Raw genomic sequence first — 105,333 nt, forward strand, 5'->3', positions numbered from 1 at the left:
GGGCTTCTGGCAATATATCTGTTTGTCAGCTAAGGCACTCAAGGCATTGGCACGATAATACTCATCCTGAATCGCCCTGGCAGCAGCAAGGGCTTCTGGCAATATATCTGGCAGTTTGTCAGCTAAGGCACTCAAGGCATTGGCACGATAATACTCATCCTGAATCGCCTTGGCAGCAGCAAGGGCTTCTGGCAACAACTCTGGTGGCAGTTTGTCAGCTAAGGCACTCAAGGCATTGGCACGATAATACTCATCCTGAATCGCCTTGGCAGCAGCAAGGGCTTCTGGCAATATATCTGGCAGTTTGTCAGCTAAGGCACTCAAGGCATTGGCACGAGAATCCTCATCCTGAATCGCCCTGGCAGCAGCAAGGGCTTCTGGCAACAACTCTGGTGGCAGTTTGTCAGCTAAGGCACTCAAGGTATTGGCACGATAATACTCAGACTGAATCGCCCTGGCAGCAGCAAGGGCTTCTGGCAATATATCTGTTTGTCAGCTAAGGCACTCAAGGCATTGGCACGATAATACTCATCCTGAATCGCCCTGGCAGCAGCAAGGGCTTTTTGCAGTGCTAATTCTTGAAGATTTGGTGTTAAATAATTGACTAGTTCTGTCAGCGAATCGATTTTCTCTTGTGGTTCTGGTTTTTGCAGAGCATAAGCTAGTCCTTGTTCGGGAGTCCACATCTTGTTTTTGACCAAGGCAAGCAATAAATCTACTGGTACATTAGCTGCCAAACTATTCATCGATGCAGTAATCAAAGCATAACGACACTGCAAGCTTAGTGTTGATTCAGTCCAATTCGCTTCTGCTAGTTCCCAGGCACGAGAAATATCTGTGATGTAACCGCCAGTTTGTGCCAATTGTTCTCGCGCTTCATACCAGCCATTGCTTCCAGTTGCAGACTCTTCCCGCAATAACTGGTGAATCTCTTCTAACTGTCCAGCCTTTTCCAAATGCCAAACTAAATACTGATGAATGTAACCATCATCGAGTAAAGTATGCCATAAACCATTCTGGGTTTTCTGCCGATACTTCTTTAAAAAAGCAGCGTGAACATCAGCAAGGTTTAAACCCAACCCAGCCAAATCTCCTGGGCGCTTTGGCTCGGAGGGAGCAGTTAACAAATTACAAGCTAAATCGTGGAATAAATCATGTAAACGATAAGTAGGCATACCATCAGCAAGCGGTACTCCTGTTAATAGCAATGCTTTATTCCGTAAATATTGCAACATCTTGGCAGCATCACGCTTATCCATCTGCCACAGCGTTGCCGCCATCATCTTATTAATGTTGACATCCTCCGGCAATACCCCTAACCAAGAGAAATGCTGCTGCTTTTCTAGTGGCATTCTCTTGACACTCAAATTTAATGATGCGGTTAAACTCAGGCGTTTTAAACTAGCCTCATCGGTAATTTCTTCGGCTTCCGGTCGGTCAAAACTTGTTAATCTGGCTACTTCTTGCTGAATATCCGCCAACAGTTCATTCCAAGTCGTACCACAGGCAACTTCGGCGGCTGCGAGTTCCAATGCTAGGGGAAGATAACCAACGCCTTTGGCTAAATTTTCTGCTGAGTGACGTTCTATGCCTGTAATCTCGCGTCTTAATTTCTTCGTCAGCAATTCCATTGCCTGGTCTGGTTTCATTATATCCAGACTGTAGGTGTTGGCTGCTAAAGCATCGGCAATGTGACCTTCACGAGTAGTTACTAAAACTTGACAACGCGCCCCACCAAAATTAAATGCTTGTGCATCTTCGGTATTCCACGCATCATCCACCACCAGCAACACAGCCTTGTCATAAAGCAGCGTCCGCAAATGCAAGGAACTTGCTGTTACATTTGTAGGTTTAAAGCTATAGTCTCCTAATGCTTGTACCCAGTTACTAAGTAAAGTAAGCACATTGGGTTGTTGACCTAATGTTGCCCAAAGAATGCCATCACAAAAACGAGATTGTATTTCTGCATCATGGGCTAAAGCCGCAGCTAAAGTAGATTTGCCCACCGAACCCAAACCGTGAATCGCAGTAATTACCAAAGTGCGACTATCAGACGATGAACCATTTAAAAGACGAGTCTTTAAATCATCGCTGTACTCTGGGCGTTCTACAAAGTGTGTGGGTAAAGGTGGCGCTTGAAATATTTGTATGTGACCTAACTCCCTAACCCCCTTTTCTACTAGGGAAGGGGGAACATTCAAAGCCTCTCTCCCTGTGGGGGAGAGGTTTGGAGAGGGGTTATTTAATTTCGATTTCTTTGATCTTTTCTTTTCCCACGCTTCATCAAACCCTTTCAGGTTCTTCTCTCTATCCTTTGACCATAGCTTTAAAGTAAAGCGCCAGTCATCAGAACCTTGAGTTTGGAGACGGTTATCTTCCAGAATCTTCAAAAAATCCTTCAGCAAATTCAGCGCCTCTCGAATTTGCACTTTAGTTAACTTGCCAGAATATTTGTCTTTTTGCGTCAGCAACTCCAACACGACTAACGTAGTCTGCACAGTCAGCTTGGGGTTAACGCTGTCTGCTTCTTTCCAGTCGGACTCAATTTTAAAATTACCGTCCTCAAATTCTCCATCGACAAAACAAAGCAACGCCTCTAGCAGACGCTTGACTCGCTTTTGAATCTGAGGCCCATAGGTAGTTCGTGGCATTACATCCAAAAAATTGAGTAAGAAGTTTGAGGCTACCCCATATTGAAACTACCACCCCAAACTCATGTAATCCAGATTCTAAGGCATTTTCAGCAAGATTAGGGTACTTGCTTAGGGACACAACCCCAAAGAGAACCTGTATCTATCAACTCTTTGGGGTACAAACAAATGCAAATTAAGCGTCATATTCTCAGTAAAACCATTGCTTTGTTGCTGGCAATGCAACTATTCTTGATTGGCTTCCAAGCTAAAAGCCGAATCGACCGAGGTAACTCATCAATTGAGGCGTTGATTTGGATGATTCAACAATATATTCCAGTACTGGTTAAAATTCGTAGCTTGCAGGATAAAAGGGAGAAAAACGATTCTCTAAAAAGCAAGAGTAAAAGATGAACCGATTCCCCTCTTAAAAAGCTATGGTGTACGCACAAGTCGCATTACCCCCCTTAATCCCCCCTTATAAAGGGGGGAAACAAGAAATCTTGTTCCCTCCCCTTTATAAGGGGAGGGTTAGGGTGGGGTAAAGTGTATACACGGTAGCCTTATAAAGGGGGAAATAAGAAATCTAGTTGCCTCAGAAGCTGGTTGATTTTTGTGAGCTTCCACTGCCCCTTATAAAGGGGGAAAATAAGAAATCTGGTTCCCTCCCCAATACATACGGGGAGGGTTAGGGTGGGGTAAAACTGTTAAAAAATTAAGACTCCATCTCCGCCAATTCTAACCACCGTTCAGTCGCCACATCGATCGCTTGCTTAAGATTTTCCACCTGATTATAGAGTTTCTGCACTTGGCTATAATTCCCTGGTGAGACATTCGCTAGTGTTTTCTCGGTTTCTGCCTTTTCAGCCTCTAACTCGGCAATTTTACCTTCCAACTGCTCAAATTCCTTTTTTTCCCAATTGGATAACCTGCGTCGCTTGGTATTCTCTCCATCCTTGGCTGAAGACGCACCATTTTGGACTTCGACATTTTTCGGCTTTTCCTTAGCGTTAGCAGCTTGTTGCTGTGCTTCTTCAGCCTTCTTATAGTCCAGATAAACTGAGTAATTACCTGGATATTGCCGGAGATTACCGCCTTCCTCAAAGGAAAATACTGTGTCGATGGTGCGATCGAGAAAGTAGCGATCGTGAGAAACTACAATTACACATCCGGCAAAATCTTCTAAATAATCTTCTAATACTGCCAATGTCTGGACATCTAAATCGTTTGTCGGTTCATCTAAAATTAAGACATTGGGCGCACTCATCAAAACCCGCAACAGAAATAAACGGCGTTTTTCACCACCCGAAAGTTTACTAATTGGGGCATACTGCTGATTACCAGGAAACAAAAACCGCTCCAACATTTGAGAAGCAGTAATTTGAGTCCCATCGGTAATTTTGATAAACTCTCCTTCTTCTTTGATGTAGTCAATCACGCGCTGATTTTCGTTTAAGGCTGTGAGCAATTCTTCAGAATGCTGGTCAAAATAACCAATGTGAATCGTAGTCCCAATTTCTGCAATGCCGGAATCTGGCTTAACCTGTCCAGTAATAATATCCATTAAAGTGGATTTACCAGCACCATTAGCGCCAATAATGCCGATGCGGTCTTCTGGGCTAAATTCGTAGGTGAAATTATTAATCAGAGTGCGTCCATTGTATGCCTTAGAAACGTTATCTAATTCAATAACTTTTTTACCAATGCGACGACCAACTGTCGAAATATCAACTTTACCCTGAACTTGTTTAAATTCAGTATCCCGCAGAGCGTGAGCGCGGTCAATTCTAGCTTTTTGCTTGGTACTTCTGGCTTTTGGCCCTTTTTTGAGCCATTCTAACTCGCGGCGCAACAAGCCTTGATGTTTACGTTGACTACTTACGGCAGATTCTTCAGCTAAAGCTTTCTTTTCCAGGTAATATGAATAGTTACCTGTATAAGTGTAAATGTCGCCTCGGTCAATTTCAATAATCCGATTGGTAACGCGATCTAGAAAGTAGCGATCGTGGGTAATCAGAAAAAGTGCGCCGCGATAGCGATTTAAATAACTTTGTAACCATTCTACAGAAAGAGCATCAAGATGGTTTGTCGGTTCATCCATGAGCAAAGCATCTGGTTCTGATAGCAAGGCTGATGCTAAAGCAATGCGCTTACGATAACCTCCAGATAAAGTACTTATCTTGGCATCAAAGTCAGAAATTCCTAATTTTGTGAGGATGATTTTGGCATTAGTTTCTAGTTCCCAAGCACCAGTCGTATCCATTCGTTGCATCACCACAGAAAGGCGAGACATCAGTTGACTATCATCTGGATAATGAACCAATTTATCAGAAAGTTCTTCATACTCGCGTACTAAAGCCATGTGTTCGCCACTGTCGGCGAAAACTTGCTCTAAAACTGTGTGATTTTCATCTAAATCTGGCTGCTGGGGTAAGTAGATAATTTTAGAACCGGAGTTAATTAAAATTTGACCGCTATCTATCGATTCTAGCCCAGCGATCATTTTTAATAAGGTTGATTTACCAGAACCATTAGTACCAATTAATCCAACTTTATCGGTAGCATCAAGGCTAAAGCTAGCATCTTTTAAAATTTCCTTGATGCCAAAGTCTTTTTTTACTGATTGTAGTGTAATAATACTCATAAGATTGAAGTCATTAATTATTTTTCATTAGTGAATAGGTAAGGCAAATACCTTACCTACATTCGCCGAATTCTATACAAATAAGTCCAAGGGAAGGTGTCCATACATTTCGTTGATTCCATCTTCGTCATAAGACTGGCAAGATACTAATACACCACGATGATGTCCATCATAAGAATCAAGATAACACAAGCCATTTTTACCATTTAATTTGATATAAACTGGGCCTTCGGGTGTAAGTAAATTGTTTGGTGGTTCATAACCCAAAGCCAGAGAATAGGTTTTCATCGCCAATATTCCTTCTTCTGCTGTATCAGCACAAATTCCTAAAATTTGGTAATCAGTAAGCTTGGTAAGCAAAATTAAAGCATTACGAATTACTACTTTTTGTGATGAGTTGAGGATAGGGGCAATGTCTAGACAGTTGAATTTGTTCAGTAATTTTTTCGCTTCTTCGGCAGTGAGATTCTGAGGATTTGGGGTTGACATAAACTTCGACTATTATCTTGTTGGTTTTTCTGTGGTGTTTGAGTTGGCACTGACCCAACTTATACCATTTTGAATTTTAGATTTTGAATTGGGAATAGTCCAATGTATTGTAAAATTTGTCTGAGGTCAGAGCAAATTCCATAACTTTAGACCTTGTTATCTGATGCCCACTTCCCTTTTACGGTTGATTTTGGACATTCCCAAGGTTGAATATGAAGGGTACGCCATTTTTTGAGTCACTACCCATAACCAGGACTTTGGGCATCTGAGCGCCGCCAGTCTTCCAAGCTTCAATTGCTTCTTTTTGCAGAACCAACTGTCCTCCTTGGGCTTTGAGTGTTTCTGCTAAGAGTCTTTGAGCTTCTGCCCTACCTTTGGCACGATTAATGTCTGCTTGGGCTTCTTGTTCAGCTTCCCGTGCTACATAAACGGCTCTTTGCGCGCGTTGTTCAGCAATTTGTTTTTCTTCGACTGCTCTGGCAAATTCTGGCGAGAATGCTAAATCAACTACGCTAGTATCTAACACAATTATCCCATATTTGTCTAAGCGATCGCCTAAGGCATTATCAAAGTCTTCTTTCAATTCACTTCTTTTGGTAATCGCTTCTTCTACTGTTCTTCTAGCTGCGGCAATTTTAAATGCTTCTTGTGTTTGGGGCGCAATGATTTTTGATACTATATTCGCTAATGTTCCTTGTTTTCTTCTAACTTCAACTACCTTAATCGGATCGAGGCGAAAGTTAATTGCAAATCTCGCAGATAAATTTTGCAAATCTTTAGTAGAACTTTCTGCTGGGACTTCAAATTTTTGCACTGTTAAATCATACACATCTATCACGGTGATAAAAGGCGGTTTTACATGAATACCTTCCAATAAAGCGCCATCTCTCGCTTTACCCAAGATGCTGATTACTCCTGCTTGTCCTGGGTTAATAATGATAAAAGAATTTAGCCCAATAATCACTAGTATTGCTAACACAATTCCAAAAACTGTGGTTTGCCAATTACCCAATTGCTGATTTTTCAAATTCCTCTCTCCAATATTGAGTTAGTCATTGGTCATTGGTCATTTGTCATTTGTCATTTGTCATTAGTTATTTCTTATTCTCCCCCTGCTCCCCCGGTTACTGAGCGCAGTCGAAGTATGCACCCCTGCTCCCCACTCCCCAGTTCTTGAATAAACTCAGTTACTAGTTTCTCATTAGTCTGTCTGAATCAATCTTCTGACTCAGGACTTAGGACTCAAGACTTTGTTCCGTGGTAATATCAGTCACACGAAACCGCAAAAAGCCGTGGCTACTGCATTAAAATCTCATCGGGCATCAAGAAGGCGTAAACATTCAACGCATCCTCTCCAGCGTTTGCTTGAGTATGGACACCAGTATCGTAAACAAATTTGGCTGGCGACTATTTATTCTACCCTCAATAAATTTTTTGACTTAGCACCACCCGGCTTAATTGGCGTGGCGGTGGATGTGGTAGTCAAGCAACAGGATTCTATAATTGCACAGTTAGGGGTACGCGATGTCTTTGAACAATTTTTGATTATTTCCTTCCTGACTGTGATCATTTGGATACTAGAATCTGTTTTTGAGTACGCCTACGCTCGACTTTGGCGGAATTTGGCTCAGAATATTCAGCATGACTTGCGTTTGGATGCATACAAACATTTGCAAGAGTTGGAGTTGGCTTATTTTGAAGAACGCAGTACTGGCGGTTTAATGTCTATCCTCAGTGATGATATTAACCAATTAGAGCGGTTTTTGGATGGGGGAGCAAATGATATCATCCAAGTTTCTGCAACTGTTCTAATTATTGGTGCTGCTTTCTTTATTTTGGCTCCTAGTGTAGCGTGGATGGCTTTGTCTCCGATGCCATTCATCCTCTGGGGTTCTTTTGCCTACCAACGACTACTTGCGCCTCGCTACGCTAATGTGCGAGAAAAGGTAGGTTTTCTGAATTCGCGGTTGTCAAACAATATCAGCGGAATTACTACTATTAAAAGCTTCACATCTGAAGCTTATGAAGCCTCTCGTTTGGAATTAGATAGTGACGCTTATCGCCGCAGTAATTCTAAGGCAATTACTCTTTCTGCTGCTTTTGTCCCGTTAATTCGGATGCTAATTTTGGTTGGGTTCACGGCATTACTTTTGTATGGGGGGATGGCAGCAGTTTCTGGAGAAATGTCTGTAGGTACTTACAGCGTATTAGTGTTTTTAATCCAGCGCTTGCTGTGGCCTTTAACTAGATTAGGCGAAACATTTGACCAATATCAAAGGGCAATGGCTTCTACTAATCGAGTTATGAATTTATTGGATACCCCTATCGCTATTCATACAGGTGATGTGGCGTTACCTGTGGATGAAGTACGCGGTGAAGTTAAATTTAACAATGTTTATTTTGCCTATAAAGATAGATTTCCAGTAATTAAAAATCTGTCTTTGGATATTCCGGCGGGAAAAACCATTGCAATTGTCGGTTCAACTGGTTCTGGTAAAAGCACTTTAGTCAAACTTTTGTTGCGGTTGTACGAAGTGCAAGCTGGAAGCATTACTCTCGATGGTATTGATTTGCAAAGTTTGAATTTGCAAGATTTGCGCCGCTGCATTGGTTTGGTGAGTCAAGATGTCTTTCTATTTCATGGCACTGTAGCGGAGAATATTGCTTATGGTAGCTTTGAGACTCCAGAGCAAGAAATCATCACGGCGGCGAAGATAGCTGAGGCGCACGAATTTATTATTGAATTGCCCGAAGGTTATGAGACAATTGTGGGGGAAAGAGGACAAAAGTTATCTGGTGGACAAAGACAACGAATTGCGATCGCCCGCGCAGTCTTGAAGAATCCGCCCATTTTGATTTTAGATGAGGCAACCTCGGCGGTGGATAATGAGACAGAAGCGGCAATCCAGCGATCGCTAGAACGGATTACAGTAGATAGAACTACAATTGCGATCGCTCATCGTCTTTCAACTATCCGCAATGCCGATTGCATTTATGTCATGGAACATGGGAAATTAGTAGAGTCGGGAACCCATGAGCAATTGCTGGAGAAAGACGGTATTTATTCCGGCCTCTGGCGTGTACAGTCAGGTTTAAGATAAGTTTTGCCTATTGTCTGTGTCTTCATTACGAATTATTTATGTTTTTTGGTAATAGTCAACCAGAATCAGGTGATACTAAGTGGCGTCACCAGTTGGATAAGTTTGTCAAAGCAAATCAGCAAGAATTGGCGGCGCTTTTTTGGGGATTGTGGTTAGCAAATGGTGACAGTCAGGGTACTGTTGGTATTGATTTGCAACCAACGCCGCATTTTGTTTATTGTCCGAAAGAGCAGATAGAGAATTTAAATATTAAGGTTGAGAATCGGCTTCAGGAAATTTTGGGAATTGTCGAGAATCACAAGCCGGAAATAGAAGTTGTGATGATTGGGATTGGGAAGGGGGAAATTAAGTTAATTCAGTTTGCACCGGAACCAGCACCACCGATTTGTTTTGAGCAAGCTGGGAAGGATGTGGATGGGTTATTGGATGTGCTGGAACAACGGATGAGTAAACAACTGGAACCCTAAACCCATCTTTTATTCCTGTGAACTGGGGATTCAGCTACCAAAAAAATAATCTATTTGATTGGACACTAGTAAATAAGGAGGCTATCCAGTAAGTTGGCAAAGAATGTAAAGCATGGTTATTCATTTGTGCCAGTTCTTTTGAATTTAAGTTTTAACGAGCTATCACAATTCAATTACTCTGCCTATCTTATGTTAAATCTAACTAAAAATGCTTAGGAATTTTCGAATTTTTTTAGTTGCCTCAGCATAACTATTAACTTGTTTTAAACCTTCTTCTAAGTTTTTTATTCCTGTTTTTAATGAAGCCTCATTTTGCTTTGCTTTGCCGACCCAGGCTTCAAGAAAATTAATTGTTAGGTTTTGTTGAAACGCGTATAATTTAGTTTGATCTTGGATAAAATCTTCTTTGGATTTAATATCTTTCCAGTCTGAAGATTCTAGCGTATTGATAATTTGCTGCAATCGAGGTTGTACTGTCTCAAGCTCATCTCCATTATTAATAGACATGATATTAATTCTCCTTGCTACGATTACTTATTAGTAGATACAAAGTTTATAAATGAGTTAGTATCTTGCGTAACTTTGTTTATTTCCTCATTAGATATTTTTAGATTTATAGCATTCCTAAAACTATTTGAAAAATCTTCTAAGAGAGAGATTGAGCTATTTATTCCGACTATAGTGTTGATATCTGAATTAAAAATATCCTGCCGAGTTTTAATCCAATTTGTTAGATCATCTGCTAATAGCAACTGTTGATTTTTTAATGGTGTTACAATCAGGCGAGTTTCTTGTAGTTCTTGTTTGTATTTAATATTAGATTCTACAATATCCTTAATTTTTTTTAAAAGTTCTTGTTGTAATTGTAACTCTTGAAAAATTACCTTACTGTTTCTTTCTAATTCTTTTTTTATTGTGTTATTTATTTTGTTGCTAACCTCTATTTGTCCAATTTGAGCAAATAAACCTGGTATGTTAATTGGACTAGGACTTAAGTCAAGTATCTTTGCTCGACTCATCTGTAGCCCGCTTAAAGTATTTTCAATATCTGCTTCAACTCTCTCAGGTGCGTCCGAGGTAGCTAGTTCTTGAAGCTTATAAAAGTAAGATTGTAAAAGTCGATTATGATTACGAACCTCAGTGAATAAATCAAGTATTTTTTTATCTTTTTGTGATAACTGTCTATATTCCACTTCATTTTCCTTTTTAGTATAATAACCAGTAACTCCTAAATAATTTCTTAAAACCACTTCTGAAGTGGTTTGGATTTGAATATCACCAGCTTCTTCTAATAGCTGGTCAGTAGCTTCAGTATAATCATCTGCGGCTTTGGCTAGTTTTTTATACTCTTCATTAGACCGACAGCTAGTTGTTAAAGCTGCTATAACAGTAACTACTGCTACTGTTTTATGAAGTTTTTTGAACATATAAATTTCTCTACTTTCAAGAAGTGCTGATATATAATATCCATCCAATTTCTGACTTCAGAAAAAACTGGATTGTATGATGGTGTTGTGATATCGACTGATCTAAGAAATTTTTTTAGCGATCGCAATTGTTCAATAATATTACCAACGCTAATCTCATCTTAAAAATCGGCTAAACCGAATTTATTAGCCAAGTAAGTATTACAAATAAAGTATACAAGCAGAAAACTAGATATTGCAGATAATATTTGCAATACTCGGTCTTTAGCTGTTATTTTTAGCTTTTCTATTAAGGATAAAAACAGTTTACTAGTATTTACTTTCTTGCATACTACATTCTGTATGTTTAACCGAAGGCTGCTGTATCCACATCTATCTTAAGACATATTTATAGTCAAAAATAAAATTACAAATAAATTAGACCGACTATTGGAACAATGGTTAGTACCTCGTCTGGTACGGTGGGGAGAATACCTAAAAACCAAAATTAGGCAATACAAGCATCAAGAACTGAAGAGTCAATTAAATACCGCAACAAAAACATTATGAATAATTCGCCCACAAGCAAGAGAGTCAGGATAATTTGTAATTCGTAATTCATAATTCGTAATTATTTCCTTATACAACAATCCTAAATCAGTTGTGAGAGACAAATGGCTGAAATGGCTAAAAAGACTATAAATACGTACTTTTTATCTTCGTATTTTCTGACGTTTAAATTCGGATTGCTATAGCGCTCTTTAGTTACTCTCGCCAGAAAATAAAACAATCATCCTTGCTATACAAGACTTTCATTTCAAAGAGATGATTTGAGCCATAATGTTAGAAAATAAAGCTCCAAACCCAGTTTCTGTCACTTGTTTATAAGTTGACTTAAATTTTTATTTGACCAGAGTGATGAAAGAGCAATAGTAGGGTGGGTAGTTCACTCCCCACCCTAGTTGCCTAAACTAGCGCTGGTGTATTTGCACGCTTTACTTGAGGTGTTGCAACCATCCGCATTCCGGCTGGTGCAGCTAAAGTTAACCCACGGCGCACAGGACGCACGGGACGTTTATTCACTAGCGAAACTTGAAATTCTGACAAAACAGTTGCCAAGACAATTTTCATTTCATACTGAGCAAATGCCATTCCAATGCAGCGACGATTACCGCCACCAAAGGGTAAATATTCATAAGGTGAATATTGTCTTTCTAAAAAGCGTTCTGGTTTGAACTGCTTGGATTGTGGGTAGACTTCTTCTCGATGATGCGCTAAATAAATACTGGGGACTATTACCGTTCCCTCTCGCAGTTCGTAGCCCATAATTGTAATTGGGGTCTTCACTATCCGCGGGAAAGCAGTCATGACAATTGGGTAAATTCGCAGTGTTTCTTGGTAAACTGCTGTTAAATAGGGCAATTTAGCTACACTACTTAAATCTGGGTTAACTCCAAGGGTGTTGAGTTCCTGTAACAACTTCTCACGCACCTCTGGTAAACGATCAATCCAGTAAAAAGCCCATGTCAATGCCGAAGCGGTAGTTTCATGTCCCGCAACTAGCAGTGTCATTAACTCGTCGTGTAATTCTTCATCTGACATCCCTTGACCATCGTCGTAACGAGCAGCCATCATCAAACTTAGGATATCTTGGCGATTTTGATCGAGTTCAGCCCGACGTTCTCGAAGTAAAGCATAAATCAGTTGATCAATTTTTTGCCGTTGTTGCAAAACCCAGCCCCACGGACTCCACGCACCGAAATCTTTTTGCATGAACTGGAAAAAGAAGGCACTGGACATTACGGGCGAAGTGATGAAGTCTAGTAAGTCACTTAGCGATCGCTTCAGTTCCTCAAAAAGCTGTCCATCATTTAAACCAAATACAACCCGTAAAATAACACGCAAGGTGATTTCTTGCATCGACTTACGGATATTAAAAGGCTTGGCAATTTGCCATTCATTAGTCACTTGTCGGGTTATTTCCCGAATTTCCTCGCCGTAAGCCCGCATTCTTTCGCCATGAAAGGGAGGAGCTAATAATTGCCGTTGGCGCTGGTGGCGATCGCCATCCGCTAACATAAAGGAGCGATCACCAAGTAAAAATTTTAGTCCTATGTTCCCCCTGCCAACCTCAAAATGCCTGGAATCAGCAGTAAAAATCTGTTCAAGCGCTTGGGGTTGACTAAAATATATTAGATGGTTATCCGAGCGATTACTCCTGATTGTGAAAGTGTCACCGTAAATTTGGGCAAAATCATCCACATATTTCAGTGGTTGACTAATAAACTTGATCATCCTTAGCCAGCGCGGCATTTGGGGACCATCAGGCAAATTGTAAGTGTAAGTTGTTGTCATAGAACTTTGTGGAGTTGATGGCTTCTGAATTTTATTGTTACGACTTTTCATGTTACTTAGGGTTACAGAAAGCGGTATATTCATCATTGGGGACTAGAGACTGGAAACTGGGGACTGAAAAAGAAGACAAAGAGGAAATAACAACTCTTGTACAGACGCGATTAATCGCGTCTCTACTCCTAACTCAGCACTCAGCACTCAGAACTCAGCACTCAAAAGGCAGCATCGGAAGCAAGCAGTGCCAAAAATCATCGCTATTCTCAACGGTAAAGGAGGAGTCGGTAAAACGACTACCGCAGTCAATCTGGCTGCAAACTTTGCGAAGAAAAAAAAGGTGCTGCTGATTGATGCAGATATTCAAGGTTCTGCTAGTTGGTGGTTTGGGCGTAGTCAGCAGGGAATGGGATTTGATTTATCTCAAGAAACCGATCCTGCACTTTTAAGTGATTTAGTAAAGATAACAGGTTACGATTTAGTAGTGGTGGATACACCTCCCGCCCTGCGCTCTGAAGCATTAGTGGCGGTAGTTGCGATCGCAGACTATCTAGTTTTGCCTACACCCCCAGCCGCAATGGATTTAGCTATCCTAGTGGAAACAGTTAAGGAAGCCGTCATCCCCGTGGGTACTCCCCATCGGGTACTGCTTACCAAAGTTGATACGCGCAGTATGGGGGAAGCACTAGAAGCAAAAAACACTCTTACTCGATTAGGTATTCCTGCTTGTAATACCTTTATCCGTGCTTATAAGGCTCATGAACGAGCGGCACTTGAGGGTGTAGCGATTAGTGAATGGCGAGGAAGTAATGCACGGGAGGCGGAGTTAGACTACCGCCGTGCAGCTGATGAATTACAGCGTGATTGGAATTGGAGAAAATAATAATGGCTAGGAAACAAAGTCTCTCTGACTTACTACAAGAAGAGGCGCAAAAATTTACACCCTCAGAAGGTGAATCTGCGATCGAAATTACAGCAGAAGAAATTGCCGAAGAACAGGCTTCATCTGATGAAGAATCCTCAGCCCAAACATCTGAGGCAAATTCTACTAAGCGCACAAGCCCAACTAAGGCTGATTTAGAAGCAACTGTCAAAGAGTTGACAACTAATCTGGAAAAAAGCAATCAAAATGAAGCATCTCTTGGACAAGAAATTGCTGATTTGCAATCAAAATTATCTAAACAAAAAACATTAGCATCCGAACATAAATCATTAGTACAACAGGTTACAAAAGAACTTGAAGAAACCAAAAAAACAGCACTGCAACTAGCAGAAGCGAATTCCAAGCTGATCGAAGAAATTAATGCTTTAAAACAAACAGCAGAAGATAATTCTAAACTTGCTGTAGCTGTCAAAGAAACTAGTGCTATAAAACCCGTAAAAGAACAGTACAATCCATATAACTACAAAAAATCACATCTTTCATCAGAAAGACTACCTCAAAATCAACCAGATGAGTATGCTGGTAGTGTTGTAAAAGAAACTAGTGCTATAAAACCAGTAAAAGACCACTACAATCCACTTAATTACAAAAAATCACATCGGTCATCGCAACCACTAGCTCAAAATCAACCACAAAATCAACCAAATGAGTATCCTGAGAGTTCTAATGAGATGTGGTTACTTGACTAGTACAGCTTGGCGCAAATCCAGCTAGCCACGATTAACCAGACAAGGGGATTTTGCCCCTTGTCAAAGGTAGGCAAACTTCCGCCACAGTATACCCTCGTATTTTTTTTAGACGTTCTCCCCAAATACATCCAATAAGGTGCAAGAGATGCATAAGATTTCTTAGCTTTGAACTACAATTAAACTCGAAAGTCTAAAATATGTTGTGCGGTGATTTGTGGTTGTTCCAAGTGAGGGAGATGACCGCAATCTGGAATCCAGGTGAGAGTACTGTGTGGAATTGCCCTTTTAAATCTTATGGCATCCCTAGTACCCAAAATTTTATCAGAATCGCCCCACCAAATTAGCGTTAGTTGCACAATTTTTGATATAATATCAAATCCAAAAGCACTGTAACCACCACTTTTAGTGAAAGCAATCAAAGCTTGATGCCAACTCGGCATTTGTAAATGTAATGCTCCACAACATAACGCATCGATAGAGGCAAGACTTTGATTTTTGTATCCAATCCGGGAAACGCGTAGACGCAAAGCGGCTTGTCGTCAGACATCGCGCACTTTCATATTACTTAAAAACTGAGTTGCTAAATAATCTAATGGGGGAAACATGAATTTGCTCAATGGCGAACCACCTGCTAACCCCGCACTATCAATTAACACCAGCTTTTCTACGACTTCTGGGTAAGCCAACGTAAAATCAATCGCCGTCGCACCGCCCATCGAAGCGCCCACCAAAATTACAGGTTGGTTGATTAGGCTTTTCCAGAAATAATAAAGATGGTTTTAATCGCAGTTGGGCTATAGGCAATTCCTGAAAGTCTATCTGTAAATCCAAAACCCAACAAATCCACTGCCCAAGTTTCATTATCTTTAGAAAGTAGTGGCAAAAGCCGCCGAAATTCTAATACAGAACTGTCAAAGCCGTGAATTAATAAAATCGGACTTCCACCACACCCTTGCTTGACATAGGTGGTGGTAACTGGTTGATTAGTTAAAGGAGTAGCGATCGCAGTTGTTTGAATACTCTGAGCTAGTGCGATCGAAGTAGGTTCTATGAGTTGCTCAACTGCCGTAGGAAGAAAATTCGGAAACATAAATTTCAGTTTATCGTACTAGCTTGTCTCTACGCATAACTGATTTTGTTAAACAATAAAGTTACACAATCTAAGATGCTGAGGTATTATTTGTAATATCTAAAACATAAACCAGTGAGTTATCAAAATATTCTAACTCCCAAAAGACGCGATTAATCGCGTCTCCACTCCCCCAAAAAATATGGCATCAAAGAAAGTTTTCCAAAATGTCAAAATGGGGACTAAAGCCACGTACAATTAAAGTCGCTTATCCCTTAATTCAGGAGCTAATGCCATGCCAATGGCGGTTGGCGTAATTGAAACTTTAGGTTTTCCGAGTGTCTTAGCAGCAGCAGATGCAATGGTCAAAGCTGCCGCAGTCACAATTGTCTATTATGGTCAAGCGGAAAGTGCTCGCTTGTTAGTCGCCGTCCGGGGACACGTTTCTGAAGTAAATAGAGCTGTTGAAGCCGGAATTGCAGCTGGAGAGGAAGTAAAGGTTGGTACAGTAATTACCCACTACATCGTTCCCAATCCCCCAGAAAATGTCGAAACCATATTACCAATCCATTTCACTGAAGAATCAGAACCTTTCCGTATCTTCTAAGCAATTTTGCTATCAAAATCTGTAGCGAAGCTTCGTACAATTAACTTGTAGCCCCCAGTTTATTCATACAGGAGATTAATAATGTCATTACAGGCAATTGGAGCACTTGAAACGAAAGGTTTTCCTGCGGTGCTAGCAGCAGCAGATGCGATGGTAAAAGCTGGTCGAGTTACCCTCGTTGGTTATATCAGAGTAGGTAGCGCTCGTTTTACAGTTAATATTCGTGGCGATGTTTCTGAAGTAAAAGCCGCTATGGCTGCCGGTATTGAAGCCGCAGAAAATGTTTATGGCGGTACCCTAGAATCCTGGGTGATTATTCCTCGTCCCCATGAAAACGTTGAAGCTGTTCTACCAATTGCCTACACAGAACAAGTCCAAGGGTATCGAGAATCTGTAGAAAATCCCATTGTTAGATCGAACAATCGATAGATTCAACCTCCTGCGGGGGAATTCAAAACAAAAAATTCCCATAAATGAATTTAAAGAGAAGTTTTTTGTCAGGCTTCTGACTATCAAAACTTTAGAAGATTACATTCATTCTGTTTTTAGATTTTGCAGAAGTTGAATTTTGAAGCAGAGGTAAAGCAACTTTCAGAGTCAATAGTCAAAACCAACATTGACTGTTGACTATTCGTTTTTAGGAATATAAAAGTTTTAAGAATAACTTACCAATATCAAAGGTGTAGTTGTGACTGAAGCTAGTTTAAAAAAGATAAATTTGTCTATCAATCCCTACTATTCAAAATAGCGTAGGCGTAGGCCGTCGTAGACATCGCCACATAGGATACTGAGACTAATTCCACGCTATAGCTATAGTATTTATCTAAGATTTTATACAACGACTTACCAAACATCCTTTGAAATGCTAATTACCGTATATACACTTAATTAAATCAATAAATATCACAAAATGTAACTTAATTCGATTCAGTTAAAGCCCGATCCTCCTTAAAAAGCAGGGAATTCAGCCAATTTCTCAGGGGGGTTAGGGAATCTTCTAGGGCAAAATCTCATCAACACTAAGGATATTGAGATTCAACTAAATATTATACTACGTAAGGGGTTGTACAGAGTTGAAACTTATACTGGTGGAATAACGTCTAACTTTTAGTTAAATTAGATTCGTTTATCGGATCTGTTACAAAATGTTAGATTTACCCGATCCATTTCATGCAGGGTGTATCCTCACCACTTTAAGCAGATTTCTGTTCTCAACTAAAAAACATAACTTTACACAAATGTTTAAATTAGCATAACTCCCCAAATGCTTGATATAGATTGGTTTTGGACATTTTTAACTGAAAGCAAAACATCAATGTAGAAAATTCTGCATAATTTTCATGAATTCAGACGTAATAAAAGTAGAATCACTGAGCTATTTTCATGAAATTCATGAAATTCATGAAATCTGGGGCAGCAACCAGTTAAACAATTAGGTGGGACGAATGGGGGTTGTGATGCAAACTTCAAAATTGAGTTTCGAGGAATGCAATCTCACTATGACAACGGATGTGCAAAAACTGGCTCTAGATTGGCAAAAGCGCTTGGCTGTGGAATGTCCAGAGCAAAATGAAGCCGCGAGGCAAAGCATTATTCTCTGGCTGTTGGGATCTGACTCCAAACGGTTCGATCTGTTTAATCCGAAAGAACTCGATATCGCCAAGCAAGCGATGGAATATCGCTGGAGGATTTTACGTCAACGCTACTTAGGGCTGGGGCGAGAACGTGCTTATCGCAACTTGATAACCCGATTGGGGAGTTTAGTAACATTACGGAATAAGATTCAGACTTGGGTTTCCCTCAGCCGCGATCGCCAGCGTAGTGTAATGGATGTATTACAAGAGGTACTCCAAGAATTACTCCAAAGCGACAGCCAGATGCAACAACAAATGGCTGATATTGCCCAATATACAACCGATAGACGATTGGGGGATGCTCTGTTATTTGCCAGTGTAGAAGAATATTGTCTGCGGCCAGTACGGAATCAACCCCTATTAGCTTACCGATTTGTGAATTATTTGCGTCGCACTCAGCGCGGTGGTTTAACCCAAGTACCAGGGCGTGACTTGGTTAGACTAGTGTCAGAAGAAGTTCTTACAGACGACAGTGACAATCGAGTTAACTTAGTCGATTGTCAGGCGATCGCAGAATATCAAGAGGCACAACAACTAGAGGAACAACAGGGGCTGCGCCAATCAGTACAAAAAGAATTTGAAAATTATTTACAAGAAAATCTCGGTATAGAAGCAGTGGAATGGCTACGGCTGTATCTGCAAGGTAAGTCCCAAGAAGAGATTTCCAAAAGACTAAATAAGCCAACTAAAGAAGTCTACCGTCTGCGAGAAAAAATTAGTTACCATGCTGTACGTGTTTTTGCCCTCAAAGGGAATCCAGAACTCGTAGACAACTGGCTCTCAATTTCCTTGCAAGAACATAACTTGGGATTAACGCAAAACCAATGGCAACAACTTGATGAAAAATTGACTCCTCTAGGGCGGCAAATTCTAGATTTGCGGAGAGCGGGTAATTCAATAGAAGCCATAGCCGAACAGTTAAAACTCAAAACCCATCAAGTGCTAGGCGAATGGACGAAAGTCTATCTTGTAGCCCAAGCTTTAAGAACCCAGGAGTAGCCTGTAGTGGAAAATGGAGCATGGGAAAGTGGGGAGCAGAGGAGGCAGAGGAACGGGAGACAAAGAGATAAACAAAACTCAGCACTGGCTCAACCCTAGCTATCTGCTAACAGCACTCTTTTGCCCAATCCTCAGTATTATCCCCAGTCCATAATCTAAAATTCATCTTCTACTTACATTTACTTAAGTATATATAATTGAAATTTTAACAATTTAATAAAGTATCTTTATTAACTACCTATTGAATTAGAGGCAAAATATAAGTAAACACCAACGAATCAAATCTATGTTGTCTTCAAAGGGTGAACTAAATGATACCGCAGCAAATGGACAGCAAATGCTAACTGCCGCTCAAACTAGGTGGGAGGAAGGAGGCGATCGCGAACAAATATTCCACTTGATTGATCATCTTTTGTCCTTTGAAGCTTGCCTCTACCACCAAATTTTGCCCTTTGGATTAGAAAACAAAAACCTCTTGTTAGGCATGGTTCATCTACAAGACAGCGAAGCCCTAGATTACGTTGATCGCATTTTGTCTTCTATCAATTGCACAATGGTGATTGAGGCGATCGCAGCTGATGCCCACCGCAGAATACTATCAGCCTACCTCAACCATAAGAATACATTCCAGCTAGATGCAAAACTTGTGCATCAGGCAACAGTAGACTCTCTCCCGACAAATAGACCAGCTACGATTGCTGACACACCTAGTCCTTCCCTAGATGCCGACTCGGAATCAAATCAACAACCAATATTGATGGTATTTCAGACACAAAAGCGTCAAAATTCTGGACAGTGGGTAGACTTACCTCCTATCCCAGAGCTAGACCAATCATCTCAAACTACGACGTTCTTGACCCCTATTTCCAGAACTCAACAGGAAGAGAATTCTGAAGCCACATCATCAAACAATTTACCTATTTTCCCCACACAAGCTTCTGAGCTACTGAATCAGATTGAGTTGCTAAAAATACTGCCACCAAGAAAATTACTAGAAGAATTACTAGGGCGAATCCTGGCTGGGGGAATTGGTCGTCTGTACTTAGAAAGACAAGCTTATGAAGGCAGAATACTGTGGAGTGACAATGGAGTTTTGCAGTCTGTATTAGACAAACTGCCGCTCTCAGTTTTTCAAGGAGTACTGAATGAATTAAAGCGGTTTGCTTCCCTGCCTGTAACCACAGTTGCAGAACCAAAACAGGTAGAAAAGGAATGCATGTATCAAAAAAATCGCTTATTATTACGCTTGCGAGTCATGCCGGGAATCTACGGCGAAGAGGCAACACTCCAAGTATTGCGGGGAGCAGCATTAAAATTCTATCAACAACAACAATTGACGCGTCTAGGCCACGATGCTTTAGGAACTTCTCAGCAACTAAGCATCAAGTTACATGAACTACAACAACGACTTTTACTGAATCCTAGCCTTGATTCTCAGCAATTAGAGGCTTTAGTTGCCCTGAATCAATTAGTGAAAAATTTAGACCAACAGATCAAAATACTGGCACTAGATAGCAATCTAGCAACAAAGAGTAAATCATCGGTCAGTAAGTGAAAACGCTGATTTCGTTCGCATACATAATTGTTATGTTGTAATGGAATCCTAGACTGATAAAGCTTAGAGATTCATCTCTAAATAAATACAAATTTTGCGATCGTATTCTGAGTAAGATTACGGTTTGAACAAACTTAATAGTAGCAAAGTTAGTTTCCCGTTCTTGAATCCTATTGTTGCAAATATTTCATGCTAACTGAGGTTTTTAGTGAACTTTTCCCCTTAATGAGTACAGCCAACCCACAGACCTTGGAATGGCTACTCAACGTTGCAATTGAACATGAATACCCATCTGGGCGAGCCGTTGTGATGGAAGATGCCTGGGGTAACGCTGTTTACTTTGTGGTTTCTGGTTGGGTCAAAGTCCGGCGTACCGTCGGGGAAGATTCAGTAGCTTTGGCAATTTTTGGGCGTGGCGATTTTTTTGGAGAAATGGCAATTTTGGATGAATCTCCACGCTCAACCGATGTCATTGCCCTTTCACCGGTGAAGTTGCTTAGTATCTCCAGAGAGCGGTTTATTCAAATATTGTTTAAAGACCCACAATTACATCACCGAATGTTGCAACTGATGGTGCGGCGATTGCGGCAAATTAACCTGCGCTTACAAATGCGGTCTTCACCACCAGCTGTCAAACTCGCCCATACCCTAGTGACTTTGGGTGAAAGCTATGGTCACGAATCAGACTTAGGAAGAGAAATTTTTAACATTCCCTTTAAAGATTTAGCAGAGGTGACAGAAATCGGTGTTGAAGAAACCACCAAAATCATGGAAAAGCTACATGAAAAAGGGTGGATCAAAATTGATAGCGCCAACAACATCACTTATCTTGTGAACTTCAAACAGTTGATGAACTTGGCTGGGAAAGTGTGATTTTTTTATTTGATTCTCGCGTAGCTTGCTTCGTTGTAAGTTTAACGCCAGAGATTTTGGATGATGATGAACGAAAGACGGTTTGCGTGCGATGTTAAAAGCAAATTTGTCATGATGGGGAAAATTACCCATTGATTATTAACTCAGCACGCAAGATGACTGAAGCAACAGCAACTCGCCCCAACACCTACCTCCAAGAAACCGAGCCAACGATTGATTACCTGGTGGCAATGTCCCAACCAGAAACCCATCTGTTTGAGGTGACTTTACACCTTGTCGATTATTCCTCACCGATTCTCGATTTAAAACTGCCAGTGTGGACACCCGGTTCCTATTTAGTCCGGGAATACGCGAAGAATTTACAGGATTTTGAGGCTTTTGCAGAGAATAAGCCTTTAACTTGGCGGAAGATCGGTAAAAATCACTGGCAGATAGAGAAAATAGGTATTTCAGAATTAACTGTACGTTACCGCATTTTTGCCAATGAGCTATCGGTACGAACAAATCACTTAGATAGCACCCACGGTTATTTTAACGGTGCGGCACTATTTTTTAGAATACCTGGCTGGGATAAGCAACCCATTCGCGTCACCATCGTACCACCACAGCCGGAATGGCAGGTAACTACTGCCTTACCACCCCTTGGTGAAGAAACAAATACTTTCTTGGCTGGCGATTTTGATACTCTGGTGGATACTCCCTTTGAGATTGGTTCCCACCAATTGTATAAATTTGAGGTATTAGGAAAACCGCATGAATTGGCAATCTGGGGGCAAGGTAATTACCAAGCCCAGCAGCTGATTGCTGATATCCAAAAAATTATTCAGGTAGAAGCGCAGATGTTCGGCGGTTTGCCATATCAAAGATATGTATTTTTGCTACATTTATTTAGCCAAGCTTTTGGCGGTTTGGAGCATAAAGACTCTTGCTCGTTAATTTACCAGCGTTTTGGGTTTCGCGCTCAGGAAAAATACGATCGCTTTCTGCAATTAGTTGCACACGAGTTCTTTCACTTGTGGAATGTCAAGCGAATTCGCCCAAAAGCATTAGAGATTTTTGATTACGACCAAGAAAACTATACACCATCATTGTGGTTTTGTGAGGGCACTACTAGTTACTACGACTTGTTAATTCCTTTGCGGGCGGGAATTTATGATGTTCAATGGTATTTGAATAACTTGGGTAAGGAAATTACCAGATATGAAATCACACCAGGGCGCAAGGTACAACCCGTTTCCGAGTCGAGTTTTGATGCCTGGATAAAGCTCTATCGCCCGGATGCCAATAGCGGTAATTCCCAAATTTCCTACTATTTAAAAGGAGAAATGGTATCGTTGCTCCTGGATTTGCTGATTCGCTCTACTCACAACAATCAGCGCTCCCTTGATGACGTGATGCTGAAAATGTGGCAGCAATTTGGGCAAGATGAAATTGGCTATACCCCAGAACAGTTGCAAGAAGTTATCGAATCTGTTGCCGGAATCGATTTGACTGATTTCTTTAAACGCTACATTGATAGTACTGATGATTTGCCTTTCAATCAGTATTTAGAACCCTTTGGCTTGCAGTTGGTAGCTGAACAGCAGGAAGAACCTTACCTGGGCGTGAGAATAAATACAGAAAATGGGCGGGAGATCGTTAAGTTTGTGGAGACTGGTTCACCTGCACAAGTAGGGGGAATTGATACAGGTGATGAGTTGTTAGCAATTGATGGGATTAAGATAACGGCAGATGCCTTAAGCGATCGCCTGAAAGATTACCAACCAAACGATACCATCCAAGTCGCAGTTTTCCACCAAGACGAACTGCGTATCTATTCCATCACTCTCACATCCCCACATCCGACTCGGTATCAGGTAAAGCCTGTTGAGCATCCTAACTTCACACAGCAGCAAAACTTTTCTGGATGGCTTGGGGCTGCGATCGCAACTGTTTGATAAAGGGGCATGGGGCATGGGGCATTGGGCATTGCTTATTTCTCTCCTCTGCTCCCCTGCTCCCAATCCCCAATCCCGACCCCTAAGCCGTTCTCACTGCCCCAGAGTAAATCAAACCCCGTTGCAGATCCAGCGTTATAATCGCCCCATCTCGAATCACCTGCGTTGCCTGCTTCACACCAACAATCACTGGTACACCGAGACGCAAGCCAATCACTGCTGCGTGACTTGTGAGACTTTCTTCTTCAGTAATAATCCCGGCAGCTTTCCGAATTGCCTCAACAAAATCGGCACTAGTACGGGGTGCAACTAATATGTCTCCGGGATTAAAGTTACTCACATCCATGCCAGTACTTGCTACCCGTGCGCGACCACTCACTGAACCTTGTCCCAGTCCAATTCCGTGACCTAGTACCGCTGTCACCACCTCTACCTTAATCAAATCTGTAGACCCAGAAATCCCCTGGAGTGTACCAGCCGTCATCACTACTAAATCCCCCTGAGATAGTAACTGAAGTTCCTGAGCCACGTTAATCGCAGCTTGAAATGTCTGACCAGTGGAAGGTAATCCTAGCACCAACAGCGGTTTGACTCCCCAGACCATTTGTAGCTGCCGCGCCACATTTACATGGGGTGTCACTGCCAAAATTGGTGTGTGAGGACGAAACTTAGAGACATTGCGAGCTGTTGCCCCTGTTTGGGTTAGGGTCATGATTGCCGCTGCACCTAGTTGTTCGGCAATTTGACCGACAGCTTGACTAATCGCATTGGGAATGGAGCGGCGGGCATCTCTCACAGAACGTAGGTTTAGGTGTTGGGCTTCTTCCTGCTCCATACGTTCGGCAATTCGCGCCATCGTCGCCACTGCTTCTACAGGGAAGCTACCCACAGCGGTTTCATTGGAGAGCATCACCGCATCCGTGCCATCTAAAATCGCGTTTGCCACATCCGATACTTCCGCGCGAGTGGGACGGGGATTGCTCACCATGCTATCTAACATTTGAGTAGCGGTGATGATCGGAATCCCCAAGCGATTTGCTGTCGCAATTAGCCGCTTTTGGAGTACTGGAACATCTTCGGCTGGCAATTCCACCCCTAAGTCGCCTCTGGCAACCATCACACCATCACACAAAGCCAGAATCGCTTCCATTTGTTCAATGGCTTCGTGCTTTTCAATTTTGGCAACTACTGGCACTTGCTTGCCTGTACTAGAAATTAGTTCTTTAATTTCGATCATGTCCTGGGGATTGCGGACAAAGGAAAGTGCCACCCAATCAACACCTTGATCCAGACCAAACATTAGATCCTCTCGGTCTTTGTCGGTCATTGCCTTAATTGACAGGTAAACGCCGGGAAAGTTTACGCCTTTATTGTTAGAAAGTTTACCAGGCACGGTGATCCGACAATGCAAATCACCTTTGTCCCGATTAATTTCCTCCACCAGCATTTCTACTCGTCCATCATCAAGGAGGATTTTTGCCCCGACTGGCACTTCTTCGGCTAAATAATCGTAGGTGACACAGCTAATTTCTTGCGTACCTACCACTGGACGATTTGTCAAGGTGAAGCGATCGCCTTTTGCCAAAACTATAGACCCATTGTCAAACTTCCCCAAACGAATTTTTGGGCCCTGCAAGTCTTGGAGAATAGCTACTGGCTGATTTAATTCAAAAGCGGTTTGCCGAATTAAGCGAATACTACGCTGATGGTCGGCATGAGTTCCGTGGGAGAAGTTTAGCCGCAGCGTTGTGGCTCCCGCTTCAATAATCGCCTTGAGCATTTCAGGACTGCTAGTGGCGGGGCCAATAGTAGCGACAATTTTTGTCCGGCGCAGAGAATCTCGTAATTGCATAGGGGCTGAAGTTAGGGAGCTATCTGGGAAGTCATCGTAACTTAAGTGGCATCTCCTTTTCAGTCACTGCTATATCAATCAGATATAAGCAGTTAGAGAGGGTTTATGGGAGAGTGGGGGCTATGGGATAGACTAGATATAGTACATCAATCTTGTATCCATCCTCCCTAAGAAGGAGTTTATTCGATAAACTTCTTGCAGATTGTCATACCCCACTTATCAGTAAAGGCTAGGCTTCGTCTGGAATCATAGCGTTATTCATCTGCTGATATGCAAAGCTGTGGATAAATCTTGCCATACAAAACTTTGCAAAACTTTATTATTCACTAATATTTATCGTATATTCGTAATGTCTGCTTAAGAAGGAGTCAATCTTAAAGATGATCGCATCGGAGGCACAAAAGCCACTGACAATCCCACCTAAGGAATTTTTAGCGCCTCCTGGTGATTTGAATCCGACGCTGCTGTTGTTTTCTGTAGCTGTGGCCATGCTGGTGTTATCCAACTTTGGTTACTGGCTTTGGGAATGGCCGCACTGGCTATGCTTTTGCGTCAACACGATTGCCTTACATTGTGCTGGAACGGTAATTCATGATGCCTGTCACCAATCTGCCCATCGCAACCGGATAATGAATGCGATGTTAGGGCATGGCAGTGCGTTGATGCTAGCTTTTGCTTTTCCAGTATTTACGCGGGTGCATTTACAGCATCATGGTCATGTCAATCATCCTAAAGACGACCCAGATCATTATGTCTCTACGGGTGGGCCGCTGTGGCTGATTGCAGTGCGGTTCTTGTACCACGAGGTGTTTTTCTTTCAACGGCAACTGTGGCGTAAATATGAGCTACTAGAATGGTTTATCAGCCGCTTAATTGTTGGTGTAATTGTTTATATCTCAGTGCAATATCACTTTTTGGGTTACATTCTCAATTTTTGGTTTATACCGGCTTTTGTGGTGGGGATAGCACTAGGCTTATTTTTTGACTATTTGCCCCATCGTCCTTTTGCCGAGCGCGATCGCTGGAAAAATGCTCGCGTCTATCCTAACCCGATTCTCAATATCTTGATTATGGGACAGAATTACCACTTAATTCATCATTTGTGGCCTTCGATTCCCTGGTATAATTATCAACCTACGTACTATGTCATGAAGCCCCTGTTAGATGAAAAAGGTTGTTATCAAACTTCAGGATTGTTGCAGAAAAAGGACTTTTTTGAGTTTATTTATGACATCTTTTTAGGAATTCGGTTTCATGATCAAAAAGAATAGATAATTTTGGATTACATAGTCAACAATGGTAGATAACACCCCAGTACCTCATAGAAACACTGGGGTGGATAAAATAGTTGTCAGCCCAATTCTCTAGCTAATACTAATTAGCTTGCCGTTAACTACTAACTTAAAATCAGACGCATCAGAAGCAACACGATATACCTTGGCAGTTTTAATCGTTTCACCCGGAAACATTTGGCTTCCAGCTTCCTCCACATCATTTTCCTTGAGCCACGCATTGACGCTAATGATCTCCTCAAAACTATTAATTTCATTGTATTTGCGTCCTTGGCTGTCAATAAGCTGGAAGTTTGTCCACATCATGTCTCCAGACTCTTGTCCTGTATTTTTAACCTTCATACCAACAACTACTAGCTGACCACCTTTCGCTTCTACAGGCTTCATGAACTTATTATTCGGAACAATCCGATTAATTGCTTGAACACCAACAACTTGAACTGCCCGATCGCTTTTCACGTTTGTCCATGTCTCGGTTAGATCAGGTTCTAAGTATGATGCTGTTTCACCAACAACAGGTGTAGAGACAGACGCTGTTTTAATCGAAGATGCAGAATAAGTTGTTGCAGCATAAACACTCTTTTCAGTCGGCAAAGACGAGAACGCACTAAAACCTATCAAAGCTAAATGAAATACCATAGATATTCAGGACTCTAGATCGAGTCTGTGGGTCTTTGCTGGAAAGAACGACACTCGGCTTGAAAAGCCCAATAACCAGCAGAAAAGGAGAAAATATCAAATAAATGGCAATCCCACCAAGGAGTATGTAGAACATCCATTTCATGATTTCCATAACATTTACCTCAATTCTGTTAATGTTATGGTTCCCGCTTTGGATACTCTTTGTAGCAAACTCTGATCGCTATTTTTCTACCGATTTATCCCTTAAGGTACAACTTCAAAAGACTGATTACCACGAAATCGATAGATGTAGAAATCTCGATCAAGAGTAAAAATTCGTCTCTGATTTAAGGTTTCAGCAGTGGCTACCAATGAAGCATCTGCTAAATCCATTGGAATATCTCGATATTGCTCCATCATTGATCGCATTCTTTCCTGTTCCTCTACATTATTATTGTGGTGCAACAAAAGAATTTGATCAGCAACATAGCTCCATAGTTCCTGCTGTGCAGACCATCCACCATAGCGACCTAACAAATACATGGCTTCTGTAAAACAAGACCAAGTTGTTAGTAAAGGGGCTAGTAGCTGAGGTAATATATCAACACAACGTTGGTGATTGGCATCGCTTTGGTTAATTAAAGCAATCAGGGCAGAAGCATCGCAGAGCGTCACTGCTTTAACCTTGAAGGATCATACTTAGCTGACAAAATATCTGCAAAAGCTTCCTTTGTAAGTTCAGACAAGTTTGATGGCTGGAAATTGACTTGCCCTACTCTTGCTTGCAACGACTTGTCTAAGGTATCTGTAGATGGATAACTTGAGGTTTCATTAGTGAGGATTGTTAATCTTACTCGTCGTCCACTCAGTTCAGAAGCACGTAGGAGAATCTCCTCCCATGTTCCTTCAAAAGTTTGCTGTTCCATATACCCTATTCAAAAGTTAGCTTGCTGGCAAATACTTTAACATATAAACAAATACGACATTTTATTATGAAAACTTGAAATGGATGCTTTACTCCAAGAATTAGATACAAAACTACGCCAATGGCAACTTGACATTACTCAACAAGTGCGGCAATGCCTTGCAGAGATTATTGAACTGGCAGACCAGGATGCTCTAGATATTCTTCGTTTGAGATTGGTTGAACAAGAAGTATTGGATTTGATTGATGAACCTGAAACCTGTTAGACCGTAATTGCCTCAGTTGACAAATACCATTCAAATCGCCTGTCACTGGAAAAGTCACCCTAATCATGTCCGTCGGCTGAAATTGATTTGACAAATACCATTCAAATCGCGTGTCACTGGAAAAGTCACCCTAATCATGTCCGTCGGCTGAAATTGATTCTCAACAAAAAGAATAGAGTTGTTGCATAAAGCGATGCCTACGGCGGGCTATGCCAACGCCTCCAAAGCGGTAGCGATGCCCAATGCCCCATTCCCAATTCCCATAATTTAAAATCCTGCCAAACGATGTGAAGGGTTCAAACTCAGGGATGATGAGTAATTAGCAATTAAATTGACAAAATCACACTATAAAGAGTGATATTAAGCGATAGATAGCGCTTGTAAAGGACTAACGGGCATGATTAAATCTTGGATGGTGATTGGGGGCGTGGCTTTCTTGGTTGCTCTAGCAGCAAACGTGATTACGCCAAGCGATCGCCAATGGTTCAAGCGTTTACAACGACCGAGATGGCTAACTTTTGAGGGCGCAATTCCGATTATTTGGACTGTAATATTTATTTGTGGTGCTTGGTCAGCTTATATTGTCTGGGAAAAAGACCCTGGAAGCACTTCAACCTGGTTAATCATGGGTTTATATCTGCTATTAGAAATAGTTACTATTGCCTATACACCTGTAATGTTTAAGCTTCGCAGTCTGAAAGTGGGCACAATTCTTGGTGGCACAGGTTTGATCATTAGTGCTTTATTGATACTTGCAGTCTTAGGTTTTTCTGGTTGGGCAGCACTATTACTAGTTCCTTATTTGCTCTGGAGTCCCATTGGTACTTATACCACTTGGCAGATGATCCGTCTCAATCCTCAAGATGCCTAAGAATCGCACCAGGGAATGATTAAACATCTAGCCTAAATTGTCACACTTGCAGTGTATGACTTGACAAAATACACAAAACTTGAGTGCATTATGATTCCATCTTGGATAATAATTGGGGCTGTAACTTTCTTCATCGCCCTTGGTAGTTTCTTGATTACGCCGCGTGATGTTAAATGGTTTACACGATTAAGTCGCCCTCGCTGGCTAGTTTTTGAGCCGCTGATTCCGGTCATCTGGACTGTGATTTTTATCAGTGGTGCAGCCTCAGCTACTATTGTCTGGCAAAAAAACCCCGGAAGCCTAATTACTTGGCTATTAATGGCTTTGTATCTCGTGGTAGAAATTATCACCGTCGCCTATATACCTCTAATGTTGAGATTTCGCAGTCTCAAAATCGGGGAAATTCTTGGGCTAATAGGTTTGATTTTAGCCGTTGTCTTGGCAATCTGCGTTTTACCGATTTCTCTAATGGCGGCGCTGTTACTCCTTCCCTATCTAGTTTGGACTCCTATTGGTACTTACACCACCGACGAGTTAAGAGAGTTAAATCCTCAAGATGCATAATGTATCTATGGAAGACGCCCATAACGTGCTGTAACAGGATTGGCTGGATTAGATTGATTATTCAGCCAAGCCCACATTTGATCGCCGACAGAAAAATGCCACCACTCTCTAGGATTGCGTTGAAAGCCGACTTCTAACATTACATCTTGCAATAGCTGACGGTGAACATGATACTTTTGGGTTTGTGGGCGATCGCTATTTGCATAATAATCGGGATGCGATCGCTCTGACATTTCGTCAATTGGCGAACCCATATTTACTATTTGCCCTGCATCATCTACCAGCGTTACATCTACTGCCCCACCAGTACTGTGAGGAGGCGGAGTTTTTTCATCCAAACTTGGTACAGCCCAAATTGCATAAACCGCTTCCCAAATCTCTTGGCGTTGGTTTGGGGATAACTTCACCTCAGTCAGTCCCCTATCCTGCACTGCTTGCGCGAAGCTGTAATCTACCATAAACTGTTGGACTGCGATCGGGCGATAGGCATCAAAGATTTGAATCCGCCAGTTAGGATGCAAGAGATTAAGATAATTTTGCGCTTGAAGCAAATTTTCGATAACGCTTTGACGAAGATAATAAGGAGAGCGATCGCCATAAGGCGCACCTAATTTTTCATAAGGATGGGGAGATTCCACCGCAAATAATTCTAAAGGAATCTTGATTAGCGGTTCACTACACTCAAAAATCGGGATTTGATGATAAGGTCTCATCTAGTCAGCTACACAGGACTTACGCATTTTAACGCAAGCATAGCATTGTGCGTAACGAGTCTCTTCTTCGTCTGTGTCCTTTGCGCCTCTGCGTGCAATACCAATTTTTCTTAAATTAATCGTGCTGGAAAAATGTAACAATACCATATACCTTCTTCCAATTATTCAGGAATATCCTTGTACGAAAAATTAACAGAAAAAATGAAGTATGGCAGATAAAACCAAAATTATTTCCTTTGAGCTTTCGGACGGCAAAATAATTAAAGTAGAGGTTACGCCTATAGGAGAACAACCTGTTTCTAATGAAACCAGAGTCTTTAAACAAGCAACAGAAATTATTAAATCCATTGCTGAAGATGTTGCAAGTACATTAAAAGATATTAGCGAGACAGTCAAACCAGATAAATTTAGTGTCAAACTAGGTTTACAAATTGGAGTTGAGTCAGGACAACTAACCGCTTTAATTGTGAAAGTAACAGGCACAGCTAACCTGGAAATTACGATGGAATGGAGTAAATAACAGTTGATTATCTTACAGTTGTGGTAGTCTTTTTACAAAGATGCTAGGTGAGAGCAATTAATGGGTAACGAAGACGATTTACAACGCTGTATAGTGCGTTTAAATGTTGCCAGTAGTCAGGGAACAGGTTTTTTTGTTGCACCGAACCGGATTCTCACCTTTGCCCATGTGGTCAAATGTGCGAAAGATAACTCTGTGCAAGTATTCTGGAAAATAGGAAACCAGAATTACACAGCTAAAGTTATGGAATCATACGAAGATCCCGTTGATTTAGCCCTTTTACAACTGGACGAGGATTGTTTGCATCATCCATGTGTTGAATTGGATGACACAGAACCTAATACCAACGATGATTTATATATTTTTGGTTATCCCAAGGGTAACGGAGTTGATTATTCGCAGGGAGATTCGGCAAGTTTTAAATATGAAGGAATAAGTTTTAAAAAGGATATTATTCTCTATAAGTTAAAGCAAGGGCAAGTTATCTCAGGGTTTAGTGGCTCGCCTTTGCTAAATTTACGAACAGGTAAAGTTTGTGGAATTGTGCATCTTTCCCGTGATGAAGGTAGCGATTTAGGTGGGCGGGCAGTTTCGGCTCAAGTTATTGTGCAACAGTTTCCTGAAATTGCCTTACTTAATCAACAATTTCATCAGCCAAAGCCCAAAGGTGATAATCCATTTGAATATGGTTCTCCTGTTTCTCCACAACGTTTTTACGGGCGGAAAAGAGAGATTTTAGAAATTAAAAACCGCATTGGCGCGATTAGCCCTCAATGTGTCAATTTGGTAGGTTTGCGGCGCAATGGAAAAACCTCTCTATTGCGATATATCAGAGAAAGAATCAGCAAATTTTGTTCGCCAGAACAAAAGCCTTTAGTTGTTGCCTTAGATTTAACGAGTGGGAATTTTCATACTCCAAAGGGGATTATTGAAGGCTTAAGGTGAGGGATTCACAAACTAACAGGGAATTTTCCTTGGTTAAAGGAAGATAATGAAGATGGCTTTGCAGTAGAAGATGGCTTACAGCTTTTAGTAGATGAAGGGTATCGTTTAATTATTTTATTGGATGAGTTTGAAGCCATTGCTAGTAAAAAAGATAGATTAGAATTGTTTCAGGATTGGGGAGAAGATTGGCGTTCTAAGGCTTCTGCGGGTTTATTAACAATGGTAATTGCCAGCAAACGCCCTCTTAATGAAGTTTACGAAACTTTGAGTCTGGGTTCTCCCTTTGCCAATATTTTCAGTACGACTATTTTAGGGGCATTAAAGGAGGAAGCTTGGCAAAAGATCATCCAGAAAGGACAGGAAGGATTTTTGCTGCCTAATTCTGCGGTATTACAATGGGTGGATGAGTTAGCAGGAGGGTTGCCCTATTATGTGCAGATAGCGGGGGCGATGTTATGGCAATATGGGAATCAAGAAATAGCTAAAAATGAGTTTAATTTTCAAGCAAAGCCTTGTTTTGAAGAACTTTGGAAAGATTTAACCGAAGTTGAACGTTTAGCATTACGTTCTCAGTTGAAAGGGGGTAATTTACCTATTCCCGATCCGGCAATTATAGATAGGCTTCAGCGTCATGGGTTATTAGGAAAGAATGGGGGTTTATTTAGCAGTGTGTTTGCAGAGTTTGTGAAAGGTCAAAGATAAAGTAATAAGCCAAAAATCAGACATTAAATATAAAAAATGTTGCTGTTTTTGCGAGAAACTTGGGAACTATTTTGGTGGGCAATGTTTTGTCCTTCAAGGCTTCAGCAACGAATGAATGAATGGTTGCCTCAAAAAGAAGAAGATGGACGCAGACCAGACACAAGTTTTTTGGATATTTTAGTTTTTGGAAACTTCCGATTTACTAGTCAGTATCTATTACTATTATTTATTTCTAATATCCCTCTTATTTTAAGATTGATTGACCGTAATCAATTATTAGATTGGTTACAGTTACCTTGTGTAATGTTAATTACTTATACGACAGGAGTTTTATTTTTGCCTTTAGGACTATTTATCCCTTTATTGTGGTTGATAGTTGTATTAAATCAGCCTGATAGCTGGTTAAAGGGCTTAATAAAAGCTATTAAAGTTTTACCTCCTTTACCTCAAATAGGAGTAGGTTTTGCAGTTTTTGGAGTATCTATATCATTAACTGTTTGGTTAATATTGCAACTGTTAAAAAAAGAACATCTTTCCTTTACTCGTAATGTGATGGTGGTGGGAGGAACAATCAGTGTAATGTTAGGAGCGTGGTTAGCAAGTCAAAACTGGTTGTTTCTGTTGTTAGTAAGTGGAATGACAGGCTTTTTCCTACTTGTAGCAAGAGAAAATATAAGAAGGAGTGATAATGCGAGAGGAGTGGCGTTTGTCGTGGCGGGAATCGTGGCATTTGCCGTGGCGGGAGTCGTGGCGTTTGTCGTGGCGTTTGTCGTGGCATTTGTCGTGGCGGTCGGAGTTGTGGGAGTTGTGGGAGTTGTGGGAGTCGTGGCGGGAGTTGCTACTTTACCGCTTATTTGGTTTTCGATTGTTGCAAGTTTAATCGCTTTTGCTCTTGCACCAGCAAAAGACAACAGACTTTTTATCATCACTACAGTGATTTTAATAGCTCTTTGTGCCCAAAATTTAGGATGGCGTTCTGCATTAATTATTCCTGTAACCTTAGTCAGCTATTACAGAATATTTCCTGATTATTACTTTATCTCTTTAGGTAGTTATTATATATTTCCTCATTATTTACTAAAATTTTTCAGATTTTCAGATTCAACAATTAGGCGGTTACGTCCCCAAACAGCAAAAATACTTTTTCAATTACCTCCTTACACTAGCGAACTCCTGTGGATACCTTTACCTAATCACGCTCAACTTCTTGTTTCTGAATTTCGTGAAAGACCTCAACAAGCCTTAACAATCTTTCAATATACCCAAACTTTTTCCTTACCAGGATTTCAAATAACCCTGCAAAATGCCTTACCGCAAATTGTCGCCGACCAACTCAAGAAAATTATAAGTATTCCAGAACTAATCTTTACTGCCAACTCAGATCATCCTATATTACCCTTTCTGATTTCCCCCTTCTATCACCTCGACTCTGACAGCGATACCCCCACTCCAGAAACACCTTTGCCAAAGGTTAAACCCGAACTTTCTATCCTTCTTCCTCGTTTGCAAACTATTATTCAAGATATTGAATCTGCACTTGAAAATCAAAATATACCCCTACGAGAACGAGGATTAGAACAAATCAATAACAAGCTTGTTCGATTACAATCTCAATTATCCTCTCTGGGACTTAAAGGCGAAGCCATCAAACGCTGGACACCTGTACTGGAACATTGGCAAAGGGTTATTGAACTGGAACAAAATGAACAACACCAACTCTCTCAAGGGGAACTAATCAACCCGTTTCAATATGGAAATCCGGTGCGACTTGACCAAAAAGACTTGTTTAAAGGTCGTCAAAGATTCGCCGATGAAGTTGTCCGTCGAGTTTTAGACCGTGACCGACCTACCCTTGTGCTGCATGGCCCCCGTCGCTGTGGTAAAACTTCCTTTTTGTATAACTTTCCCCGCCTACTTCCCAGTGATATCCTCCCCGTCTTTGTGGATATGCAAAGTTCCGCCATTACCACCAGCGAATCTGACTTGTGCTTTGGCTTAGTCCGTGCAATTCATAAAGACTGCAAAAGTCAAGGCGTTCAATTTCCAAACATTCCTAAACGCACCGATTTTCAAGCTAGTCCCTATACCACCTTAGAAGATTGGTTGGATGAAGCACTTGCCCAAATCAGAGAACGGCGCATCCTTCTCAACCTTGATGAATTTAAAAAAATCGGAACCGCCATCCAAAAGGGACAGATAACTCTACGTTTATTTGACCAACTGCGCCACTTAATTCAACATTATGAACAACTCGGTTTTCTTTTTTCTGGGGTGCAAACTTTAGAGGAATTAGGCCCGAATTGGAGTAGCTATTTTATCAGCGTTGTCCCGATAGAAATGCTTTATCTTGAACCTAACGAAGCCGAGGAATTACTGCTTAATCCAGATCCAGCTTTTACACTGCGTTACGCTCCAGATATTGTAAAAAAAGTATTAATGCTTACTAATTGTCACCCTTACTGCCTACAATTATTGGGCGCATCAATGGTGAATCAAGCTAACTTTAACCATACTGATTTTATTACTGATCAACTCTTGCAAGCTTCAATTAATGACGCATTTATTTCCGGTCAACCTTATTTTACAAATATTTGGACATAATTTACAGGAACTACACCAGAAGAAATGGTAATTGGTCAAGAATTATTATTACAAGTTGCCAAGATAGATATTTCATTAGATATAACTACTGAAATTGCTGAAAAGGTATTAACCCGCTTGTTGCGTTATCATATTTTACACAAAATCAATGGAGGATATGATTTTGAAATTCCTTTGTTAAAACAATGGGTGAGAGAGCGTGCAGTAAGAAGCTAATTCTTGAAAGTAAGGAATTATATCATATCCGTTTGATTACTTATTAAACCCGCAGAACCTTTAAGTAAAAAATTCGGCAATTGCCAAATCATAATGTAAAACTAATTGAACAAAAATAATAAACGGCTGCCCGAATTCAAGAAACGGCTGCCCGAATTCGATAAACAACACCCCGAATTCAAGAAACGGCTGCCCGAATTTAAGAAACGACGCCCCGAATTCAAGAAACGGCTGCCCGAATTTAAGAAACGACACCCCGAATTCAAGAAACGGCTGCCCGAATTCAAGAAACGACACCCCGAATTCGATGAACATAAGTAGGTAAACATAATTCATTACACAATGTCATTGCAAGCGAAGCGTTCGCAATGACTGTAATTAATTTTGCGTAGTTACTTACCTTTGACATTTGGGCTTTTGCCTTAACTTGACACTAATGGCAAGATGTCCACCTCATAATATTGGATAATTTATTTTTTGGAGTTCTCTTAACGGTTTGTTTTATTTAAATGCTTAATCAAAACCAAACGCCTCTATTAGATGCCTTAAAAGCCAATGCAGCAAGACCTCATGCGCCTTTTTATACCCCAGGACATAAACAAGGTGAGGGAATTTTTCAACCCTTGGCTGATTTGCTAGGTAAAGCCGTCTTTCGCGCTGATTTAACCGAATTAGCAGATTTAGATCATCTCTTTGCACCCCAAGGTGTTATTCAAGAAGCACAACAACTAGCAGCAGCAGCTTTTGGCGCTTCGCAAACATGGTTCCTTGTCAATGGTTCTACCTGTGGTATTGAAGCGGCAATTCTCGCTACCTGTAGTATGGGAGATAAAATCATTTTGCCTCGTAATGTACATTCTTCTGCGATCGCAGGTTTAATTCTCTCTGGTGCTATACCAATTTTTCTCAATCCTGAATACGATCCAGTTTTAGATATTGCCCATAGCATCACGCCCAATGCTGTACAATCTGCACTCCAACAACATCCCGATGCCAAAGCAGTGTTGACAGTTTACCCCACATATTACGGCGTTTGTGGAGATTTGAGTGCGATCGCCAACATCACACATCAATATAATATCCCTCTACTCGTAGACGAGGCACACGGCGCCCACTTTGCCTTTCATCCCGAATTACCCACTCCAGCTTTAGCCGCAGGTGCAGATTTAACTGTACAATCCATCCATAAAGTACTCAGTGCCATGACACAGGCATCGATGTTGCACGTTCAAGGTAACAGGATCGATTGCGATCGCATCAGTAAAGCTTTGCAACTCGTACAATCTACCAGTCCTAGTTATTTACTTTTAGCTTCTTTAGATGCAGCGCGTCAGCAAATGGCACTCCACGGAAAAATGTTGATGTCTCGCACTTTGCAACTTGCTCAGGAAGCTAGAACAAAAATCAGTCAAATTCCTGGATTATCAGTTTTGGAAATGCCTCAGTTGGGGGGATCTCCCGGCTTTGTAGCTTTAGACAAAACGCGACTAACTGTCACTGTTTCTGGTTTAGGTTTAACCGGATTTGAAGCAGATGAGATTCTTGATGAAAAATTAGGTGTTACTGCTGAGTTTGCCTCACTACAACATCTCACCTTTATCATTAGTTTTGGCAACACCCCAGCCAATATTGAACAATTAGTGCAAGGTTTCAACACCCTCGCCAAAAAATATCGTCGAAGCAACTTGACTCTTAAAAACCAGGTTTGGCAAAATTTAGACAGAACACTAGATTATGCTTTACAACTTTCTCCCCGTGAAGCTTTTTTTGCTGTCAGTGAAATACTACCTTTGACACAAACCAATAAACGCATCTGTGCTGAAATCGTCTGTCCCTATCCCCCAGGAATTCCTGTGTTAATGCCGGGAGAAGTCATCACCGAATCCGTCCTTGAATACCTACAACAAATCCAGGGTATGGGGGGATTTATTAGCGGTTGCAATGATATTAGCCTCACAAGTTTGAAGGTTGTGAAATAACGTTATATTATAACTCCTGAATTCTTTTCATAAAAATTTAATTGATGAAATCAATAGTAAATGTGCGGTTTTTCAGATGATTTAGGAAAAAATATACAGTAGTTATACTAGTGTGAAACTTCAATAAAAATAGCTGGTACACTAGTGCAATCTTTGACTTATACCCATAGGATAATGTTGATGATTGATAAACTAGAAGATGAAATCAAAAACATATTATAGGGGGCTAGTAGCAGCTCCGATTGTAGTCACTCTAGCACTGGATTTCTCAGCAAGAGCGAATGCAGTTGAGTTAGGCGCTGCCTCTGATTACAATGTATTTGTTTTGGGAGATATCTCTCAACAATATACAGATATCGAAGGAAAAGTTGCTGCTGGCGGTAACATAAATTTCGTCGGCGGACTTGGAAGTAGACTTTCTGGCAATAGCGGCAACGTAGTAGTCGCTGGACAGAATTTAACTCTGAGCAACGGTCAAGTCTACCACGGTAATGCTGTCTATGGAGGCAGCGCCAATGTATCCAGCAATGTGGGATTTCCCCAAGGAACTCTCAGCAAGAGCAATCCCATCGACTTCAATGAAGCAGGGAAAGAACTGCGAGGCCTATCTGAATATTTGGCAACCTTAACTCCTACTGGTAAGACAACAGTTCAACCTTGGGGTGCTATTAACCTTAGTGGCAGTGGTACTGCTTTCAATGTTTTTAATCTTGCAGGCTCATCTGTCTCCAAGACAAACTATTTTGAAATTAAGGGAGACGCAAATTCAACTATCGTTGTCAATATCAGCGGTAAGGATGTGTCACTGCAAAACTTTGGGTTTAATATCATTGGCACAGATAAACAAAAAGTAATCTACAACTTTTATGAAGCAACAAACCTAACTGCCAGTGGAATTGGCATCCAAGGTAGTATTCTTGCGCCTTTGGCTAATTTCAATTTCAATAATGGTCAAATTAACGGCAATGTAGTGGTAGCTTCTTTGACAGGAAATGGCGAGTCTCACAACTATCTATTTAATGGCGATCTGCCAAATGTCACAACTAAGTACTACAATCCGCCTAAGCCTCCCACTCGTATTCAGGTTCCAGAGCCTACAAATCTTCCAGGTTTAGGATTAATTGCTGTAGTATTTGGTTTGTTTCGCTACAAACGCAATCAACCAACTTGTTTAGAATAGTTAAAAATTTTTGGCAGCATAGCGCATAAAGCGAACTTGTTTACAGATTTTCGCTTATGCGCTATTTCCTTGCTCTCTACCTTCTACAATAAGGATAGACTTTATTGAGATTTGTATAGTTGGGGATCAGCTGTCATGGCTCCCGCCGTTTTCATTCAAAATTTGCAAAAGCGCTACGGTACAGTGGTTGCCGTCCAAGATGTTTCCTTTCAGGTAGAATCAGGAGAAATCTTTGGTTTACTTGGCCCCAACGGTGCTGGGAAAACTACTACCTTGCGTGCTTTGTGTACGCTGACCACACCGGATGCTGGTAAAATCGAAGTATCTGGCATCTCTGTGTTAGATAATCCGAGAGTGGCAAGACAACGACTAGGCTACGTAGCTCAGGAAGTCGCTATAGATAAGGTGTTGACTGGAAAAGAACTGCTGCAATTGCAAGCAGCACTTTATCACCTCCCAGGCGCAGTAGCCAAACACCGTATTGAGACGGTATTAGATTTACTCGGTTTGCAAGAATACGCCAACAAAAAGACAGGAACCTACTCTGGCGGTTTACGCAAGCGCCTAGACTTGGCAGCTGGATTGCTCCATGCACCGGATGTCTTGGTGTTGGATGAGCCAACTGTAGGACTTGACATAGAAACACGCTTTGTGGTATGGGATTTCCTGAGAAAATTACGCGCCTCTGGGACGACGGTAGTAATTACCAGCCATTACTTAGAAGAAATTGACGCTTTAGCCGATCGCGTGGCAATTATAGATCGCGGCGTAGTGATTGCAAGTGGTACACCTTCACAATTAAAAGACCAAGTAGGGGGCGATCGCATCACCTTGCGAATCCGCGAGTTTTCCCCGATTCAGGAAGCTGAAAAAGCTAAAAACCTCCTGAAACCTTTGCCCTTCGTCCAAGAAGTCATCATCAACAGCGCTCAAGGTAATTCGCTCAACCTGGTAGTGACACCTCAGAATGATGTTCTCATTAATATACAGCAAGCGCTGAATAACGCTGGCTTGCCCATATTTGGCATCGCCCAATCTCGCCCCAGCCTCGATGACGTTTATCTCGCTGCCACAGGACGCACCTTGTTGGATGCAGAACTCGCAGCCGTCGCCACCCGCGATCCCAAGGCTGAAAAGAAGCAAAATATGAGATAGGCAATGGGGCATGGGGAATGGGGCATGAAAATACTTACCAATTCCCAATGCCCAATTCCCAATTCCCAATTCCCAATTCCCAATGCCCAATGCCCAATTAATCCAAAATTGCTATGAGTGTTACTCCTAAATCTGATATCAATTGGCAACCATTAACATCGCCGCAAGCAGATGTTAATACTGCACCTAACTTTTTCGGTGAATTGGTACAAGAGACGTTGGCTTTAACTCGTCGCTTGTTTATTCAGTTGCAACGCCGTCCCTCATCTTTGATTGCTGGAATTATTCAGCCAGTAATGTGGTTAGTGCTATTTGGTGCTTTGTTCCAAAATGCTCCCAAGGGTATATTTGGCAATACAACAAATTACGGTCAATTTTTGGCGGCTGGCATCATTGTATTTACAGCCTTTGCTGGGGCACTGAATGCTGGTTTACCTGTAATGTTTGACCGCGAGTTCGGCTTTTTGAATCGTTTGCTGGTAGCACCCTTAGCATCGCGGTTTTCCATTGTCTTTGCCTCAGCCATCTTCATCATCAGCCAAAGTTTGTTGCAAGCAGCCGTAATTGTTGCAGCAGCAGCATTTTTGGGTGCTGGACTACCCGATGTAGCGGGTTTAAGTGCGATCGCTCTAATTGTCTTACTCTTAGCTTTGGGTGTAACAGCCATTTCCCTCGGTTTAGCTTTCACTCTACCCGGACACATTGAATTGATTGCAGTGATTTTCGTCACTAACCTACCATTATTGTTTGCTAGTACTGCTTTAGCACCTCTATCCTTCATGCCTCAGTGGTTGCAGGTTGTAGCTACCCTGAATCCTCTCAGCTATGCGATCGAACCAATTCGCTATCTCTATTTCCACAGTAGTTGGGGACTAGGTAGTGTAGTGATGCAGGCTCCTTGGGGCGATGTTACCTTTGGGGGAGCGTTGCTGGTGTTGTTTGGCTTTGCCCTAGTCGCCTTGCTGAGTATTCAACCCCAACTACGGCGAACTCTGGCTTAAAAAGATAAAATAGATAAATTTTAGAGTCAAAACCCATGAAAAAACCATTTTTACAAATTACTAGACTCTTTGTTGCTACGGCAGCAGGAATTAGCTTTGCTTCCTTGCTCATGGCTCAACCAAGTTCCGCTCAAGTCAGCAGCCCAGCGGATGCTTTCCCCAGTAATAGTACAACAGACCAAAATACCGATCCTTTCTCCCGTTCCAACTCAGACAATTTTAATATGTTTGATCTGATTCATCGGGCAAATTTCGGGACTCTCAACTGGGATTCTAACCAACAGAACCAAGAACTAAACTCAGCAGCAGCAGCCTTTAAAGCAAGGCAACAAAAACTAATTCAAGGTCAACAACAGCAACCAACCCTCAGTTTGCCAACAGTTACACAACCATCAGTTACGCCGCCATTGGTGACACCACCATCAGGTAACTGAATTCAAATAAAGAACCCCAAGTCCTAAAGGCTTGGGGTTGAGACTATTTAAAAAATCCTGAATTATCAGGTAAAAAACTACAGTCCAACCGCAGCTAAAATATCGCTAGCATGGTTGGTGGTATTTACATTAGCGTCAACATGGGTAATTTTGCCGTTGGGGTCAATTACGTAGGTGACGCGCTTGGCATAACCGCCGCCATCCACATCAAAAGCTTTGATGAGGGATTTATCGCTGTCAGCCAGTAGGGGAAAATTCAAATTATATTTTTGGGTGAATGCTTGATGGGAAACTTCATCATCTGCACTGACTCCCAAGATGACAATATCTTTACCTTGATATTGAGACTGGGCATCCCGAAAACTACAGGCTTGTTTGGTGCAGCCTGGCGTGTCATCTTTGGGGTAAAAATATAAAACAACCGTCTTCCCCCTCAAATCAGATAGCGAGACTGTGTTGCCGTTTGTATCTTTGGCGGTAAATGCAGGTGCATCCGTACCAACTGCTAGAGGCATAATTAACCTTTCCTGTTTCAGATTGTTGATGCACTTGAAATTTTACATTAATTTATAATGTTTAAATATAATTACTAAAAAATAGTATAAGTATATTTTAGGTAACTAATTTTGGTTTAATGGGGTATCTGTTATAAGAAAAAATATATTATTAAATTAATCTTTATTAGAAGAAAAATTTATCCCCATAGACAATGGCTGCTGTTGATTCCCAAAACCCAAATATTTTTGTCTATCCCCAAAGCACAGTAGAAAGAGCCGAGCGATCGCTAGTGTGTTCGCCTTTTAATGTATCTTTATTTAAAGTGATGGGACACCAGAGTGTGTCATTAACTGCGATCGCCCTAGAAAATGGACTCAAGCAGGGCTATACTAAACACCCTTTATCAGAATTAGCCTGTGATAACGCTTTGGGCTGGTTGATTCAAGTGGGTGTATTGCGCCGAGAGGTCGATGGTCAGGGAATTACAGATAGTTTTCGTCTCACTCCCTTGGGACGCCAGTTAGTAGAACAATACCAGGGAAAAAATTGGCGTACTCCTTCATGGCGCGATCGTTTTTATGATGCTGTGATTCGTTGGTTACGGATACCCTTTTAGAATAAAAACCTAAGAGTTAGGATTAGGGAATCAAAGGGAACAATATATACGGAAACATCACATCTATTCATGAAGTCTTTACCATAACCATCTAACTGCAATTTGTGATGGTTATAGTGGGCATTAGGCATTGGGCATTGGGCATTGGGCATTGGGCATTGGGCATTGGGCATTGGGCATTGGGCATTGGGCATTGGGCATTGGGCATTGGGCATTGGGCACAAAAGCCAGAGGTGCAAAGGCGCAGAGAGGCAGAGGGGAAAAACTTACTGCAACTTTCGCCCCTGCTCCCCTGTTGTTCGCTCCTCAAAATAACTCTGTATCTTGAAAAACTAAGTGATAGTAACTATGAAATCAATTATGGTAGTGGGGACAACATCTCATGCAGGGAAATCACTTTTAACTACAGCGATTTGTCGCATTCTGTCGCGGCGTGGTTGGCGAGTGGCTCCCTTTAAAGGTCAAAATATGGCTTTAAATGCTTATGTCACCGCCAGTGGTGGAGAAATTGGCTATGCTCAAGCCGTGCAAGCTTGGGCTGCGGGAGTCGTGCCTTGGGTAGAAATGAACCCAATTTTACTCAAACCCCAAGGGGATATGACCTCCCAAGTAATTATCAAAGGTAGGTCTGTAGGCAAAGTGAGTGCCTCAGATTACTACGAGCAATATTTTGAACTGGGGTGGCGGACAATTGAAGAATCGCTACAGCATTTAGGAACAGAATTTGACTTGGTGGTTTGTGAAGGTGCCGGTAGTCCAGCAGAAATTAACCTCAAGCACCGCGACTTAACCAATATGCGGGTAGCAAAATATTTGAATGCACCAACTATGTTAGTAGTTGACATTGACCGGGGTGGTGCTTTTGCCCATGTTGTTGGGACATTAGAGCTATTGGAACCAGATGAACGCGCTTTAATTAAGGGTATAGTAATTAATAAGTTTCGAGGGCAGCGATCGCTCTTAGATCCGGGGATAAAATGGTTAGAAGAACGCACAAAGATCCCCGTGATCGGTGTTATACCCTACTTACAAGAAATGTTTCCAGCAGAAGACTCCCTTGACCTGCTAGAACGTCAATCGTCCTCGAATAAAGCCCAAACTGACCTCAACATTGCCGTCATCCGCTTACCAAGAATTGCCAATTTTACCGACTTTGACCCACTGGAATCAGAAAGTACAGTTTCAGTGAAATACTTAAGTCCTAAGCAAGATTTGGGACATCCTGATGCCGTGATTATTCCAGGTACAAAGACCACAATTGCTGACTTGCTACTGCTGCAAAAAAGTGGTATGGCAGAAGCTATCCAAAACTATGCTGCTTCTGGGGGAACGGTTTTAGGTATCTGCGGTGGCTATCAAATGCTCGGTCAAATCATCGCCGATCCAGAAGGGATAGAGGGACAAGCTGGGAGATTTCAAGGGTTAAATCTTTTACCAATCAGAACTGTAATTACAGGACAAAAAATCGCCCGCCAGCGCCAAGTTAGCTCAAATTATCCACAACAAGGCTTACCAGTCAATGGTTTTGAAATCCACCAAGGGCGATCACGCATCGAACAGCAAGGCATAGATCCCCAATCCTACCATGCCCTATTTGACGATATTAATTTAGGGTTAGTGGATAGCTGTCAATCAGTGTGGGGAAGTTACCTCCACGGGCTTTTTGACAATGGACCTTGGCGACGGGCTTGGTTAAATCGCCTCCGTCAACAGCGGGGTTTAAAATCTTTGCCCACCGGTGTTGCTAACTATCGGGAACAGCGAGAGCAGATTTTGGACTCTCTAGCCATTGAAGTTGAAAGCCATTTAGACTTAAGTCAGTTTTTGTCTTAAGCTAAAATGCGTTGAAATGTCATTAGTCATTTGTCAGTAGTCCTTTGTCATTTGCAAATGACAAAGGACTACTGACAAATGATAACTCTATTAAATGCGTAACATTGATGATTGTTCGTGTCCGCTTTTTACCAGATAATGTCACAGTAGATGCCGAAGTGGGAGAAGCCCTTTTAGATGTAGCAGACCGGGCTGGGGTATTTATTCCCACCGGTTGTCTCATGGGGTCTTGTCACGCTTGCACCGTCGAATTAGAGGATGGAGAGATCATCCGCGCTTGTATCACGCCAGTACCGCCACGCGAGGAATTGACGATTAATTTGTTTAGCGACCCAACTTGGTAGTTTTTTAACCCTCTAAGTTCAAAATGTCAGATGAGGAAGTAGAGGAAAAAACAAGATGAGTAAACTTAAATACCAAATGCTTATTTAATGGTCTGATGAAGAGGATTGCTACTTAGTAGGATTCCCTGATTTTTTAGAACAACGCTGGCGGACTCATGGGCACACTTACGAGTTAGCTGTCGCAAATAGAATTGAAGCTTAGAGTTTCTAATTATTGCTTACGAAGCTGTCGGTGATTCACTTTCAGAAGCAATAGTAAATAGGGTAGGTGAATGCACTTTAGCAGGTGGTAATTAATGCTGCGCCTAACGCACCTTAGTAGCTAGTGACTAATGCTGTACAATTTCCACGCTGGGAGTTTATTTTGATTTCAATAGGATTTTTACGTATTATTACTGTTTTTTTAAATTTAGAGAATTTTTATAGTTAAGGACTAGAAATTTTGTTGTAACAGTAAGCAATGCTTAATATGTCAAATCCAAGAGTTGCAAACATTATAAAACGTAGAATTGCAAGAACTAGATTATCAAGAAATATACAGCAATACCAAGATTTTGTAAATGATGGCTACAACTACATCCTCAATCCAGAAAGTGGGGAATTACATCTCGTTGGTCTAAATAATTTCCGTGGTTCTCACGGGCTTGCATCGGCAAATTTAGAAGAGTTCTGGGGTATTTATAATTTAGATGATGATATCCCGATTCACTTTTTTCCAGACGCTACAGAAATCTCGCTTTACTGGTATGACACCGACGAGTTGATTGGAAATTATACACTCAATAAGTGTAAATACTGTTATCCAGCGTAGTGTTAACTATCAAAACTATTCAGAATTAGAGTTTGCATTTACTGAGCAAAGCTACAACTAACCTATACCTCTACCCATCGCACCTTCTGGAACCTTTAAAAAATCCATATTTTCTCATCAGACAGCAAGAAACTTTTACAGCTTGTTTCCTACTGCCTGTTTTTGCTATCTATATCAATTAGCTTTAACATTGAGAGCGTATTCTTTAAACCTTTCCAAATCAGCTTGAATCGTTGATTCAACTATCCGCCCCAAAAACAAGTTATCCATAATTTTGCCAATAATACCGGGGATGGCGTAGGAAATAGTCATTTTCACAATGCTACAATTGTGGCGATCGTAAAAGCGAATCGCTCCCTGATTTGGCAAACCATCAACTGATTCCCATTGAATAATTTGGTTGGGAATAACTTTGAGAATTCGGGATTGCCAATTAAATTCTAGACTGCCAGTTTTTAATTTCCAAAGAGATATATCTGGATTATCTGGCGGAATTTTTACCGAATCAATCCACTTCATCCACCGGGGCATTTGCTCTAAATCAGACCAGAGGCTCCATACTAAATCTATGGGAGCCTCTACTTCTACCTGCACAGTATGCTCTAACCAGTCTGGCATTTCTCTTTTTCCTTCTCTACGAGATGCTTTGCGATTGCGTTCTTTGCACCCTTTGGAGTTCGTTATTTCTTTAAACTCTCCAAAATCACTTTTGCCGCACGTCGTCCAGAAATAGTAGCACCTTCCATGCTGTCGATGTAGTCTTGCTGAGTATAACTGCCTGCAAGGAAGAAATTATCTACTGGTGTTTTTTGGTTGGGACGGTACGCATCCATCCCTGGCGCTTCTCGATAGAGAGACTGAGCAAGTTTTACCACGCTGTACCAAGTCATATTTAGCTCCCGCGACGAGGGAAACAGTTCATGCACTTGCTTGAGGACATGGTGTGCGATCGCTTCATTACTTTGTGCAATAAACGGATCTCCCGGTGTCAGCACTAACTGTAACAAAGACCCCTGTCCTGGGCGATAATAATCAGCAGGGCTAGTCAACGCTAAATCGGCAAAACAAGAAAAGTCAGCATCGGCTGTGTAAAGTAAATTATCGATTCCAGCCGCATGATTTAGCTGTTTACGTTGTTCTCCATCGTTCAGTTCTGTTACCCAACCATCAAAGCGTAACTGCACTGTAGCCACTGGCACTGCATCCAGTTTGTAAATATTGTCAAATTCTGACCACTTACGCCACTCCTGGGGTAAGATGCGTTGAATTCCTGGAACATCACACGCAAAAACATAAGCATCAGCAGCGATCGTTTCTACTGCATCACCTTGGGCAACTACTATACCAGTTACACGGGTTTGTTCAGCTGACTCAGTAAACTGAATTTCCCGAACTTGTCGGCGCGTGTAAACTTTGGTGCCTCTAGCTTCCAGATATTCCAGAATCGGCTTGTGTAAATATTCAGATGGAGAACCTTCCAGCATTCGCAAAACTGAAGCCTCAGTTCTAACTGCAAATAACTGGAATATGGTTAACATACAACGGGCAGACATATTTTCGCAATCAATAAATCCCAATGCGTAAGCAATGGGGTTCCACATCCGCTTGATGCTGCCATTACTCCCACCATGACTGCGAAACCAATCGGCAAAGCTAACTTTATCTAAATTGCGGATAGTTTTCATCGCCCCATTAAAGTCTACCAATCCGCGAACTATCGGACTAGTACCCAAAGCGATCGCATTTTGCAATTTATCCTGCAACGATAGTTGGGAAGTAGTGAAAAATGCCTTTAACCCATTGAAAGGCGCACCTGTAAGAAAACGGAAATCTAAAGCACCAGTGCGCCCCCCTTTATTAATAAAAGTGTGGGTATGTTCCTTGAGGCGTAAGTTTTCTAACACCCCCACTTTCTTCATTAAATCAAATAGTTGATAGTAGCACCCGAAAAATACATGTAACCCCATTTCTAGATGGTTGCCATCTCCATCAACCCAACTGCCAACTTTACCACCGACAAACGGACGAGACTCAAAAATCTCGACTTCACAACCAGCATCAGCTAGATCTACTGCGGTTGCTAGCCCAGCCAGTCCCGCACCTACGATTGCAACACGCATTCCGTCGTTCCTTTTCAGTTTCTTTACAGATTGTAACTGGGTTGGTGTCGGAATTTGCTACTTAATATCAACTCCAGCAGTATATTAATGCTTGCCAATATCGATAATAAAACCTCTTTGATTACTTTTTTTAGTTCCGGTAAATGACCAGACGCGATAAAATCGCGTCTGTATCATCTAGACAAACTTTTGTCCATAGGGGCAGGCTCTCAAAAGGATCATAGATATTTTTTTGGTGGCAAAGCAGTTTTCTGGATAAGTAGTGAAAGTAACTTCTTACTTATTTTCATCTTTGTTGTCATCAGAGACAGGCAAACTTCTAATCAATTCACGAATCACGTCAGTTGCAGGTCTACCTGTTTGTTGACAATATTTTTCTAGCTTTTCCGCTTCTTGGGTTGCCAGATTTACGGTGATCCTTTTTACCGCCCATTTTTTGTTAGTCATCTCTATCATGCTATCTGCTGTATTTTAGATGGTCTAAAGAGTCTTAAATTTAAAGAGGGAACCGATAAGGTTATCAGAATTTATATCAGGAAATCAAGTAATACCATTAAGATTAAAAATGTTTGTTTTGTCAAAGGATTGATTATTTTCTAAAAAAATCAAAATATTATACTTTCTTTGTTACTATTGTGACAACATAAAATAGCACATAGTTGCTCTTGAAGATAATAACCACCCTACTAACAGCATGAGTAAAGCCTAACAATGAAATTTTATAAAGGAATTTGAGACATCTACTGTTGATTCAATGAAGATTTCCAAAGTTATTCTCCATTAAAACCATTTGACCTTCTCTCTTGTCTCAAGTTTGTCAAACCCACTTGGGGAGAACATCTGCTAGAACACCAAAAAATAAAGCTTCAGAATCATTAATCATGCTGAAATGCTGGTTTACAGGTGGGTTAGAGTGGTGTATACAGAGCGTGAGTAGTGACTTGGAAAATAGGTAAATAAGCGATCGCTTTAAAATAAACACCCATCTCTAACCAAGAAGTTAAGAGCTACTTGAACTGTTATGAATTTTGGCTTACCTTGATCAAGCTGATTGCTTTTCAGTGCCAATATAATAGCCACAAAAAAAGAGGACAAAACTCAGTCTACTGAGGGTAAATTGCCAAGTTATTTGGTAAACTTTGACAGTAATATCTGTAATTTTACCCAGAGAAATTAATCCATTATAAATATGATGTTACTTGACTGTTGCTGATACTAATATTTTAGTTTTGTTTCATGCTTTTATAATAGCTTATCGTTACAATGCAATAAAGTTTGGCATATTTTATCTTCCTTCCAGCGATATAACTTGCCTGAAAATCAGCATTTTTTTGCGATTTTTCCTACTCATTTATATCGAGGTTATGTGAATTATTTTTAGCCAAGTAGGGCACTATAATTTTGCCATAAAATATTTTCCTCATATCTAAGCCAAGATATAAAATACTGTCAATAAAATTATAATTACAACTATTTTTTATTTGGTAAGTATACCTATAAAAAGAATCGTATATTTTAATTTTTTCGGCAGTGTGTTTATTATAGCTATTATTTACGTGCTTTAAATAATCTTCATTTAGACACTAGCAAAGCTATTTTTTCTCCTTTATAAAAAAATTACAAAGAAAAAGATATATATCTGAACTTTTGCTTAATGATATTGATATATAACAGGATGCTAAACTCAAAAACTTGTTAAAAAAAAAGATTCCAATATCTAAGTGCATCAGTTAAGTTTGATTCCAGTAGTCTATTGTAGACAATATTTTAAAATTTTGTAGTTATTTATACTGATTAGTGTTCATCTAAAAAGACTAGAAAACTATAAAAATACAGGTACTTCATGAAATTCAGATAAAGTTAGCTTTCAAGATTGGTACGCCTATTAGTATTGACATATACATGAATATTCATTACAAAGTGCCACGCCCTGATAGGTACGCGGATGACGAAGATTGAGTGGAACCAGAAACGCTCTGCCTCCGGTTAAAAGACTGCATAGGAGGGATAAACGTTAACAGACAGACAAAGCCCTCCCTTTTTCCTCTCTTAAATGCAGTTTCAATCAATATGCCAATCAAATACACATCAACTTAATTTCTCATACCGATAATTTTAGATTCAGGATTGCAGTAATTCATGCAATTAATCAAATTTAAGTTGGGGCATAAGTTGGAGAGTGCCAATACCTAAATTTGTTGGTGAAAGCGATCGCCCTTCAAACAAAGCCATCATATCTTTTAACTGAGGATTGCCACGGGAGGCTCCCGTTAGTCCTTTGGCAATGATTAAACCACAGTAGCCCTTAGTATTTTTACACCGCTGATTCCATTTTTTTCGGGCTTCGACATGAATCGGATCTTCATCTAAAAATTCACCAAATAGGAACAATTCGCCATTTTGAGTTTGCAATAAACCCAGGTCGTAGCGATCGCCATCAAAAGGATCGGCACCTGGATTAAAGCAAATTGCTCTCAATCCGCCTGCTGCTTCAATTCTTTCAATTACAGTCTTTGCCTTGGGTCGGGAGGTTTGAATTAAAATCACCGGCAAACCATCACCCACTTGTTTGATTTCACTAGCCTGGTGGTAGCTGACCCCCTTTCGTAGAGAATCCAACATTTCCCAGGACACTACACCTAAGCTGAGGAAGGAATCTTCTGGTATCAAGTCATCTCGCAATGATTGAAAATCAAGGTTGTCAATCTCGCGATCGTCAATACCAAAGCCTGTCATTTCCTCTAATTCTGCTGCTAGCTGCGGCATAGTAGAGACTGTCACAGGCACTGATTTAGTTGATTCTTCCGACTGCGGTAGAGAAATGCGATAGCGACGGCTGAGAGTAGGGAAGATATCTTCATGAAGTTGGCGACGGTGATCGCGAATAAAGCGACTCAGGCTTTCGATCGCAACCAAGATTACCAATGCTTCTTCGTCATACAAAACAGACCGTAGTCCTTCTAAAGGATGGATATTACCAAAAGTAGGGTCAATTTCTGATAATGGCAGATCCGCCAAATCATCTTCTTCATCGTCATCTTTATCAGTGTCGTCAACGCTCTCAAAAGTGAGAAACAAGCAATCTTGCTTGAGGAACGCTTCTTCTAGATGCTCTGTTGATTCTTCATCTGTTAGAACTGCGGCGCGAAACTGTTTTAAAGACTCTTCTGAGCGATAAAACAAAATTCCATACTCCATTCCCAGCATTCCCATGACTGAGGCGTAAAGTGTGCCAACATCCCACTTATTAATTTCGATTGACAAAATTTGCTGTTCTTCCAAAAATTCCCAAGGTGCTACTTGCCAAATTGCAAATGCTTTCTCTCGCAGGATTTGCGCATACTGTGGGGGTAAGTCGGGGGTTTGACTATCGAGGATATCGGCGAATCCACGAAATAGTTCGTCAATTAAAGGCAGTTCTGGTGCGTAGTCAATAGCGATATCCAAATCTTGTAGCACTCCCCGCAGGTAAAATTGAATCTCGCGGTCTTTGACTACAATTCTTTGGGGTCTGGCAGGTCTTGCCGGACTTTGAGGATGCTCCATTGCTTGCATTAAGGTGCGAACTATTGCTTCGGGACCAATATCTGAAGCTACCACGTCCATTCCTCGAACAACACCTTGGGAGTAATCTACCCAAAGAATGCATTCTCCCTTTGCCTCTGAATCTGACTGCTGGTTTGGTGATGACAACGGACGGCGATCGCCCTCCCATACAGAAGGAATTTGAGTTAATTTCTTCAACCGACGACTGGTAGAGCGATTAAAACTTGTCATAGAGATCAAAAGAAGCAATTTGGAAGTAAACTTTGGGGGCTAGCTAGCCTCGATTAAATTTTTATGGCTGCACCTGAAGGGTGGTTGCTTCTCAGGCTGCCGCAAAGCTTGAATTTTAAGAATACCGAATGTATAAACACACTGAGTCTCTCAATTCTAGAATAGAAATCTTTGGCTACTTTTGACGGAGTGTTTACAATTTGGCATCTAGTAACATCTAAGCCGCTAGAATGAATACAAAAACACCAAGAGCAACCCAGAAGCATTAACAAGCCGATATAGGGTAACGCTTGTACTAATTAAGGAGTTGAAAAGCAGATGACACAAGCAATTGAAGCTCAACAACGCGGAATTCTGTTGAGCGAAGCCGCATTGCACCAGGTAAAATCCCTCCGGGACAAGCAAGGCACAGACTTGTGCTTACGGGTAGGAGTGCGTCAGGGTGGGTGTTCTGGGATGTCTTACATGATGGACTTTGAAGACACTAGCAAGATCGCCCCTCATGATGAAGTTTTTGACTATGATGGCTTCAAAATTGTCAGCGATCGCAAGAGTCTGTTATATCTCTACGGTTTGATGCTCGATTACAGCGATGCCATGATTGGCGGTGGTTTCCAGTTTACTAACCCCAATGCTAATCAAACTTGTGGTTGCGGCAAGTCATTTGGGGTGTAATATTGTCAGTTGTCATTTGTCCCTGGTTATTGGACGAAAGACAAATGACAAATGACCCTTCGGGTTCGCCAGTTGCTCATGGGGGAAACCCCCAAGACCGCACTGACTCACCAATGACTAATGACTCATGATTAATTTAATATGACTCAAACAGTTGAATCCCTGTTTGATACAGGTTTAGAACGCTATAAAGCAGGAGAATCAGTAGAATCTTTAATCCCTGTGTTTAAAGAAGTGTGCGATCGCGCTCCTAAAACTAGTGCAGCTTGGGTTTGTTTAGCGTGGTTGTATCTACTCGATAACAAACCCAATTTGGCTTACAAAGCTGGACAGAAGGCAGTCAAATTAAATCCACAAGATCCCCAGGCTAGAATCAATCTCGCCTTAGCAATGCTGGAAACAAAGCAAAAAGGTTTACGGGAACATATTGATATAGCACAGCAGTTGATTTTTGTCAATGAAGAATGGAGTGATGAAATAAAAAATAGTATTGAGGACGGTTTAAGTAGAAAACCAGATTGGCAAAGTTTAACAAAAGTCAAAAATTGGCTGTTTGAAAAGTAGAGGATGGGAACTGGGGCTTAGGGACAACGAAGAGAAAGGAGAATTTATTGAAGTAACTCTCTAGGTTGTCTCTTCCCAATGCCCTTCAGGAGTGCTGAGTGCTGAGTGCTGAGTGCTGAGTGGGGAATCTCACTTATTTACTCGCTTGCCGAGGAACTGTTTTGCCCAATACCCAATACCCAATACCCAATACCCAATCCAATCATGAAAGATAAATTGTTAAATTGGCTAAACATGGTTTTAGTCGCTGATGTTTTTTTGGTTTTGTTTGGCTTTGGCTGGTTAGCGATCGCTGCGATCGGTGATGCCGCAGGAGTAAACCTGGGTTTGGATTTGTGGCATCAACTGTGGCAACCCTTGTTTAACCCAGCAATTGGCATCCTCATGGGCGGTGCCATTCTCAGCGGTATTATCAGTTGGGTTTCCAAAAAATTTCTTTCTAGTCAATAGTCAAGGGACTGGGTACTGGGGATTAGGGACTGGGGACTGGGGACTGGAAAAAAAGCAGGGGAGCAGAGGGGAAGGAAGATTGCAGTAAGTCTTTCCCCTACGCTTCTTTGCCCCTGCGCCCCTCTGCTTTTGTCCCCAATCCCCAGTACCCAGTACCCAGTCCCTTTGAATCTATTTAAGAATTTGTGTTAACGCCGATTGCAAATTAGGATATTTGTACTCAAAGCCTGTTTGCACGGTGCGTTTTGGAATAACTTGCTGACCTTCTAAAACTACTATCGCCCCGTCTCCTAAAAGGGCTTCGATCGCAAAAGCAGGAACAGGCAACCAAGAAGGACGATTCATCACTTGTCCCAAAGTTTGGCTTAAATCTGCCATCCGAACTGGATTAGGGGCAGTGGCATTATATACACCTTCTATTTCCGGTTTAGTTAAAGCTTGCAAAATCAGGTTAACTAAATCGTCTACGTGAATCCATGAGAACCACTGCCGACCACTGCCAATAGGCCCGCCAGCAAAGAGTTTGAAAGGTGGAATCATTTTACCCAAAGCACCACCATTACCCAGGACAATCCCAAAACGCAAAATTACCAGTCGCACACCAGCATCTTTTACCTTTCTCGCTTCAGCTTCCCAGGCTTGGCAGACTTGAGCGAGAAAATCGTTACCAGATAGACTGGTTTCATCAAAGGTAGCAGTTTGACTGGTGCCGTAGTAGCCAATAGCTGAAGCGTTAATTAATACAGATGGTTTGGAGTTAGCGTTGGCTATTGCTTCAACTATTTTTTGTGTACCTAACTTTCGGCTATTGAGGATTTGTTGTTTCCGTTCTGGTGTCCAGCGTCCCTCACCAATAGGTTCTCCTGCCAAATTAACTACGCCATCACAATTAGCGATCGCACTTTGCCAAGAACCAGATGCATTTGGTGTATAGGCAACAATTTCTACATTAGGCAAAGCCTCAGATGGAAAAACCTTTTGAGCAAAAGTGGTATTCCGAGTTAATACTACTATTTTATGACCTTCACCGTGTAATCGTTGTATCAAACGACTACCAACAAATCCTGTTGCTCCAGTAATTGCGACTTTCATTTTCTACCTCAGCCAAACCTTTATTGTAAAGTTTTTGATCAAACTTTCAGCTTACGGCACTTTCCTTGTTGATAGAAGAAGTTTGACTGTATATCTGGATATCTGGTAGTACCTGCTCTCAAAAACTTTGATTTTTTAATGACTTTATATTTAGATACTTCGGTATTATAGGATGGACAGAGTGTTGCAAGGCTTGGGGCTATTATGGCTCGCTATACCTGTTCATTTATTGTTTCTGTTGCTAGTAACCATCTGTTGCCGTTACTTGTAGAACTTCTACAGGACTGTCAGTTGGATATTCAATATCACACGCCCGAATATATTATCGGTCGTGAGGTTCCTGGAAATGTTCCTTTTCCTAAATTAATAACAGTAGAAGTACTGATTGATAAATCAAAATCTACTGAAACAGAAACCCGGATGAGTATTGTGATTAAAAATGAAGAACTACCAATTCACCTAGATAATTACTGCCGACAAATGTTTGAGTTAATCAAGCAATCTATTGAAAGTAGCCGTCATTGGCATTTGATTGAAAGTATTGCAGGATAGCTTTGGTGATTTAATTGATACTCCCACGGTTTGAAGCCGTGGAAGTGTCAGACTGTAATTGGTAGTTATAATTCACTATCCTACTCCTCTAAATCCTCCGCCATACCAGGGTTTATTAGTGTAATGTCGTACTCACTCGAATCCGTTTGTCCTAAACGCTGAGTATTTCTTAAAAGGTAATAAATGGCACGTACTTGAGGCCCAAAAACGATCTCGTCTTCATTTCTAAGATCGTGGGCTGGTATCTTGCGTCCATTAATCATCAAGCCGTTGGAACTAGGTTTACCTTTGGCATCGCCATCTACAATCCGGTAATAGTAGCTATGACTATTATGCTCTCGTGGCAATCTCACTAATGTGGCATGGCGGCGGGAGACAAACTGCGACATTAAACGGATATTACATTCGCGGTCTCTACCAATAGAGTAGACGGGGTGCTCCAGAGAAAATTCTTTGCGACCTTGATCGTCTTCAATAATCAGTAGATGGTTTTCATTGGTTTGTGCTGCCATTGACAAATCGGTGGAACTGTAATTGATTAAGATTTGTTTTGTATCGTATCTTGCCATTTTCGCGCACCATCAGTCTGTGGTGCTAATCTAAATAAGCTTTAAAATTGCATAATACCTTGAAAGAGTAGAACATGGCCCTTCTACTCCAGTAGCTATGATAGCTTTGGTAAGTGTCTTAAAAAGCTTTGTGAACTGATAAAACTTGAATACCGACTCAGTTTAACTTTATATGGGATTGAAGAAGAATTCAGAATTTTGAATGAATCGGTAGAGGATTTAGACTTGCCACTACGAAACTTGACCACCAAATTAAAAATTTGGTGGGGATCTTAAAGCCGGTTATAGCGTTTCCTAAGCAACTGAGGTACACCCAAATCTTGTTTACCAAGGTTAGTAGCTTTGAAAATGACCTAACCAGGTCGGGAACTGCTATATCCCTCTGCTGGTTTTTCGGTCAGAATACCCTTGTTGTATTCTGACGACTGACTCCTGAATTCTGTTTTGATAACCCAAGATTTGTGGTGGCAAATTGGATGTGTAAAGCAGTATTCTACAGACGATGAGCGAATCGCCGTAATAATATTGAGTTGGTAACGACGCTAACAGAGCTAAAAGCCATTAATGCAGCAGCACCAGATGGGTTAAGCACAAAACCCAGACTAGGGAATAAAACACCTGCTGCTAAAGGAATGCCAAGTGTATTATATGCAAAAGCCCAGAATAAATTTTGGCGGATTTTGTTGAAGGTAGCGCGACTAAGCTGAATAGATTCGACGACATCGTTTAGGCGATCGCGCATTAGGATAATTTCAGCAGTTTCCATCGCCACATCTGTCCCGGAGTGTAAAGCAATTCCTACATCTGCTTGGGATAAAGCTGGAGCATCGTTGATTCCATCTCCTACCATTGCCACAACTGAGTGCTGAGTTTTCTTTGTCTCCTTGTCTCCTTGTCCCCTTGTCCCTTCTAACTGGAGAGACTGGATTGCAGCTGCTTTTTTAGCTGGGGGAACACCTGCTATTACATCAGCACTATCTAATCCTAATTGTTTGGCTATGGCGCTAGCTGCTTCTTTGCGATCGCCACTGAGCAACATTACTCGTAAGCCCATCTGACGCAACTTGTCTATAGTGGAGCGAGCATCCGATCTGAGGGTATCAGAAACACCAATTAGTCCGGCTAAAGCTCCTCCAATTGCTACACAAACGACTGTTTTACCATTTGTTGCCAAATCCTGTGCTACCTGTTGTGCGGTTTCGTTAATGACAATGCCGTGCCAACTCAACCATTCCCAGTTACCCAACAATACAACTGTGCCCTCTACCACAGCAGATACCCCTAGCCCTGGTTCCGTGTGAAAGTCTACAGCCTCTGGAATAGATAACTGTTGCTGCTGTGCTTCTTGCTGAATCGCTTTTGCTAGGGGATGGTGAGTACCGCTTTCTACGGCTGCTGCTAGTTGGATTAGGGACTGAGATTCACTACTCCCTACTCCCCACTTCCCATTCCCTATTTCCTCAATTAACAGACAATCTGTGACGATGGGATTACCTGTGGTGAGAGTGCCAGTTTTATCAAATACTACGGTGTCTAACTGGTGTACTCTTTCTAAAACGTCGCCACCTTTGATTAACAAACCTCGTTCTGCGCCCATAGCAGTTCCGACAAGAATGGCTGTTGGTGTGGCAAGTCCCAAAGCACAGGGACAGGCGACTACCATAACTGCGATCGCTAGTTTTAAGCTGATTAGGAGTGCTGTTAGCGGATAGCTAGGGTTTAGCCTGTGCTGAGTGCTGAGTGTTGAGTGGGGGGCTTCATGTGTAGCGTGGTTCATCATTTCCATGCCACCAGACATGGTAATATCAGTCCAAATGTGAGTACCAAAAAAGTACCAAAAGACAAATGTCAATACAGATGCTGTTAGTACCCCGTAGGTAAAGTAACCAGCTACTGTATCTGCTAATTTCTGTACTGGCGCTTTCCGAGTTTGGGCGGCTTCTACTAGGGCGACAATTTGAGCTAGAGTTGTATCACTTCCAGTCCGGGTTGCCTGAATAGCGATCGCTCCTGACTGGTTTAGTGTCCCTCCTGTCACCATATCTCCTGGTTGCTTGATTACTGGCACTGCTTCCCCAGTTAGCATTGACTCATCAACCGTTGTTTGACCAACCACCACTTCACCATCAACGGGGATTTTATCACCTGGCAGCACTTGTAAGCATTCACCGACACGCACCTGTTCAGCAGGAATCTCAACACTAGAAGAACCCATTCCGCCTTTCTCTGGGTTGGCAATCAATCGTGCTAAGAGTGGCTGGAGTGCTAGTAATTTCCTAAATGCAGCAGCAGCGCGACCTCTAGCTTGTTGCTCTAATGTCCTTCCTAAGAGAATAAAGCCCAGCATCATTACTGGTTCGTCAAAGAAGCACTCCCAACCCAATTGGGGAAAAAGCAACGCTACTAAACTAGCAATGTAGGCTGTCAGCGTTCCTAATCCCACCAGGGTATTCATGTTAGGCGCATTTCGTCGCCAGCCCAGCCAGCCATCTACTAAAATCGGGCGACCGGGAATTAACAACGCTATTGTCGCCAGTCCACAGTGAAACCAGATGTTATTTAGCACCGGCAGCACTGAGCTACCAAGATTACCAAAATGTCCACTTCCCGACAATATCAGCAACACCGCAGCGATCGCCAACTGCCATAGAGAAGAACGCATTTCTCGGCGTTGTCGTTCTGCTGGGTCTGGTAAGGTCGATATTTCGCCTGCTACTGTGCCATTAGCTTTTCGGGGTTGAGTCGGGAATCCAACGGCTGTTAATCGCTGTGCTAGTGCATCTGCATCTATTGCACCAACTTCTGACTCTACAACTGCTACCTCTGTGGCCAGGTTCACACAGGCACTCTTGACTCCTGGATGTTGGGTCAGCTGTCGCTCTACTGCGTTCACACACCCAGCACACTTCATACCTCCAACATCTAGAATAATCTTCTCTAGGATTGGGTCAAGTTCTAGGACTGGCTTAGTTTTCGGGACAAGTTGCATGGCTTGTGTTTAGATTCGCTACAAAAATTCAACGCCTGACTAAAAGCGTCTCTAATTCGAGCGTAGGCGAAATATGCAACTATGACTCAATCTCAACCATATTAAAATTATTAATTTATCAGAAGAATTCAGAACTCAGGAGTCAGAATTCAGTACGACTGGGTAATGAATATTGGTTTAAATCTTGCCCCTTGTGGGCGAAAGCGAATTCAAAGATTATCGCCTTAAAACTCTATTCCTTATCTATGGGACGCTGCAAGAACATGGGTAAAGTATTCAAAATTCTGAATTCTGACTCCTTTTTATCGTACTTCGTTGAGCATCAAGACTATCGCTGCACTTTAATTCAACGTTCCCAGTTCCCAGATTTATCTTCTGTAGGGTTCTGAATTTTGAATTTTAAATTTGGAATTTTTAATTCCCCTACAGGGGGTTGACAAATCCAGCGTCGATAAGTGACATAAATAATAGCTACCACCTGTATTGGTGCGATCGCAATCAGGTTTTTTAAGAAATAGTTGATTTCTAAATGAGACATAACACTAAAATATCCTAAGCCTAACAAGAAGAACATTGCCCAGTTAAGCTGTTTAGGTTTGAAAATGAGCATATCAATAAAAATAAATAATCGGAGGTAGAAGTGCTGTATAACTTCTGCTAAAGGTAATGGGTGAAGCGGAAGGGAAAAAGGATGTTTCTTTTGTCGCTGCCTTTATCCCTGCGCTTTTGCTGCAATCCTAAGCTTGGAAGCGTGTGTTACCATCTGCTTCCAGTAAGAAGGCTATTCTTGCATTAGAACCAGCCCTGCTTATTCGCAAAATAGGTATTTACAAATCCTTCAGGGGATTTATTTAAGTAGATCATGCCTTCAATTAGACCTACAAGTTGCATAATTAACAAAGCAACGCCGTAGGTGAAAGAACCCCCAACTACAGAAATCACTAACATGATAAAGCCTTCCGAAGCGTATCCTAGAATAAACTTATGAACCCCAAATGCTCCCAGAATGATGCCACAGTAACCAGCTAGAAGTTGTTTGGTAGGGTGACTTGGGTTGAGATTTGCCATATAAGTGCTGCTCCTTGATAAGTGAGTATAAAAATAAAGTCTTTATTGTAATGGAAGCAAATACATTTACTTGCTTAATAAATAGATTTTTAATTTTTTCAGTATGAGTAAGTCTCAAGATAAATAATTAAAATCAGCGTGCTTCTATTCCAGAGGAGACGCCAAGATGTCTTGCAGTATAAGCCGGTCTGGCACTCCTTGATGAATTTTGGTGGATTTGACGATCGCAAACCCTGGTGCAGCAGTTTTGCGGATTTTTAGCTCAGGCGTTTATCTTGAGCAGAATCAATCTTAAATAATCAGCAAAAGCTGCTACATAACACCACTTTCTACAAGTCCATCAGTATTATTTCCGGATTCTTTTGCGTATGCGTAGCCAGCACTTCTCTACGAACGCGAACAGCGTGTCGCAGACAGATGCGCGTAGCTTGCTTCCACGTTCGCGTAGCGTCCCGTAGGGAAGTGCTACGACAAGCTCAGTGACCGTCCTAGACATCGCTTCCAGCAGATGTGAAACGCCATTGCACCAATGGCAAGACAACTGCGTGGCTAGTGGGAATATAGAAGCACAAAAGGCATCTTCCATATCTTTACTAACCGCTTTTTAGTTACCGATCCCCACTTTCATGAGCGCAAACCGGAATTGCATTCCAATTCATGACAGCTAAAAATGGTTCAAGAAGACAATTAACATCTCGAAATGGCTAAAATCTATCCGAATGAGAATAAATGCTTAACTAGATAGTTTGTTGTCTATGTTAATAGCATTCTTTAATTTGCTTTTGCCATTATCTTAATTGGGTTTTCAGCTAGTATTTATGCTTGTAACCAATTATCACTAGTAAATTGTCTCTACTTATGGAGATAAAATCAGATATTTTCGTTTTCGGCAACTGTACCATATTGTATTAATTGCTGCCTAAAATGAACAAGCTTAATAGTGTACCACTATTCCAGAGGCTGTGGAGGAGCATAGGAGCAAGGAGATTGCGCGATCGCGTGTAAACTACTCCCAACACAATGCCCAATGCGGTCAGGGGAAGAATTTCCGATAAGCTGAGGTGAGCGATCGCAAACAACAAACTACTGATCAGAATCGCTCCCCACACGGGTAAGTAACGAGTTAGAGAGGGTAACAAAAAACCGCGAAATAGGATTTCTTCAAAAAATGGAGCGGCGATCGCCGCTGTGGAGAAAAATATGCCAAGTGCTACACCATCTTGGCTTTCCAGCGCTAGTTGCAACAGAGGATTACTCCCACCCTGTCCTTGCCATAGCTGTTGATTAATCAAAGATACCACCACAACTACAGGTAAAGCTGTGCAATAGCCTCCCAGTCCCCACAAAAACCAGTTATCTTGAAAACGGAAGCGAAACCAGAATTCTGGTAGTGGAAAAAAGCGCTTGAGAGAGAAATACAGCACTAACAGCGCACCTAATGCTACCAAGAAGTAACTAACCAACACAGAAAACGCCTGAAGTCGCACATCCACAATGGGACGCGGGATGGGTAGCAGCGATATTACCAAGGGCACAAAAATTTGCCCCATGAAGAAAAAGCCGATGATAAAAACCTGCAAAACCGTTTCACCACCCCAAGGCGTTGACCAAGGTATATCAGCATTTTGAGCTAATAACGAGGCTTTTCCTTTCAACAAGCGTTGAGCAAATAATAAAATCAGCAGTATTAGACCAATTAAAGCTGCCAAAGTGGGAATAGTGCCAATAACCGCTAATTTCAACACTGCTTGAGCAGAAGATTCTTGTTGTGCCGCTTTTACTGCTGATAACGCGTCTTGTCGTTGCTGGAGTTGGTATAACTTAACCAAAGCAGTAGAGCGAAACCAACCTTCTAAATTTTTTTGAATTGGTTCTTGAGCATTTTGGAGGATACGGGAAGGATTGCTCCACAGGCCAGTCAATACAGCGGCGGTTTCCCCAAACCCTGGATTAATATCTGAGCGTTGTTGTAATTCGCTCCAAGTCTTGAAGGCTGTATCCGTCTGTCCTTGCTGTGCTTGTAAAATTCCCAAGCGCAGGTCTAATTCAGCCAGTAATTTTTGTAATTGCTTAAAAGACTGCTGTAACTGTTGCTCTCCCTGTTTAGAGGTCTTAATAGTGGGAGGAGCATCCGGTAGAGGTTTCGGAGGCGTAGGAGTTATTTCAGCTTGAGAGCGTAATTGTGCAAGTTTGTTGTTAACTTTGTCTAAATTAGCTTGAACTGATTGACGCGCCTCCTGATACTGCTTTGTAGCGCTTTCTAGCGGTTGCTCACCAAGTATTGCTTCCTGAATCGCCTGGAGTTTGTCATCACTGCTATCTTCTGATTGCCAAGCTTGAGCTTGTAAAGCAATATTTGTTTGGTATAGTTCCAGGCGACTTTGAAATTGAGGTTCTTGCCAACTACCGAATAAAGCCGAAACTGCCAACAGAACTGCTATCGGCGTCATCACAAAAAATAAAACCAACCGCTTAAGTGTCATCTATCCCCCTTTAACTGACCAGTGGAGAGCGCGTCCCCCTTGGGAATTATCGCAATAAAAAGTCAGAGGTGGATAGATATCATCTAATATTATAAGTTTGCGATGAATGTGCGATGCCTGCGGTTTTTGCTAGCTACGCACCCACCATGTTAAATGACACTAGTGTCCCCCCAGCTTGCGGAAGCTGATAATCCTTGTTTTGAGCGATGAATCACTCACTACGAACTAGGATTTTTTTTTATGTTTAATTATGCCTACTTACTGAGTTTCAGCAGTCTAACTTACAGGAATTCAGGATTAAGAACTTGTTCCATAGTAAAAGGACACTCAAGGGGAAAAGTTTCTATTGGCTTTTGAGTCTCATTTGCGGCATCTCGACGAGCGCGGCGATAATATTTTTGTGTCCACTCCCAGTCTTCTAGAAGGCGCTGCAAACTGGGAGTATCTTCCAAGCAATCTTGAATTTGATTTCGGCAGTTTGAGATTGTGTTAACCCAACTTTTGGTTTTTCGCTCTGGTTGATATTGGCATTTGAGTAAGTGCATTAAAAGCACCTGTAAATAACTTCCAAGTTCCTTTTGTTCACTTCGACCCAAAGCCTCTAGTTCCTCTACCAAATGTTCAACGTCTAACTCAGCCCAGCGTCCTGTCTTCAGGTACTCAGCCTGTTGTTGTGTCCACACCAGAAAGTCCTGATTGTAGAGTGTTGCTTTACTCATCAATAGTTACTCCTTTGTTTTCAGCAACATTTTGGCTGACTCAGTTTTCCTGCTATCAAACCTCTGGGTGTCATTCTAGCAAATAGCAATAAACAAAGCCTAACCACCTAAATCAAAAAGCTTACCTTTTACAGCTTCAATAAAGTATTTTTTCAACAAAGAATAGAATTTTTGATTTGGCTTATTTTTAGATTAATTATTCTACTTGGCATCTAAAAAAAGCTTTAGATTTAGATAAATTATTATCCTTATTGCCTCCTCACAAAAATTGTGTAACTAGGTAAATGTGAGGCATCTGTTTGAGTTTTGACAAGTCGCCAGTCATTATCTATATATAAATGCTCAAATACTTGAGAAGTTGCTAAAGACATTTTTTCAAAGTCATTAGCATCATTTATCTCTGAATTTTCTAGTTTGAAAGCTTTAGGTAAAACTAATTTTGAGGCATTCAGTTTTACTTTATTGTTAAGTAAATTAGTAAACCAGTTGTAGACTGATTCTAAAGTTAGAGGAACTTCTCTATTTTTAAAAGCCTGAAATCTATCAATGTTTTGAAGATACCATTTACCATTTTGAACTCCATATTTCTGGATTACCATGAAATCATAAGCTGGTAATCTTGATTGAAAATTGTGGGATAAAGACGGCTCTTTTCCCATTATATAGCGAGCTACACTGGCACAGTAACTATCATGCTGAAAAATTTGGAAGGACTGCTCTTGTATTCTTTTCGGTAAACTTTCATGAAAGGATATAGTAGACCAAATTGGTGTCCAAACACCCACTAAAAGCCGTAGTTGCTCTGTAACACTGAAAACAGGATTCTGTTGGCTCAATTTTATAAAATAGGGAAGTAATTCAGTTTTATAAAAATAGATTTCCTCATTTAAAGCTTCTGGCTTTCGACCTTGAACTCGTGCCAAAATTTCATTTTTAAACTTTATTTTTTTTGGAACAGTTAATTGATTTTTCACTAAGAGGTCGAACATTACTATTTACCTTTTTCTCGTTTTTTTAGATGACTTGGTAAGTATTAAAAACTTTGCCCCTCTTTTTAAGGGTTATTAGGTATTTATCTGCTTGATATTATCTATTTTTACTCACAAAATGGTGTGATTCAGATCACTGGAAACTAAAATATATTGAAGAAGCATTTAGAAATCAGAGTATTACAGACATAGACGTGTAGCGGCTGACCGTAGGATACGAGAAGCGCTATCAATTCACAAAAAATGAAGTGCAAAGGATGAAAATTTTACTCCTTTGCACTTCATTTTTTATCTGAAATTTCTACGATTCTCTTCCTTATGTCCAGGTATCATATCAAATTATAAACTCTAAGACTCGCGTCCCGATGCCCAAGTATCACGCCATTTGACAGTACCTTCTTTCGCAATCACCCAGCGGCGATTTACGAGATTTTCGCGCAGAGGCGATCGCCCTTCCCGCCACATGGCATATTTATAAGCAATCAACTGACCAGTACTTTCATCAAAGGGAATCTCAGCAAACCAAGTATTGGTGTTGATATACTCTAGGGGATAGGCTTTGCTGATATCCCAGTTACCTAACTCTGGGCAATCTCCTGTCACTACAACGATTTCACCCGGTTTGGTCTCCACGCCATTAAGTTGGACGCGGACAATTGTTTGTGCTTTTATGCGTTCGCTAACGTGGCTGAAAACAATCACTCCCCTTTCTTCTAGTACTAGGTCATAAATATTGCCATCTTTCACCTCATACTTGTTGCGAGTCACCACGCAGGTATGTTCTCCATCGGGCAATTCTGTTTCTACTTCTGGTAAAGTAACTTCTCCTCCCCGATTTAAAGCTACAAAACACACAGAGTCGCGATAGCGGCGTACATAGCAGTAAACATCGGGTGTTAAGTATTTTTGCCAGTGACTACCCATTGATACGGCTGGATTCAGTCGTCGTAAGCCAGACAGCAGCCTGATGCAACGATAAATCTCACTCTCTGTATCCCAACTTTCCATCATTGGGCGGTTATACGGGTCGTTACCGCCATCAGTGTCGTTATGCAGATACTGTTCTGTGCCGTAATAGATGCAGGGAATACCGCGACAAGTCATAATTAAGGCGATCGCAACCTTCAGCATCGCTGGATCGGAGTTCAGCGATTGGAAACGGCACATATCATGGTTATCGATGAAGGTAACTAGCTCTGTTGCCCCGTTGTAGCGATAATCCTGATCAAAAATATATTGAATTGTTTGGAATCCCATTTCTGAACCTTGTCCCAGTGCAGCTCGAATTGCCACGCACAACCCAAAGTCTAGAAGTGTCATGCCTGAGTGGTTAACAAATTCCACCGAGAGATCGTCACTAGGATTACTGTAAATCCACTCACCAAAAATAAATACATCTGGTTTGTGATTGCTCATATCGCCAGTGAATTCTTGCCAAAACCAAATCGGCATGTGCTTGACAGTATCCACCCGCAGTGCATCTACACCCCGGTCTAGCCATTGTTTAATTGCTGACTTAATATACTCCCGATATTCAGTATTATTTTCATTGAAGGTTGCTAGACCAGATAGTTCACAGTTCTGTACTTGCCAATCGTCTTCCCAGTTTTGCACTTCACCATAGTGGTGATACCAATTATTAGCATCATCATTGAAGTCAGCAATTTTGACGCCATCATCATACAATTCACCTTTACTACCGCTGGTATCAGGTGTACTATGGTTGCAAACAATATCTAGCACTAGCTTCATATTGCGCTTGTGCAGTTCTGTAATTAACCGATCAAAAGTTGTATTTTTTTCTTCTTGAGTAGCGTTTAAAGAAGGGCTATCTCCGTCAGCAATGTATCGAGGATTAAGCCGTTTAAAGTCTTTTGTCCAATAGCCATGTATTGCTGCATTGCCAACAAATAACTCTTCAACCTGCTCGAACAGTGGAGTTAGCCAAAGGGCAGTAACTCCCATGTTTTTCAGATAATCTAATTTATCGATGACACCTTGCAAGTCGCCACCCCAATACTTACCCCAATCTTGTCTATTCGGATCGTACAGTTCTGAGTTTTCACCTTCGCTGTTATCTGGATCGCCATCATAAAAGCGATCGACTACGAGAAAATAAATTGTTTCCTGACGAAACTCAATATCTCTGGTGTAAAGAAACTCTAGAGCAATCTCAATATCTAACTGCGGTTCTTGTATAAGAGCTTCTATGTTTTCCTTTGCAGGATCTACTTTATATTGATCTGGTGAAAACTGGGATGGTGGGGTCTGTACCATAAAAAACTCAAAATTTCCTGTAATTCAGACTTGTAGAACCAACACTACAACGTTTCGAGTATTGTGTGCTACTACAAACTTTGGTATTGTGACATCCTGCCCACGGTGTAGGTATCTATCGCTAGCTAGTTTATAATTCTATCGATAGATATAATTCATTTGCTAGAGGATAAAAATAAAGGAACATAGGAGCTATTAACGATAATTGCTCGCTCACAAAAATTTACAATATTTAATTAAGTTGACTTGCGGTAAATATTGAGCCTAGCTCGTGTTTAAGTGTATATTCCACAACAAATTTTAGAACACCTCAACTGCGGGAAAATGAGTTGTCAATAAGGTTTTGTTACACCTGAGCAATACTGAGTCAACCATGTATAAGCCAACTTTTTCTCTAGAAGATTCGCTCCATTGGTAAACTGACCATTGTCACTTTCAATCTGTTATTACTATCAAGGAATTAATTTAGGTAGCAATTATGACCAAATATGACAAGGTTTTTAACTCACCAAAGACATCACAGGAATCACTAAGTCCAGAGGAAGCGGTGGCGGCGATCGCAACTGTGACTGCGATCGCTGATTCATTTATTGAAGAGGTAGATGCAGAAAGTTTAGCGGGTATCCTCTGGGAATTCGAGGTTTTTGAGGAATACTCAGAAGATGAAATTGCAGAAATAGTTGATAGACTAATCTCCATTGCAGAAGAAGAAGGAATTGGGCCCCTGTTTAATGCCGCCAAAGTATCTCTCTCAGATGAATTAGTGCTAGATGGTTTTGCTGCTGGGGTAATAGTGCTTTTAGACGATGAACTCGCCATTCCTAAACCGAAACAAGTCTACCTGAAAAAGCTACAAGCAGCTTTAGAACTTGAGGATGAAGAAGCAGAGGAAATCATCAAGGAGGTAATTGCAGCCTTTAAAGAAGCAGAAGATGAAGAATATGCAGACGATGAAGATGAAACAGTAGTCATCGAAGATTTTAGCGAACAGACATATCAATCTCCTTTAAATAATTTTACCGTACCGATTCCGGTTGATCCGCAGCAAGGCGGTAGAATTCAAAGCCAGGAAGGAGTAGTTGGCTTTTCTGATGACATCGGTACTTTACTGAGAATCGATTATTATCCTTTCCCCTTAGAACAGTTAGAGGAATTGGAGTCTGTGGGACAAGAAGAATATTTACAAACAATTTTAGTAGACAAGTATGTACCCCAAGCGATTTTTGCCAATGTACCAGATGCTTCTGTGGAGTATACCGAATATCTGGAAAATACTTTGCGAGGCGCTTATTACGTGTTAATTGATATGCCCAAAGGTTCCACAATTTCTAAGCAAGAAAATAATGGAACTGCGATCAGATTAGATGCGTACCGAGGCTTGCTCAGCTTTATCAGTGGGGAATTTTTGTATATAGTTAGTAGTCAGCACAGCTTTATTAACGGTGAAACTCCCGATTCTGTTGAGGAAGAGGCTGAAGACATCAAAGAAAGTATTTTAGAGTTTGTTGAGACTATAGAGTTCACTTAGTACAGTATTTCATTCATTCGTAGCGAATTAAATTTGGCAAAGCTCTGCATTGTTAATGCGTTGGCTTGCATTGTTAATGCGATGGCTTGCATTGTTAATGCGATGGCTTGCATTGTTAATGCGATGGCTTGCATTGTTAATGTGATGGCTTGCATTATTAATGCGATGGCTTGCATTGTTAATGTGATGGCTTGCATTGTTAATGTGATGGCTTGCATTGTTAATGCGATGGCTTGCATTGTTAATGCGACGGCTTGCATTAGACATAAAAATGAAAAAGAAGGAATGTAGAGACTTAGCAATGCTATGTCTCTACAGGGGTTCTGGATAAGGGCAGGACTTACGCAAAATATCTCTCAAACTCTGATTTCTCCGTGTCCTCTGTGCCTCTGTGGTTCGTTATTCCATAACTCTTGCGTAAGTCCTAACAAATAAAAACTCCAAATAGCCAAAGCTACGTTTTGTTTTCCCTCCTCTTGGTAAGCAAAACAGAGAAATATACTTGCTAAAAGTTAAATTGGCGGTCAGAAACCTCGTCTTTACTAAGCTTTACCTACTTCCTTGGGTTTTAAACCCTCAATTTTTTCTTAAGGCAGACTTTCCCTATGTAGATGCAAATTCCATTTGCCCTGGCTTTGCTTATGTGATGTACATTTGGAAAGGGCGATGTCTGACGACAAGCCCAAAGAAGAGAGGAAGTCTCCGGCTCCGCACTGGGTGTCTACGCTTATAGTTTTTCATGACAATAACCCTGCTGAACAATCGCTATCAAATTATCCAGGTAATCGGCGCTGGTGGGTTTGGTGAAACCTTTCTAGCAGAAGATGTCCACATGCCTTCTCGCCGTCGCTGTGTAATCAAGCAACTAAAACCGATAACCAATAATGACCCGCAAACCTACCAACTTATCCAACAACGGTTTGAACGGGAAGCAGCAACCTTGGAGTATTTGGGTGAAAGTAGTCACCAAATTCCCAAACTCTACGCCTACTTTTCTGAAAATGGACAATTTTACCTCGTCCAAGAATGGATTCACGGTCAAACGCTGACGAAAATTGTCGAAGCCAAAGGATTTGAGAGTGAAACTGCTGTTCGGCAAATTCTCTTGAGTCTGCTTTCAGTCTTAGATTATGTTCACAGTAAAGGCATTATTCACCGGGATATCAAGCCAGATAACATTATTCTGCGTTCTGTTGATGGCAATCCAGTTTTGATTGATTTTGGTGCAGTCAAAGAAACAATCCGTTCAGTGGTGAATACTCCAGGATACCCCACGCGATCGCTCGTCATTGGTACGCCTGGATATATGCCCAGCGAACAAGCCGTTGGCCGCCCAGTTTACGCCACTGATATCTACAGCTTGGGTTTAACAGCACTTTATCTGCTGACTGGCAAACACCCGCAAGAATTGCTAACCGATCTAAAAACTGGGGAAATACTTTGGCAGCAGCACGCCCCTCATGTCTCTTCCCAATTTGCGGCAGTACTTAATCAGGCAATTAAGCCTCATGCTGGCGATCGCTACAGCACTGCCAGTAAAATGCTATATGCCCTGCAATCTGTTAGTAATATACCTCCTGAGTTAGCTGCAAATACTTCCACAGTTAGTTTTTCTCCCACTGCATCGACTCGACAAACTCAGCCATTATATTCTTTGCAAAACAATTCTGCGATTCCAGGGTCTTCCACTCCTGGAAACTGGCAAAAATCTGCTGTAATTGTTGGCAGTTTGCTGATAGGCGGCTTGATTGGTGCAGTAGCAATTCCTAGCATCATTCGTCAGCAACAACCAGAAACAACCATTGGCACAAGTCCCACGCCATCGCCAGAATCTTTTCCGACTTCTGCATCTACCGAACCGTCCGTTTCCTCCCAAACTTCTCCAGTTCCAGTTATCTCTAGCTCATCACCACGACAGCGACCAAGCTCTAATTCCCCAGTTGTACCCATACCACAGCCAGAAAAAGAGCCTATAACTTCAGAGACTCCAGCACTCGTAGTAACATCCACGCCACAGCCAGAACCAGAAAATCAAGCAAGTGCAGTTCCCACACCAGAAGCGCGTTCCACACCACAAAACAAGCCGCGCAGTAAATTAGCTGCCACTGCCAGCAGACAAAGCGTTCCCGCATTCCCTACAGGTACAACAAGAAACATCGTAGAAGCTACCCTCGGCAAACCAAATCAAGATTTAAGAGGCGCATGGGGCAAGACTCGTGCTGTCGTTTACAAACTAGTGCCAAACAAAATTGAGCTTGGCTACTTATTTGATCGTAATTCTAAAACGCTACGTCAAACTGAGGTATCTTTTGCCCAATCGGTAGACCCACAGGTAATGGAGACTACCTTGAATGGAATGTTAGCAGGGCAAGCCACTGAAGAAATTAAGCAGGGACTTAAACAGGTACAACAGCGCCAATCTGATAATTTTAGTTTTAGAAATGGCTCAGTCAAGGGTCAGATTATCCGCCAAGAATGTGATTTGATTTACATCAGCATTTGGGATGCAGATTTACATAATTTTGTGAATCCATCTACAGCCAAACAGTGTTAACTTTTTGGTAAACACCATTCTCAAAAGTTAAACTTTTGTATCCTACAAGACAGACTCAGTATTCAACATAGTGATTAAAAAACTGACTTTATTTGGCTACAATCAAGATCATTTCAGTCTTCCCAAATACAAAAACCCAATTTTTAGAATTAGTGTATTTGTTTTTTAGATTTTACAACTCAACCCATAAAAACCTGTCTTTCCCATGCCTAATTCTCCATAGGCATTTTCAAACTGAGTTTCAAATTCTTAATCTTCATAAAGTTATAAATACCATTATTAAGTTTTTAATAATACTTGTCTCAGCTTCTACATTCATGTCGTAAATTGCGATCGGAATTATGTAATCTAAAGACAGCTAATAGCTCATTATTCAATCGAGGTCTGATGACTCCTACAATCATGCGTCAGCTTTGGTCAGTGGTTGAAACCGCGCAAGCCAAGCTCCTCTTACAACTGGATGATGCTAGCTTGGTGCAGTGGTTAGTAAAACAAACCGAAACGCAAGTGTTGTTAGATTCTAACGAAACTGACTTTCTATGCCACTACATTCAATCCCGGCTAGCCCTTATACGCGATCTTGCCCATGAACGCCAGTGTTCATGATGCCTACGGCGGGCTACGCCAACGCAAAATCAAGATAAATAGATTGATCGTCAAGTGTTATTACTGTTGACTATTAGCTTTTGAGGAAAAATAACCTTCCACTAAGCAGTCAGAGCCTACTACACGCCAACGAACACGTTCTAAAGACAACGCCTCAGTCATGGTAGTAAAACCTAAATCGCCCACTGGTGTGGGAGCAATACTACCACCAATGATTTTCGGGGCAATAAATGCCAAAACTTTTTGCACTGCTCCTTGAGCGATCGCACTAGCAGCTAAAGTACCACCACACTCCCACAGCACGCTACAAAAACCTCGCTCATATAAGTACGCCATTGCCTTATCCGGTGTAAGTGATGCTAATTCCACCACCTCCACACCCTGTTTGAGCAACAGTTCTTGAAAATCGGGGTTAGCACCCTTCTGTGTCAACACCAAAGTTGGAGCATCCGCAGTTTGCCACAGATGGGCACTTGCCGGTAAGTTGAGATGGCGACTCATCACCACCCGCAGAGGATTATGTGCCCCCACCTGATGGCTGGTTAAGTAAGGATTATCTTGTCGGACTGTATTACCGCCGACAATTATGGCATCAGAAGCCGCCCGCACTAGATGTACTTCACTGCGGGCTTCTTGACTTGTCACCCAAGCGCTATGACCAGAGGTAGTAGCAATTTTGCCATCTAAAGTCATAGCATATTTTAAAATTCCCAAAGGTCGCTTATAGAGAATGCGATGCACAAAAGCTTCATTTAGCTGACGGCAAGCGTCCTCTTCTACTCCTACCAACACTTCAATCCCCGCCGCTCGTAAACGGGCAATGCCACCTCCAGCTACCAGTGGATTGGGGTCAACCATACCCACTACTACTTTTGCCACCCCTGCTTCGATCAATCCTTCCGAACAAGGGGGAGTACGTCCGTAGTGATTGCAAGGTTCGAGGCTGACATAGATTGTTGCACCACGAGAGCAATCGCCTGCTGCTTTTAAGGCAAACACTTCTGCATGAGGCTCACCTGCACGAGGATGAAATCCTTCGCCGACAATCTCGCCATCCTTGACAATTACCGCTCCCACGAGCGGATTTGGCGAAGTCCGCCCTAAAGCGCGGCGAGCCAGTTCCAAACACCGCAGCATCATGCGAGAGTCAAAGTCACTTCCTACCTTTTCTTTTGGTGGTGAATTCGAGCCAGCTGCTGACTCCACTATTGGTGTATTTTCCTGAGTGTAATTTGGTAAGGATGCATCTGCTTGAGCGACCACTGGGGAATTATCCATAATTTTAGGCAATACTGTAAATATTCTGCACGCAATCGCGCAGCCTCTCCACAAGAGAATCGCGCTTTGCTTCTGATAATTAAACAGTAATATCTAGGCGCTATTATTGGCTGTCTCAATTTACATGAGTCTGTAATATTCACACTTACAGTTTCACTGTAGCTTGAATCCATATTGCCAGAGGTTGCCCAAATTCCATAAAGATTTAGGTTACAGGGTACAGAAGATAATTTTCTTGACTGTCACCTGTAACCTATCCCCTTCCTAACTCCTAACTCTTGTACAGACGCGATTAATCGCATCTTTACTCCTAACTCTTGTACAGACGCGATTAATCGCGTCTCTAACTCCCTTTACTATTGCTCCAACAATTTCATCCGTTGCCACCAAAGATTCAACGGATAATAGACCACAGGTGCCCACAGACTACTCAGAATGGCAGAGGCAAGAGCGACGCGCTGGTAATATGTCCAAATATCTGTCACCTTGCGCTCATTGCCGAGCAAAGTTAATTGCAACCCAAAGATAGTTTCTGCCAAAACTGCCAAAACAAAGACAATTACAGCAATCGAAATAAAATCTTCTTCGATAAAACGCTGTTTCTGGAGCAGACCAGTTAAAGCCCCCACTATACCTAAACTGATGGCATGAGTCGGATTAGGTGATGTCATTGAATCTTGAAGTAGCCCCAAAACTATACCTGCCAATGCTCCGGCAAACACCGTGCGCTTCACACTCCAAGCTACCACCCAAATTAATAGCCAGTTAGGGCCAATTCCCAACAATTCCATACCTGGGAATCGGGTTGGTAATAATAGTAAACATAACAGTACAGAACTAGCCGTCACTATCCAACCCAACAACTGACGTATACCGGGATGCCAACGAGCAAGCGGCTGGATTCGGAATTTCGATTTTCGCTCTGACGATTTTGGCTTTTTCTGCCTGCTACCACCAAATGCAGGAATCTTCATTTTTCTATGGATTTTTTCAAAGAATTTACTTAGACTTTTGCGGTACTTGATTTGCCGACTCTTGGTTTTCTGGCTTGGGATAAACAGCTACCCAATCGAGAGAGCGGATTGGCGGAAAAAGCTCAATTTTTGCCACTGATGCTGGGAGTTTCTTTAAATCCAGCGACTTAATTCGTCCTACTGCCAAACCAGAGGGAAATTTCTGACTATAAGTAGATGTGGAAACTAAATCTCCTACTTTAACATTTGGAACTTTTTCATAAAACTCCAATACAGCTTCAGCAGAAGAATCTCCTCGCAAAACGCCTTTAGCTGCTGTGCGGCTAATCGATACACCCACTTGACTTTTGAGGTCACTGATTAACAACACGCGGCTAGTATTAGGAGTTACACTCTCCACCAAACCCACCAATCCGCCTTCTGCTTTAACTATGAAGCCTTCCTGAATCCCTGCACTCGCACCGCGATTCAGCATAACTTGTTGCCACCACTGGTCAGCACTACGTCCTACTACCCGTGCTGGAATTGGGCGTGATGCCAGCGGCTCTTTTTCCACATAGCCTAATAAATCTTGTAACTTCGTCTTTTGACTTTCCAAATCTACTATACGGGTTTGCAATTCCATTATCCGGGCATCTCTAAGACGTTCTTCTGGAGTTGGCCCTGACTGCAACATCTCTAATGGACGGGTAATTGCCTGGTATGTCTCAAGCACTAGTTCAGCTTGAGTCTGTCGCAATATCCAAGCACTACCAAGTACTAAAGCTAACAACCCAATTTGCAACCCTTTATGATCCCACCAACGCCGTATTGTCACCATATATACCCGTATATACTTATATAAATTAAGTTCTACTTGGATTCTATTTATATAGAACCCAAATAGAACTCAAATAGAACTCAAATAGAACTCAATTCTGATATTTTTTTGCTACATATTGCGAGAGCTTTCGGTAACAACTCGTTCCAACTGTTTAAAGTTTTCTAACACACGACCTGTTCCCAGCACAACACAACTCAAAGGATCGGCAGCAATATGGGTAATAATCCCTGTTTCATGGCTAATGAGGGTATCTATGCCTTTAAGCAAAGCACCGCCACCAGCTAACATAATACCTCTGTCAATAATGTCTGCTGCCAGTTCTGGCGGTGTACGTTCTAGTGTCCGCTTCACAGCTTCTATAATTACTGATAGCGGTTCCAACATACTTTCACGGATTTCTGGGGCTTTGATTGTTACAGTTCGCGGTAGACCAGAAAGCAGATGTAAGCCTCGGACTTCCATCATGGCGTCATTGTCATCATTTGTCGGATAGGCAGAACCAAGCCGAATCTTGATTTCCTCGGCAGTACGTTCACCAATGACTAAATTATGAACTTTCTTAATATACTGAACGATCGCATCAGTCAGTTCATCTCCAGCAATGCGTACTGATTCGCTGATTACCGTACCTTGAAGACTCAGCACTGCAACTTCTGTTGTCCCACCACCAATATCGATGATCATGTTGCCAGTTGCTTCGGCAACAGGTAGTCCTGCACCAATGGCCGCAGCTACAGGTTCATCGATTAAATAAACTTTTCTTGCTCCTGCTTGGTGAGCTGCATCCATCACCGCTCGCCTTTCTACTCCTGTGACGCCACTGGGAATACCAATGACAATCCGGGGTAAAATCAAAGATTTACCTTCATTTACACGCTGAATAAAGCTTTTCAGCATCAGCTCGGCTATATCAAAGTCAGCGATTACACCATCCCGCAAAGGACGCAGAGCAATCACATTTCCCGGTGTGCGACCGAGCATTTTTTTAGCTTCTTCTCCTACTGCTAGTGCAACCTTTTCGTTGACATCGATAGCAACTACAGAAGGTTCTTGTAGCACAATACCTTTACCAGATACATAAACCAGGGTGTTTGCAGTACCGAGGTCGATACCCATATCCCATGAAGTGCGAAAGTTCCTAAAAATACCCACGCGTCTGTAAGCCCCCTATGTGCGATACTTCTTGACTACAACGGTAAGAGTTAATCGTGCTTGATTCGATTATGTTTGTATCCTAAGTTGAGTAAACTAGACAATATTTTTATATGATTCCCAGAAATATTTAGTATGTCTCAAGCGCCGTACTTTTTGATATTCTCTGGTTAGATTAGTATATCCGTATACTTTTATGTGTTTACTCCAAATAGAGTGTATAAATTTTCAAGTCAATTATATTGTTAACTGTTTAACACATTATTTTCAAGTCTTTCACAATTCGCTATGATGAAAGTCAGAATTGCTAAGTACGTTTGTACTGAAAGGTAACGCGATGAGTATTAATGTTGTCACCCTCATTGGTCGTGTAGGCGGCGACCCAGAGATTAAGTATTTTGAGTCTGGTAGTGTGAAGTGTAAATTAACACTAGCTGTTAATCGTCGCACAAAAGAAGGTGAACATACCGACTGGTTTAATTTGGAACTATGGGGAAAAACGGCGGAGGTGGCAGGTAATTATGTACGTAAAGGCAGGCAAATTGCTGTCAAAGGTTCTTTGAAGTTTGACACATGGAGCGATCGCCAAACAGGAGCAAACCGATCATCCCCAGTTATCCAAGTAGATCAGCTGGATTTATTAGGCTCTAAGCGAGATGCAGAAGGTGGTACAGGAGATATGTCTTCAGAACATTTTTAATTGAGCATTGGGCATTGATTAATTAGTCCTTTGTTTTTACATAATGACAAAGCGCAAAGTCTGAGCGCCAAAAGTCGGCGATCAGAACTTTGTAAGAGAGGACTAATGACAAATGACTAATAACTAATTTGCAACGTCACCGATGCTTCTACTTCTTGTTCACCACCAACAATAGGGGTGGAAGCATCAGCTGATTTCGCAGCCTCAGCCCGTAAAAACATTGGTGGTGGTGGAGGCGCACTAGCATTATTAACTTGAATGCTGACTATTTCTTTGGATTTAAAACCCAAAGCACTGAAAACGGCATCAGCTTGCTGCCGTGCGTCTTGAGTAGCTTCTTTTAATGCTTGTTTTTGAGCAGCTGCGATCGCTTGATCATTGGCAACAAAACTAATGCCGTTAATTTGTGTCGCACCGGCTTTGACTGCATCATCCAATAATGTCCCAGCTTGCTCAACAGGAATTCTAAAACTTACAGTGTTATTGGCAGCATAGCCTGTAATCCGCTGCACATTATTGGTATAGCTGTAAACTGGGTTGAGCCGGATACCAGTGGTTTGTAATTTTTCAACATTTTTGCTCTTGAGAAACGCAACCACCGCTGATGACCTCTGAGCGGCTTCTTGTTGTACCTCTTGGGCTGTTTTCCCCTGAATTTCCACTCCTAAACTGACTTGTGCCAGAGTTGTCGGAATTGTTTCGACTCCGCGACCACTGACACTAAGGGTTCGCCACAATTTATCTTTTTCTTGTGCAAATGCAGGTAGTACAAAAGTTGTACATAAAAGCATTGCTAAAGGCAGTATTTTCCACAAGTTTCCCGATGGAAACTGAGAACCGGGTAAAGCGGCTCTAGTCATAATATTTGCACTCCTCAAAGTATCCACAGATGTTTTGAATAAACGTATATAGCAATCTTCTGGTGGTCGTTGAAACTCAACAGCCACCAGAAGTTTTTCACAACTCAAGTGCGATCGCCAGATACGATTTGTATGTTCTTACTTTGACACTGCGATCGTCAAAAGCTGAAATGGTTACATTTTTGGAAACTAAAAAAATACACTAATACTGCACAGCGTAAATGAAACGTTTACACTGTATTCATTTTGAATTCGGATTATGTCTTCATAGGATGTTTTTCAGAAACGCGTCAGAATCAAAGAGAAGGATTTTCAGAGAACCTAATGCATTTGTTAGAACCAATCAACTTCTCTTTTCCTCTGCTGGCTGGCGCAACACAAGCCGCAGACAGTTCAATGGTCGTCGAAGCAGTGCTACTAAGCTTAGTAGTCATTTATCTCGCCAGCAAAGTTGGTGGAGAGTTATCAAACCAAGTGGGTTTGCCGCCTGTCTTAGGCGAGCTCGTTGGCGGTGTGGTAGTTGGCATCTCTGTTTTCCATCTTTTAGTCTTTCCAGAAGGCGGCACAGACAGTTCTAATTCTTTGATTGTGTCCTTCCTTCAAACCACAGCTGGTTTAACGCCTGAAGCTGCTCCAGCGGTGTTTGCAGCCCAGTCCGAGGTCATTTCTGTTTTGGCAGAATTGGGTGTGATTATTCTGCTGTTTGAAATCGGCTTGGAGTCGAATTTAAAAGATTTAATGGCAGTTGGTATCCAAGCCACTGTCGTCGCAGTAGTTGGGGTAGCAGTACCCTTTGCCGCTGGGACTGTGGGACTGATGACTTTGTTTGGTATTAGCGCTGTACCCGCAATTTTTGCAGGGGCGGCTTTGACTGCTACTAGTATTGGCATGACTTCCAAGGTGCTGTCAGAATTGGGGCGGCTCAATTCTAAAGAAGGGCAAATTATTTTGGGTGCTGCGGTAATTGATGACGTTCTGGGAATCATCGTTTTAGCGGTAGTTGCCAGTTTAGCTAAAGACGGCGTGGTGGATGTCAGTAAAGTCATTTATTTGATTATCAGCGCCACTGGTTTTATTTTGGGAGCAATCCTACTAGGGAATGTTTTTAATAAGTCCTTTGTAGCGATCGCTGATCAACTCAAAACACGCGGTGGACTAGTAATCCCAGCATTCATTTTCGCCTTTGCGATGGCATACTTTGCTGCCGTCATCCACTTAGAAGCAATTCTGGGAGCTTTTGCAGCAGGTTTAGTCCTAGAAGAGACAGATAAGCGTAAAGAACTGCAAAAGCAAGTATTTCCCATTGCCGATATATTAGTGCCAATTTTCTTTGTGACTGTTGGGGCAAAAACCGATTTAGGAGTATTAAACCCAGCAATTCCCGACAATCGTGAAGGTCTAATTATGGCAACTTTCCTGATTACAGTAGCCATTCTCGGTAAAGTAATCACAGGCTTAAGCGTGTTTGGTCAACCGGGAATCAACCGTTTAGCGATCGGTGTGGGGATGATTCCTAGAGGCGAGGTTGGGTTAGTGTTTGCTGGTGTCGGCGCTGCCAGTGGCGCTCTCTCCAAACCATTAGGGGCAGCAATTATCATGATGGTTATCTTGACAACCTTTTTAGCTCCTCCCTTATTACGATTTGTATTTCCAGATCCAAAAACCGTGGACGGCAGCTCAGAGCAACTAATTTTAGACGGTTCCTCTGGGACTTCGTTGCTAATTGAACCACCTCAATCGAGGGTGTCAGCATCAAATGACAGCAGCAATTTGGGAGTAACTCCAGATTCTGGCGATCGTTAATTATTGGGCATGGGGAATGGGGCATTGGGCATTGGGCACTTGTACTGAGCGAAGCCGAGGTAAGTCGAAGTATTGGACATTGCTCTTTCTCTCCTCTGCTCCTCTGCTCCCCTGCTCCCAATTGTGCAGTGGAAACTTCTATCCTCAAATCTCCGTCTCGTGTGATTGTAGAATAATCATTTGTTTATAATTTCTACCAGCATTCAGAATGTTACTTAATTTCTAGTCTCCCTTGGCTTGTGAGCCTTTATCTGAATATTTCCAGATAATTGGGGAGTAACACCCATAAATCTTGCTAGATCGTTTGACAGTAATGGGAATTATTTACTCAGTGCATCGATGGCAACAAAGAACAAACACTTATCAGTAAACAGCTATCAATTATCAGTTTTCTAGCTTTATTGGGAGTCAGAGTTCTCTACCTGTAAAGGTGGAAGGTTTCGCATGGGGATTTAAACTGAATTTGAAACCTGATAAATGATTTAAGTGTGTCTAAATTCCAGCTTAAAAATCAAAAAAGGGATTCAAAGGTCAAGTTGAGGTGGTGATGGTGTGATGATTTACCAATGAGTTGAGATATTGACGGCTCCCATGAATGTGAATTAGGAGAAAGGACTGTGAAATTACACTGGTTACTACCCAGCACTATTGGAACTATCTTCATGCTATCGTCGCCAGCAATGGCCGCGAGACTTGAATCTTGGCGCTTTGATGCCAATCAAAACAGGCTGGAAATTAATACTGTGGGAGCAGTTCAACCCCAAGCACAATTAATTTTCAATCCAACTCGGCTGGTAATTGATTTGCCGGGAACTACATTTGGTCGTCCGCAGTTAACCCAACAGGTGGGTGGTGGAATTCGCTCAATCCGTGTTGGACAGTTTGATGTAGATACAACACGCATAGTTGTCGAACTGACTCCTGGTTACACTTTAGACCCCAAACGAGTGCAATTTGTTGGTACAACTGGCAATCGCTGGACGGTGCAATTACCGAAGCCAGCAGTCGATAGAGTAGCCTCATCTCCTATCTCATCTCCCAGAAGTGCTTACACTGTTGTTACCCCAGATTCCGAACCTCAACCTAATATTTCAAGGGTTGCCACTACTACACGAGGGGCAACTCAAATTGAGAGCTTACAGGTAACAGGTGATGGGTTGTTCATTCGTACCAGTGGTGGTAATCCTCCAATTCAGGTAATTCGCAGCCGCGATCGCGCTACCATCTTCGTAGATATCTCTGGTGCATCTTTATCACCACGTCTGACGCAGCAGAGGAATATACCCGTTAACAAACATGGTATTAGCCGCGTTGAATTCACCTCATTGCAAACCCAACCTCCTGGTGTCCGCCTAACTTTGCGGGTAGATAAAAATAGCCCAGATTGGCGAGCAACTAATAGTAACGATGGTGGTTTGATAGTTCTACCTAGTCGGATTGTCAGATTGCCTGGAAGTAATAATTCGGACAATCAGTCAGAAGCCGTTTCCTTTCCCAATAGACCATCTACCAATAACTCGCCAGCAACAATTGAGTCTGTGCAACTTGCCGATAATGGCAAACAACTGCTAATTCGAGGCAACCAACCTTTATCTGCTACGGGAACCTGGGATAGATCCTCAGGTATCTTCCGCGTCACAATTACCAATGCCAAGTTAGCTACCAGAGTTATAGGGCCTACTTTTGCTCCCAATAGCCCAATTCTTCGGGTACGTCTGCAACCTCAAGCATCTAATACAGTGGTTGTTTTAATTCAACCAGCAGGCGGAGTGCAACTTGGGCAACCCCAGCAAATCGGCGACCAGCTTTTGGCTCTACCAATACTAGGTTCTCGGCGAGTTGTCACCCTCCCCGGAAGGCCACCCTTTGCTTTACCTGGGCTACCACCGCCAAACCGCGGGCCATTCCCAGACCCAAACAATCCAAATCCTCAACCCCTAACACAACCACAGCGCCGAGTTACCAATGGGCGAGTGGTAGTAATTATTGACCCCGGACATGGTGGTAAAGACTCAGGAGCGCTTGGCATTGGAGGCGCGCGCGAAAAAGATGTTATTTTGCCTATTGGTAAGAGACTTGCTGAGATTTTGCAGAGAAATGGTGTACAAGTAATTATGACGCGGGATTCTGACTATTTTGTTACCCTTCCGGGACGCGTGCAATTAGCAGAGCGAGCCAATGCTGATGTATTTGTGAGCATCCACGCTAATTCAGCAGGTGCGAGTCGTCCCGATGTTAATGGCTTGGAAGTCTATTATTACGACAGCGGACTGAATCTAGCTCGTATTGTCCGTAGTAGCATTCTTCAAAGTATTGGTACTCTCAAAGACAGGGGAGTGCGGCGAGCCAGATTTTATGTTCTCAGAAAAAGTTCTATGCCCTCCATTCTCGTAGAAACTGGTTATATGACTGGTCGACAGGATATGGCTAGGCTCAGAACTTCAGCTTACCAAAATCAAATGGCAGAAGCGATCGCTCGTGGCGTTCTTCAGTATCTCAAGAGAAGATAAGTAATTTAGTCTAAATTTTAAAATTGTTGAGTAAGTACATCTAATCTTTACCATTTTTATCCAATTTAGTAGTAAAACAATTTAAGTATTCTTGCGGCGGGATAGGAGTGACTTCTTTGTTATTGTCATTTGATACTTTGCAAGTCAACAAATTTTGGATTTTAGACTTTCCTGCGGAACGCTACGCGTAACTTGCTTCCCCGGAGGGGTACGGCTATGCTCAGTCGAACGATTTTGGATTTTGGATTTGTATCACCTACAACAGGTATTAATGTAGCAGGACGCTAGTCTGGCAGAAAACTAAAATCGGGAATCTAAAATTTAAAATTTGCAGTCAAATTTATATAGGCTAATGACATGGCAAAATCAGAGGAGCGTGCTATATTTTACGCCATTAGCTGTGTCTTAAATAACAGCGCAAAACTCAAGTGTGCGCGGTGACGGTGTGAGGATTAGCCAATATGTTGAGATATTGACGGCTCCCATAAATATGAATCAGGAGAAAAGACTGTGAAATTACGCTGGTTACTATCCAGTACTATTGGAACCATCTTCATGCTATCGTCGCCGGCAATGGCCGCGAGACTTGAATCTTGGCGTTTTGATGCTAATCAAAACAGGCTGGAAATTAATACTCAAGGGGATGTTCAACCCCAAGCACAATTAATTTTTAACCCGACTCGTCTAGTAATTGATTTACCAGGAACCTCATTTGGCCGCCCGCAGCTAACCCAACAAGTGGGCGGTGCAATTCGTTCGATCCGTGTTGGGCAGTTTGACGAACAAACAACGCGCATTGTGGTTGAACTGACTCCTGGTTATAGTTTAGACCCCAAACGAGTGCAATTTGTGGGTACAACTGGCGATCGCTGGACAGTGCAATTACCTACGCCAGAAGCCGACAATGTACCCGCAAGAAACACTCAGGGGCAACCAGAACAAGCTATAGCCACTGATACTTCACCCAGAACATCTACACCAACATTCCCCCCAAGGAATATTTACAATGTGGTGACAAGCGGTTCTGTAAATCCACTTAACAACAGAATGGTTGTCGCCAAAGTTACTCAAATTGAGAACTTACAAGTCACTGGTGATGGTTTTTTTATCCGCACCAATGGTGGTAATCCTCAGATTCAGGTAAATCGTAGCAACGATCAGAAGGCAATTAACATCGACATTGCTGGCGCAACTCTATCACCAAGTTTAGAGCAGCGAGATTTGTCAATTAATCGCTATGGTGTTAGCCGTATCCAGTTCACCCAGCTGCAAACCAGCCCATCTGTTGTTCGCCTGACTTTACAAGTAGATGAAAATAGTCCAAATTGGCGAGCAACCACTAGCAGTGCTGGTGGTTTTGTGGTTCTACCCAGTCGTGGGGTTGCCCAGCTGCCTGGAAATAACAGTCCACGTCCCATAGCACCAAGTAACACAACTGCTAGCATTCAGTCTGTGCAACTAGCTAATAATGGCACACAACTGCTGATTCGAGCCGACCAAACTTTATCTGCTACAGGAGGCTGGGATAGAACCTCTGGTCTATTCCGCATCACTATCAACAATGCTAAGTTAGCTCCCAAAGTCACAGGCCCGACTTTCAATCCTAATAGCCCGATTCTGCGAGTACGCCTGCAACCACAAGAATCCAACACTGTCACCATCTTAGTTCAACCAGCAGCCGGAGTACAAATTGGGGAACTCAACCAGGTTGGCGACCAGCTTTTAGCTTTAGAATTACGACGCTCTACTAGCAGCATCACACCGCCCATTGCTTTACCTCCCCTGCCATCGCCAGACCAAGGTCAATTACCAAATCCCATAGATAATCCCCGTCCAATCTCCCAGCCACAGCCACGCCCCTCGGCTCCCAGAGGGAAATTGCTAGTAGTTATTGACCCAGGACATGGTGGAAAAGACTCAGGTGCCCCTGGTCTAGGAGGACTTTTAGAAAAGGATGTAATTCTGCCTATTGGGAAAAGGGTAGGAGCAATTTTAGAGCAAAATGGTGTACAAGCGGTACTAACGCGAGATGCCGACTTTTTCGTAGAACTTCAGGGACGGGTAGATATTGCCAAGCGGGTTAATGCGACTTTGTTTGTCAGCATTCACGCTAATTCCGTTGATAATCGCCCTGATGTCAATGGCTTAGAAGTATATTATTACGAGAGCGGTTATGGTCTGGCTGAAGTAGTTCGTAAAACCATTCTTCAGGACATCGGCACTATTAAAGACCGGGGAACCCGCAAAGCCAGATTCTATGTTCTTAGGAAAAGCTCCATGCCTTCGATTTTGGTAGAAACAGGCTATATGACTGGTTACGAGGATAATCCCAGATTGGGAACACCAGAATATCAAAATCGGATGGCAGAAGCGATCGCTCGTGGCATTCTAAAATACTTACAGCAGAGGTAATATAGTACAAATTACTAATTAAAGAGGTGTATTTAAACTTCTTTGACGCGCAGAATTTAGTGGTCAAATTGGAGATTGTCTGCTAAATTCTGTATTTTAAATCCCAAAACCTAAATATATATCTGCCTGTGTATTCATCTTCCATTTTTGAAGGGAATCTTGACGATTTTTCCGAGCGAGAACCCCAACGTGCCCCAATTGGCATCTTTGATAGTGGTGTGGGTGGGCTAACAGTACTACGACAAATATATCGACAACTCCCCAATGAATCAATTGTTTACTTTGGGGATACAGCTAGACTTCCTTACGGAATTCGTTCACAAGCAGAAATTTTACGATTTACACGTGAAATTATTACCTGGCTACAACAGCAGCAGGTAAAAATGGTAATTATGGCTTGCAACACCAGTTCTGCTTTAGCCCTAGAAACCGTACGTCAAGAATTCAGCATACCTATTTTGGGAGTAATCCTACCGGGTGCAAAAGCTGCGGTGCAGCAAGGAAAGCGGATTGGTGTAATTGCCACTCCAGCCACAGCTAAGAGTAATGCTTATAAGCACGCTATTCTCGAAATTGCTCCTGATGTCCAAGTCTGGCAAGTAGGATGTCCAGAGTTTGTGCCACTCATCGAGCAAAACCGCATTCACGATCCTTACACTGCGGAAGTCGCACGAGCCTACCTAGAGCCTTTATTAGAGCAGGAAATTGACACCCTAGTTCATGGCTGTACTCATTATCCCCACCTTACACCAGTACTGCGATCGCTCCTCCCCTCTCAAGTTCAGTTGGTCGATCCAGCTGTTCATGTTGTGGCAGCTTGTGCCCAAGAACTAGACTTACTAGGCTTAAGAAATACTCATCTACCATTCCCAACTCGCTTCGCCGTCAGCGGTTGTCCGCAACAGTTTTCCCAGTCAGGAGTGCAGTGGCTAGGCTATACCCCAATGGTTGAAGAGGTTTCCTTCACCGATATTGCTATTTCCCAACTCCAATAAAACTAATTAGTCCTTAGTCCTTAGTCATTTATAGAAACAAATGACGAAGGACGAAGGACAAATGACAAATGACTATTGACTATTAACTGATATCTCCTGCTTGTGTTTTCCTTCGGTAGATGAAGGGAAACTTGTAGGAACAGTCTTTGCACCCGTTCGCTTTGCCAATGCTAATAACAGGTAGACTGTGAACAAATATCCAGAGGCTAAAATAAAAATCATCATAGGTATACTTCCGTAAATCATTGTTCTACTAGCACCCTTCTAAACGAATATAAAATTCCATAAAATTAGTAGAACCTCAGCCAAGCAAGTGCATTCTTGATGACTGTAGTTTCCTATGGCAAAATTACCTATAGAGATAAAATCCTCTACGGACAAAGAATTTATAACCTAATGCGACTTCTTGGAGACCATAGATCCCACAGCAGTTAGCTTGCCGTTTAGCAATCTAAAACTACGATTCTCAGCGGTCTACTCGATCTGCTTTATTTTTGCTCAAACTGCTGGGAAAAGAGCAATGCTTGCGCTCTACGTGCGCTGAGTACGTGTAGCGGCTTCCCATAGGAATATCACACAGATCCAAACCAGGAGTTTTGCCTATCGTAGGAAAAATTAAAGAATTTATTCCCTTAATCTCACCGACGAATATTTCTTTTAGACTCACAACACCAAATCCGTAAAATCAACTAGTAGCTGACTTAACTTTTGGGGTGCGAATACCTTACAAAATTTAAAATTACTATATTTTAGCGTAACACAACGACCCTGAATTTTGAGCTTATTCGGCTGCTAAATTTCAAATTTTTTGAAGAGCTACACCTCAATCTGGAGAAATTTAGCCTTACTATTGGCAACTAAATTAAATCATTTCCTTTTTGTCAATAAGTAATATTGCTTAAATTATCTTTTTAACTGTGGCAAGAAAGGTGAGAGGAGAAACTACTTAACACAATTTAATCTGACATTTATCTCGTGTACTGAGAATTCATGTTTTAAGTTAGTTTAAAGTTTGAGTAGCCACAAATTAAGCATAATTGCTTATTGACAAAAACCTCAGCAACCTTAATTATCACCCATAGACTCATAAAAACGGGATTACCTGATGAAAACTTTGCGCTGGCACAGGGTTATCTTAAAATGAGTATAGGATATGTAAACTTTCGTAACCTAAGTCAGAGTCCGCCCATCCATGACCCCAGCCACCTCCCTGTTTACCCCTGTGGAAGCAGACCTGCAACTACTAGCAGATAACCTAAAACAGCTAGTTGGAAATCGCCACCCCATTCTGTTTGCAGCAGCCGAACATTTATTCGGAGCTGGGGGAAAGCGTATCAGACCAGCAATTGTCCTGCTAATATCGCGGGCAACAATGTTAGAACAAGACATTACACCGCGTCATCGCCGCCTTGCTGAGATTACAGAAATGATTCACACAGCAAGCTTAGTACATGACGATGTGGTAGATGAATCAGACGTGCGGCGAGGCGTTCCTACCGTTCATAGTTTGTTCGGGAACCGCATTGCCATCTTAGCAGGAGATTTTCTCTTTGCCCAATCTTCCTGGTATTTAGCAAACTTGGACAATTTGGAAGTAGTGAAACTGCTCTCAGAAGTCATTATGGATCTGGCTACTGGGGAGATTCAGCAGGGACTAAATCGTTTTGATGCTGGTACTTCTATTGAAACGTACATTGAGAAGAGTTACTACAAAACAGCTTCGTTAATCGCCAACAGTTCTAAAGCTGCTGGCTTACTCAGTGAAGTCTCGCGAGAAACTGTTGAGCATCTGTATAGCTACGGTCGTCATTTTGGTATAGCATTTCAAATTGTCGATGACATTTTAGATTTCACCAGTACAACAGATACCTTAGGTAAACCAGTGGGGTCGGATCTCAAAAGTGGTAATCTGACTGCACCCGTTTTATTTGCTTTGGCGGAAAAACCATCTTTGGAAGTGCTGATTGATCGAGAGTTTGCTCAAGAAGGAGATTTAGAGCAAGCACTAGCACTGATTCAAGATAGTCAAGGTATACAGCAGGCGCGAGAGTTAGCTGCTCACCATGCTAAGTTGGCAATTGAACATCTTGCAGTTCTTCCATTCTCAGAATCCCACCAGGCATTGATTAACATAGCTGAGTACACACTGAGTCGCCTCTATTAAATCAGTTATCAGTTCTCAGGTAGAAAGTGGAGATTTAGATGTAGGTGTATTGTGGCTTCCGTAACGCACCGAAAACCCGAAATGTTGTGTTGTGCTAACGCTTTAACACACTAAAGTAGTTTCATTTTTAATTTAATCCACTTATTTAGCAGGTAGAAAGTGGGGTTTTTATTTGTAAGTTCTTAGGGATTTCCAAAAAATAAATTACTACTACTTGTGGGGTGGATAGTGTTCGACTGAGCGCTCACTCTAAAGACTTGCCTGCTTTTGGTTACTAAACACCCCACAATAAAGAATGAGATATTTTTTGATGTGAAAGTTTTTAAGTATAAAACTCTGCTTCACTAGGAAACTAAAACTTTAAAATGGGAAAATGTTCACTGAGAACTGTTTTTTAATCAATTTTAGGTTTCACGAGAGTTGAGTTAGTCGCATGGTGTAACGGAAAGAAAAAATTTCTTTTTTCACTGATTTAGAAAACTTTTTTAAAAGAATTTGAGATTTAAAATTTTGGATGTGGGGTTGTATCTAAAAAACTCCACATCCAAATTTTTTCTATGCAATATCAGGGGGTATCTGTTTAGGCGATCGCTTTTGTCGTAACTGTTTCTGCATGAGTTTTTCTAGTTCAGTGCGTCGAACTTCGACGGTATGAGTGGTCTTACCCGGCGTCTCCAAAAAAACGATACTATCTACGGGTTCTAATGCCACCAATTGGAACAAAATATGGGTGACAGGAGTAATTTTAGCTAGCATTTGAGGGTCAAGCCCATCAGGGGAAATTAGAGAGACATCCTGTATGGTAGGGAAAGCGTAAATCACACGTTTTTCCAATCCTGGGTTAGCACGATTGCTCAATGTAGTTAAAACCCAGCTTGACTCCGAATTTTGGAGAATATAGTACTGGGAGTAGCGTAATTTTTGAGCGATCGCTCTAAGGGTAGGAGCAATTGCTGTAACAAGATGTGGTGTCATACCATCGCGGGGTGCATTGTCAATCAGCAATTGAATTTGTGCTTCTAAATCCATAATGACTTGTATATGACTCTTGGGTAATGGCAATAACATCTATCAAGTGTGAACAATCCCATCAGAATTGGGAATAATAAAATCAGCCACATCCTCAATATAGGATTGGCCTGCGTTTAGCTTATACGTAAAACCAAAAAAGCCAATACCCACAGTCCTACAGGTTGTATTTAAGTAAGTTAGGGTCTTTTGAAAACCGAGACTATGAATTCAGCCGCAACCGCAACTATTCCATCTGCAACTATTCTGGGAGAAAATTCTACAGGCGTGGAGGCGATCTTTCAACTCCTGTCCAAGGAGTTTCAGCAGTCAACCAAAGCTTCGGAACAGAATTGTCACGATGTCGCAACACGTATTACCACCGAAGTCTACCGGATTTGTCATGAGAGTAAACGTATCCAAGCTTCTGGATCTGTAGAAAGCTCGGCGATGACCTTGGCTCGGCATCGGCTGCAACAGTGTCTCAGATACTATCAGTTGGGTTCAAATCGGGGCAGAGTCGAATTACACAGTACTCTGAGTGCAATTATTTATCGATATATTAATCCTCCTCAGAGACAATTGAGCTATCAAGGGCGGCTAACGATAATTGAAGATTTCCTCCAGAGTTTTTATCTGGAGGCGTTGAACGCTTTCCGGCGAGAAAATCAACTCGGTGCTATTTATCGCCCTCAGACGCTCTTGGAATTGTCCGAGTATATGGCATTTACCGAGCGCTACGGCAAGCGACGCATTCCCTTACCAGGCCGTCAGCAACAGCTAATTATCCTGCGGGCGCAAACTTTTTCCCAACAGCAGCCCCCAGAAACCAGCGTAGATATAGAACAAGCCGCAGAAGGTAGCAATAATGAAGGTGACGGTTCTTGGGAAGAACCAGCAATTCACCAATTGCGCTCCACAATGGCAACACAAGCCGAACCCGAACCCGAAGAAGACACCTTGCGCTCTGTTGTTGTCACGGAATTAATGAATTATCTCGAACAACGACAACAATCTGACTGCGCTGATTATTTTTCCCTCCGCCTCCAGGATTTATCAGCACAGGAAATTGAGTCGATTTTAGGTTTAACTCCTCGTCAGAGAGATTATTTGCAGCAGCGTTTTAAGTATCATTTGATTCGGTTTGCCCTGTTGCACCGTTGGGAATTAGTTCACGAGTGGCTGGAAGCATCTTTGCACACCAATTTGGGCTTAACTCCTCAGCAATGGCAAGTATACACAGCACAGCTGGACAACAAGCAACGGTCTTTATTAGAGTTGAAGCAACAAGGACAAGCTGATGAAAAAATAGCAAAAACTTTAGGGCTGTCAATGGCACAACTGCAAAAACGATGGTTTAAGATTCTTGAGCAAGCTTGGGAAATTCGTAACTCATTAGTTTCCGGATCAGGTGCATCTACTCATGAATAGTGACTCAGAATCCTTACAACACCGGTGTCTCGATTGGTTATTGACAGATGATGTCAAAAATAACGAGCAATCGGTAGAATGTGAGGAAAATGACGGGGTAAAAAACCTCCTGAAGGAAGCCACTGCTTCAAAAAGCAGTGAGCCAAAATTGGGAGGAACGCCCCAGACCTTTCAACTGGGAGAAATTCCTACTGTGCAAGATCGTTTTCAAGCTGTCCTTAAGCATCGGTTACAAATCCAAGCCCAAGACCACCCACCGTTGTTTCCTTGGGAAACACAATTAATCGAATATCCTGATTTTGTTGATCAGCCGTCAATGACACTCGTTCCTAGCTGGGGATGGATGGTACAACAGTCAAAGTTGACCTTGCCGACTCGCTTACCGGAAAGAGTTTTCCAGCAATTGCTAGAACAATGTCAGGCTTTAGTGACATCTTCAGTGCCGTTGGGGGCAAAATTAGTTCAAGTGGTGGAGAACTTTTTTCCCAATGAGTCTCAAGCACTAAATGACATAGCTGGATTGGTGCTAAGAAGCACCTATCGGTCTGGCAGTACTCTGGAGACAATGCCCGCGATTCAGAGCGATTACTCAGATTTACAACCGCGTCAACAGATGGCTTTGTCTTTGCTAGCAGCTAAACAACTGCTGGAAAATCTGACTCTACCACTTTCAGCAACCAGTCCGGTGGTAGAAAGACAATGGCTAACCAGTGTTGGTGCTTTGAACATCAGAGTAGAATACCAGTCTCTAAGTAAATTTACGAAGTTGCTTGTTCAAGCTGAGTTACCTGTTAAAGGAACTTTGACGCTGCGGGGAAGTGGCACTTTAGCAATGACAACATCTTCGACTTCGGGATACTTAAATGTAGAGTTAGGCTGTGAGCAACTTAACCCAACTTATACCCTGGAAGTTGAGTTTCCAGAAATAGACGAACAGTCGTTGTTGTTTGTGATTAATCCCACGATTTAGTTTAAATTTCCACCGCTAGCACACTATGTCAATCAACGCCGATATATATTAAGAGGATTTTCCTGGTTTTGAAGCTCATCCTATTTTTCAATAAACAGTCATTAGGGTGTCTACGAGAAGCAGTTATTACAAAGACACAGAGACACGGGGATATGGGGACATGGAGATATTGAGAAAGTATTTGATTATTTCTCGATTCACCGTGTCACCCATTTCTCGTTTCTCTCCATCTCTACCCCCTATCGATCATTTTTTAACACAGTGCTAGGGTAGCAAATTACGTCCCCCGCATTGTGTTTGTTGCATCTACATCATTGCTTCTACTAGACTCAAATGTTTAACTTATCCAGGATGAATCGGTTTTGGCGTATCCCTGTAGGTAATTTCTGGCGGCAAAATCCGCAGGGGTCGCCTTTGATTGAAGTGGAAGATTCAATTTTATTGCGGGTGCTGGTGCTAGCGTTGGTTATTTTGGGAATTGTGGCGACGGATATTGCCGCTGAAACTTCATTTAGTTTTTGGGCGTTACCCCTAAGTGTAGTGGGTACAATTTGGAGTTATTATCGTCGCCGCGATCGCAATGTTGCAATTAAATTCTGCATCGCCATCGGCATGTTAGTAGCACTGGGTGCTTTCTTTGGGCGATTAGTAGGAGAGTTGAATGATACGCGGTTGGGTTTGGCAGAGTTATTAATTCAACTCCAGGTGTTACACAGCTTTGATACACCGCGCCGGAAAAATTTGGGCTATTCGATTGTGATCGGACTGATTTTATTAGGTGTGGCAGCAACTCTAAGTCAGACTTTAGCATTTGCACCTGTGTTGCTGTTATTTTTAGCGATCGCTCTGCCAACTCTAGTATTAGATTACCGTTCACGCTTGGGTTTGCAGCCATTAAAAATAAAAAATGAAAAATTAAACCAGCAGAATTCCTCAAGTCTGAATTTCAAATTTTTAATTCTAAATTTTTTACTAATTGTTGGTCTGGGGCTGGCAATTTTTGCTGTTTTACCGAGATTTCCCGGCTATCAATTACGGAATTTTCCTGTAAGTTCTGCTATTCAAGTAAAAAATAATTTCACCGGACGTAGTATCATTAATCCCGGTTATATCCGCCAAGGTAAAGGTGAGAATCAAGGCAGTGGTAGTGGTGGTACGGGACAAAATCAAACTGGTCAACCAGGTAAAATAGATAATAATTTTTATTACGGTTTTAATAGCCAAATAAACCAAAACCTGCGGGGCGAGATGAAACCCAAGGTTGTAATGCGGGTGCGATCGCAAGCTGAAGGTTTTTGGCGAGTATTAGGATTCGATCGCTATACAGGTAAGGGATGGGAAGTTTCTCGCAATGAAGATGTGACGACTGTTAGGCGATCGCCTTGGTCTTACCAAATTTTTCTTTCCCCATCTGTGCTCACTGGTAAAACCCAAGAGGTAGTACAAACTTATACAGTGGTGTCAGATTTGCCTAACCTAATTCCAGCGATGACTTATCCCAAGGAAGTTTACTTTCCAGCACCAGTGATCGCTGTTGATAAAGAAGACGGATTGCGATCGCCTGTAGAATTATCACAAGGTCTTACCTACACAATAGTTTCCGAAGTGCCATACCGCGATCGCACTTTGTTAGGTGAAGCTTCTACTAAATATCCACCACAAATTAAAAAGTATTATTTGCAAATTCCTCCCGAAATTGCCGAAAAAGTCCGACAACGTACTGAAGAAATCCTCGCTAACTACAATCAAGAAAAAGTCGCAAAGTCTGTTAAAAGCCTGGATTCACCTTATGAGAAGGCTCTCTACTTAGCTCAATATTTAAAGCAACGCTACTCTATTCCCCAAAATCCCTTAGAACTACCTTATTTGAGCGAAAAAGAAGACTTGGTAGAAACTTTTTTGTTTAAGCAAAAGGGAGGCTATCCAGACCACTTTTCAACAGTTCTCACGGTGATGTTGCGTTCCATTGGCATCCCCGCGCGGTTGGTAGCAGGGTTTAATGCGGGAGAGTTTAATCCATTTACAGGGCTGTATGTTGTCCGTAATACTGATGCTTATGCGATGACGGAAGTCTATTTTCCGAAATATGGTTGGTTTGCCTTTGACCCTATTCCCAATCATCCTCTGATTCCGCCATCCATTGAAGATACTCAGACTTTTAGTGTGTTGCGCCAATTGTGGCATTGGGTTGCTGGCTGGCTACCGTCTCCGGTGACAGGCTTGTTGAATAATCTATTTGAGACAATATTTAAGTGGGTGATTAGAGCGATCGCTTGGTTTTTAGCTTTATTCTCTCAAGGTTGGTTTGGTGTATTAACTGGCTTAATTGTGGGGACTACAGCAGGTTTCTTCGCTTGGCTGGGTTGGGGTCAGTGGCGAGAGTGGCGCAACCGTCGATGGTTAAAGAAATTGCCAGCGATGGAGAGCCTTTATCAACAAATGCTGCAATGGACAACCCAAAAAGGTTTAGGCAAGCATCCAGCACAAACACCTTTAGAGTATGCCAGAGTCTCATATCAGCATCATGCCCCGGCAACTGCTGAGGTAATAGATGAAATTTGTCAAGCCTATGTTGGCTGGCGTTATGGTGGTCATACTCCTAACTTGAAGCGATTGCGAGAAAGCTGGCAAGGTATCAAAAAGACTGCTAGGTAGATTAGACTTCGCATAAATTACTGGCGTTGCTGAATCTAGGGATGAATCTTGTGGGGTGGGTATCTTACCTGCCCCAAAATACAAAGGACGGACGAGACACCCATCCCATAAAACCATTAAAATCATTCGGCAAATATGCAACGCAAAATTACTTACTACATCTGTTATGAGGTAAGAATACCTAAATTTTTTACCTCTATACTTTCTGGACTTTTGCGTGAGTGACACTTTGAGGCTCTTTAGAACATTCAATTTATTGGTGCTTTACCTGCCAATGTATTTAGACGATCAGTAGGAGTATTCAACAGGTAAAATACTAATTGAGGATCGTCTACAATAAGGGCACATAACTCTTTATCATATAGCAAGTATTTACTACTCTCAGGACATCTTTCATACAATATTTTGATGTAATCATTCGCTATAAATTGATTAATTCCTTGGCTTATTTCAGGTCTAGAATCTCTTATGTGTTTAAGCGATAGAAATCCGTCTGAACTACGAGCTAGCTCTTTGAAAAGCTCAATGCAAGTTCTTTCATTGTAGTCATCTAAAGAGGCAAAGCATCTTACAGCATCTTCAAACTTTAAAGATAGCTCGTTACTCATAATTTCCGAAATTACAATTTCAAGGTTGCCAGCGATAATCTCCGTACTGTCTTGAGTCTCAGCAATACCTTCTCGTGCTGCTAGGTGATAACACAAAAATTGAGCTATATTCAGACTTCCATTTGCGGAACGAGCAATATCCGTTTTCCGGTCAAAAACTATATTTAAAGCTGCTTCTCCTCTTCTGATCATTTTAAGGATAATTTCATCTGCCACTCTTCCAAGCTTAAAGAATTTGACTCTTGTTGCGACATCAAAAGACAAATTTACAAGACGCTTACCCGTACTTGGTATGCCAACAATAACCAACTTTTTATGAAGTTCATTGTCAGCAAGATACTTGAGATAGTCAACTAATTTCTCTTGCAAGCTCGCTTCTAATCGATGAAAGTCATCTATAATAGCTATTCCGTTGTGCCACTGTTGTATTGTTCCAATATTAGATAAATCTTGCGGATTACGGGCACTCAAAGTTCTAATCTGAAGTCCTTTATCTTCTGGATAAACTTCTTCAATAGCTTTTCTCAAAGCTGTTGTCTTTCCAATACCAGAAGGACCTTCAATAACAACACCAACTCCAGGCTGCATCAAGGCAAGTTTAATCAAATGAAAGTTCTGGGGTTCCACAAAAGTTACTGTTGGAACTCCGGAAGTTTTAAATACTTCAAATATTGGGAATGACTTTTTGAGAAATTCAGAGTTTTGTATAGTTAATTCCGGAGTGACCATTCCTGTTTCTCGAATGGCTTCTATAACTTGTTTTTCTCTGAGTAGTTCCTCGCAAACTAAACGGATACCTTTAACAATATTTGTAAATGCTAAATCCCGGTTTTCCCAAGTAGTTATAGGTTTTGCATTATTAGGTAATGCTTGTAACCTTCCAAATGGTGCACTAAGCCAATCAACTGATCGTAAAATAACTGGAATAACACGAGCTTCCCCTGATTCATGTCGTTCCATTGCTCGTGACAATTCAATGTCATAACAATAGTCAGAGGCGAGAAAATCAGGGCTGATTAGCAGCAGAATTACCTTAGCTGTTTCTAAGTGTTTACTGATTTGACCAGCCCATTCTGTGCCTGCACTAATATCTCGGTCATGCCAAGCAGAAATTACTTGCTGTCTTTCTAGCAACTTGAGATGTTTAGCTAGTTCATCTCTCAATATTTCATCTCTGTGTGAATATGAGATAAAAAGTTCTATTTTTTGATTTCTACGTTGCTGTTCTGGTTGAGGTGTTGTATTAAATATAAAAGGCTTTATGCTATTAGTCTTTTGTATCAAAACTGGTGTTAAATTTTCAGTAATTCCTGCCAATGCGATTGCGCTACAGCCAAGTTTATAAGCAAAATCAACTGGACGACCTGCTCCTAAAGCATCATAAAAGCCTACTGAAAATTCAATAGAAGCTTCATCTCCAATTGCTTGTGTCATACCGATGACACTTTTAATGTATTGAGCAATTGATCGTGCTTGCACCTCTGAATAGCAACCATTCAGGACAACACACTCTACTCTGTCAGAAAACAGATCAAATAGCCTAGCCAGAGCTTGCCCTTCAACCAATTTTGGTCGTCCAGTTTCATCCTCGAATACTAAACCTTCGTCTCCGGCACCATGTCCAGAAAAATGCACGATGTGCGGACTAACATCCAACATCGCTCGTTGAATATCTCTTGGTCGTACCGCCCACTTTTGAGTCAATACAAACTGGTCACGATTTTTGGAGCGTTGCAGCCCTGCCTCAATATCTCGAACTTCTTCATCCAATCGCAATCTTGAAGTGTCTTTTGGATTCGCTGCTAAAACCAAAATTCTTTTGACCGAACTTGTATCGTTCATAATAAATCTGCAACAGATGTATTCTCAGCCATTAGTATAACTTTGCTCTTACTGTCGCTGAAAAATACAAACCAATTTATTTTACCAACGACAACTTGTTGGAATGTTGAAGGTTTGCCAACATTCAACCTAACCTCACATCTGCATCAAATTTTCTGAGGAGTAGCGACGCAAACCCTGGTAGAACACACCTGCACCAACCAACAGCACGGTCGTTGATCCAACCACAGCTAGCACAGCATGAATCAAAGATAGCGATCGCAATGCCTCAATCGGCAAATAAGTCACAAATCCAGATGGAATCAACGTGTACAGCACTAGCTTCACCGTTCCCTCAAACAAAGTCGCTGGATAGGTACTGAAGGTAAGCATGGCATTTCGCCACTGTTGTATCAGTCCTTCAGAATTGCCTAGATAAAAGCTGAGGCTACCTGTCAAAATATTAAAGCCGACAAACAACATCGCCACTGAAACTGTCAATCCAGTGAACAACGCCAAATGCACCGCATCAGGCTTGACAAAAAACACAAATAAATTCCATATCCAAAAAGCAATTATGCTAAGTGTGCATTTCCATAAATCTAGCTATTGCTAGATGCTGAAATTCTCTCAAAAGCTATAATTTACATCTGTTGCACCGAGAGATTAACTTGTGGATGTCATATTAGAACGATCGCACGAATTAAAACAAGCCTTAGTTGATTTTGTCCTTGATGCTGAAGGCGAACTGGCACAAGCATTGGAAACTTATGCTGCAGAACAGTTGCGTCGTGGAAGTGGTGATAGTACACAGCAGGACTTAACCATCGATAGCTTTTTGACAGCCGGGAAAGTTGGTGATAAGTCACCATTAGAGTTGTTTATCGAAAGCCATCCAGATTTAGCAGAAAGCGATCGCAGCCTGATCAACAGTTGGCATCATACTTTTATTGGCTTGTTTGCCATCACTAATATTTTACCTGATGGCTTTGAATTGACGAACTGGTTGACAGATAAACGCTACATTGTCAAGCCAAACAATACTCAAACATTACAGGCAATATCTCGGTTGAAAGTCGGAGAAATCTTGCTAACTCGCATTTCTCCCGTTACCGATAGCTACTGGATGTTTTCTGGCCCCTACACAATAATGGGTAAATTAGGTAAACCAAAACTTGCCGTAGCAATTGGTAACTTCAAAGAAAACTATAAAAGTAATCTTTACAGCGATGCTCCAGACTTGCTAGAAGAAGCTTGGCAGTCAGTAGAAAAATATCATCAGCAGTTTGTGGACTTTTTTGGCACTGATGAAATCACACTACCTGGATACCAGCTTAATAAAAAAATAGCGGAATTTCAAGAAGTAATTACTGAAAAAACCTTTGCAGCCGCAGGAATTGATACTTCTAAATCTCTTGCTGAAGTGGCAGAAGCAGCTGGAATTGGCGACGAAGAAATAAAAGCAGCCGCACAAGAATTTGGTGCTGATTCTAACGTAGTCTCTGAGATGTTTAACAGCAAAAGCAGCAAGAGCAAAATGGTTATGCCAAAGGTTGATTTGCCTGCTGAACTCAAGAAAGCAGAACAGGTAACGGCTCTTTCTCATCCCCGTTGGGGACAAATGTTTTTACCAACATATAGTAAGGTACAAGCAATCTTATCAGCAGAGGACTGGCAAAGTGTTCAAGGGGCGGAAAAATTAGTTCGTTACTACCTGGAAGATAAAAGTATTAATGCTTTCATTTGGAATCGATTAGCACAACAGTATCCAACTCAGTTAGAAAATGTATTGCGAACATTTTTACAACGTCCAGAGTTTAGGCTTGAAAGTGACTTGGATGCACTTTTGCAAGAATTCCACAAACCTATTGAGCCAGAGTTGCCAGACATTGCCAGTGTACCCATACATTTACATAACTTATTTCAGGAAGCTTTAGGAGAAGTTAACAAATCTAAGCCCAAAGGTAAGGGGCAACAAAAGCCAGCAAAGGGTTTTCAACGAGGTTAACAAATAGATCCAACATTTTACCCTACTCACTTAGGGTTATATGGTTTCCTTTCTTAAAGTGCTTTATAGGAGTGTATAGCTAGCTGTGCGCTCCGACAGCGTGTTGTGTGAAATCAGTGTCAAAAACGAGATGAAGGTGGGCTAGTTATATTTAAGGATCGGTAAATAACAGGTGAACAATCTCATCTACAATTTGTTCTGGACTCTCAAGCTTGACTAGAAATCGATTAAAACCAGCATTCAAAGCTTTATGGCTTGAGACTTCCCGTGTATAAGAAGTAATAGCGATCGCAGGCAACTCTCTTATAGATGGGCAAGAATTCACTCGAATTTGCTCAATTAACCAATTTCCATCATGAACAGGCAACTTCACATTGCACAGCAGAATATCGGGATGAAGCGATTCGATCAAGTCAAGGGCTGTTTCTGCATCGGTTAAAGCCATTACCTCTGCACCTGCTGTTTCCAAAATGAAGGTGAGCAAATCTGCAATATCTGGCTCATCTTCTACCAGTAAGATCAGGGTTCCAATAAGGTGCTGGAACGAATTTAACTCAGTTTCTTGATTGATTTTTTGATCCCTTGCCATGCCGTCCTTTTATTGTCTGCTATAGTCTGCTATTTCTATTGCAACGCATGGAGCGGAATAAGTATTCAGCCTAAATACACAAACTTGGGGTGAAAAGCTTTATCAATATGAAGAAGTTAATTCACCGATCAATATTGAGTGTCCTGTTAGGTAAGCGATCGCCCTAACCAACTCATCTATGTCCACAGGCTTTAATAACCATTGGTCAAACCTTGCTTGCGACTTTGGAAATCGAGCTTCTAACTCTCCAAGTCCCGTGACTGCAATAACAGGAGTGGATTTGTCAAGCCTATCTTCAATTTGCCGGATCTGACGTAGCAGCGAATAACCATCTTCACCAGGCATGGCAATGTCACTAAGTACTAAATCTGGGCGAAGTTCGACAAATGTTGCTAAGGCTTGATGTACTGTGAAAGTTGAATGAACTTCAATCCCATACAACTCAAGCAAACAAGTCATCCAGGTACAGGAATCCAGGTCATCATCCACCACTAGTACTCGCAATCCTTCCAGTGTGGAAGTGTTGGGAATGGGCATACCAGGAGCCTTACTCTAAGTGAATGTCATAGTATCTAATGAGAATTTAAGAATTAGTGCATTTTTCATAGAAAAATAAGATTTCCATAATTTTACTTAACATTATGCAACGCAATTCTCAGAATTTAGCGGCTCGAACAGACGGCGTAGGAATCTAGAGGAATATACGATATGGTTTTCATAAGTAAAGTGTTGTCTTCTGTAATAGTCTAAGTATAGTGCTTTGCAATCGTAATCATAAATGTTTAGCCGATGCTGATTTATCGTTATTATCGAATGATAAAAAACTTAAAATAGTTTTTATCTATTTAAAATTCTTAATATTTTCTCTAATATTTTTAGGTTTTGGTGATGGCGTTTTTGTAGTACTTACAAAGTGGACTAATATTTTTTGGTAATAGGAGAAAAGCTATTACCCATAACTCATTACCGAGGTTCAGCTTGAGTTGAGACTGTTAATACTTGCGGTGGTGTGGCATCTGGTGGATAGAGAAAATCTACTTCTACTAAAGAGCGATCGCCTGGTTTCATCTTTAATAAAACTAATGGTTCCCCTGGTTGACCTCTCTTTTGCACTAAATGCACAAACTGAGTTTGTGGCTGATTTTGGTCATTTTTGTAACGTACCCGCACCGTTCCTCGGAAGAATACTTGAGGATCTGGTGTACTCAGAAAGCGTAACCCTGGTTTGAATAACCGATCTTCCTTGAGTGGTGTTTGTATGGATACACTAACAGTTTGAGGACTTTGAGTATTGTTGTATAGCGGCAACTTGAGATTATATTGAATTCCATAGTTGCCATGAGCGCGATATGCAGTGTCAGGATAGCGCACCAGCATAGGCGCACTTTGAATTTGACCAGTTCCTAATGTACCGCCATGCAGGGTACTCAGAGCGTAGGAAAACACTTGACCAGGCTGGGGAATAGTTAGATATCTAGCTTTAGGATTATTTACTAATAAGGCTCTCCATCGTGAACCACCAACCACTCCCGCAACACGCCCATAAATTCTTGGCTTACCAGTTTCCTCTAAGGGAGTGGGAGTTTTATCTCGTGGCCCAGCCAAATCACCATTATCTAGTAAATTCTGCCACTCTTCTAAGGTAGGCGCTCGCTCACTGCCATCAGGATTCTCCTGTGCAAACATGGCGAGGCTAGCTGCATAGACAGTGCCATCACTTTGCAATCGGATGAATGTAGACCGACCATTCAGGGGTGGTGTCAATCCCTGCACAGGAATTGGCAAATTGAGTAACATCCGACTTTGCTTTGGTGGAATCTGAATTTGGGCAGGAAAAATCTCTTGTCGCACTCCCCTAAGTACATCAGACATGACGCGATCGCCTGGGCCGGCAAAAACTTTACCTAAAAGGTTTTGGCTAAAGGATGGTAACTGAATAAATGGTGCATCCGGTTGACTTAAATAACTCGCCGCCTGCCAAATATTTACCTTCACTGGTTGCGAACTAGGGTTATGCAAAATTATCCCTAGATAGAGCGATGTCTCCGACGGGCTACGCCTACGCAAATTCTCTGGTGGTTCAGCTTTCGCAACGTGATGAGCAAAAATATCAAATCGTCCCCGAAAGGGAAAATTCAAATGCGCTGTTGGCACTTTTTTCCCATCTGGTGGAAAGGTGGAAAGTAAAATTCCTTCTTTCAACACCAATTCTGGACTATTGCTGTTAAAGGTTGGCACTGTATCCAACTTCCCTGGTAAAGGTCGTACTTCTTGTGGTTGGACGACTTCTTCAGGTAGTGTGGCAGGAGTTGATTGGGCTATTGGGAAAATTAGTAACAATGGCAACATATACTTAGATATTTCTTTCACCATACAGACATTAACAACTTGATGAAAGTGCCAGTTTGTTAATAATTAATACGAAATCGGCAAGAATCCCCATCAAATTTTCTTGATTGAGAACCGGAATGTGGACAAAAATACAACGTGCAGTGAGTTGATTTTGGCTTAAGTAGTCCAACACTGAATAGTAAAGACCTTCTCTACGAGACGCTACGCGAACACAGACAAATTTCCCACAGTCGTGGCTAATTTGAATTGCCGCTGCTTCCGCCACTAATTTTTCTAAATCAACTTTTGTCTGTAAAACAATTTTTCCACAGCTAGCAACTGCTTCCACACTTAATTGTGTACGGCTTGCAGCCATGCCACAGCAGATGATGTAATCAGGTTGGATTGCCTTGATTTTTTCCATTACCTGAGTACTGGCAAGTTGAACATCTACGGGTAACTGGCATAAAAAAGTTAAGTAATCTGGGAGCAACTCAAGTTTGGTAACTTCAAGTAATAAATCATCAGAAGAATTTGACTGTTGATCTTTTCGCCAAGTGTCAAAAGAAGTTAATAGAATTCTTTTCTTCATAACAAATATTATTTAGAATAGAAAAACCCTCCATAATAAATTTACAAGGAGCAGGTAAATGCCAGTAATTGCGATCGTAGATTACGAGATGGGAAATTTGCACTCAGTCTGCAAAGGCTTGGAAAAAGCTGGGGCAACTCCTAATGTTACTTATTCTCCAAAGGAATTAGAGCAGGCAGATGCTATAGTCCTACCGGGAGTAGGAGCATTTGATCCAGCAGTGCAACACCTGCGAGCGCGCGGTTTAGAACAACCTATTAAAGAAGCGATCGCATCTGGTAAACCTTTTTTGGGAATTTGTTTAGGATTGCAAATTCTCTTTGAATCAAGTGCAGAAGGTACCCAACCAGGGCTAGGAATTATCAAAGGAAAAGTGCGGCGGTTTCGTCCCGAACCTGACATCACTATTCCTCACATGGGTTGGAATCAACTAGAAGTGACTCAACCAAAAAGTATTTTGTGGGAGCATTTACCATCAGATCCTTGGGTGTATTTTGTCCATTCCTACTATGTTGACCCAATAGACCCGCTAATCCGTGCAGCAACTATCACTCACGGTACTCAAACCGTTACAGCTGCGATCGCTCACGAAAACCTCATGGCAGTTCAATTTCACCCCGAAAAATCCTCTAATATCGGATTGCAAATCCTGTCTAATTTCGTTGCTCAAGTCCGCGAAAAAATCCCTGCCTAATATTCTTTTTGTCATTTGTTTTTTGTCTTTTGTCTAAAACTAATGACCAATGACTAATGACTAATGACCAATGACTAATAACCAATGAGCCTGAGAATTTACGGTAATCGCCAGCTAAAAACTTTACCAGGAAAAGAAACTAGACCCACTAGTGCGCGAGTAAGAGAGGCAGTCTTTAATATTTGGCAGGGAGAAATTGCAGGTTGTCACTGGCTAGATTTGTGCGCCGGTACTGGTTCAATGGGCGCAGAAGCTTTGTGTAGAGGAGCCAGCTTAGTAGTGGGAATTGAACAATCGAGCCAAGCCTGTGTCACCATCCAACAAAATTGGCAGCAGTTAGCTAATGCCGACCAAGAATTTCGGGTATTGCGTGGAGATATTACCCAGCAGTTAAAGACTTTATCAGGTAAGCAATTCGATAGAATCTACTTCGATCCACCTTATGCCAGTGGATTGTACCAGCCAGTATTAGAAGCGATCGCTCACTATCAACTTTTAGATCATAACAGCGAAATCGCAGTTGAACACTCCTCACAAGGTTGGACACCGCCAGAGATTCCCGCTTGGGAAATTTGCCGCCAGAAAGTTTACGGCAACACATCACTTACTTTCTACAGAATTTTGGAATGACAGGAATGGGGAGTGGGGGAGAAAAATTGCTTCCTTGTCCTCCTTATCCCCCTTCCCTCATCCTACTCAGCAACACCAGTTGTTCTCCTGTCGGAGACGCTATGCGTAGCTTGCTTAAGAGCAGGAGTACAAGTCGGCAGATCTGCCCAACGCACTGGCTCCTCAGCACTCAGCACTGGGCACTTCCTCATCCCCCCAGCTGATTGGGGCGCTTGTATTGCTTATATGCAGCGTAAAAAAGTCCGGCGAGAGTGACGAAAACTAGACCAAGGACAATACCTGATAGCAGGGGTTCAACCACTGTAAATCTCCTCTTTGTAATTATTAAATATTCGTTGCCTGTTTTTGATTTTACCAAATTTCGTATGAATCCTGCGCCCTACAGCCTTTTGGAGGGCGACTGCCCACAAAAAAATAGTCTTCTGTGCTTGCAGACACAATCAAGAACTTTTAAGCTATGTGTAGGAAATGAAAACTTTTTAGCACACCTAAACTTTCACAGCAAACCTTTTGGATAACCAGATTACCAAACCTGAAATTTTGATTCAGCGGATCGTTTTATTGACGCTGGCTATACTGCTAGGAGTCCCTTTGGGCTTTTTTGGTGTTCAGTTGGTTCAAGCCTCCGATCCATACGTCAAGAGTGTTCTATCCCTAACAGGAAACCCAATTCAAGGACACGCGATATTTCAAATTAACTGTGCTGGTTGTCATGGCTTGGAAGCAGACGGGCGAGTGGGGCCCAGTTTGCAAGCTGTTTCAAAGCACAAGTCTCGGTATGGGCTGATTCACCAAGTGATCAGTGGCGAAACACCGCCAATGCCAAAATTCCAACCTAGTGCTCAAGAAATGGCGGATCTTTTGAACTATTTAGAGTCGTTGTAAACCTAAGAATTTTTGGTTGTAGGATACATAAATACCCTTATGTGAAAAGGCAGCATATAATGTGTGCCTTTTTACACCTACTAGACCTATAAACAGACCCCCTAGATGCTCGATAGCTTTTGCGCAGCGTCTTGTAGAAAAGCTTTAGCAACGTAGGAGCGTCGCCCTCAGCACATTATGCCTGCTCTACTTGAGAAACATTCTAAACGCTTAGATGCGAGACGCTGCGCGTAGCTTGCTTTCCCGTAGGGGTACGCAAACTCACTAAAGTCCTTGGCGTCTACCCTTATCTACCAAACGCTCTTTTGAGGTTGGGAGAAGAACCGCGACACTAATACCACTGTGCCTCTATGCATAATAATAGAAACCTCAAAACACTTTAGCTCAGTCTGATAAACTTCGTCTTCTAAAGTCGTAGTGGCGAGAACTGTCTTTTGTCTTTATCTTCACATCTGCTAGTATTTGCGTAGAATCTTTGATAAAAACTCATATAAACTGTATATTTTTAAGTATGTTAGCAAGTAACTATTTAATTATTGCGAAAGTGAGGTTAGTATACCTAACTCTTTAGAATTAAGGTAAAAGTTCCTAGACAATGGGCTAAGGTATAGCTTCTTTAACAGACTAGATATTCTTGAGATGACCGAAAGCTAATGACTGAAGCGATCCAAATCGGTAATCGTACAATTACAGCTAGTGAACTGATTTCTTTACTGGCAAGTTACCAAATGCTGCCACAGTTGCAGCGGGAATTAACCATTGATGAGGCGATAGAGCAAAACTCACGCTCCGCCAAGGTAGTAATAGAGTGTACCCCTGAGGAAGTAGCCCAAGCTAAACAGCAGTTTTACGCTGAAAAACAGTTTAAAAATGAAGAAGACATCCAGGCTTGGATGGCACATCAAGGGCTGACTCCTGATCAACTAGAAGTTATTACCACTCGTAAGCTGAAAATTGAAAAATTCAAGCAAGCCACTTGGGGTAATAAACTGGAATCTTACTTTTTTCAGTCCAAGGCAAAACTGGACAAAGTAATTTATTCCCTACTGCGAACCCAGGATGTGGGAATTGCCCAAGAACTCTACTTCAGGATTCAGGCAAAAGAAAACTCTTTTGCTGATTTGGCGCGGGAATACTCACTCGGTCCGGAAGCCCAAACTGGTGGCTTGGTAGGCCCGATTGAACTGAATGCACTACATCCAATAATGGTGCAAATGCTCTCTAGCAGTCAACCAGGTCAGATATTGCCCCCTACCCGTATCGCTGAATGGTTTGTTATTTTGCGGTTAGAAAAATTTATTCCAGCACAACTGGATGAATTTATGAAAATGCGCCTGTTGAATGAACTCTTTGAAAACTGGCTACAAGAACAGCAAAAGCAAATCATGTCTGCACCACAAGGGGAGGAGGATACGTGACAGGCAGGCAGGCGATAAACCTCTAACCTAAGTATGGGACTCACCTACCATGCTTGGCTTCAAAACTGAGGTTAGCGATCAGTCTGTTAGTTTTACAAGCTGGCGAGTGATCGTTTCTGATGTTGTTCATATAGTAGATGGAATCCCACCTCATTAATTATTTAAAAAGTGGAATCTGGCCTTTGTCAAGATAAAAATGAGGCTACTGTAGATTAAAGATTAGAAAACTTGCAGCACAAAGAAGTTGGACAATTAAAGAGGTGGCTGAAGATGCCCAGGTAAAGTACAACACAGTGCAAAGTTACGCCCGACATCGGGGGATGAATATGGTTGACCTGACTGTTGTTTAAAAAATAGCCAGTGCTTTTGGTGTATCAATTAAAGATTTGATTGAAGTAGTGGAAGAGTAGGCGATCGCAAAGGTATGTGAAGATATCACTTTTGAATATCCTCAATCTTGCCGTAATCTCGATATAAGAACAGAGTCAAGAAACCGATAATAATACTTACAAAATATGACAGCCGTCCTATCTTATAAGTCACTAGAGGAGAAAATTTATCAATTATCCTTTAAACACAGAAATTCTTCATACTCTGTATATCTCAGAGAAATTTGCAATAAGTTAGCAGATTTATCCTATTCATCTGACTCATCAAATAAATATTTTGTGATAGAACCACTACTTTTAGCAATAAGAAACGACCTGTTTGAGAGATTGTGGGAGCTATCTGGTGTAGACTCAGTAGCCTGAACTTCCGCCAAGTACCAAAGCGAAGTATGAACAAAAGACTGAATATGTTAAGGAATTACATAAATCTCTAGAAAAAGCAATCACATATCTTTATCAGTTGAGACAAATGGGCGCAGAGTTAAGTTAAAATAGTAGCAGCCTAAACCTAGCTGCTGGAGCAAAGCATATTCTGTCTTGGGTGATAGTGAGTAATCTAATAAATTTACTACAAATCCCTCACATAATAATTTTTACTTACCTTCTTCCCACTCTTGCCGACCAGGTAAATTACTCAGCATCTCATCAATAGCACCAGGTAAAGACTTTTGTGAATTTGTATAAGTCAAATTTAAAAATTTTTTTGCTATGGAGACAATCAGTGATTTATCTACCATTGCTTCCAGTTGCTTAGGTGTATACAAACCATCGAAAACTTCAGCAGATGCTGGCTTTATTGCTGCATAAAAAGCAGCATCCAGCAAATCTTCCCAGTCATCTTACTTCACATAATCAGAAGTCTTATTATCCTGTAAATTTAAATCTTGAATTTCTAAAATCGAACCTTCAATAGAAGCTGCCCATGAATTATTTAATCTCTGTTCAACCTGATTTTTAATTAAATGAATCATGAGTCTGATGAGGAAACTCCTAATATTTCGGATATAACTCTTTCGACTCATCAACTCTAGCTCATCAACAATTACCAAAGCGTCGTCATAACGTCCATCAAGAATAGACTTTCTTAAATCCCAAAGTTCTTGAGTCATAAGTCATAGCAATTTATCCAATACTAAATTCAGCATAAACTAAAACCCCCTAGCTGTTATGAGAGCTAGAGGGTTTTAGTTTGAAAAATGAAACCTGGCATCGAGCTATTTTTGCGTAGGGCAACCCCTAAACTATCGTGGCCGCAGCAGCGTTTCACCTCTGAGTTCGGGAAGGGTTCAG

The 105,333-nt window shown here is 41.7% G+C and carries 97 protein-coding genes, 1 rRNA gene and 3 pseudogenes; 53 read left to right on the forward strand and 48 right to left on the reverse strand.

The genetic code is table 11. The features are described 5' to 3' along the window. Positions 1 to 480, reverse strand: a pseudogene (locus V7L12_RS25965) (hypothetical protein); the annotation flags it as partial. Next, positions 417 to 2,651: an NB-ARC domain-containing protein gene (locus V7L12_RS25970; RefSeq protein ID WP_335088758.1), complete on the reverse strand. Its 2,235-nt coding sequence runs from the start codon at positions 2,649 to 2,651 to the stop codon at positions 417 to 419. The pseudogene V7L12_RS25965 and the gene V7L12_RS25970, both read right to left, overlap by 64 nt. A 168-nt stretch (positions 2,652 to 2,819) precedes the next feature. On the opposite strand from V7L12_RS25970, the gene V7L12_RS25975 reads away from it, so the two are divergent. Continuing rightward, positions 2,820 to 3,044: a hypothetical protein gene (locus tag V7L12_RS25975; protein ID WP_335088760.1), complete on the forward strand. Its 225-nt coding sequence runs from the start codon at positions 2,820 to 2,822 to the stop codon at positions 3,042 to 3,044. A gap of 301 nt (positions 3,045 to 3,345) precedes the next feature. Here the strand turns inward: V7L12_RS25975 and V7L12_RS25980 are convergent, their stop codons facing one another. The 3 genes from V7L12_RS25980 to V7L12_RS25990 form a co-directional block, all read right to left on the reverse strand. Then, positions 3,346 to 5,274 carry an ABC-F family ATP-binding cassette domain-containing protein gene (locus tag V7L12_RS25980; protein ID WP_335088761.1) on the reverse strand — a complete coding sequence of 643 codons (1,929 nt, stop codon included), beginning with the start codon at positions 5,272 to 5,274 and terminating at the stop codon, positions 3,346 to 3,348. A 72-nt stretch (positions 5,275 to 5,346) separates the two neighbouring features. Continuing rightward, entirely contained in the window at positions 5,347 to 5,763 is a 417-nt protein-coding gene (locus V7L12_RS25985) for a DUF1824 family protein (protein WP_335088763.1), read from the reverse strand. Positions 5,764 to 5,941: 178 nt separating this feature from the next. After that, positions 5,942 to 6,790 carry a prohibitin family protein gene (locus V7L12_RS25990; RefSeq protein ID WP_335088765.1) on the reverse strand — a complete coding sequence of 283 codons (849 nt, stop codon included), beginning with the start codon at positions 6,788 to 6,790 and terminating at the stop codon, positions 5,942 to 5,944. Positions 6,791 to 7,055: 265 nt separating this feature from the next. Here V7L12_RS25990 and V7L12_RS25995 point away from each other — a divergent pair, with 265 nt between their 5' ends. Both V7L12_RS25995 and ccmS read left to right on the forward strand, forming a co-directional pair. Then, complete coding sequence (locus V7L12_RS25995) at positions 7,056 to 8,864, forward strand: ABC transporter ATP-binding protein (RefSeq protein ID WP_335088767.1); 1,809 nt, start codon at positions 7,056 to 7,058, stop codon at positions 8,862 to 8,864. Positions 8,865 to 8,902: 38 nt separating this feature from the next. Further along, positions 8,903 to 9,331, forward strand: a complete 429-nt coding sequence (ccmS, locus tag V7L12_RS26000; protein WP_335088769.1) for a beta-carboxysome assembly chaperone CcmS — start codon at positions 8,903 to 8,905, stop codon at positions 9,329 to 9,331. A 198-nt stretch (positions 9,332 to 9,529) separates the two neighbouring features. Here the strand turns inward: ccmS and V7L12_RS26005 are convergent, their stop codons facing one another. The 3 genes from V7L12_RS26005 to V7L12_RS26015 form a co-directional block, all read right to left on the reverse strand. After that, a complete protein-coding gene (locus V7L12_RS26005; protein WP_335088771.1) occupies positions 9,530 to 9,838 on the reverse strand; it encodes a hypothetical protein in 309 nt (102 codons plus the stop codon). A 23-nt stretch (positions 9,839 to 9,861) separates the two neighbouring features. After that, positions 9,862 to 10,806, reverse strand: a complete 945-nt coding sequence (locus V7L12_RS26010; protein ID WP_334822416.1) for a hypothetical protein — start codon at positions 10,804 to 10,806, stop codon at positions 9,862 to 9,864. A gap of 897 nt (positions 10,807 to 11,703) precedes the next feature. Continuing rightward, positions 11,704 to 13,092, reverse strand: a complete 1,389-nt coding sequence (locus V7L12_RS26015) for a cytochrome P450 (protein WP_335088773.1) — start codon at positions 13,090 to 13,092, stop codon at positions 11,704 to 11,706. A 238-nt stretch (positions 13,093 to 13,330) separates the two neighbouring features. Here V7L12_RS26015 and V7L12_RS26020 point away from each other — a divergent pair, with 238 nt between their 5' ends. After that, entirely contained in the window at positions 13,331 to 13,969 is a 639-nt protein-coding gene (locus tag V7L12_RS26020; protein ID WP_335088775.1) for a ParA family protein, read from the forward strand. Positions 13,970 to 13,971: 2 nt separating this feature from the next. After that, positions 13,972 to 14,718 carry a hypothetical protein gene (locus V7L12_RS26025; RefSeq protein ID WP_335088777.1) on the forward strand — a complete coding sequence of 249 codons (747 nt, stop codon included), beginning with the start codon at positions 13,972 to 13,974 and terminating at the stop codon, positions 14,716 to 14,718. 176 nt (positions 14,719 to 14,894) lie between these two features. Here the strand turns inward: V7L12_RS26025 and V7L12_RS26030 are convergent. After that, positions 14,895 to 15,808 (reverse strand): annotated as a pseudogene (locus V7L12_RS26030) (alpha/beta fold hydrolase). A 274-nt stretch (positions 15,809 to 16,082) separates the two neighbouring features. On the opposite strand from V7L12_RS26030, the gene V7L12_RS26035 reads away from it, so the two are divergent. The 6 genes from V7L12_RS26035 to V7L12_RS26060 all read left to right on the forward strand — a co-directional run bounded on the left by V7L12_RS26035 (position 16,083) and on the right by V7L12_RS26060 (position 23,392). Next, positions 16,083 to 16,394, forward strand: coding sequence for a BMC domain-containing protein (locus V7L12_RS26035; protein WP_335007084.1), 312 nt, complete (start codon positions 16,083 to 16,085; stop codon positions 16,392 to 16,394). Between the two features lie 81 nt (positions 16,395 to 16,475). Beyond that, a complete protein-coding gene (locus V7L12_RS26040; RefSeq protein WP_104908943.1) occupies positions 16,476 to 16,823 on the forward strand; it encodes a carbon dioxide-concentrating mechanism protein CcmK in 348 nt (115 codons plus the stop codon). Between the two features lie 1,016 nt (positions 16,824 to 17,839). Then, positions 17,840 to 19,027: a HetZ-related protein 2 gene (locus V7L12_RS26045; protein ID WP_335088779.1), complete on the forward strand. Its 1,188-nt coding sequence runs from the start codon at positions 17,840 to 17,842 to the stop codon at positions 19,025 to 19,027. Between the two features lie 286 nt (positions 19,028 to 19,313). Beyond that, complete coding sequence (locus V7L12_RS26050; RefSeq protein ID WP_335088781.1) at positions 19,314 to 20,582, forward strand: pilus assembly protein PilB; 1,269 nt, start codon at positions 19,314 to 19,316, stop codon at positions 20,580 to 20,582. 189 nt (positions 20,583 to 20,771) lie between these two features. Next, on the forward strand, positions 20,772 to 21,455 hold the full coding sequence (locus V7L12_RS26055; RefSeq protein ID WP_335088783.1) for a Crp/Fnr family transcriptional regulator: 684 nt from the start codon (positions 20,772 to 20,774) through the stop codon (positions 21,453 to 21,455). A gap of 155 nt (positions 21,456 to 21,610) precedes the next feature. Continuing rightward, positions 21,611 to 23,392: a M61 family metallopeptidase gene (locus V7L12_RS26060; RefSeq protein ID WP_335088785.1), complete on the forward strand. Its 1,782-nt coding sequence runs from the start codon at positions 21,611 to 21,613 to the stop codon at positions 23,390 to 23,392. Between the two features lie 82 nt (positions 23,393 to 23,474). Here V7L12_RS26060 and pyk read toward each other — a convergent pair whose 3' ends face one another. Further along, positions 23,475 to 25,244: a pyruvate kinase gene (gene pyk / locus V7L12_RS26065; RefSeq protein WP_334822404.1), complete on the reverse strand. Its 1,770-nt coding sequence runs from the start codon at positions 25,242 to 25,244 to the stop codon at positions 23,475 to 23,477. 380 nt (positions 25,245 to 25,624) lie between these two features. Here pyk and crtR point away from each other — a divergent pair, with 380 nt between their 5' ends. After that, a complete protein-coding gene (gene crtR / locus V7L12_RS26070) occupies positions 25,625 to 26,515 on the forward strand; it encodes a beta-carotene hydroxylase (protein ID WP_335088787.1) in 891 nt (296 codons plus the stop codon). 93 nt (positions 26,516 to 26,608) lie between these two features. On the opposite strand, the gene V7L12_RS26075 is transcribed toward crtR, so the two are convergent. From V7L12_RS26075 to V7L12_RS26090, 4 genes are all read right to left on the reverse strand, one after another. Continuing rightward, positions 26,609 to 27,175, reverse strand: a complete 567-nt coding sequence (locus V7L12_RS26075) for a DUF4352 domain-containing protein (RefSeq protein ID WP_335088789.1) — start codon at positions 27,173 to 27,175, stop codon at positions 26,609 to 26,611. 14 nt (positions 27,176 to 27,189) lie between these two features. After that, complete coding sequence (locus tag V7L12_RS26080; RefSeq protein WP_335088791.1) at positions 27,190 to 27,315, reverse strand: hypothetical protein; 126 nt, start codon at positions 27,313 to 27,315, stop codon at positions 27,190 to 27,192. 106 nt (positions 27,316 to 27,421) lie between these two features. Then, positions 27,422 to 27,832, reverse strand: a complete 411-nt coding sequence (locus V7L12_RS26085) for a type II toxin-antitoxin system VapC family toxin (RefSeq protein ID WP_335088793.1) — start codon at positions 27,830 to 27,832, stop codon at positions 27,422 to 27,424. Beyond that, positions 27,829 to 28,083, reverse strand: coding sequence for a hypothetical protein (locus V7L12_RS26090; protein ID WP_335088794.1), 255 nt, complete (start codon positions 28,081 to 28,083; stop codon positions 27,829 to 27,831). Before V7L12_RS26090 ends, V7L12_RS26085 begins: the two co-directional genes overlap by 4 nt. A gap of 79 nt (positions 28,084 to 28,162) precedes the next feature. On the opposite strand from V7L12_RS26090, the gene V7L12_RS26095 reads away from it, so the two are divergent. The 3 genes from V7L12_RS26095 (at position 28,163) to V7L12_RS26105 (ending at position 29,783) form a co-directional block, all read left to right on the forward strand. Further along, complete coding sequence (locus tag V7L12_RS26095) at positions 28,163 to 28,348, forward strand: hypothetical protein (protein WP_335088796.1); 186 nt, start codon at positions 28,163 to 28,165, stop codon at positions 28,346 to 28,348. A gap of 397 nt (positions 28,349 to 28,745) precedes the next feature. Next, entirely contained in the window at positions 28,746 to 29,219 is a 474-nt protein-coding gene (locus V7L12_RS26100) for a TspO/MBR family protein (RefSeq protein ID WP_322638266.1), read from the forward strand. 90 nt (positions 29,220 to 29,309) lie between these two features. Further along, positions 29,310 to 29,783 carry a TspO/MBR family protein gene (locus tag V7L12_RS26105; protein ID WP_335088798.1) on the forward strand — a complete coding sequence of 158 codons (474 nt, stop codon included), beginning with the start codon at positions 29,310 to 29,312 and terminating at the stop codon, positions 29,781 to 29,783. Between the two features lie 5 nt (positions 29,784 to 29,788). On the opposite strand, the gene V7L12_RS26110 is transcribed toward V7L12_RS26105, so the two are convergent. After that, positions 29,789 to 30,496, reverse strand: a complete 708-nt coding sequence (locus V7L12_RS26110) for a M15 family metallopeptidase (protein WP_335088800.1) — start codon at positions 30,494 to 30,496, stop codon at positions 29,789 to 29,791. A gap of 208 nt (positions 30,497 to 30,704) precedes the next feature. Here V7L12_RS26110 and V7L12_RS26115 point away from each other — a divergent pair, with 208 nt between their 5' ends. From V7L12_RS26115 to V7L12_RS26135, 5 genes are all read left to right on the forward strand, one after another. Then, on the forward strand, positions 30,705 to 31,016 hold the full coding sequence (locus V7L12_RS26115; protein WP_335088801.1) for a CU044_2847 family protein: 312 nt from the start codon (positions 30,705 to 30,707) through the stop codon (positions 31,014 to 31,016). A 60-nt stretch (positions 31,017 to 31,076) separates the two neighbouring features. After that, positions 31,077 to 31,961: a S1 family peptidase gene (locus V7L12_RS26120; RefSeq protein WP_335088803.1), complete on the forward strand. Its 885-nt coding sequence runs from the start codon at positions 31,077 to 31,079 to the stop codon at positions 31,959 to 31,961. Positions 31,962 to 32,078: 117 nt separating this feature from the next. Further along, entirely contained in the window at positions 32,079 to 32,663 is a 585-nt protein-coding gene (locus tag V7L12_RS26125; RefSeq protein ID WP_335088805.1) for a hypothetical protein, read from the forward strand. A 36-nt stretch (positions 32,664 to 32,699) separates the two neighbouring features. After that, positions 32,700 to 35,264 carry a hypothetical protein gene (locus V7L12_RS26130; protein WP_335088807.1) on the forward strand — a complete coding sequence of 855 codons (2,565 nt, stop codon included), beginning with the start codon at positions 32,700 to 32,702 and terminating at the stop codon, positions 35,262 to 35,264. Positions 35,265 to 35,288: 24 nt separating this feature from the next. Then, positions 35,289 to 35,480 (forward strand): hypothetical protein, encoded by a 192-nt coding sequence (locus V7L12_RS26135; RefSeq protein WP_335088809.1) that lies wholly within the window; start codon positions 35,289 to 35,291, stop codon positions 35,478 to 35,480. Between the two features lie 60 nt (positions 35,481 to 35,540). Here V7L12_RS26135 and V7L12_RS26140 read toward each other — a convergent pair whose 3' ends face one another. Then, on the reverse strand, positions 35,541 to 35,795 hold the full coding sequence (locus V7L12_RS26140) for a hypothetical protein (RefSeq protein WP_335088811.1): 255 nt from the start codon (positions 35,793 to 35,795) through the stop codon (positions 35,541 to 35,543). Positions 35,796 to 35,989: 194 nt separating this feature from the next. Between V7L12_RS26140 and V7L12_RS26145 the strand changes: the two genes are divergently transcribed. The 5 genes from V7L12_RS26145 to V7L12_RS26165 all read left to right on the forward strand — a co-directional run bounded on the left by V7L12_RS26145 (position 35,990) and on the right by V7L12_RS26165 (position 41,229). Further along, positions 35,990 to 37,459 (forward strand): aminotransferase class I/II-fold pyridoxal phosphate-dependent enzyme, encoded by a 1,470-nt coding sequence (locus V7L12_RS26145; RefSeq protein WP_335088812.1) that lies wholly within the window; start codon positions 35,990 to 35,992, stop codon positions 37,457 to 37,459. A 199-nt stretch (positions 37,460 to 37,658) separates the two neighbouring features. After that, positions 37,659 to 38,639, forward strand: coding sequence for a choice-of-anchor A family protein (locus V7L12_RS26150; protein WP_335088814.1), 981 nt, complete (start codon positions 37,659 to 37,661; stop codon positions 38,637 to 38,639). A 135-nt stretch (positions 38,640 to 38,774) separates the two neighbouring features. Beyond that, positions 38,775 to 39,794, forward strand: coding sequence for an ABC transporter ATP-binding protein (locus V7L12_RS26155; RefSeq protein ID WP_335088816.1), 1,020 nt, complete (start codon positions 38,775 to 38,777; stop codon positions 39,792 to 39,794). A 113-nt stretch (positions 39,795 to 39,907) separates the two neighbouring features. Further along, on the forward strand, positions 39,908 to 40,795 hold the full coding sequence (locus V7L12_RS26160) for an ABC transporter permease (protein ID WP_335088818.1): 888 nt from the start codon (positions 39,908 to 39,910) through the stop codon (positions 40,793 to 40,795). A 35-nt stretch (positions 40,796 to 40,830) separates the two neighbouring features. Continuing rightward, on the forward strand, positions 40,831 to 41,229 hold the full coding sequence (locus V7L12_RS26165; protein WP_334822391.1) for a hypothetical protein: 399 nt from the start codon (positions 40,831 to 40,833) through the stop codon (positions 41,227 to 41,229). 77 nt (positions 41,230 to 41,306) lie between these two features. On the opposite strand, the gene V7L12_RS26170 is transcribed toward V7L12_RS26165, so the two are convergent. Then, positions 41,307 to 41,744 carry a peroxiredoxin gene (locus V7L12_RS26170; protein WP_334822390.1) on the reverse strand — a complete coding sequence of 146 codons (438 nt, stop codon included), beginning with the start codon at positions 41,742 to 41,744 and terminating at the stop codon, positions 41,307 to 41,309. 194 nt (positions 41,745 to 41,938) lie between these two features. Here V7L12_RS26170 and V7L12_RS26175 point away from each other — a divergent pair, with 194 nt between their 5' ends. The 6 genes and pseudogenes from V7L12_RS26175 (at position 41,939) to V7L12_RS26200 (ending at position 45,331) form a co-directional block, all read left to right on the forward strand. After that, entirely contained in the window at positions 41,939 to 42,343 is a 405-nt protein-coding gene (locus tag V7L12_RS26175) for an Npun_F0494 family protein (protein ID WP_335088819.1), read from the forward strand. 130 nt (positions 42,344 to 42,473) lie between these two features. After that, positions 42,474 to 42,671 (forward strand): hypothetical protein, encoded by a 198-nt coding sequence (locus tag V7L12_RS26180; RefSeq protein WP_335088820.1) that lies wholly within the window; start codon positions 42,474 to 42,476, stop codon positions 42,669 to 42,671. Positions 42,672 to 42,691: 20 nt separating this feature from the next. Then, a complete protein-coding gene (gene cobQ / locus V7L12_RS26185; RefSeq protein WP_334822388.1) occupies positions 42,692 to 44,176 on the forward strand; it encodes a cobyric acid synthase CobQ in 1,485 nt (494 codons plus the stop codon). Positions 44,177 to 44,283: 107 nt separating this feature from the next. Further along, positions 44,284 to 44,520: a 2Fe-2S iron-sulfur cluster-binding protein gene (locus V7L12_RS26190; RefSeq protein WP_335088822.1), complete on the forward strand. Its 237-nt coding sequence runs from the start codon at positions 44,284 to 44,286 to the stop codon at positions 44,518 to 44,520. Positions 44,521 to 44,575: 55 nt separating this feature from the next. Beyond that, positions 44,576 to 44,817, forward strand: a pseudogene (locus tag V7L12_RS26195) (type II toxin-antitoxin system HicB family antitoxin). Positions 44,818 to 44,989: 172 nt separating this feature from the next. Next, entirely contained in the window at positions 44,990 to 45,331 is a 342-nt protein-coding gene (locus V7L12_RS26200; RefSeq protein WP_335088824.1) for a hypothetical protein, read from the forward strand. A 174-nt stretch (positions 45,332 to 45,505) separates the two neighbouring features. On the opposite strand, the gene V7L12_RS26205 is transcribed toward V7L12_RS26200, so the two are convergent. The 4 genes from V7L12_RS26205 to V7L12_RS26220 form a co-directional block, all read right to left on the reverse strand. Further along, complete coding sequence (locus tag V7L12_RS26205; RefSeq protein WP_335088826.1) at positions 45,506 to 45,949, reverse strand: SRPBCC family protein; 444 nt, start codon at positions 45,947 to 45,949, stop codon at positions 45,506 to 45,508. A gap of 62 nt (positions 45,950 to 46,011) precedes the next feature. Beyond that, a complete protein-coding gene (zds, locus tag V7L12_RS26210) occupies positions 46,012 to 47,451 on the reverse strand; it encodes a 9,9'-di-cis-zeta-carotene desaturase (protein ID WP_335088828.1) in 1,440 nt (479 codons plus the stop codon). A gap of 276 nt (positions 47,452 to 47,727) precedes the next feature. Beyond that, on the reverse strand, positions 47,728 to 47,898 hold the full coding sequence (locus V7L12_RS26215) for a CopG family transcriptional regulator (protein WP_104910045.1): 171 nt from the start codon (positions 47,896 to 47,898) through the stop codon (positions 47,728 to 47,730). Between the two features lie 1,698 nt (positions 47,899 to 49,596). Then, positions 49,597 to 51,228 (reverse strand): DUF6930 domain-containing protein, encoded by a 1,632-nt coding sequence (locus tag V7L12_RS26220; RefSeq protein ID WP_335088831.1) that lies wholly within the window; start codon positions 51,226 to 51,228, stop codon positions 49,597 to 49,599. Positions 51,229 to 51,546: 318 nt separating this feature from the next. Here V7L12_RS26220 and V7L12_RS26225 point away from each other — a divergent pair, with 318 nt between their 5' ends. From V7L12_RS26225 to V7L12_RS26235, 3 genes are all read left to right on the forward strand, one after another. Further along, complete coding sequence (locus V7L12_RS26225; protein WP_292857252.1) at positions 51,547 to 51,903, forward strand: iron-sulfur cluster assembly accessory protein; 357 nt, start codon at positions 51,547 to 51,549, stop codon at positions 51,901 to 51,903. Between the two features lie 141 nt (positions 51,904 to 52,044). Beyond that, the gene (locus tag V7L12_RS26230; protein ID WP_292740683.1) at positions 52,045 to 52,467 is read left to right on the forward strand and encodes a tetratricopeptide repeat protein; all 423 of its coding nucleotides are present in this window, start codon (positions 52,045 to 52,047) and stop codon (positions 52,465 to 52,467) included. A 204-nt stretch (positions 52,468 to 52,671) separates the two neighbouring features. Then, positions 52,672 to 52,917: a hypothetical protein gene (locus V7L12_RS26235; RefSeq protein ID WP_094352470.1), complete on the forward strand. Its 246-nt coding sequence runs from the start codon at positions 52,672 to 52,674 to the stop codon at positions 52,915 to 52,917. A gap of 171 nt (positions 52,918 to 53,088) precedes the next feature. Here V7L12_RS26235 and thyD read toward each other — a convergent pair whose 3' ends face one another. Next, positions 53,089 to 54,009 (reverse strand): thylakoid membrane protein ThyD, encoded by a 921-nt coding sequence (gene thyD, locus V7L12_RS26240; RefSeq protein WP_335088833.1) that lies wholly within the window; start codon positions 54,007 to 54,009, stop codon positions 53,089 to 53,091. A gap of 204 nt (positions 54,010 to 54,213) precedes the next feature. Here thyD and V7L12_RS26245 point away from each other — a divergent pair, with 204 nt between their 5' ends. Beyond that, on the forward strand, positions 54,214 to 54,561 hold the full coding sequence (locus V7L12_RS26245) for a hypothetical protein (protein ID WP_335088835.1): 348 nt from the start codon (positions 54,214 to 54,216) through the stop codon (positions 54,559 to 54,561). 80 nt (positions 54,562 to 54,641) lie between these two features. Here the strand turns inward: V7L12_RS26245 and V7L12_RS26250 are convergent, their stop codons facing one another. From V7L12_RS26250 to V7L12_RS26285, 8 genes are all read right to left on the reverse strand, one after another. Further along, a complete protein-coding gene (locus V7L12_RS26250) occupies positions 54,642 to 55,130 on the reverse strand; it encodes an FHA domain-containing protein (protein WP_335088837.1) in 489 nt (162 codons plus the stop codon). Between the two features lie 493 nt (positions 55,131 to 55,623). Beyond that, the gene (locus V7L12_RS26255) at positions 55,624 to 58,119 is read right to left on the reverse strand and encodes a heavy metal translocating P-type ATPase (protein WP_335088838.1); all 2,496 of its coding nucleotides are present in this window, start codon (positions 58,117 to 58,119) and stop codon (positions 55,624 to 55,626) included. Positions 58,120 to 58,465: 346 nt separating this feature from the next. Beyond that, entirely contained in the window at positions 58,466 to 58,657 is a 192-nt protein-coding gene (locus V7L12_RS26260; RefSeq protein ID WP_335088840.1) for a hypothetical protein, read from the reverse strand. Positions 58,658 to 58,911: 254 nt separating this feature from the next. Beyond that, positions 58,912 to 59,187 (reverse strand): TM2 domain-containing protein, encoded by a 276-nt coding sequence (locus V7L12_RS26265; protein ID WP_292857228.1) that lies wholly within the window; start codon positions 59,185 to 59,187, stop codon positions 58,912 to 58,914. Positions 59,188 to 60,095: 908 nt separating this feature from the next. After that, positions 60,096 to 61,670 carry a CPBP family intramembrane glutamic endopeptidase gene (locus tag V7L12_RS26270; RefSeq protein WP_335088843.1) on the reverse strand — a complete coding sequence of 525 codons (1,575 nt, stop codon included), beginning with the start codon at positions 61,668 to 61,670 and terminating at the stop codon, positions 60,096 to 60,098. A 281-nt stretch (positions 61,671 to 61,951) separates the two neighbouring features. Further along, on the reverse strand, positions 61,952 to 62,389 hold the full coding sequence (locus tag V7L12_RS26275; protein ID WP_335088845.1) for a DUF29 domain-containing protein: 438 nt from the start codon (positions 62,387 to 62,389) through the stop codon (positions 61,952 to 61,954). Between the two features lie 248 nt (positions 62,390 to 62,637). Continuing rightward, positions 62,638 to 63,363: a hypothetical protein gene (locus V7L12_RS26280; RefSeq protein ID WP_335088846.1), complete on the reverse strand. Its 726-nt coding sequence runs from the start codon at positions 63,361 to 63,363 to the stop codon at positions 62,638 to 62,640. 363 nt (positions 63,364 to 63,726) lie between these two features. Beyond that, on the reverse strand, positions 63,727 to 65,655 hold the full coding sequence (locus tag V7L12_RS26285) for an alpha-amylase family glycosyl hydrolase (protein WP_335088848.1): 1,929 nt from the start codon (positions 65,653 to 65,655) through the stop codon (positions 63,727 to 63,729). Between the two features lie 478 nt (positions 65,656 to 66,133). Here V7L12_RS26285 and V7L12_RS26290 point away from each other — a divergent pair, with 478 nt between their 5' ends. Further along, entirely contained in the window at positions 66,134 to 67,183 is a 1,050-nt protein-coding gene (locus tag V7L12_RS26290; RefSeq protein WP_335088850.1) for a hypothetical protein, read from the forward strand. Here V7L12_RS26290 and V7L12_RS26295 read toward each other — a convergent pair. Then, positions 67,180 to 67,422, reverse strand: a complete 243-nt coding sequence (locus tag V7L12_RS26295) for a hypothetical protein (protein WP_335088852.1) — start codon at positions 67,420 to 67,422, stop codon at positions 67,180 to 67,182. The two genes, V7L12_RS26290 and V7L12_RS26295, sit on opposite strands and share 4 nt — an antisense overlap. A gap of 500 nt (positions 67,423 to 67,922) precedes the next feature. Between V7L12_RS26295 and V7L12_RS26300 the strand changes: the two genes are divergently transcribed. Together V7L12_RS26300 and V7L12_RS26305 are read left to right on the forward strand one after the other, a co-directional pair. Continuing rightward, positions 67,923 to 69,737, forward strand: a complete 1,815-nt coding sequence (locus V7L12_RS26300; RefSeq protein WP_335088854.1) for a protein kinase domain-containing protein — start codon at positions 67,923 to 67,925, stop codon at positions 69,735 to 69,737. Between the two features lie 387 nt (positions 69,738 to 70,124). Beyond that, positions 70,125 to 70,343, forward strand: a complete 219-nt coding sequence (locus V7L12_RS26305; protein WP_292702546.1) for a hypothetical protein — start codon at positions 70,125 to 70,127, stop codon at positions 70,341 to 70,343. A gap of 60 nt (positions 70,344 to 70,403) precedes the next feature. On the opposite strand, the gene ribD is transcribed toward V7L12_RS26305, so the two are convergent. The 4 genes from ribD to V7L12_RS26325 form a co-directional block, all read right to left on the reverse strand. Continuing rightward, positions 70,404 to 71,621: a bifunctional diaminohydroxyphosphoribosylaminopyrimidine deaminase/5-amino-6-(5-phosphoribosylamino)uracil reductase RibD gene (gene ribD, locus V7L12_RS26310; protein ID WP_335088856.1), complete on the reverse strand. Its 1,218-nt coding sequence runs from the start codon at positions 71,619 to 71,621 to the stop codon at positions 70,404 to 70,406. Positions 71,622 to 71,977: 356 nt separating this feature from the next. Next, a complete protein-coding gene (mreD, locus tag V7L12_RS26315; RefSeq protein ID WP_335088858.1) occupies positions 71,978 to 72,595 on the reverse strand; it encodes a rod shape-determining protein MreD in 618 nt (205 codons plus the stop codon). Positions 72,596 to 72,620: 25 nt separating this feature from the next. Continuing rightward, the gene (mreC, locus tag V7L12_RS26320; protein ID WP_334822363.1) at positions 72,621 to 73,415 is read right to left on the reverse strand and encodes a rod shape-determining protein MreC; all 795 of its coding nucleotides are present in this window, start codon (positions 73,413 to 73,415) and stop codon (positions 72,621 to 72,623) included. Between the two features lie 111 nt (positions 73,416 to 73,526). Beyond that, complete coding sequence (locus V7L12_RS26325; protein ID WP_194040314.1) at positions 73,527 to 74,534, reverse strand: rod shape-determining protein; 1,008 nt, start codon at positions 74,532 to 74,534, stop codon at positions 73,527 to 73,529. A gap of 373 nt (positions 74,535 to 74,907) precedes the next feature. Here V7L12_RS26325 and V7L12_RS26330 point away from each other — a divergent pair, with 373 nt between their 5' ends. Then, on the forward strand, positions 74,908 to 75,270 hold the full coding sequence (locus V7L12_RS26330) for a single-stranded DNA-binding protein (RefSeq protein WP_322682945.1): 363 nt from the start codon (positions 74,908 to 74,910) through the stop codon (positions 75,268 to 75,270). 116 nt (positions 75,271 to 75,386) lie between these two features. Here the strand turns inward: V7L12_RS26330 and V7L12_RS26335 are convergent, their stop codons facing one another. Then, on the reverse strand, positions 75,387 to 76,130 hold the full coding sequence (locus V7L12_RS26335; RefSeq protein WP_334822427.1) for an SIMPL domain-containing protein: 744 nt from the start codon (positions 76,128 to 76,130) through the stop codon (positions 75,387 to 75,389). Between the two features lie 62 nt (positions 76,131 to 76,192). On the opposite strand from V7L12_RS26335, the gene V7L12_RS26340 reads away from it, so the two are divergent. The 5 genes from V7L12_RS26340 to murI all read left to right on the forward strand — a co-directional run bounded on the left by V7L12_RS26340 (position 76,193) and on the right by murI (position 83,850). Then, on the forward strand, positions 76,193 to 76,336 hold the full coding sequence (locus tag V7L12_RS26340; RefSeq protein WP_335088860.1) for a hypothetical protein: 144 nt from the start codon (positions 76,193 to 76,195) through the stop codon (positions 76,334 to 76,336). 118 nt (positions 76,337 to 76,454) lie between these two features. Continuing rightward, on the forward strand, positions 76,455 to 77,933 hold the full coding sequence (locus tag V7L12_RS26345; protein WP_335088862.1) for a cation:proton antiporter: 1,479 nt from the start codon (positions 76,455 to 76,457) through the stop codon (positions 77,931 to 77,933). A gap of 617 nt (positions 77,934 to 78,550) precedes the next feature. Beyond that, entirely contained in the window at positions 78,551 to 80,443 is a 1,893-nt protein-coding gene (locus tag V7L12_RS26350) for an N-acetylmuramoyl-L-alanine amidase (RefSeq protein ID WP_335088864.1), read from the forward strand. 510 nt (positions 80,444 to 80,953) lie between these two features. Continuing rightward, positions 80,954 to 82,855 carry an N-acetylmuramoyl-L-alanine amidase gene (locus tag V7L12_RS26355; protein WP_335088866.1) on the forward strand — a complete coding sequence of 634 codons (1,902 nt, stop codon included), beginning with the start codon at positions 80,954 to 80,956 and terminating at the stop codon, positions 82,853 to 82,855. Positions 82,856 to 82,983: 128 nt separating this feature from the next. Then, entirely contained in the window at positions 82,984 to 83,850 is an 867-nt protein-coding gene (murI, locus tag V7L12_RS26360; protein WP_335088867.1) for a glutamate racemase, read from the forward strand. Between the two features lie 72 nt (positions 83,851 to 83,922). On the opposite strand, the gene V7L12_RS26365 is transcribed toward murI, so the two are convergent. After that, a complete protein-coding gene (locus tag V7L12_RS26365) occupies positions 83,923 to 84,075 on the reverse strand; it encodes a hypothetical protein (RefSeq protein ID WP_292784313.1) in 153 nt (50 codons plus the stop codon). A 967-nt stretch (positions 84,076 to 85,042) separates the two neighbouring features. Here V7L12_RS26365 and sds point away from each other — a divergent pair. Beyond that, positions 85,043 to 86,014, forward strand: a complete 972-nt coding sequence (sds, locus tag V7L12_RS26370) for a solanesyl diphosphate synthase (RefSeq protein ID WP_335088869.1) — start codon at positions 85,043 to 85,045, stop codon at positions 86,012 to 86,014. Positions 86,015 to 86,569: 555 nt separating this feature from the next. On the opposite strand, the gene V7L12_RS26375 is transcribed toward sds, so the two are convergent. Beyond that, positions 86,570 to 87,043 (reverse strand): hypothetical protein, encoded by a 474-nt coding sequence (locus V7L12_RS26375; protein WP_335088871.1) that lies wholly within the window; start codon positions 87,041 to 87,043, stop codon positions 86,570 to 86,572. Between the two features lie 204 nt (positions 87,044 to 87,247). On the opposite strand from V7L12_RS26375, the gene hetZ reads away from it, so the two are divergent. The 3 genes from hetZ to V7L12_RS26390 all read left to right on the forward strand — a co-directional run bounded on the left by hetZ (position 87,248) and on the right by V7L12_RS26390 (position 92,078). Further along, positions 87,248 to 88,453: a heterocyst differentiation protein HetZ gene (gene hetZ / locus V7L12_RS26380; RefSeq protein WP_335088873.1), complete on the forward strand. Its 1,206-nt coding sequence runs from the start codon at positions 87,248 to 87,250 to the stop codon at positions 88,451 to 88,453. Next, positions 88,446 to 89,423, forward strand: coding sequence for a PatU (locus V7L12_RS26385; RefSeq protein ID WP_335088875.1), 978 nt, complete (start codon positions 88,446 to 88,448; stop codon positions 89,421 to 89,423). The genes hetZ and V7L12_RS26385 overlap by 8 nt, the downstream gene beginning before the upstream one ends. 351 nt (positions 89,424 to 89,774) lie before the next feature. Continuing rightward, positions 89,775 to 92,078, forward strand: coding sequence for a transglutaminase TgpA family protein (locus V7L12_RS26390; protein ID WP_335088876.1), 2,304 nt, complete (start codon positions 89,775 to 89,777; stop codon positions 92,076 to 92,078). Positions 92,079 to 92,326: 248 nt separating this feature from the next. On the opposite strand, the gene V7L12_RS26395 is transcribed toward V7L12_RS26390, so the two are convergent. Beyond that, positions 92,327 to 94,528, reverse strand: coding sequence for a TIR domain-containing protein (locus V7L12_RS26395; protein WP_335088878.1), 2,202 nt, complete (start codon positions 94,526 to 94,528; stop codon positions 92,327 to 92,329). A gap of 135 nt (positions 94,529 to 94,663) precedes the next feature. Next, a complete protein-coding gene (locus V7L12_RS26400) occupies positions 94,664 to 95,086 on the reverse strand; it encodes an ABC-2 family transporter protein (RefSeq protein WP_335088897.1) in 423 nt (140 codons plus the stop codon). 94 nt (positions 95,087 to 95,180) lie between these two features. Between V7L12_RS26400 and V7L12_RS26405 the strand changes: the two genes are divergently transcribed. Then, complete coding sequence (locus V7L12_RS26405; RefSeq protein WP_335088880.1) at positions 95,181 to 96,515, forward strand: hypothetical protein; 1,335 nt, start codon at positions 95,181 to 95,183, stop codon at positions 96,513 to 96,515. Positions 96,516 to 96,666: 151 nt separating this feature from the next. On the opposite strand, the gene V7L12_RS26410 is transcribed toward V7L12_RS26405, so the two are convergent. From V7L12_RS26410 to V7L12_RS26425, 4 genes are all read right to left on the reverse strand, one after another. Further along, a complete protein-coding gene (locus V7L12_RS26410; protein ID WP_335088882.1) occupies positions 96,667 to 97,104 on the reverse strand; it encodes a response regulator in 438 nt (145 codons plus the stop codon). 102 nt (positions 97,105 to 97,206) lie between these two features. Next, positions 97,207 to 97,641: a response regulator gene (locus tag V7L12_RS26415; RefSeq protein ID WP_335088884.1), complete on the reverse strand. Its 435-nt coding sequence runs from the start codon at positions 97,639 to 97,641 to the stop codon at positions 97,207 to 97,209. A 426-nt stretch (positions 97,642 to 98,067) separates the two neighbouring features. Beyond that, positions 98,068 to 99,453, reverse strand: a complete 1,386-nt coding sequence (locus tag V7L12_RS26420) for a DUF3370 domain-containing protein (RefSeq protein ID WP_335088898.1) — start codon at positions 99,451 to 99,453, stop codon at positions 98,068 to 98,070. Between the two features lie 31 nt (positions 99,454 to 99,484). After that, complete coding sequence (locus V7L12_RS26425) at positions 99,485 to 100,027, reverse strand: peptidase C15 (RefSeq protein WP_335088886.1); 543 nt, start codon at positions 100,025 to 100,027, stop codon at positions 99,485 to 99,487. Between the two features lie 58 nt (positions 100,028 to 100,085). Between V7L12_RS26425 and hisH the strand changes: the two genes are divergently transcribed. Next, entirely contained in the window at positions 100,086 to 100,721 is a 636-nt protein-coding gene (gene hisH, locus V7L12_RS26430; RefSeq protein ID WP_292784266.1) for an imidazole glycerol phosphate synthase subunit HisH, read from the forward strand. A gap of 84 nt (positions 100,722 to 100,805) precedes the next feature. Beyond that, on the forward strand, positions 100,806 to 101,351 hold the full coding sequence (gene rsmD, locus V7L12_RS26435) for a 16S rRNA (guanine(966)-N(2))-methyltransferase RsmD (RefSeq protein WP_335088888.1): 546 nt from the start codon (positions 100,806 to 100,808) through the stop codon (positions 101,349 to 101,351). Positions 101,352 to 101,538: 187 nt separating this feature from the next. Here rsmD and petG read toward each other — a convergent pair whose 3' ends face one another. Then, the gene (gene petG / locus V7L12_RS26440) at positions 101,539 to 101,652 is read right to left on the reverse strand and encodes a cytochrome b6-f complex subunit V (protein WP_063721252.1); all 114 of its coding nucleotides are present in this window, start codon (positions 101,650 to 101,652) and stop codon (positions 101,539 to 101,541) included. Between the two features lie 209 nt (positions 101,653 to 101,861). Between petG and V7L12_RS26445 the strand changes: the two genes are divergently transcribed. Together V7L12_RS26445 and V7L12_RS26450 are read left to right on the forward strand one after the other, a co-directional pair. Continuing rightward, positions 101,862 to 102,236 carry a cytochrome c gene (locus V7L12_RS26445; protein ID WP_334822341.1) on the forward strand — a complete coding sequence of 125 codons (375 nt, stop codon included), beginning with the start codon at positions 101,862 to 101,864 and terminating at the stop codon, positions 102,234 to 102,236. A 653-nt stretch (positions 102,237 to 102,889) separates the two neighbouring features. Further along, complete coding sequence (locus V7L12_RS26450) at positions 102,890 to 103,654, forward strand: peptidylprolyl isomerase (RefSeq protein ID WP_335088891.1); 765 nt, start codon at positions 102,890 to 102,892, stop codon at positions 103,652 to 103,654. A 982-nt stretch (positions 103,655 to 104,636) separates the two neighbouring features. Here V7L12_RS26450 and V7L12_RS26455 read toward each other — a convergent pair. The 3 genes from V7L12_RS26455 to rrf all read right to left on the reverse strand — a co-directional run. Next, complete coding sequence (locus tag V7L12_RS26455) at positions 104,637 to 104,867, reverse strand: hypothetical protein (protein WP_335088893.1); 231 nt, start codon at positions 104,865 to 104,867, stop codon at positions 104,637 to 104,639. 15 nt (positions 104,868 to 104,882) lie between these two features. After that, positions 104,883 to 105,152 carry a DUF29 family protein gene (locus V7L12_RS26460; RefSeq protein ID WP_335088895.1) on the reverse strand — a complete coding sequence of 90 codons (270 nt, stop codon included), beginning with the start codon at positions 105,150 to 105,152 and terminating at the stop codon, positions 104,883 to 104,885. Between the two features lie 92 nt (positions 105,153 to 105,244). Then, positions 105,245 to 105,333: ribosomal RNA gene (gene rrf, locus V7L12_RS33370) — 5S ribosomal RNA — on the reverse strand; the annotation flags it as partial.

It is taken from the genome of Nostoc sp. (genome assembly GCF_036918245.1).
Classification (GTDB): Bacteria; Cyanobacteriota; Cyanobacteriia; order Cyanobacteriales; family Nostocaceae; genus Nostoc.

What these genes read in the sequence shown, in the direction of transcription:
- V7L12_RS26460 (WP_335088895.1), bottom strand. Translation starts at nt 105,152, where the DNA reads ATGACTCAAGAACTTTGGGATTTAAGAAAGTCTATTCTTGATGGACGT.
- V7L12_RS26075 (WP_335088789.1), bottom strand. Translation starts at nt 27,175, where the DNA reads ATGGTATTTCATTTAGCTTTGATAGGTTTTAGTGCGTTCTCGTCTTTG.
- V7L12_RS26215 (WP_104910045.1), bottom strand. Translation starts at nt 47,898, where the DNA reads ATGACTAACAAAAAATGGGCGGTAAAAAGGATCACCGTAAATCTGGCA.
- V7L12_RS26230 (WP_292740683.1), top strand. Translation starts at nt 52,045, where the DNA reads ATGACTCAAACAGTTGAATCCCTGTTTGATACAGGTTTAGAACGCTAT.
- V7L12_RS26050 (WP_335088781.1), top strand. Translation starts at nt 19,314, where the DNA reads ATGTTGTCTTCAAAGGGTGAACTAAATGATACCGCAGCAAATGGACAG.
- V7L12_RS26045 (WP_335088779.1), top strand. Translation starts at nt 17,840, where the DNA reads ATGGGGGTTGTGATGCAAACTTCAAAATTGAGTTTCGAGGAATGCAAT.
- V7L12_RS26375 (WP_335088871.1), bottom strand. Translation starts at nt 87,043, where the DNA reads ATGGATTTAGAAGCACAAATTCAATTGCTGATTGACAATGCACCCCGC.
- V7L12_RS26150 (WP_335088814.1), top strand. Translation starts at nt 37,659, where the DNA reads ATGAAATCAAAAACATATTATAGGGGGCTAGTAGCAGCTCCGATTGTA.
- V7L12_RS26110 (WP_335088800.1), bottom strand. Translation starts at nt 30,496, where the DNA reads ATGAGACCTTATCATCAAATCCCGATTTTTGAGTGTAGTGAACCGCTA.
- V7L12_RS26175 (WP_335088819.1), top strand. Translation starts at nt 41,939, where the DNA reads ATGGCTGCTGTTGATTCCCAAAACCCAAATATTTTTGTCTATCCCCAA.
- V7L12_RS26015 (WP_335088773.1), bottom strand. Translation starts at nt 13,092, where the DNA reads ATGACAACAACTTACACTTACAATTTGCCTGATGGTCCCCAAATGCCG.
- V7L12_RS26095 (WP_335088796.1), top strand. Translation starts at nt 28,163, where the DNA reads ATGGATGCTTTACTCCAAGAATTAGATACAAAACTACGCCAATGGCAA.
- V7L12_RS26410 (WP_335088882.1), bottom strand. Translation starts at nt 97,104, where the DNA reads ATGGCAAGGGATCAAAAAATCAATCAAGAAACTGAGTTAAATTCGTTC.
- V7L12_RS26285 (WP_335088848.1), bottom strand. Translation starts at nt 65,655, where the DNA reads ATGGTACAGACCCCACCATCCCAGTTTTCACCAGATCAATATAAAGTA.
- V7L12_RS26130 (WP_335088807.1), top strand. Translation starts at nt 32,700, where the DNA reads ATGTTGCTGTTTTTGCGAGAAACTTGGGAACTATTTTGGTGGGCAATG.
- V7L12_RS26105 (WP_335088798.1), top strand. Translation starts at nt 29,310, where the DNA reads ATGATTCCATCTTGGATAATAATTGGGGCTGTAACTTTCTTCATCGCC.
- mreD (WP_335088858.1), bottom strand. Translation starts at nt 72,595, where the DNA reads ATGAAGATTCCTGCATTTGGTGGTAGCAGGCAGAAAAAGCCAAAATCG.
- V7L12_RS26190 (WP_335088822.1), top strand. Translation starts at nt 44,284, where the DNA reads ATGATTGTTCGTGTCCGCTTTTTACCAGATAATGTCACAGTAGATGCC.
- V7L12_RS26170 (WP_334822390.1), bottom strand. Translation starts at nt 41,744, where the DNA reads ATGCCTCTAGCAGTTGGTACGGATGCACCTGCATTTACCGCCAAAGAT.
- V7L12_RS26090 (WP_335088794.1), bottom strand. Translation starts at nt 28,083, where the DNA reads ATGGAACAGCAAACTTTTGAAGGAACATGGGAGGAGATTCTCCTACGT.
- ribD (WP_335088856.1), bottom strand. Translation starts at nt 71,621, where the DNA reads ATGGATAATTCCCCAGTGGTCGCTCAAGCAGATGCATCCTTACCAAAT.
- V7L12_RS26220 (WP_335088831.1), bottom strand. Translation starts at nt 51,228, where the DNA reads ATGACAAGTTTTAATCGCTCTACCAGTCGTCGGTTGAAGAAATTAACT.
- V7L12_RS26300 (WP_335088854.1), top strand. Translation starts at nt 67,923, where the DNA reads ATGACAATAACCCTGCTGAACAATCGCTATCAAATTATCCAGGTAATC.
- V7L12_RS26335 (WP_334822427.1), bottom strand. Translation starts at nt 76,130, where the DNA reads ATGACTAGAGCCGCTTTACCCGGTTCTCAGTTTCCATCGGGAAACTTG.
- V7L12_RS26120 (WP_335088803.1), top strand. Translation starts at nt 31,077, where the DNA reads ATGGGTAACGAAGACGATTTACAACGCTGTATAGTGCGTTTAAATGTT.
- V7L12_RS26265 (WP_292857228.1), bottom strand. Translation starts at nt 59,187, where the DNA reads ATGGCAAATCTCAACCCAAGTCACCCTACCAAACAACTTCTAGCTGGT.
- V7L12_RS25985 (WP_335088763.1), bottom strand. Translation starts at nt 5,763, where the DNA reads ATGTCAACCCCAAATCCTCAGAATCTCACTGCCGAAGAAGCGAAAAAA.
- V7L12_RS26005 (WP_335088771.1), bottom strand. Translation starts at nt 9,838, where the DNA reads ATGTCTATTAATAATGGAGATGAGCTTGAGACAGTACAACCTCGATTG.
- hisH (WP_292784266.1), top strand. Translation starts at nt 100,086, where the DNA reads ATGCCAGTAATTGCGATCGTAGATTACGAGATGGGAAATTTGCACTCA.
- V7L12_RS26275 (WP_335088845.1), bottom strand. Translation starts at nt 62,389, where the DNA reads ATGAGTAAAGCAACACTCTACAATCAGGACTTTCTGGTGTGGACACAA.
- rsmD (WP_335088888.1), top strand. Translation starts at nt 100,806, where the DNA reads ATGAGCCTGAGAATTTACGGTAATCGCCAGCTAAAAACTTTACCAGGA.
- hetZ (WP_335088873.1), top strand. Translation starts at nt 87,248, where the DNA reads ATGAATTCAGCCGCAACCGCAACTATTCCATCTGCAACTATTCTGGGA.
- V7L12_RS26160 (WP_335088818.1), top strand. Translation starts at nt 39,908, where the DNA reads ATGAGTGTTACTCCTAAATCTGATATCAATTGGCAACCATTAACATCG.
- V7L12_RS25980 (WP_335088761.1), bottom strand. Translation starts at nt 5,274, where the DNA reads ATGAGTATTATTACACTACAATCAGTAAAAAAAGACTTTGGCATCAAG.
- V7L12_RS26255 (WP_335088838.1), bottom strand. Translation starts at nt 58,119, where the DNA reads ATGCAACTTGTCCCGAAAACTAAGCCAGTCCTAGAACTTGACCCAATC.
- V7L12_RS26115 (WP_335088801.1), top strand. Translation starts at nt 30,705, where the DNA reads ATGGCAGATAAAACCAAAATTATTTCCTTTGAGCTTTCGGACGGCAAA.
- V7L12_RS26035 (WP_335007084.1), top strand. Translation starts at nt 16,083, where the DNA reads ATGCCAATGGCGGTTGGCGTAATTGAAACTTTAGGTTTTCCGAGTGTC.
- V7L12_RS26245 (WP_335088835.1), top strand. Translation starts at nt 54,214, where the DNA reads ATGGCTCGCTATACCTGTTCATTTATTGTTTCTGTTGCTAGTAACCAT.
- V7L12_RS26025 (WP_335088777.1), top strand. Translation starts at nt 13,972, where the DNA reads ATGGCTAGGAAACAAAGTCTCTCTGACTTACTACAAGAAGAGGCGCAA.
- ccmS (WP_335088769.1), top strand. Translation starts at nt 8,903, where the DNA reads ATGTTTTTTGGTAATAGTCAACCAGAATCAGGTGATACTAAGTGGCGT.
- V7L12_RS26260 (WP_335088840.1), bottom strand. Translation starts at nt 58,657, where the DNA reads ATGTCTCATTTAGAAATCAACTATTTCTTAAAAAACCTGATTGCGATC.
- V7L12_RS26140 (WP_335088811.1), bottom strand. Translation starts at nt 35,795, where the DNA reads ATGTTCATCGAATTCGGGGTGTCGTTTCTTGAATTCGGGCAGCCGTTT.
- V7L12_RS26155 (WP_335088816.1), top strand. Translation starts at nt 38,775, where the DNA reads ATGGCTCCCGCCGTTTTCATTCAAAATTTGCAAAAGCGCTACGGTACA.
- V7L12_RS26235 (WP_094352470.1), top strand. Translation starts at nt 52,672, where the DNA reads ATGAAAGATAAATTGTTAAATTGGCTAAACATGGTTTTAGTCGCTGAT.
- V7L12_RS26270 (WP_335088843.1), bottom strand. Translation starts at nt 61,670, where the DNA reads ATGACACTTAAGCGGTTGGTTTTATTTTTTGTGATGACGCCGATAGCA.
- V7L12_RS26290 (WP_335088850.1), top strand. Translation starts at nt 66,134, where the DNA reads ATGACCAAATATGACAAGGTTTTTAACTCACCAAAGACATCACAGGAA.
- V7L12_RS26295 (WP_335088852.1), bottom strand. Translation starts at nt 67,422, where the DNA reads ATGCAAGCCATCGCATTAACAATGCAAGCCATCACATTAACAATGCAA.
- V7L12_RS26200 (WP_335088824.1), top strand. Translation starts at nt 44,990, where the DNA reads ATGTCAAATCCAAGAGTTGCAAACATTATAAAACGTAGAATTGCAAGA.
- V7L12_RS26415 (WP_335088884.1), bottom strand. Translation starts at nt 97,641, where the DNA reads ATGCCCATTCCCAACACTTCCACACTGGAAGGATTGCGAGTACTAGTG.
- V7L12_RS26060 (WP_335088785.1), top strand. Translation starts at nt 21,611, where the DNA reads ATGACTGAAGCAACAGCAACTCGCCCCAACACCTACCTCCAAGAAACC.
- V7L12_RS26250 (WP_335088837.1), bottom strand. Translation starts at nt 55,130, where the DNA reads ATGGCAAGATACGATACAAAACAAATCTTAATCAATTACAGTTCCACC.
- V7L12_RS26040 (WP_104908943.1), top strand. Translation starts at nt 16,476, where the DNA reads ATGTCATTACAGGCAATTGGAGCACTTGAAACGAAAGGTTTTCCTGCG.
- V7L12_RS25970 (WP_335088758.1), bottom strand. Translation starts at nt 2,651, where the DNA reads ATGCCACGAACTACCTATGGGCCTCAGATTCAAAAGCGAGTCAAGCGT.
- V7L12_RS26330 (WP_322682945.1), top strand. Translation starts at nt 74,908, where the DNA reads ATGAGTATTAATGTTGTCACCCTCATTGGTCGTGTAGGCGGCGACCCA.
- V7L12_RS26345 (WP_335088862.1), top strand. Translation starts at nt 76,455, where the DNA reads ATGCATTTGTTAGAACCAATCAACTTCTCTTTTCCTCTGCTGGCTGGC.
- V7L12_RS26225 (WP_292857252.1), top strand. Translation starts at nt 51,547, where the DNA reads ATGACACAAGCAATTGAAGCTCAACAACGCGGAATTCTGTTGAGCGAA.
- V7L12_RS26395 (WP_335088878.1), bottom strand. Translation starts at nt 94,528, where the DNA reads ATGAACGATACAAGTTCGGTCAAAAGAATTTTGGTTTTAGCAGCGAAT.
- zds (WP_335088828.1), bottom strand. Translation starts at nt 47,451, where the DNA reads ATGCGTGTTGCAATCGTAGGTGCGGGACTGGCTGGGCTAGCAACCGCA.
- V7L12_RS26425 (WP_335088886.1), bottom strand. Translation starts at nt 100,027, where the DNA reads ATGAAGAAAAGAATTCTATTAACTTCTTTTGACACTTGGCGAAAAGAT.
- V7L12_RS26325 (WP_194040314.1), bottom strand. Translation starts at nt 74,534, where the DNA reads ATGGGTATCGACCTCGGTACTGCAAACACCCTGGTTTATGTATCTGGT.
- V7L12_RS26165 (WP_334822391.1), top strand. Translation starts at nt 40,831, where the DNA reads ATGAAAAAACCATTTTTACAAATTACTAGACTCTTTGTTGCTACGGCA.
- mreC (WP_334822363.1), bottom strand. Translation starts at nt 73,415, where the DNA reads ATGGTGACAATACGGCGTTGGTGGGATCATAAAGGGTTGCAAATTGGG.
- V7L12_RS26365 (WP_292784313.1), bottom strand. Translation starts at nt 84,075, where the DNA reads ATGATGATTTTTATTTTAGCCTCTGGATATTTGTTCACAGTCTACCTG.
- V7L12_RS25975 (WP_335088760.1), top strand. Translation starts at nt 2,820, where the DNA reads ATGCAAATTAAGCGTCATATTCTCAGTAAAACCATTGCTTTGTTGCTG.
- V7L12_RS26135 (WP_335088809.1), top strand. Translation starts at nt 35,289, where the DNA reads ATGGTAATTGGTCAAGAATTATTATTACAAGTTGCCAAGATAGATATT.
- V7L12_RS26100 (WP_322638266.1), top strand. Translation starts at nt 28,746, where the DNA reads ATGATTAAATCTTGGATGGTGATTGGGGGCGTGGCTTTCTTGGTTGCT.
- thyD (WP_335088833.1), bottom strand. Translation starts at nt 54,009, where the DNA reads ATGAAAGTCGCAATTACTGGAGCAACAGGATTTGTTGGTAGTCGTTTG.
- V7L12_RS26145 (WP_335088812.1), top strand. Translation starts at nt 35,990, where the DNA reads ATGCTTAATCAAAACCAAACGCCTCTATTAGATGCCTTAAAAGCCAAT.
- sds (WP_335088869.1), top strand. Translation starts at nt 85,043, where the DNA reads ATGACCCCAGCCACCTCCCTGTTTACCCCTGTGGAAGCAGACCTGCAA.
- V7L12_RS26385 (WP_335088875.1), top strand. Translation starts at nt 88,446, where the DNA reads ATGAATAGTGACTCAGAATCCTTACAACACCGGTGTCTCGATTGGTTA.
- crtR (WP_335088787.1), top strand. Translation starts at nt 25,625, where the DNA reads ATGATCGCATCGGAGGCACAAAAGCCACTGACAATCCCACCTAAGGAA.
- V7L12_RS26205 (WP_335088826.1), bottom strand. Translation starts at nt 45,949, where the DNA reads ATGCCAGACTGGTTAGAGCATACTGTGCAGGTAGAAGTAGAGGCTCCC.
- V7L12_RS26080 (WP_335088791.1), bottom strand. Translation starts at nt 27,315, where the DNA reads ATGGATGTTCTACATACTCCTTGGTGGGATTGCCATTTATTTGATATT.
- cobQ (WP_334822388.1), top strand. Translation starts at nt 42,692, where the DNA reads ATGAAATCAATTATGGTAGTGGGGACAACATCTCATGCAGGGAAATCA.
- pyk (WP_334822404.1), bottom strand. Translation starts at nt 25,244, where the DNA reads ATGCAATTACGAGATTCTCTGCGCCGGACAAAAATTGTCGCTACTATT.
- V7L12_RS26450 (WP_335088891.1), top strand. Translation starts at nt 102,890, where the DNA reads ATGACTGAAGCGATCCAAATCGGTAATCGTACAATTACAGCTAGTGAA.
- V7L12_RS26055 (WP_335088783.1), top strand. Translation starts at nt 20,772, where the DNA reads ATGCTAACTGAGGTTTTTAGTGAACTTTTCCCCTTAATGAGTACAGCC.
- V7L12_RS26420 (WP_335088898.1), bottom strand. Translation starts at nt 99,453, where the DNA reads ATGTTGCCATTGTTACTAATTTTCCCAATAGCCCAATCAACTCCTGCC.
- V7L12_RS26390 (WP_335088876.1), top strand. Translation starts at nt 89,775, where the DNA reads ATGAATCGGTTTTGGCGTATCCCTGTAGGTAATTTCTGGCGGCAAAAT.
- V7L12_RS26305 (WP_292702546.1), top strand. Translation starts at nt 70,125, where the DNA reads ATGACTCCTACAATCATGCGTCAGCTTTGGTCAGTGGTTGAAACCGCG.